General features: G+C 67.4%; 112 protein-coding genes and 1 pseudogene (2 of these 113 cut by a window edge). 78 read left to right on the forward strand and 35 right to left on the reverse strand.

Going from position 1 to position 114153, the window contains the following annotated elements; all coding sequences use genetic code 11:
- The 4 genes in view from EH231_RS02240 to EH231_RS02255 are tightly spaced (at most 30 nt apart) and all read right to left on the reverse strand, a layout consistent with a single transcriptional unit that may run on beyond the window.
- On the reverse strand, positions 1-925 hold the 5' portion of the coding sequence (locus EH231_RS02240; protein ID WP_124711792.1) for an ABC transporter ATP-binding protein. It extends 134 nt beyond the left edge of the window; 925 of the gene's 1059 nt are visible here — the first part of the coding sequence; the start codon lies at positions 923-925; its stop codon lies beyond the left edge, outside the window.
- Entirely contained in the window at positions 922-2496 is a 1575-nt protein-coding gene (locus EH231_RS02245) for an ABC transporter permease (RefSeq protein WP_090425107.1), read from the reverse strand. The genes EH231_RS02240 and EH231_RS02245 overlap by 4 nt, the downstream gene beginning before the upstream one ends.
- Positions 2497-3513 (reverse strand): iron ABC transporter substrate-binding protein, encoded by a 1017-nt coding sequence (locus EH231_RS02250; RefSeq protein WP_124711793.1) that lies wholly within the window; start codon positions 3511-3513, stop codon positions 2497-2499. It lies immediately after the preceding gene.
- A 30-nt stretch (positions 3514-3543) separates the two neighbouring features.
- Entirely contained in the window at positions 3544-4128 is a 585-nt protein-coding gene (locus EH231_RS02255) for a WHG domain-containing protein (protein WP_124711794.1), read from the reverse strand.
- Between the two features lie 61 nt (positions 4129-4189).
- On the opposite strand from EH231_RS02255, the gene EH231_RS02260 reads away from it, so the two are divergent.
- The 10 genes from EH231_RS02260 (at position 4190) to EH231_RS02305 (ending at position 15123) form a co-directional block, all read left to right on the forward strand.
- Positions 4190-4558 carry a YraN family protein gene (locus tag EH231_RS02260; protein WP_164480741.1) on the forward strand — a complete coding sequence of 123 codons (369 nt, stop codon included), beginning with the start codon at positions 4190-4192 and terminating at the stop codon, positions 4556-4558.
- 1 nt (position 4559) lies between these two features.
- Complete coding sequence (locus EH231_RS02265; RefSeq protein ID WP_090425111.1) at positions 4560-6071, forward strand: YifB family Mg chelatase-like AAA ATPase; 1512 nt, start codon at positions 4560-4562, stop codon at positions 6069-6071.
- The gene (dprA, locus tag EH231_RS02270; protein ID WP_090425112.1) at positions 6068-7246 is read left to right on the forward strand and encodes a DNA-processing protein DprA; all 1179 of its coding nucleotides are present in this window, start codon (positions 6068-6070) and stop codon (positions 7244-7246) included. Before EH231_RS02265 ends, dprA begins: the two co-directional genes overlap by 4 nt.
- Positions 7247-7384: 138 nt before the next feature.
- Positions 7385-8251: a siderophore-interacting protein gene (locus EH231_RS02275; RefSeq protein ID WP_090425113.1), complete on the forward strand. Its 867-nt coding sequence runs from the start codon at positions 7385-7387 to the stop codon at positions 8249-8251.
- A 37-nt stretch (positions 8252-8288) separates the two neighbouring features.
- Positions 8289-9449, forward strand: coding sequence for a lactate 2-monooxygenase (locus EH231_RS02280; protein WP_090425114.1), 1161 nt, complete (start codon positions 8289-8291; stop codon positions 9447-9449).
- A gap of 184 nt (positions 9450-9633) precedes the next feature.
- Positions 9634-10257, forward strand: a complete 624-nt coding sequence (locus tag EH231_RS02285; RefSeq protein ID WP_090425115.1) for a TetR/AcrR family transcriptional regulator — start codon at positions 9634-9636, stop codon at positions 10255-10257.
- A gap of 22 nt (positions 10258-10279) precedes the next feature.
- On the forward strand, positions 10280-11326 hold the full coding sequence (locus EH231_RS02290; RefSeq protein WP_124711795.1) for an oxygenase MpaB family protein: 1047 nt from the start codon (positions 10280-10282) through the stop codon (positions 11324-11326).
- Positions 11323-13245, forward strand: a complete 1923-nt coding sequence (locus EH231_RS02295; RefSeq protein WP_124711796.1) for an acyl-CoA dehydrogenase family protein — start codon at positions 11323-11325, stop codon at positions 13243-13245. The genes EH231_RS02290 and EH231_RS02295 overlap by 4 nt, the downstream gene beginning before the upstream one ends.
- 86 nt (positions 13246-13331) lie before the next feature.
- Positions 13332-14210, forward strand: coding sequence for a tyrosine recombinase XerC (locus EH231_RS02300; protein WP_420891967.1), 879 nt, complete (start codon positions 13332-13334; stop codon positions 14208-14210).
- Between the two features lie 46 nt (positions 14211-14256).
- Positions 14257-15123, forward strand: a complete 867-nt coding sequence (locus EH231_RS02305; RefSeq protein ID WP_241177868.1) for an alpha/beta fold hydrolase — start codon at positions 14257-14259, stop codon at positions 15121-15123.
- A 37-nt stretch (positions 15124-15160) separates the two neighbouring features.
- Here the strand turns inward: EH231_RS02305 and EH231_RS02310 are convergent, their stop codons facing one another.
- Together EH231_RS02310 and EH231_RS02315 are read right to left on the reverse strand one after the other, a co-directional pair.
- Positions 15161-15502 carry a hypothetical protein gene (locus tag EH231_RS02310; RefSeq protein ID WP_090425120.1) on the reverse strand — a complete coding sequence of 114 codons (342 nt, stop codon included), beginning with the start codon at positions 15500-15502 and terminating at the stop codon, positions 15161-15163.
- Positions 15503-15585: 83 nt separating this feature from the next.
- Entirely contained in the window at positions 15586-16059 is a 474-nt protein-coding gene (locus EH231_RS02315; RefSeq protein ID WP_090425121.1) for a M23 family metallopeptidase, read from the reverse strand.
- 324 nt (positions 16060-16383) lie between these two features.
- Between EH231_RS02315 and rpsB the strand changes: the two genes are divergently transcribed.
- The 12 genes and pseudogenes from rpsB (at position 16384) to EH231_RS02375 (ending at position 29151) form a co-directional block, all read left to right on the forward strand.
- Positions 16384-17214 carry a 30S ribosomal protein S2 gene (rpsB, locus tag EH231_RS02320; RefSeq protein WP_090425122.1) on the forward strand — a complete coding sequence of 277 codons (831 nt, stop codon included), beginning with the start codon at positions 16384-16386 and terminating at the stop codon, positions 17212-17214.
- An 18-nt stretch (positions 17215-17232) separates the two neighbouring features.
- Positions 17233-18060 (forward strand): translation elongation factor Ts, encoded by an 828-nt coding sequence (gene tsf, locus EH231_RS02325; protein ID WP_090425123.1) that lies wholly within the window; start codon positions 17233-17235, stop codon positions 18058-18060.
- Between the two features lie 209 nt (positions 18061-18269).
- The gene (locus EH231_RS02330; protein ID WP_090425124.1) at positions 18270-19124 is read left to right on the forward strand and encodes an LLM class F420-dependent oxidoreductase; all 855 of its coding nucleotides are present in this window, start codon (positions 18270-18272) and stop codon (positions 19122-19124) included.
- Positions 19125-19146: 22 nt separating this feature from the next.
- The gene (locus EH231_RS02335; protein WP_090425125.1) at positions 19147-20631 is read left to right on the forward strand and encodes an amidase; all 1485 of its coding nucleotides are present in this window, start codon (positions 19147-19149) and stop codon (positions 20629-20631) included.
- 145 nt (positions 20632-20776) lie between these two features.
- On the forward strand, positions 20777-21970 hold the full coding sequence (locus EH231_RS02340) for an ABC transporter permease family protein (protein ID WP_090425126.1): 1194 nt from the start codon (positions 20777-20779) through the stop codon (positions 21968-21970).
- Entirely contained in the window at positions 21967-22533 is a 567-nt protein-coding gene (locus tag EH231_RS02345; RefSeq protein ID WP_090425127.1) for an FtsX-like permease family protein, read from the forward strand. Before EH231_RS02340 ends, EH231_RS02345 begins: the two co-directional genes overlap by 4 nt.
- Positions 22534-22540: 7 nt before the next feature.
- Positions 22541-23270: pseudogene (locus EH231_RS02350) on the forward strand (ABC transporter ATP-binding protein).
- Positions 23271-23296: 26 nt separating this feature from the next.
- Entirely contained in the window at positions 23297-24832 is a 1536-nt protein-coding gene (locus tag EH231_RS02355) for an APC family permease (RefSeq protein ID WP_164480742.1), read from the forward strand.
- Positions 24829-26805 carry a primary-amine oxidase gene (locus EH231_RS02360; RefSeq protein WP_090425129.1) on the forward strand — a complete coding sequence of 659 codons (1977 nt, stop codon included), beginning with the start codon at positions 24829-24831 and terminating at the stop codon, positions 26803-26805. The genes EH231_RS02355 and EH231_RS02360 overlap by 4 nt, the downstream gene beginning before the upstream one ends.
- Before the next feature lie 153 nt (positions 26806-26958).
- Positions 26959-27513, forward strand: coding sequence for a hypothetical protein (locus EH231_RS02365; RefSeq protein ID WP_090425130.1), 555 nt, complete (start codon positions 26959-26961; stop codon positions 27511-27513).
- A complete protein-coding gene (locus tag EH231_RS02370; protein WP_090425131.1) occupies positions 27514-28677 on the forward strand; it encodes a glutathionylspermidine synthase family protein in 1164 nt (387 codons plus the stop codon).
- Positions 28678-28695: 18 nt separating this feature from the next.
- The gene (locus EH231_RS02375) at positions 28696-29151 is read left to right on the forward strand and encodes a DUF350 domain-containing protein (RefSeq protein WP_090425132.1); all 456 of its coding nucleotides are present in this window, start codon (positions 28696-28698) and stop codon (positions 29149-29151) included.
- On the opposite strand, the gene EH231_RS02380 is transcribed toward EH231_RS02375, so the two are convergent.
- Positions 29129-30280, reverse strand: a complete 1152-nt coding sequence (locus EH231_RS02380) for a glycerate kinase (RefSeq protein WP_090425133.1) — start codon at positions 30278-30280, stop codon at positions 29129-29131. The genes EH231_RS02375 and EH231_RS02380 overlap by 23 nt on opposite strands.
- A 74-nt stretch (positions 30281-30354) precedes the next feature.
- Complete coding sequence (locus EH231_RS02385; protein WP_409542515.1) at positions 30355-30786, reverse strand: MarR family winged helix-turn-helix transcriptional regulator; 432 nt, start codon at positions 30784-30786, stop codon at positions 30355-30357.
- Positions 30787-30831: 45 nt separating this feature from the next.
- Here EH231_RS02385 and EH231_RS02390 point away from each other — a divergent pair, with 45 nt between their 5' ends.
- From EH231_RS02390 to EH231_RS02405, 4 genes are all read left to right on the forward strand, one after another.
- On the forward strand, positions 30832-31524 hold the full coding sequence (locus EH231_RS02390) for a class I SAM-dependent methyltransferase (protein ID WP_090425135.1): 693 nt from the start codon (positions 30832-30834) through the stop codon (positions 31522-31524).
- Positions 31525-31670: 146 nt separating this feature from the next.
- Positions 31671-32420, forward strand: coding sequence for a UMP kinase (pyrH, locus tag EH231_RS02395; RefSeq protein WP_090425136.1), 750 nt, complete (start codon positions 31671-31673; stop codon positions 32418-32420).
- Positions 32421-32435: 15 nt separating this feature from the next.
- Entirely contained in the window at positions 32436-32993 is a 558-nt protein-coding gene (gene frr / locus EH231_RS02400) for a ribosome recycling factor (protein WP_090425137.1), read from the forward strand.
- Entirely contained in the window at positions 32993-33871 is an 879-nt protein-coding gene (locus EH231_RS02405; protein WP_164480743.1) for a phosphatidate cytidylyltransferase, read from the forward strand. The genes frr and EH231_RS02405 overlap by 1 nt, the downstream gene beginning before the upstream one ends.
- Here EH231_RS02405 and EH231_RS02410 read toward each other — a convergent pair.
- Entirely contained in the window at positions 33782-34732 is a 951-nt protein-coding gene (locus EH231_RS02410) for a DMT family transporter (protein WP_090426062.1), read from the reverse strand. The genes EH231_RS02405 and EH231_RS02410 overlap by 90 nt on opposite strands.
- A gap of 196 nt (positions 34733-34928) precedes the next feature.
- Between EH231_RS02410 and EH231_RS02415 the strand changes: the two genes are divergently transcribed.
- Both EH231_RS02415 and rlmN read left to right on the forward strand, forming a co-directional pair.
- Entirely contained in the window at positions 34929-35780 is an 852-nt protein-coding gene (locus EH231_RS02415; RefSeq protein ID WP_090425138.1) for a LysR family transcriptional regulator, read from the forward strand.
- Positions 35781-35793: 13 nt separating this feature from the next.
- Complete coding sequence (gene rlmN, locus EH231_RS02420) at positions 35794-36885, forward strand: dual-specificity RNA methyltransferase RlmN (protein WP_044517560.1); 1092 nt, start codon at positions 35794-35796, stop codon at positions 36883-36885.
- A 116-nt stretch (positions 36886-37001) separates the two neighbouring features.
- On the opposite strand, the gene EH231_RS02425 is transcribed toward rlmN, so the two are convergent.
- The 4 genes from EH231_RS02425 to EH231_RS02440 form a co-directional block, all read right to left on the reverse strand.
- The gene (locus EH231_RS02425) at positions 37002-37409 is read right to left on the reverse strand and encodes a nuclear transport factor 2 family protein (protein ID WP_090425140.1); all 408 of its coding nucleotides are present in this window, start codon (positions 37407-37409) and stop codon (positions 37002-37004) included.
- Positions 37409-38893 carry an aldehyde dehydrogenase family protein gene (locus EH231_RS02430; protein ID WP_124711797.1) on the reverse strand — a complete coding sequence of 495 codons (1485 nt, stop codon included), beginning with the start codon at positions 38891-38893 and terminating at the stop codon, positions 37409-37411. The genes EH231_RS02425 and EH231_RS02430 overlap by 1 nt, the downstream gene beginning before the upstream one ends.
- 137 nt (positions 38894-39030) lie before the next feature.
- The gene (locus EH231_RS02435) at positions 39031-39588 is read right to left on the reverse strand and encodes a TetR/AcrR family transcriptional regulator (RefSeq protein ID WP_090425142.1); all 558 of its coding nucleotides are present in this window, start codon (positions 39586-39588) and stop codon (positions 39031-39033) included.
- Between the two features lie 43 nt (positions 39589-39631).
- The gene (locus EH231_RS02440) at positions 39632-40771 is read right to left on the reverse strand and encodes a phosphotransferase (protein ID WP_124711798.1); all 1140 of its coding nucleotides are present in this window, start codon (positions 40769-40771) and stop codon (positions 39632-39634) included.
- Positions 40772-40826: 55 nt separating this feature from the next.
- Between EH231_RS02440 and EH231_RS02445 the strand changes: the two genes are divergently transcribed.
- Positions 40827-42008 carry a CaiB/BaiF CoA transferase family protein gene (locus EH231_RS02445; RefSeq protein ID WP_124711799.1) on the forward strand — a complete coding sequence of 394 codons (1182 nt, stop codon included), beginning with the start codon at positions 40827-40829 and terminating at the stop codon, positions 42006-42008.
- Here EH231_RS02445 and EH231_RS02450 read toward each other — a convergent pair.
- Both EH231_RS02450 and EH231_RS02455 read right to left on the reverse strand, forming a co-directional pair.
- Positions 41996-44218 carry a glycoside hydrolase family 3 C-terminal domain-containing protein gene (locus EH231_RS02450; RefSeq protein WP_241177869.1) on the reverse strand — a complete coding sequence of 741 codons (2223 nt, stop codon included), beginning with the start codon at positions 44216-44218 and terminating at the stop codon, positions 41996-41998. The two genes, EH231_RS02445 and EH231_RS02450, sit on opposite strands and share 13 nt — an antisense overlap.
- Positions 44219-44254: 36 nt before the next feature.
- Positions 44255-44791, reverse strand: coding sequence for a TetR/AcrR family transcriptional regulator (locus EH231_RS02455; RefSeq protein WP_090425145.1), 537 nt, complete (start codon positions 44789-44791; stop codon positions 44255-44257).
- A gap of 87 nt (positions 44792-44878) precedes the next feature.
- Between EH231_RS02455 and EH231_RS02460 the strand changes: the two genes are divergently transcribed.
- Positions 44879-46135: a cytochrome P450 gene (locus EH231_RS02460; protein WP_090425146.1), complete on the forward strand. Its 1257-nt coding sequence runs from the start codon at positions 44879-44881 to the stop codon at positions 46133-46135.
- A gap of 11 nt (positions 46136-46146) precedes the next feature.
- Complete coding sequence (locus EH231_RS02465; protein WP_090425147.1) at positions 46147-46338, forward strand: ferredoxin; 192 nt, start codon at positions 46147-46149, stop codon at positions 46336-46338.
- 3 nt (positions 46339-46341) lie between these two features.
- Here the strand turns inward: EH231_RS02465 and EH231_RS02470 are convergent, their stop codons facing one another.
- The 3 genes from EH231_RS02470 to EH231_RS02480 are packed head-to-tail and all read right to left on the reverse strand — an operon-like array spanning position 46342 to position 48582.
- Positions 46342-46815, reverse strand: a complete 474-nt coding sequence (locus EH231_RS02470; RefSeq protein ID WP_124711800.1) for a cytochrome P450 — start codon at positions 46813-46815, stop codon at positions 46342-46344.
- Positions 46816-46851: 36 nt separating this feature from the next.
- On the reverse strand, positions 46852-47673 hold the full coding sequence (locus EH231_RS02475; RefSeq protein ID WP_124711801.1) for a thioesterase family protein: 822 nt from the start codon (positions 47671-47673) through the stop codon (positions 46852-46854).
- A 9-nt stretch (positions 47674-47682) separates the two neighbouring features.
- Complete coding sequence (locus EH231_RS02480; protein ID WP_124711802.1) at positions 47683-48582, reverse strand: SMP-30/gluconolactonase/LRE family protein; 900 nt, start codon at positions 48580-48582, stop codon at positions 47683-47685.
- Positions 48583-48657: 75 nt separating this feature from the next.
- Between EH231_RS02480 and EH231_RS02485 the strand changes: the two genes are divergently transcribed.
- From EH231_RS02485 to EH231_RS02520, 8 genes are all read left to right on the forward strand, one after another.
- A complete protein-coding gene (locus EH231_RS02485) occupies positions 48658-49362 on the forward strand; it encodes an NIPSNAP family protein (RefSeq protein WP_124711803.1) in 705 nt (234 codons plus the stop codon).
- Between the two features lie 7 nt (positions 49363-49369).
- Positions 49370-50599: a cytochrome P450 gene (locus EH231_RS02490; RefSeq protein ID WP_090425152.1), complete on the forward strand. Its 1230-nt coding sequence runs from the start codon at positions 49370-49372 to the stop codon at positions 50597-50599.
- Between the two features lies 1 nt (position 50600).
- Complete coding sequence (locus EH231_RS02495) at positions 50601-51569, forward strand: zinc-binding dehydrogenase (RefSeq protein ID WP_124711804.1); 969 nt, start codon at positions 50601-50603, stop codon at positions 51567-51569.
- Entirely contained in the window at positions 51566-52378 is an 813-nt protein-coding gene (locus EH231_RS02500) for an HpcH/HpaI aldolase family protein (protein ID WP_090425154.1), read from the forward strand. Before EH231_RS02495 ends, EH231_RS02500 begins: the two co-directional genes overlap by 4 nt.
- A gap of 11 nt (positions 52379-52389) precedes the next feature.
- The gene (locus tag EH231_RS02505; protein WP_090425155.1) at positions 52390-53121 is read left to right on the forward strand and encodes an SDR family NAD(P)-dependent oxidoreductase; all 732 of its coding nucleotides are present in this window, start codon (positions 52390-52392) and stop codon (positions 53119-53121) included.
- A gap of 5 nt (positions 53122-53126) precedes the next feature.
- Entirely contained in the window at positions 53127-54635 is a 1509-nt protein-coding gene (locus EH231_RS02510) for a flavin-containing monooxygenase (protein WP_409542520.1), read from the forward strand.
- 3 nt (positions 54636-54638) lie between these two features.
- Positions 54639-55562, forward strand: a complete 924-nt coding sequence (locus EH231_RS02515; protein WP_090425157.1) for an alpha/beta hydrolase — start codon at positions 54639-54641, stop codon at positions 55560-55562.
- A 196-nt stretch (positions 55563-55758) separates the two neighbouring features.
- Positions 55759-56997, forward strand: a complete 1239-nt coding sequence (locus tag EH231_RS02520; RefSeq protein ID WP_090425158.1) for a MinD/ParA family ATP-binding protein — start codon at positions 55759-55761, stop codon at positions 56995-56997.
- 60 nt (positions 56998-57057) lie between these two features.
- On the opposite strand, the gene EH231_RS02525 is transcribed toward EH231_RS02520, so the two are convergent.
- Both EH231_RS02525 and EH231_RS02530 read right to left on the reverse strand, forming a co-directional pair.
- A complete protein-coding gene (locus tag EH231_RS02525; RefSeq protein ID WP_090425159.1) occupies positions 57058-57531 on the reverse strand; it encodes a polyketide cyclase in 474 nt (157 codons plus the stop codon).
- Between the two features lie 46 nt (positions 57532-57577).
- On the reverse strand, positions 57578-58285 hold the full coding sequence (locus EH231_RS02530; RefSeq protein ID WP_124711806.1) for a DUF427 domain-containing protein: 708 nt from the start codon (positions 58283-58285) through the stop codon (positions 57578-57580).
- A 228-nt stretch (positions 58286-58513) separates the two neighbouring features.
- On the opposite strand from EH231_RS02530, the gene EH231_RS02535 reads away from it, so the two are divergent.
- Complete coding sequence (locus tag EH231_RS02535) at positions 58514-59089, forward strand: hypothetical protein (protein ID WP_124711807.1); 576 nt, start codon at positions 58514-58516, stop codon at positions 59087-59089.
- Positions 59089-59955 carry an acyl-CoA thioesterase gene (locus tag EH231_RS02540; protein ID WP_124711808.1) on the forward strand — a complete coding sequence of 289 codons (867 nt, stop codon included), beginning with the start codon at positions 59089-59091 and terminating at the stop codon, positions 59953-59955. The genes EH231_RS02535 and EH231_RS02540 overlap by 1 nt, the downstream gene beginning before the upstream one ends.
- A 22-nt stretch (positions 59956-59977) precedes the next feature.
- Here EH231_RS02540 and EH231_RS02545 read toward each other — a convergent pair whose 3' ends face one another.
- Together EH231_RS02545 and EH231_RS02550 are read right to left on the reverse strand one after the other, a co-directional pair.
- The gene (locus tag EH231_RS02545; protein ID WP_090425162.1) at positions 59978-60232 is read right to left on the reverse strand and encodes a DUF2631 domain-containing protein; all 255 of its coding nucleotides are present in this window, start codon (positions 60230-60232) and stop codon (positions 59978-59980) included.
- Positions 60233-60319: 87 nt separating this feature from the next.
- Positions 60320-61654: a cryptochrome/photolyase family protein gene (locus EH231_RS02550; protein ID WP_124711809.1), complete on the reverse strand. Its 1335-nt coding sequence runs from the start codon at positions 61652-61654 to the stop codon at positions 60320-60322.
- 50 nt (positions 61655-61704) lie between these two features.
- Here EH231_RS02550 and EH231_RS02555 point away from each other — a divergent pair, with 50 nt between their 5' ends.
- The 3 genes from EH231_RS02555 to EH231_RS02565 are packed head-to-tail and all read left to right on the forward strand — an operon-like array spanning position 61705 to position 63935.
- Positions 61705-62574: a TIGR03619 family F420-dependent LLM class oxidoreductase gene (locus tag EH231_RS02555; protein WP_124711810.1), complete on the forward strand. Its 870-nt coding sequence runs from the start codon at positions 61705-61707 to the stop codon at positions 62572-62574.
- A 53-nt stretch (positions 62575-62627) separates the two neighbouring features.
- Positions 62628-63104: a histidine kinase gene (locus EH231_RS02560; protein ID WP_124711811.1), complete on the forward strand. Its 477-nt coding sequence runs from the start codon at positions 62628-62630 to the stop codon at positions 63102-63104.
- A gap of 21 nt (positions 63105-63125) precedes the next feature.
- Positions 63126-63935 (forward strand): DUF4097 family beta strand repeat-containing protein, encoded by an 810-nt coding sequence (locus tag EH231_RS02565; protein ID WP_124711812.1) that lies wholly within the window; start codon positions 63126-63128, stop codon positions 63933-63935.
- On the opposite strand, the gene EH231_RS02570 is transcribed toward EH231_RS02565, so the two are convergent.
- Together EH231_RS02570 and EH231_RS02575 are read right to left on the reverse strand one after the other, a co-directional pair.
- Positions 63932-64372, reverse strand: a complete 441-nt coding sequence (locus tag EH231_RS02570; protein ID WP_090425167.1) for a nitroreductase family deazaflavin-dependent oxidoreductase — start codon at positions 64370-64372, stop codon at positions 63932-63934. The genes EH231_RS02565 and EH231_RS02570 overlap by 4 nt on opposite strands.
- Before the next feature lie 24 nt (positions 64373-64396).
- Positions 64397-65239 carry an NmrA family NAD(P)-binding protein gene (locus EH231_RS02575; RefSeq protein WP_124711813.1) on the reverse strand — a complete coding sequence of 281 codons (843 nt, stop codon included), beginning with the start codon at positions 65237-65239 and terminating at the stop codon, positions 64397-64399.
- A gap of 80 nt (positions 65240-65319) precedes the next feature.
- Between EH231_RS02575 and sigI the strand changes: the two genes are divergently transcribed.
- From sigI to EH231_RS02600, 5 genes are read left to right on the forward strand one after another with little or no spacing between them, the layout of a single operon-like run.
- The gene (sigI, locus tag EH231_RS02580) at positions 65320-66174 is read left to right on the forward strand and encodes an RNA polymerase sigma factor SigI (protein ID WP_124711814.1); all 855 of its coding nucleotides are present in this window, start codon (positions 65320-65322) and stop codon (positions 66172-66174) included.
- A 53-nt stretch (positions 66175-66227) separates the two neighbouring features.
- Positions 66228-67400, forward strand: coding sequence for a 1-deoxy-D-xylulose-5-phosphate reductoisomerase (gene dxr, locus EH231_RS02585; protein WP_124714152.1), 1173 nt, complete (start codon positions 66228-66230; stop codon positions 67398-67400).
- Complete coding sequence (locus EH231_RS02590; RefSeq protein ID WP_090425171.1) at positions 67397-68617, forward strand: M50 family metallopeptidase; 1221 nt, start codon at positions 67397-67399, stop codon at positions 68615-68617. The genes dxr and EH231_RS02590 overlap by 4 nt, the downstream gene beginning before the upstream one ends.
- Before the next feature lie 30 nt (positions 68618-68647).
- A complete protein-coding gene (gene ispG / locus EH231_RS02595) occupies positions 68648-69781 on the forward strand; it encodes a flavodoxin-dependent (E)-4-hydroxy-3-methylbut-2-enyl-diphosphate synthase (protein WP_164481134.1) in 1134 nt (377 codons plus the stop codon).
- 55 nt (positions 69782-69836) lie between these two features.
- Positions 69837-70691 carry a GNAT family N-acetyltransferase gene (locus tag EH231_RS02600; protein WP_044517610.1) on the forward strand — a complete coding sequence of 285 codons (855 nt, stop codon included), beginning with the start codon at positions 69837-69839 and terminating at the stop codon, positions 70689-70691.
- Between the two features lie 18 nt (positions 70692-70709).
- On the opposite strand, the gene EH231_RS02605 is transcribed toward EH231_RS02600, so the two are convergent.
- The gene (locus EH231_RS02605; protein ID WP_090425173.1) at positions 70710-71258 is read right to left on the reverse strand and encodes a peroxiredoxin-like family protein; all 549 of its coding nucleotides are present in this window, start codon (positions 71256-71258) and stop codon (positions 70710-70712) included.
- A gap of 76 nt (positions 71259-71334) precedes the next feature.
- Here EH231_RS02605 and EH231_RS02610 point away from each other — a divergent pair, with 76 nt between their 5' ends.
- The 3 genes from EH231_RS02610 to EH231_RS02620 all read left to right on the forward strand — a co-directional run bounded on the left by EH231_RS02610 (position 71335) and on the right by EH231_RS02620 (position 74473).
- Positions 71335-71943, forward strand: coding sequence for a TetR/AcrR family transcriptional regulator (locus EH231_RS02610; protein WP_090425174.1), 609 nt, complete (start codon positions 71335-71337; stop codon positions 71941-71943).
- A 95-nt stretch (positions 71944-72038) separates the two neighbouring features.
- A complete protein-coding gene (locus EH231_RS02615; protein WP_090425175.1) occupies positions 72039-73862 on the forward strand; it encodes a penicillin-binding transpeptidase domain-containing protein in 1824 nt (607 codons plus the stop codon).
- A gap of 23 nt (positions 73863-73885) precedes the next feature.
- Positions 73886-74473 (forward strand): DUF1707 SHOCT-like domain-containing protein, encoded by a 588-nt coding sequence (locus EH231_RS02620; RefSeq protein WP_090425176.1) that lies wholly within the window; start codon positions 73886-73888, stop codon positions 74471-74473.
- A gap of 2 nt (positions 74474-74475) precedes the next feature.
- Here EH231_RS02620 and EH231_RS02625 read toward each other — a convergent pair whose 3' ends face one another.
- Entirely contained in the window at positions 74476-74856 is a 381-nt protein-coding gene (locus EH231_RS02625) for a PaaI family thioesterase (RefSeq protein ID WP_090426071.1), read from the reverse strand.
- Between the two features lie 218 nt (positions 74857-75074).
- Here EH231_RS02625 and map point away from each other — a divergent pair, with 218 nt between their 5' ends.
- The 4 genes from map to EH231_RS02645 all read left to right on the forward strand — a co-directional run bounded on the left by map (position 75075) and on the right by EH231_RS02645 (position 78756).
- Positions 75075-75932, forward strand: coding sequence for a type I methionyl aminopeptidase (gene map / locus EH231_RS02630; RefSeq protein WP_090425177.1), 858 nt, complete (start codon positions 75075-75077; stop codon positions 75930-75932).
- Between the two features lie 61 nt (positions 75933-75993).
- A complete protein-coding gene (locus tag EH231_RS02635; RefSeq protein WP_241178086.1) occupies positions 75994-77448 on the forward strand; it encodes a cobyric acid synthase in 1455 nt (484 codons plus the stop codon).
- A 9-nt stretch (positions 77449-77457) separates the two neighbouring features.
- Positions 77458-78129: a hypothetical protein gene (locus EH231_RS02640; RefSeq protein WP_090425179.1), complete on the forward strand. Its 672-nt coding sequence runs from the start codon at positions 77458-77460 to the stop codon at positions 78127-78129.
- 63 nt (positions 78130-78192) lie between these two features.
- Positions 78193-78756, forward strand: a complete 564-nt coding sequence (locus EH231_RS02645) for an alpha/beta fold hydrolase (protein WP_044517629.1) — start codon at positions 78193-78195, stop codon at positions 78754-78756.
- A 189-nt stretch (positions 78757-78945) separates the two neighbouring features.
- On the opposite strand, the gene ngg is transcribed toward EH231_RS02645, so the two are convergent.
- Together ngg and EH231_RS02655 are read right to left on the reverse strand one after the other, a co-directional pair.
- Positions 78946-80733 carry an N-acetylglutaminylglutamine synthetase gene (gene ngg, locus EH231_RS02650; RefSeq protein WP_090425180.1) on the reverse strand — a complete coding sequence of 596 codons (1788 nt, stop codon included), beginning with the start codon at positions 80731-80733 and terminating at the stop codon, positions 78946-78948.
- Positions 80730-82535: an N-acetylglutaminylglutamine amidotransferase gene (locus tag EH231_RS02655; protein ID WP_124711815.1), complete on the reverse strand. Its 1806-nt coding sequence runs from the start codon at positions 82533-82535 to the stop codon at positions 80730-80732. Before EH231_RS02655 ends, ngg begins: the two co-directional genes overlap by 4 nt.
- A 97-nt stretch (positions 82536-82632) precedes the next feature.
- On the opposite strand from EH231_RS02655, the gene EH231_RS02660 reads away from it, so the two are divergent.
- Positions 82633-85959 carry a DEAD/DEAH box helicase gene (locus EH231_RS02660; RefSeq protein ID WP_124711816.1) on the forward strand — a complete coding sequence of 1109 codons (3327 nt, stop codon included), beginning with the start codon at positions 82633-82635 and terminating at the stop codon, positions 85957-85959.
- Positions 85960-85968: 9 nt separating this feature from the next.
- Here the strand turns inward: EH231_RS02660 and EH231_RS02665 are convergent, their stop codons facing one another.
- On the reverse strand, positions 85969-87561 hold the full coding sequence (locus EH231_RS02665; protein ID WP_124711817.1) for an amino acid permease: 1593 nt from the start codon (positions 87559-87561) through the stop codon (positions 85969-85971).
- A 188-nt stretch (positions 87562-87749) separates the two neighbouring features.
- Here EH231_RS02665 and EH231_RS02670 point away from each other — a divergent pair, with 188 nt between their 5' ends.
- Genes EH231_RS02670 through nicT form a run of 7 tightly spaced genes read left to right on the forward strand, consistent with a single transcriptional unit; the run spans position 87750 to position 94281 of the window.
- Complete coding sequence (locus EH231_RS02670) at positions 87750-89117, forward strand: glutamine synthetase family protein (protein WP_090425184.1); 1368 nt, start codon at positions 87750-87752, stop codon at positions 89115-89117.
- Positions 89118-89142: 25 nt separating this feature from the next.
- Complete coding sequence (locus EH231_RS02675) at positions 89143-89862, forward strand: gamma-glutamyl-gamma-aminobutyrate hydrolase family protein (RefSeq protein ID WP_090425185.1); 720 nt, start codon at positions 89143-89145, stop codon at positions 89860-89862.
- Positions 89859-91238, forward strand: a complete 1380-nt coding sequence (locus tag EH231_RS02680) for an aldehyde dehydrogenase family protein (protein ID WP_090425186.1) — start codon at positions 89859-89861, stop codon at positions 91236-91238. The genes EH231_RS02675 and EH231_RS02680 overlap by 4 nt, the downstream gene beginning before the upstream one ends.
- Positions 91238-92011, forward strand: coding sequence for a 3-oxoacyl-ACP reductase (locus tag EH231_RS02685; RefSeq protein ID WP_090425187.1), 774 nt, complete (start codon positions 91238-91240; stop codon positions 92009-92011). The genes EH231_RS02680 and EH231_RS02685 overlap by 1 nt, the downstream gene beginning before the upstream one ends.
- 17 nt (positions 92012-92028) lie before the next feature.
- The gene (locus EH231_RS02690; RefSeq protein WP_090425188.1) at positions 92029-92784 is read left to right on the forward strand and encodes a FadR/GntR family transcriptional regulator; all 756 of its coding nucleotides are present in this window, start codon (positions 92029-92031) and stop codon (positions 92782-92784) included.
- A gap of 9 nt (positions 92785-92793) precedes the next feature.
- Entirely contained in the window at positions 92794-93123 is a 330-nt protein-coding gene (locus EH231_RS02695; protein ID WP_044517646.1) for an ArsR/SmtB family transcription factor, read from the forward strand.
- Between the two features lie 57 nt (positions 93124-93180).
- Entirely contained in the window at positions 93181-94281 is a 1101-nt protein-coding gene (gene nicT / locus EH231_RS02700) for a Nickel transporter NicT (RefSeq protein WP_241177870.1), read from the forward strand.
- Here nicT and mtr read toward each other — a convergent pair.
- The 3 genes from mtr to EH231_RS02715 are packed head-to-tail and all read right to left on the reverse strand — an operon-like array spanning position 94278 to position 97694.
- Entirely contained in the window at positions 94278-95663 is a 1386-nt protein-coding gene (mtr, locus tag EH231_RS02705; RefSeq protein ID WP_124711818.1) for a mycothione reductase, read from the reverse strand. The two genes, nicT and mtr, sit on opposite strands and share 4 nt — an antisense overlap.
- Before the next feature lie 9 nt (positions 95664-95672).
- Positions 95673-96713 (reverse strand): alpha/beta hydrolase, encoded by a 1041-nt coding sequence (locus tag EH231_RS02710; protein ID WP_124711819.1) that lies wholly within the window; start codon positions 96711-96713, stop codon positions 95673-95675.
- A 27-nt stretch (positions 96714-96740) separates the two neighbouring features.
- Positions 96741-97694, reverse strand: a complete 954-nt coding sequence (locus EH231_RS02715; protein ID WP_090425192.1) for a TIGR03564 family F420-dependent LLM class oxidoreductase — start codon at positions 97692-97694, stop codon at positions 96741-96743.
- 88 nt (positions 97695-97782) lie between these two features.
- Here EH231_RS02715 and EH231_RS02720 point away from each other — a divergent pair, with 88 nt between their 5' ends.
- From EH231_RS02720 to EH231_RS02765, 10 genes are all read left to right on the forward strand, one after another.
- Positions 97783-98403: a TetR/AcrR family transcriptional regulator gene (locus tag EH231_RS02720; protein WP_164480745.1), complete on the forward strand. Its 621-nt coding sequence runs from the start codon at positions 97783-97785 to the stop codon at positions 98401-98403.
- Between the two features lie 127 nt (positions 98404-98530).
- On the forward strand, positions 98531-99970 hold the full coding sequence (mqo, locus tag EH231_RS02725; protein ID WP_234940195.1) for a malate dehydrogenase (quinone): 1440 nt from the start codon (positions 98531-98533) through the stop codon (positions 99968-99970).
- Positions 99971-99983: 13 nt separating this feature from the next.
- A complete protein-coding gene (locus tag EH231_RS02730; protein WP_044517662.1) occupies positions 99984-100451 on the forward strand; it encodes a GNAT family N-acetyltransferase in 468 nt (155 codons plus the stop codon).
- 13 nt (positions 100452-100464) lie between these two features.
- Positions 100465-102339, forward strand: coding sequence for a magnesium chelatase subunit D family protein (locus EH231_RS02735; RefSeq protein ID WP_164480746.1), 1875 nt, complete (start codon positions 100465-100467; stop codon positions 102337-102339).
- A gap of 32 nt (positions 102340-102371) precedes the next feature.
- Complete coding sequence (gene cobO / locus EH231_RS02740) at positions 102372-102986, forward strand: cob(I)yrinic acid a,c-diamide adenosyltransferase (RefSeq protein WP_090425195.1); 615 nt, start codon at positions 102372-102374, stop codon at positions 102984-102986.
- A 99-nt stretch (positions 102987-103085) separates the two neighbouring features.
- Positions 103086-104447, forward strand: coding sequence for a cobyrinic acid a,c-diamide synthase CobB (locus EH231_RS02745; protein ID WP_124711822.1), 1362 nt, complete (start codon positions 103086-103088; stop codon positions 104445-104447).
- Complete coding sequence (gene cobA / locus EH231_RS02750; RefSeq protein WP_124711823.1) at positions 104444-105664, forward strand: uroporphyrinogen-III C-methyltransferase; 1221 nt, start codon at positions 104444-104446, stop codon at positions 105662-105664. The genes EH231_RS02745 and cobA overlap by 4 nt, the downstream gene beginning before the upstream one ends.
- 33 nt (positions 105665-105697) lie before the next feature.
- Positions 105698-107218 carry an MFS transporter gene (locus tag EH231_RS02755; RefSeq protein ID WP_090425198.1) on the forward strand — a complete coding sequence of 507 codons (1521 nt, stop codon included), beginning with the start codon at positions 105698-105700 and terminating at the stop codon, positions 107216-107218.
- A 32-nt stretch (positions 107219-107250) separates the two neighbouring features.
- The gene (locus tag EH231_RS02760; RefSeq protein ID WP_124711824.1) at positions 107251-107925 is read left to right on the forward strand and encodes a 4a-hydroxytetrahydrobiopterin dehydratase family protein; all 675 of its coding nucleotides are present in this window, start codon (positions 107251-107253) and stop codon (positions 107923-107925) included.
- A 24-nt stretch (positions 107926-107949) separates the two neighbouring features.
- Positions 107950-109713, forward strand: coding sequence for a proline--tRNA ligase (locus EH231_RS02765; protein ID WP_124711825.1), 1764 nt, complete (start codon positions 107950-107952; stop codon positions 109711-109713).
- A gap of 47 nt (positions 109714-109760) precedes the next feature.
- On the opposite strand, the gene EH231_RS02770 is transcribed toward EH231_RS02765, so the two are convergent.
- The 3 genes from EH231_RS02770 to EH231_RS02780 form a co-directional block, all read right to left on the reverse strand.
- On the reverse strand, positions 109761-110381 hold the full coding sequence (locus EH231_RS02770) for an antibiotic biosynthesis monooxygenase (RefSeq protein ID WP_124711826.1): 621 nt from the start codon (positions 110379-110381) through the stop codon (positions 109761-109763).
- Between the two features lie 146 nt (positions 110382-110527).
- The gene (locus EH231_RS02775) at positions 110528-111007 is read right to left on the reverse strand and encodes a ferritin-like domain-containing protein (protein WP_090425202.1); all 480 of its coding nucleotides are present in this window, start codon (positions 111005-111007) and stop codon (positions 110528-110530) included.
- The gene (locus EH231_RS02780) at positions 111004-111528 is read right to left on the reverse strand and encodes a hypothetical protein (RefSeq protein ID WP_090426076.1); all 525 of its coding nucleotides are present in this window, start codon (positions 111526-111528) and stop codon (positions 111004-111006) included. The genes EH231_RS02775 and EH231_RS02780 overlap by 4 nt, the downstream gene beginning before the upstream one ends.
- 208 nt (positions 111529-111736) lie before the next feature.
- Here EH231_RS02780 and rimP point away from each other — a divergent pair, with 208 nt between their 5' ends.
- The 4 genes from rimP to infB all read left to right on the forward strand — a co-directional run.
- Positions 111737-112282: a ribosome maturation factor RimP gene (gene rimP / locus EH231_RS02785; protein ID WP_090425203.1), complete on the forward strand. Its 546-nt coding sequence runs from the start codon at positions 111737-111739 to the stop codon at positions 112280-112282.
- On the forward strand, positions 112279-113307 hold the full coding sequence (gene nusA, locus EH231_RS02790; protein ID WP_090425204.1) for a transcription termination factor NusA: 1029 nt from the start codon (positions 112279-112281) through the stop codon (positions 113305-113307). Before rimP ends, nusA begins: the two co-directional genes overlap by 4 nt.
- A 168-nt stretch (positions 113308-113475) precedes the next feature.
- The gene (locus EH231_RS02795) at positions 113476-113718 is read left to right on the forward strand and encodes a YlxR family protein (protein WP_234927103.1); all 243 of its coding nucleotides are present in this window, start codon (positions 113476-113478) and stop codon (positions 113716-113718) included.
- A 102-nt stretch (positions 113719-113820) separates the two neighbouring features.
- Positions 113821-114153, forward strand: the 5' end (the start) of a protein-coding gene (gene infB, locus EH231_RS02800; protein ID WP_090425206.1) for a translation initiation factor IF-2. The gene runs 2490 nt beyond the window's last position; only the first 333 of its 2823 coding nucleotides appear in the window; its start codon is at positions 113821-113823; the stop codon falls past the right edge of the window.

The following is a 114153-nucleotide window of genomic DNA, read 5'->3' on the forward strand; positions in this document are numbered from 1 at the left end:
GGCCGAGGAACTCGGTGGCGACCACGGTCCCCACGGTGGCCGCCGCTCCGGCATCATCCGCGCTGTCCGAGATCGCGGTGGCGACAAGTTGTTCGGGTCGCAGCACCAGTGTGCACGGACCGTCGGCGGCGCCGGACTGGACCGGTATGCGGCCCAGGGCGCTGTCGGCCCATCCGGACGTGACGGTGCCGGGCACCGTGATGCAATCTCCGAGGAACTCGGCGGTGAACCGGTCGGCCGGTTGGCGGTACACCTGCTCGGGTGTTCCGACCTGGGTGAATCTGCCCTCGCGCATCACCGCGATCTGATCGGAGATCGACAGCGCCTCCTCCTGGTCGTGCGTCACGATCAGGGTGGTCACCCCGGTGTCGGACAGCGCCCTTGCCACGGATTTGCGGGTGGCCGCGCGCAGCCCTGTGTCCAGGGCGCTGAACGGCTCGTCGAGCAGCATGACCACCGGCCGGCGGGCCAAGGCCCGGGCCAGTGCGACGCGCTGCTGCTGGCCGCCGGAGAGCTGGTGCGGCCGGCGTTGCGCGAACGAGGAATCCAGGGACACGGTGTCCAATAACTCACTGACCCGGGCTCGGGCCGCGGCACCGCGCTCGCGCAGACCGTAGGCGACGTTCTGGGCGACCGTCAGGTGCGGGAACAACGCGCCGTCCTGCGCCACATAGCCGACGTCGCGGCGGTGCGGGGCGACAGTGTTTGTGGGGCTTGCCATCTGGCGGCCGGCGATGGTCACGGTGCCCGCGTCGGGAGAATCGAAGCCGGCGATCACCCGCAGCAGCGTGGTCTTGCCGCAGCCTGACGAGCCGACCACCGCGGTGATGGTCCCCGGTGTCAGGGTCAGGTCGATACCGTCGAGCACCGTAGTGCCGTTGAAGGACTTGCGAAGTCCACGTACCTGCAGAACGTCGTCGGTCACAGGGCGGCCACCTTCGTCGACTGGCGCAACAACATCAGGGTCACAGGGATCGACAGGGCGATCAGCATCAGGGCGTAGGGTGCCGCCGCGGCGTAGTCCAGTTCGCTACTCAGCGACCAGAACCTCATCGCCAGGGTGCGGGTGCCGGTGGGCGCCAGTAGCAGCGTCGCCGTCAATTCCGTTGCCACCGCGACGAATACCAGCGAGGCGCCGGCCGCGGCGGCCGGGGCGGTCAGCCGGAGGGTGACACGCACGAACGTGCGCGCCGGCGACGCACCTAGCGAGCGGGAGGCCTCTTCCACCGACGGCGGCACCTGCGCCAGGCCCGAGCGCAGGCTGACCAGCGCGCGCGGCAAGAACAGCAGCACGTAGGCGCAGATCACCAGCGCCGCAGTCTGATAGAGCGGGGGAGCGTACCGGATCGCGACGGTGACCAGGGCGAGCGCGGTGACGATGCCGGGCATCGAGCTGGTGATGAAGTTGGCGCCCTCGATCGAGCGGGCCAGCAGACCGCTGTAGCGGACGGCGACCCAGGCGAACGGGAAGGCCAGCACGGTGGTCAGGACCGCGGCAGCGGCGGCGAGCGTGGCCGTCTGGGCCAGCGCGGTACCGATTTCCGTCGCATCCCACACCTGCGTGCCGCCGATCCAGAGCCAGCGCGTCAGCGTCCACAGCGGCACACCCAACGCCAGCGCGGCCAGTACCAGCAGCCCGGCGGTGGCCGGCAACATGGTGCGGCCCAGGCGCATCGGCATGCCGGCGCGCTGGGCGCCCGAACCGATCCGCGCGAACCGGGCGTTGCCGCGGGCGGCGGCCTCGGTGACCAGAAGCAGCAGGCATAACAGGACAAGGACGGCGGCCAGGGTGGCGCCGGCGGCGCCGTCGAAGGTGGCCTGGAACTGTTCGAAGATCGCGGTGGTGAAGGTCGAGAAGCGGATCATCGCGAACGCGCCGTACTCGGACAGCAGGTGGACACCGATCAGCAGGCCGCCACCCAGGATGGCCAGACGCAGCTGCGGCAGCACCACTCGGAAGAACACCCCGGACGATCCGGATCCCAGCGCGCGGGCCGATTCCTCCAGCGCCGGGTCGATGCGGCGCAGGGTGGCCGCGGCGGGCACGTAGACGAACGGGAAGTACGACAGCGTCGCGATCAGAATGCCTGCAGGCATTCCGTGCAGCGTCGGCAGCACGCTGACCCACGCGTAGCTGTTGACGAACGCCGGCACCGCCAGTGGCGCGACGAACACCGGCCGCCACCACGTGCGCCCCGGCAGATCGGTGCGCTCAACCAACCAGGCCGCACCGACCCCGAGCACCACACACAACGGCACGGTGATCACGACCAGGCCCACGGTGTTGAGCAGGAGTTCTCCGACCCGGGGCCGCACCACCAGCTCGATCACCCGGCGCGGACCGGTGGTGATCACCGACCAGGCGACGTAGCCCAGCGGGATGAACGTGGCCGCCAGCAACAGCACCACCGCGCCGCTCAGCCCTGGCCCGGGCCGGGCACCTGCGGAGCGCTGCGGAGTCGCCTGCTGCGTTGACGGGGGCTCGGTCGCGACCAATTACAGCAAGCCAGACTTTGTCATCAGGTCGGTGACCTTGGCGGCATCGAGATTGGACGGGTTGACCTCAGGAGCCTGCAACGTGTCCAACGGCGGCAGTACCGGGTTGGCCGCGACGCCACTGGCGACCGGATATTCGAACGAGGTGCCCTTCTGCAGCACCTCTTGACCGGCCTTGCCCGTGACGAACCGGAGGAACTGCTGGGCCTGGTCCTGCTTCTTGCTGGATTTCAAGACACCGCCGCCGGACAGGCTGACGAAGGCTCCGGGATCTTGGTTCTTGAAGTAGTGCAGTGCCGTGTTGCCGCTGATCTCCTTGGTCTTGGACTGATCGCGGAACCAGTAGTAGTGGTAGATGATCCCGCCGTCGACCTGGCCATCGTTGACGGCGCGCAGCGTCGCGATATTGTCTTGGAGCACAACGGCATTGGTCTTCAAACCGGCCAGCCATCGCGCGGTGGCCGGCTCGCCCTTCAGTTCGAGGATGGCCGCGACGATCGCCTGGAAATCCGCCTTGGCAGGCGGGGCGCCCCACCGGCCCTTCCATTGTGGCTGCTGCAGATCCATGATCGAGTGCGGCAGCTGGTCGGCCGGGAGCTTGGCCTTGTTGTAGACGAAGACGGTCGAGCGCGCCGCCACGCCGGTCCACTTGCCCGACGACGGCCGGAACTGGGCCGGGACCTGATCGAGGGTCTGCTGCTCGACGTCGGAGAACAGCCCGGCCTTCTCGACAGCGGCCATCGCCGGGGAGTTCTCGGTGAGGAACACGTCGGCGGGTGAGGCGTTGCCCTCGGCCACCAACTGGTTGCCGAGCTCGGTGTCGCCGCCCTGCCGGTAGGTGACCTTGATCCCGGTCTCCTTGGTGAACGCGTCGATCCACTCCTTGGTGAGCGACTCGTGCTGAGCGTTGTAGATCAGCAGTTCGTCAGACCCCGAACTGGAGCACCCGACCATGCCGGCCGCGATGGCGACGGCAGACAGGACAGCAGCAACCCGGCGGCTCCAACGTGTGCGCATCGAGTGAATCCTCTCGGTATTAGCTGAGCATCACCTAAGGACACTACCGGGGTGGGCGGGCGCGACGCCGGAGACAGCGGGATTCGCGGAGCGGCCGAAATCGCGGCTGCGCGGATCGTTGTTCAGTCGCGGTTCTTCAGGAGCGAGGCCAGCAGCCGCACGCCCGTGGAGGATGTCCCGGGCGGGCCGATCGGCGAGGTTGTCTGTCGCCTGCAGGGGGGCCAGGCCGTGCGACATGGACCAGCCCGCGCTGACGCGGCTCGCCAGGTCAGCGTCGGTGACGGTCTCGGGGCTGTGTGTACCGATCAGGTCGCTCTGGTGGCAGAGGTATGGCTGGAACAAGATCTCGTAGAACCCACGGTTTTCGAGCGTGAATCTCACGTACTCCGCACCGCCCGGTAGGAACCCGAGTTCTCCTTCCGCGACCGGGCCGATTGCCGCCGCCATTCGCCTGAATCCCTCCGTGGCGACGGCCGTGAACAGACCGGTCTTGTCGATGAAGTGATTGAGAATGCGCCGCGTGTGACACACCCGCTCGACGGGCGATTCGCCGGCGCTGCCATCCTTCCGAAGGGCCTCAATCGGGACCTTCCCTGGCCTGTGGATGAAGTCCACGCTGGGGATAACTCGGCCTGACTGAGCCGGTTCTGTCGGACCGTGTCCGCACCGTGTGGTCATGAGTTCTCTGACACGAGCCGAGATCGGCGCACTGGGTGAACAGTTGGCCGTCGAACATCTGGCGGCACAGGGATTGCGCACATTGACCCGCAACTGGCGGTGTCGTTACGGCGAGCTCGACGTGATCGCCGAAGAGGCCGCCACGAACACGGTGGTCTTCGTCGAGGTGAAGACCCGCACCGGGGACGGTTTCGGCGGGCTTGCCGAGGCGGTGACTGCGCAGAAGGTGCGCCGTATCCGCAGGCTGGCGGCACTGTGGCTGGCCGAGCAGGATGCCCACTTCGCCGCACTGCGTATCGATGTGATCGGGGTCCGCGTCGGCCGCCGCCGAGAACCCGAGCTGACGCACCTCAAGGGGGTGGGCTGAAATGGGTTTGGGTAGAGCCTATTCGGTGGCCGTGCGCGGGGTGGACGGCGTGATCGTGGAGATCGAGGCGGACATCACCTCGGGGCTGCCCAGCGTGAACCTGGTGGGGCTGCCCGACACCGCCCTGCAGGAATCCCGGGATCGGGTGCGCGCGGCCATCACCAATTGCGGCAACACGTGGCCGATGTCGCGCCTGACGTTGGCGTTGTCCCCGGCCACGCTGCGCAAGGTCGGTTCGGTCTACGACTTGGCACTGGCGGCGTCGGTGCTCTCGGCGCACACCAAGACGGCCTGGGCGCGATTGGAAAAGTCGGTGCTGCTCGGTGAACTCGCTCTCGACGGCCGGGTCCGTCCGGTGCACGGCGTGTTGCCCGCCGTGCTGGCCGCCAAGCAGGAGGGCTGGCCCACGGTCGTGGTGCCGGTGGACAACCTGGCCGAGGCCAGCCTGATCGACGGGATCGAGGTGTGCGGTGTGCGGACCCTGCGGCAATTGCAGGCCTGGCTTGATGGCAAGGGGGATCTGCAGGCCCGGGTCGCCGCGACGGAGCGGGCACCGGAGCCGATGGCAGACCTGGCCGACGTGGTTGGACAGGCCCAGGCCCGCTATGCCGTCGAGGTGGCGGCCGCGGGTGCCCATCACCTGATGTTGACGGGGCCGCCAGGTATCGGGAAAACGATGTTGGCACAACGGCTTCCGGGGCTGTTGCCGCCGTTGTCGTCGGCTGAGTCGCTTGAGGTGACAGCGGTACATTCCGTGGCGGGATTGTTGGCGGGGGATACACCGTTGATCACCCGACCGCCGTTTGTGGCTCCGCACCACACCTCGAGCGTGGCCGCGCTGGTCGGTGGTGGAAGCGGGTTCGCGCGCCCCGGGGCGGTCAGCCGGGCGCATCGGGGTGTGTTGTTTCTCGACGAGTTCCCCGAAATGGGATCAAGTGCCCTGGAAGCGCTGCGAACTCCATTGGAGGACGGCGAGATCCGGTTGGCTCGCCGTGACGGTGTGGCGTGTTATCCGGCCCGGTTCCAACTGGTCCTGGCGGCGAATCCCTGCCCGTGCGCGCCGCCGAATTCGGCCGACTGCGTCTGTTCGGCCCAAGCCAAGCTCCGGTACCGGGGCAAGCTGTCGGGGCCACTGGTGGATCGTGTCGACTTGCGGGTGGAGCTGTACCCGGTCAGCGCCGGGGCATTCACACCGCAGTCGGGCGAAAGCAGTGCAGTGGTGCGTGAGCGGGTCGCCGCAGCCCGCCTCGCCGCCCAGGAGCGGTGGAAACCCTATGGGATCGGCACGAACGCCGAGGTCAGCGGCCCGCTGCTGCGTCGCGAATTCCGATTGCCCAAAGCCGCGATGGAGCCGCTGCGGTCAGTGCTCGACCGTGGGGTGATCAGCATGCGCGGTGCCGACCGGTGTTTGAGGGTCGCCTGGACCCTGGCGGATCTGGGTGGACGGACCATTCCCGCCCATGAGGACGTCGCCGCCGCACTGAGCTTCCGGCAAGCCGGGGGTGTGTCATGACCGACGAAATGCGGCGCGCATGGGCGTATCTGTCGCGGGTGGCCGAACCGCCGTGCCCGCAGTTGACGGCCTTGGTCACGCAAGTCGGTCCGATCGAGGCGGCCGGCCGGGTCAAAGCCGGTCAGGTCGAGGCCGAGGTGTTGCGCCGAATCGAGGCGCGCCGGGAATTCGATTGTGCGGCAGAAGACCTGGATATCCTCGACAGAATGGGTGGGCGGCTGATCACGCCCGATGACGACGAGTGGCCGCTGCTGCGATTCCGGGCCTTTCGCGGGGATGAGGTGCAAAAGCGTCGGAATGGTCACCCTCCGTTGGTGTTGTGGGCGGTCGGGCCCGTGCGCCTCGACGAGGCGGCAGAGCGGGCCGCGGCGATCGTCGGCACCCGTGCGGCCACCGCTTACGGCGAGCATGTCGCCGCCGAGTTGGCCGCCGGCTTGGCCGAGCGGGATGTCACGGTGGTGTCCGGCGGGGCCTATGGCGTCGATGGGGCAGCCCACCGCGCAGTGTTGGCATGTGAGGGGGTGACGGTCGCGATTGTGGCCGGTGGCATCGACAACCCGTACCCGGCCGGGCACAGCGCGCTGTTCCACCGGATCCGCCAGGACTGTCTGTTGGTCAGCGAGTACCCGCCCGGGATGGCGCCGGGCCGGTTGCGGTTCCTCACCCGCAACCGGTTGGTGGCCGCCCTTTCCGGGGCGACCGTGGTGGTGGAGGCCGGGTTGCGTAGCGGCGCCGCCAGCACTGCGTCCTGGGCCAAGGCGTTGGGCCGTCCGGTGTGTGCCGTTCCGGGTCCGGTGACCTCGGCTGCATCGGCGGGCTGCCATGCGCTGCTGCGGCACGGCGCTGTCCTGGTCGACCGTGCCGAGCAGATCGTCGAACTCGTCGGTCGCATGGGCGAACTGGCACCGGAAGCGCCCCATCCCTCTGCGCCGCTCGATGGGCTCGCGCCAGTTGAGAAACAGGTCTATGACGCGCTGCCGGCGCGCGGTGCTCACACCGTGGACGAGATCGCGATGCTCGCCGCGCTGCCTCCGCACCAGGTGCTGGGGCCGTTGACGATGTTGGAGTTCGCCGGGCTGGTCGAAAGCGTCGACGGATGCTGGCGGATCATGCGTCGGCGACGGGTCCACCCGGCAACTCCCGGGTCGGCAGGGGAGAAGCAGGTATCCGCGTGAACAAGGAACGGGCAGACCTCGATGCGATGGCGCGGCGACCCGAGGCCTCATTCACGTAGCCCCCAGGCAGGCCGGTGGCCTCCGTATAGTCGATGAGGTCGGCTAATAAACGAGCGGCAGATGATTTTTGGAGGCGCCATGGCAGGACGACCAATGCACACATTCCAGGTGGTGCATCGCGAGCAGCTGACCCCCCACATGGTCAGGTTGGTACTGGGTGGATCGGTTGAAGGGACGGGTTTCGACACTTTCTCGCCCAACGACTTCAGCGACGCTTACGTCAAACTCGCCATCGTCCCTGCTGTTGTCGATGTGTCAGCGCTGCCGAAACCCTTGACGCTGGACAGCTTTCAGGAGCTGCCCACCGAACTGCGCCCCACGGTGCGGACCTACACCGTGCGTAAGTTCGACAAGGAGCGCCGCGAGATCACCATCGACTTCGTCGTGCACGGTGAGCAAGGCGTGGCCGCACCCTGGGCTGCGGCAGCGGTGCCGGGCCAGCCCGCCTACCTGATGGGGCCCAGTGGGGCCTACACCCCGGACCCGGCCGCCGACTGGCACCTGCTGGCCGGTGACGAGGCCGCTCTGCCGGCCATCGGTGCGGCCCTGGAGGCCTTGCCCGCGGATGCGACCGGCAAGGTCTTCATCGAGGTCGCCGGCGATGAGGACGAGATCGAGCTCGCCGCTCCGGCCGGGGTCGAGGTCAACTGGATTCACCGCGGTGGGCGGGCCGACCTGGTCGGCGAGGACAAGGCCGGAGACAACGCGCCGTTGATCGCGGCGGTCAAGGAGGCAGCCTGGCTGCCGGGTCAGGTTCAGGTGTTCATCCACGGCGAGGCTCAGGCCGTCATGCACAACCTGCGCCCCTACATCCGCAAGGAGCGCGGCGTCCCGGCGAAATGGGCCGGGTCGATCTCGGGGTACTGGCGCCGCGGCCGTACCGAGGAGACTTTCCGGCAGTGGAAGGCCGAGCTGGCGAAAGCGGAGGCCGACACCGCGGGCTGATAGCAGGTTGGCTGTCCGGGATGGAAAGGTAGCCGTCATGGCCTATGGCGACTATCAACTCGAGATCTACCTGCAGGGGCTGTCCGGCGTGCTGCCGACCATGCCGATGGACTACGCGGGACTGGAGGCCAAGGCCCAGGCGGCCATGCCGGCCTCGATCTGGTCTTACGTGGCAGGCGGGGCCGGCGACGAGCGCACCCAGCAGGTCAACCGCACCGCGTTCGACCGGTGGGGCCTGATGCCGCGCATGCTCAACGCCCACCGGGACCGCGATCTGTCCGTAGACCTGTTCGGGCTCACTCTGCCGTCGCCGTTGTTCATGGCCCCCATCGGCGTGCTGGGGATCTGCGGGCAGGACGGTCACGGTGACCTGGCCGGTGCCCGTGCCGCCGCTCGCACCGGGGTACCGATGGTGCTGTCCACGCTCACCGAGGACCCGCTCGAAGACGTCGCTGCCGAATTCGGTGACACCCCAGGCTTTTTCCAGCTGTACACACCGACCGACAAGGATCTGGCCGCCAGCCTGGTACAGCGCGCCGAGAAGGCCGGATTCAAGGGCATCGTCGTCACGCTCGACACCTGGGTGCCGGGCTGGCGGCCGCGGGACCTGGCCACCTCGAACTTCCCGCAATTGCGCGGCAAGTGCCTGGCCAACTACACCAGCGATCCGGTGTTCCGTGCCGGTCTGCAGCAACCGCCCGAGGAGAACCCGCAGGCCACCGTGCTGCGCTGGGTCAGCCTGTTCGGCAATCCGCTCACCTGGGACGACCTGCCGTGGCTGCGGTCACTGACCAAGCTGCCGCTGATCCTCAAGGGCATCTGCCATCCCGATGACGTCCGGCGGGCCAAGGACGGTGGCGTCGACGGCATCTACTGCTCCAATCATGGTGGGCGCCAAGCCAATGGCGGCATTCCCGCGATCGACTGCCTGCCCGGGGTGGTCGAGGCCGCCGACGGGCTGCCGGTGTTGTTCGACTCGGGCATCCGCAACGGTGCCGACATCGTCAAGGCGCTCGCACTGGGTGCAACCGCGGTCGGCGTGGGCCGCCCCTATGCGTACGGGCTGGCGCTGGGCGGCGCCGACGGCATCGTGCACGTGCTGCGGTCGCTACTCGCCGAGGCCGACCTGATCATGGGTGTCGACGGGTATCCGACGCTGGCCGATCTCACGCCCGAGGCGCTGCGGCGGGTCGACTGATCTCCCTAGCGCTCCCGACACCGCGGTCCGCGGGGTCGGTTTGGCGCGCTTTCTTTGTCACGTTGGGGTGGCGCTCGGGCTCGACCGCCACCCCAAGGTGACGAACCGCGGATAAAAGACGCAGACAAAGAGGCAGGTCATGGCGTCTGGCCAATGATTATTCATCGGTGTAGCATTTTCCTTCATGAGTGTAGAAACCGTCCGCGAGCGGGCCGCCCACCTGGGCCCCGAGCGGCGGCGTCCGCAGGTGCTGGATGCGGCTCTGGCCATTGCGGTGACCGAGGGGATCGCCGCAGTCACGATCGGCGCGGTGGCTCAGCGGCTCAAGGTCACCCGCCCGGTGGTGTATTCATGTTTTCCCGACCGGGTGGAATTGCTGAGGGCCTTGCTCGAGCGGGAGCTGGCGCTGCTGGTCCAGGGGGCGATCGATGCGCTGCCGTACGGCCGCGCGGACGCCGACGAGACCGTCTTCGTCGAGGGCTTCCAGGCGCTGCTTGAGACGGTCGCCGGCCGGCCCGATTCCTGGCGGCTCGTGATGAGCGCCGACCCGGATCCGGCCGTGGCCAAACACTTCCGCAGCGGTCGCGCGCTGATGGTCGGCAAGGTCTCCCGGCGGCTGGCGCCCACGCTGGAACGTTGGGGCACCACCGACGCCGACAAGAAGCTGCCGGTGTTGGTCGAGCAGTTCGTGTCCACCTGTGAAGGCGCGGTGCGGACCTTGTTGCATGACGACGGAAAAGACTGGACCCCGACCACATTGGGTGAATTCATCGGATCGGCCACCTACCGGGCGTTTCGCACCGCCTGATCCAGAACAGAGGAGTTTTCGCATGTCTGATCTCCAGCCGATGGCTGACTACGGGTTCTTCGGGCCGGATTCGGTGACCTGGAAGGTGTGGGGCCATGCCACCACGCCGATCATCGGACTGCAGCGCGCCGTGGTGGTCGAGGAACTCGATCCCGCCCTGATCGCCGCGGTCGACACCACCGGCGCCAATTACGACCGGCCCCGCACCCGTTACGACCGGACCGTGCGTTACTTCGCCATGGTCGCTTTCGCCGACACCGAATCGGTGCTCAAGACCGCCGATATTCTGGTGAAAGTCCACTCGAAAGCCATTGGTACCGAACCCCTGAGCGGCAACAAGTACGACGCCAACGACCCCCAGTCGCAGCTGTGGATCCTGCTCACCGGCTGGCACTCGGTGCTCAAGGCCTACGAGCTGTACGGCGGCGGCAAGCTGACGGCCGAGGAGGAGGCCCGCTACTGGCAGGACTGCGCCCGCGCCGCCGAGTTCCAGACCTGCGATCCGGCCGACGTCCCGCGGACCCGTGAGGGCATCAACGGGTACTTCGAGCAGATGCGGCCACACCTCGCCGTCAGCGAGGCCGCCCGCGCGATGATGGACCACCTGCTCAACGCCAAGGTGGTGCTGCCGCCCGCGCCGCGTGCTGCGAAGCCGGCCGTCGAGATTCTCAACTGGTTCCTCCGTGCGGGCACCATCGCCACCATGCCGCGGTGGATGCGCCGACTCAGTGGATTCGATCAGCCGCGCGCGGTCGACCTGGTCGTGCGGCCGGTGCTCAAGCTCGGCTTCGGTTTGGTCAACCGCGTACCGCGGCTGAAGCTGTTGGTGGCCAAGATCATTTCGCCGTCCGTGGTGCCGATCGCTGGTCCTTGCATCATGGGCATACCGCCGCGGTCGACCGAGGTGCTCAGCCCCGAAGAAGGGCGCAAGCGCTACGGCTACGTCAAGCCCGCCGATGCGCACAAGGAGTTGCGGGCTCGCCAGCACGAGCGGGTGTTCGGACGGGGACAACTGCCCAGCGACGAAGGCCTCATCGAATCTCAGTCCTACCTAGGGAGTTTGGCGTGACCGCACGATCTGATGTCCTGTTCGACCCGAACCGGACCGACTTCGACCAGTTCGACAGCAGAACCCGGGAGATCTTCCGGGCCACCATCGACTTCTTCGAGTCCCACGGCAAGCGGTGGCTCAAGCAGCAGGACCGGGATCGGGTCTGGTACAGCGACTTTCTCGACCTGGTCAAGCGGGAGGGCATCTTCGCGACGTTCCTGACGCCTGCGTCGGAGGCCGCCGGCGATCCCGACAAGCGCTGGGACACCGCGCGCAATGCCATGTACAGCCAGATTCTCGGGTTCTACGGGATGCAGTACTGGTATGTCTGGCAGGTCACCATTCTCGGTCTCGGTCCGATCTGGCAGTCGGAAAACACGGCGGCGCGCAAGAAGGCTGCCGCCCTGCTGGATTCGGGGGAGATCTTCGCCTTCGGGCTGTCCGAGCAGGACCACGGCGCCGACGTCTACTCGACCGACATGGTGCTGACACCGAACGCGGATGGGTCGTACTCGGCGAACGGCGGCAAGTACTACATCGGCAACGGCAACCTGGCCGGCATGGTCTCGGTGTTCGGCCGTCGCTCCGACAAACCCATCATCGACAGTTCCGATCTCGACCGGCGCCGTCCCGCGCAGGACTTCGAGGGATACCTGTTCTTCGCCGCCGACACCCAGCATTCGAACTACCACCTGCGCAAGAACGTCGTCGACGGCCAGATGTACGTCGCGGCGTTCGACCTGGAGAACTATCCGGTCAGTGCCGACGACATCCTGCACGAGGGCAAGGCAGCCTTCAACGCCGCGATCAACACCGTCAACATCGGCAAGTTCAACCTCGGATTCGGGGCGATCGGGGCTTGTGAGCACGCCATGTACGAGGCCGTCACCCACGCCGAGAACCGCGTGCTGTTCGGCCAGCGGGTCACCGAGTTCCCGCAGATCCGCCGTATGCTCGCCGACGGCTACGCCCGCTTGATCGGGATGAAGCTCTACAGCGAGCGGGCCATCGACTACATGCGCAGCGCGAGCGCGGACGACCGGCGTTACCTGTTGTTCAACGCGATCGAGAAGATGAACGTCACCCGCGAGGGCGAGAAGATCGTGACGTTGCTCGCCGATACCATCGCGGCCCGGGCTTTCGAATCCGACATGTACTTCACCATGGCGCTGCTGGGGCTCACCGGCTTGCCGCGGCTGGAGGGCACGGTGCACGTCAACATGGCGCTGTCGCTGAAGTTCATGCAGAACTACATGTTCGGCGCGTCAGATGCGGCGCTGGCCGCCATGTCCGTTCTGCCTGTCGGCCGGGCGCCGGCGCCGCTGGTGAGCGCGCTCGCCGGTGGTTTGCGTGCGGTCGGCGGTGCCATCGCTGGTTCACCTGTGGCGCAACGCATTCCGCAACTCAAGTCGCTGCTGGCCGAGGTGCCGCGGATTCCGACGCGCCGGGATGCGACCAATGACGACTTCTTGTTCCGGCAGGGGCCGAGCAGTGGGTTGGCGAAGATCCGGTTCGGGGACTGGCAGTCGGTGCTGAGCCGTTTTTCGTCGACGCCGAATGTCGCGGTCCTCCTCGACCAGGCCCAGGCGTTGCAGACTCTGCTGGCGGTGGCGACACCCACCGCCGACCAGCAACGCAACGTCGACTTCCTGTTCGCGATCGGTGAGATGTTCACCCTGATCCCGTACGCCCAGCTGATCCTGGAGCAGGCGGAGATCGAAGCGATCGACACCGATCTGATCGACCAGCTGTTCGAGGTGCTCGTCACCGACATGTCCACGCATGCGACCAAGCTGCATTGCCATCCGGATGCCACTGCGGTGCAACAGCAGCGCGCCCTCGACATCGTCAAGCAGCCGGTGGCGGACGGCGCCCGCCGCGATCGCGTGGTGGCAGGTGTGCGCGGACTGGCCGGCCGCTACGAGATGAACCCGTGATGGTCACGCGACGGTAGCGGCTCGGCGCGTCGGGTGCAGGGCCGGCGTAGTTCTGCCACGGTGGCAGGGTGCCCGCAGTTCAGGATGTGCTCGCCGAGTTCGACGAATACCTGGCGCTGCAGTGCGGCAGGTCTGAGCACACCCGCCGGGCGTATCGCGGTGATCTGTTGGCGTTGTTCGATTTCACCGGCGGTGAACTGGACACCGTGACTCTGCCGAGGCTGCGGTCCTGGCTGGCCAGCCAGGCCGCGGCCGGAGTTGCGCGGACCACGCTGGCGCGCCGCACCTCCACGGTCAAGACCTTCTGTACCTGGGCGAGTCGGCGCGGATTGCTGCCGGACGACGCCGCGGCCCGGTTGCAGGTCCCCAAAGCGCACCGCACCCTGCCTGCGGTGCTGCGTCGCGATCAGGCCGTCGACGCCATGGAGGCGATGAATTCCGCGGCGCGCGAGGGTGATCCGCTGGCTCTGCGGGACCGGCTGATCGTGGAGATGCTCTATGCCACCGGGATCCGGGTCAGCGAGTTGTGCGGACTGGACATCGACGACATAGACACCTCGCGCCGGGTACTGCAGGTGCTCGGCAAGGGCAACAAACAGCGCACGGTCCCGTTCGGGGACCCCGCACACGTCGCGTTGAGAGCCTGGCTCACCGAAGGTCGCCCTGCCCTGGCCACTTCCGATTCCGGTCCGGCACTGCTGCTAGGAGCCCGCGGTAAACGGCTCGATCCGCGTCAGGCCCGCACTGTGGTGCACCAGACCGTCTCTGCCGTCGACGGGGCCCCCGACATCGGCCCGCACGGGCTGCGGCACAGCGCTGCCACCCACCTGCTCGAAGGCGGCGCCGACCTGCGCGTCGTGCAGGAGTTGCTGGGCCACACCTCGTTGGCCACCACGCAGCTCTACACCCACGTCAGCGTCGAACGGCTGCGAGCGGTGCACGACCAGGCCCACCCGCGGGCCTGATACCGCCGAACGTGAAGATCTAGGAGAACGCGCAATCCGATCCATCGTGGACCTGCCTTCCGGACCCGTCTCGTATCTCACCTGGGCGCCGCACCATCCCACGTCGACCGTGGTGTTGCTGCACGGCGGCGGCGTGGACAACGCATCGCTGTCATGGGGTGGCGTCGGCCCCCGACTGGCCGACGCGGGTTACCGCGTCATCGCCCCGGATCACCCCGGCTACGGCCAGAGTCCGCCGGCGCGACAGCCGGTGACCCAGGACCGGCTGGTCGCCCATGTCGCGGAGTTCGTCGACGGGATGGAGCTGGACCGCTATGTGATCGGCGGGTTGTCCCTCGGTGGCGGCATGACGATCGGCCACGTGCTGGACCGCCCGGACCGGGTGGCCGGCGCGATGCTGCTGGGCAGCTACGGCATCATGCCCCGGTTGTCGTACGGACCGCTGTCAGGCGTCCGTCAACTGGTCACCTGGGCGATGCTGCGCACGGGTCTGCTCGGCGCGGTCACGCGCTGGGCCGGCACCAATCGGGCCGCGATGACACGCAGCATGCACGCACTGATCAGGGATCCGCGGCAGCTGACCGATGCGTTGATGGACGAGATCATGACTGCCGCAGCACAACCCGGTGGATTCGACGCCTTCGAACAATGGCAACACGACCAGGTCGGGTGGAACCTGCTGCGCACCGACTACACGCCGCGGCTCGTCGAGGTGAGGTGTCCAACGCTTGTCATCCACGGCGATCGTGACCCCGGCGTTCCCGCCGCGCGGGCCCGCGCCGCTGCCGAGCGGATCCCGGATGCGCGCCTGCATATCGTCGGCGGTGCCGGGCATTGGGTTCAGCGTGATCAGCCGGACGTCGTGCTCGACGCGATCAGCGGATTCCTGCGGGACATCAACGCAGCAGCCTGAGCACCTCGGCCAGGTGCGGCAGAGCTGATTCGCGGTTTCAGTCGGCGGTCGTCGAGCTCTCTGCGGCTTCGCGCTTGAGGTGCAGGTACGAAACAACCAGCCCGAATATGAAGAGCACGCCGGCGAACAGGAAGATCCCGCCGAAGCTGGCCAGCTGGAAGCCTTCATCTCGGTTTCGTGATCGCTGCTGGTCGTAGTCGTTGAGCCATGAGGAGTGCCGACCGATATTGCGGCATTGATCACCCTGGTGCATCACCCAATCTCCGCAGGTGACATCAGCACGGAAGGCCAGCTCCAACCCAGGAATGGCAAGCGCCAGGCCGACGCCGAAACACACCACGGTGCATATCGACAGAAAGATCCATCGTGCCTTGCTCACACTGTGCACCTCTCGCGTCGAAGCCAGGAATGAGGCTAACGGCAACCTCAGCCCAGTTTCTGCACCAAATTTTGGACACCAGTTCAACCCTCCAGCGGCTTGAGCCGGACCGGGGTCTCGGCCAGCAGCCCGATTGGGTCGACGTAGTCGGCCCGGGCCGCCGCACCCCACATCGCACCCCAGTGCAGGCACGCGGCCGCCCCACAACCGGGATGACCGGCCAGCAGCGTGCCGAGCAGCTGGCCTTGACCCACGGTCTGACCGGGCCGCACGGCTGCTTGCACCGGTTCGTAGCTGGTGCGCAGCCCACCCGGATGGGCAAGCGAGACCACCGGACGCCCCGCGAGCACCCCGGCGAAGACGACCGTGCCCGGGCCCGCGGCGTAGACGGGTTGCTGGGGTGTGGCCGCCAGGTCGACGCCCCGGTGGCCGCGATTCCAATTGGGGGAGGGGGCGTCGAAACCCCTGGTCACCACCGGTCGCGGTGATACCGGCCAATGCAGCCGCGAGCCCTCGGCGTGGGCGCAGGCCGGCCACGACAACGCCATACCCAGCATCAACAACGTCGCGGCAATCCTCACCAGCTCAGTTCAACGTCACCTCGGGCCGCGCGGAAGCCCCGAAACCGGGCGCTGTGGATGAATGCGCCCCGCTTTGCCGCGTGGTAAAAGCAGGCCTGTTCAGCGTGTAAACTTCTACCCGCAGCTCGCTAGCGGGCTGACTTCGCGTGTCTGCGCATATCGATCGCCTCGACGGGGTCGTACACGGATGCCGACGGTCCTGACCTGGGATTTTCCAGATCGGGTTCGGCAGCTGGCAGGCACCAGGGCCTGGCATCACCCGACGCCGGGCGACAACCGACACAAAGGAACCACCTACTCATGGCTGTTGTAACCATGAAGCAGCTGCTTGACAGCGGCGCTCACTTCGGGCATCAGACCCGTCGCTGGAACCCCAAGATGAAGCGGTTCATCTTCACCGACCGCAACGGCATCTACATCATCGATCTGCAGCAGACGCTGACCTACATCGACAAGGCCTACGAGTTCGTCAAGGAGACGGTGGCCCACGGCGGCACCGTCCTGTTCGTCGGCACCAAGAAGCAGGCGCAGGAGTCCATCGCCGAAGAGGCCACCCGCGTCGGCATGCCCTACGTGAACCAGCGCTGGCTGGGCGGCATGCTCACCAACTTCTCCACCGTGCACAAGCGCCTGCAGCGCCTCAAGGAGCTTGAGGCCATGGAGCAGACCGGTGGCTTCGAGGGTCGCACCAAGAAGGAAATCCTCATGCTCACGCGTGAGAAGAACAAGCTTGAGCGCAGCCTCGGCGGTATCCGGGACATGCAGAAGGTGCCCTCGGCCATCTGGGTCGTCGACACCAACAAGGAGCACCTGGCGGTCAACGAGGCCATCAAGCTGGGTATCCCGGTCATCGCGATCCTGGACACCAACTGCGATCCCGACCAGGTCAACTACCCGATCCCGGGTAACGACGATGCCATCCGTTCGGCTGCCCTGCTGACCAAGGTCGTCGCCTCCGCGGTGGCCGAGGGCCTGCAGGCTCGCGCCGGCCAGGGTGCCGGTGAGAAGCAGGACACCGAGGGCGCTGAGCCGCTCGCCGAGTGGGAGCAGGAGCTGCTCGCCGGTGCGACCGCCGGAACCGCCGAGGGCGAGGCCGCTGCTGCACCCGAAACATCCACTGACGCTTCGTAATTCCAGGAGAAGTCTTAAATGGCTAACTACACCGCTGCCGACGTCAAGCGACTGCGGGAGCTGACTGGCGCCGGCATGCTCGACTCGAAGAACGCCCTGGTCGAGGCCGGCGGCGACTTCGACAAGGCTGTCGAACTGCTTCGTATCAAGGGCGCCAAGGACGTCGGCAAGCGCGCTGAGCGCGCCACTGCCGAGGGTCTGGTCGCGGCCAAGGACGGCGCGCTGATCGAGCTGAACTCCGAGACCGACTTCGTCGCCAAGAACGCCGAATTCCAGGAGCTGGCCGACCAGGTCGTCGCGGCGGCTGCCGCTGCGAAGGCCGGCGACGTGGATGCCCTCAAGGCCGCCAAGGTCGGGGACACCACCGTGGAGCAGTCCATCGCGGACCTCAGCGCCAAGATCGGTGAGAAGCTCGAGCTGCGTCGGGCCGCCTACTTCGACGGCACGGTCGAGACCTACCTGCACAAGCGTGCCGCGGACCTGCCGCCGGCCGTCGGTGTGTTGGTCGAGTACCAGGCCGGCGACGCGGAGAAGGGCAAGGAGGCCGCGCACGCGGTCGCCCTGCAGATCGCCGCGCTCAAGGCCAAGTACCTCACCCGCGAGGACGTGCCCGAGGACATCGTCGCCAACGAGCGTCGTATCGCCGAGGAGACCGCGAAGGAAGAGGGCAAGCCCGAACAGGCTCTGCCCAAGATCGTCGAAGGTCGCGTCACGGGCTACTACAAGGACGTCGTGCTGCTGGACCAGCCGTCGGTGTCTGACAACAAGAAGACCGTCAAGGCGCTGCTGGACGAGGCCGGCGTCACCGTGACCCGCTTCGTGCGGTTCGAGGTCGGTCAGGCCTAAGCACCAGAAGACTCGGGCGGCACATCACACCCGATTGACGGCTCGGCCGTCGCCGCCCGTCGCAAAACCCCGCGCTCATTCCGGCGATCCCGGAAAGTGCGGGGTTTTGTTCATTCGTGACATGGTCGGTGCCGGGTAGTTGCTTACGCAGGGGCAAGGGGCTTTGCCGATGTGGGAGTGTGGCAGGTACCAATGGTGTTGGAGGTGACATGCGCGTAGGTGTGGTGTTTCCGCAGACGGAACTCGGCGGAGATCCGGGAGCCGTGCGCGCCTACGGCCAGCGTGTCGAAGAGCTGGGGTTCACCCACATCCTGGCCTACGACCACGTCGTCGGCGCGGATCCGGCCGTCCACCGGGACTGGGCGGGGCCCTACGACCTGTACACCACGTTCCACGAGCCCATGGTCATGTTCGGTTATCTGGCCGCGGTGACCTCGCTGGAACTGGTGACCGGGGTGATCATCCTGCCGCAGCGCCAGGCCGTGCTGGTGGCCAAACAGGCGGCCGAGGTCGACCTGCTCACCGGCGGGCGGCTGCGCCTGGGCGTCGGGCTGGGCTGGAATGCGGTCGAGTACGAGGCGCTCGGCGAAGACTTCGGGAACCGCGGCAAGCGGTCGGAGGAGCAGGTCGAGCTGATGCGCCGGCTGTGGACCGAATCGTCGGTGACATTCGAGGGCCGCTACCACCGGGTGACCGGTGCCGGCCTGGCACCGCTGCCGGTGCAGCGCCCGATCCCGGTGTGGTTCGGAGCGGCCTCCGCGCGGGCGCTGGAGCGCGCCGGCCGGCTGGGCGACGGTTGGTTCCCGATGGTGGGGCCCGGTCCGGAGCTTGAGGACGCCCGTGCGCGGGTCGAGCGCGCGGCCGTGGCCGCCGAGCGCGATCCGTCCACCATCGGTATGGAGGGCCGGGTGGGCTGGGCCGGCGATCCGGACAAGGCCGCGGCCGACATCGCCGCGTGGGCCGAGGCCGGGGCCACCCACGTCACGGTGAACACCATGGGCGCCGGACTGCGCACAGTCGACGAGCATCTGGCCGCGCTGCAGAGCGTGGCTCGGACACAGTGACGGCGGCTGCTAGCGTCGGGGCGTGACCAGCGGCCAGCGCGCAGCGCGAAATGTCCCGACCCGTGTTAGTGCATTTGGCGATGACGCCCTCGGCGAGCACGATGCCGTCGGCCTGGTGGCGGAACTGCGGGCCGGCCGGGTATCTGCCGCCGATCTCATCGAAGCCGCCGTCGCGCGGGTGGAGGCGGTCAATCCCACCCTCAACGGACTGGCGTTCGAGGCCTTCGACCGGGCCCATGCCCGCGGCGCCGCACCCAGCGCCTTCGGCGGGTTCTTCGACGGCGTCCCGACTTTCGTCAAGGACAACGTCGCCGTCGAGGGCATGCCGACCATGAGTGGCACGGATGCCTGGGAACCTCGGCCCGAACCGGCCAACGGTGACTTCGCCCGGGCGTATCTCGCCACCGGCCTGGTTCCGCTGGGCAAGACCCGGCTCTCGGAATTCGGTTTCAGCGCCTCGTGCGAGCATCCTCGGCTGGGCCCGGTGCGCAACCCGTGGAACCCGCTGCACACCGCGGGTGCTTCCTCATCGGGTTCGGGTGCCTTCGTCGCGGCGGGCGTCGTACCCATCTCGCACGCCAACGACGGGGGCGGCTCGATCCGCATCCCCGCCGCCTGCAACGGGCTGGTCGGCCTCAAACCGACCCGGGGCCGGCTGCCGCAGGACAAGAGCATGCGGATGATGCCGCTGAGGATCGTGTCCGACGGTGTGCTCACCCGCTCGGTACGTGACACCGCTGCGCTCTACCGCGAGATGGAGAAGGTCTACCGCAGTCCCAAACTTCCACCGATCGGCGATGTCAGCCGTCCGGGAAAGCAACGGCTGCGCATCGCGGTGTGCACGCAATCCGTTGTGCACGACGCCGGCCCGGAGATGACTGAGCTGACGCACAAGACCGCCGCGCTGCTCGAGGAACTCGGCCACCAGATCACCGTGATCGGCAACCCGGTCCAAGCGCGTTTCAAGGATGACTTCCTGCTGTACTGGGCGTTCTTGGCGTATGCGTTGGTGCGCGGGGGGAAGCGGTCGTTCGGCCAGAGCTTCGATCGAGACAAGCTGGACAATCTCACGCTGGGCCTCGAACGACACGCATCGCGCAATCTGCATCGGCTCCCGACCGCGATTGCGCGGTTGGCCCGGTCGCGGCGGGTCACCGAGCGGCTGTCCAACAGCTATGACGCGGTGCTCATGCCCACCCTGGCCGAGCCCACCCTGGAGATCGGCCGCCTGGACCCGACCGCCGACTACGAGCAGATCATCGACCGGCTGCTGGGCTGGGTGGCGTTCACGCCGCTGCAGAATGCCACGGGGGATCCAGCGATCTCGCTGCCGCTGGCCCAGACTGATGCGGGTCTCCCGGTAGGCATGATGCTGTCGGCGACCCGCGGCCGCGAAGCTTTGTTGCTGGAACTGGCCTACGAGCTCGAGGAGGCCAGGCCCTGGGCGCGCATTCAGGATCCGGCCCCCGCCGCCCCACGCAAACGTGTGCGAAAAGCAGTGAAATAGGCTGGTTTTGAACTCGTCAGCGAGGGCTGACGACGAAATCCGTTGTGTCGGCGACATCACGACGTAACGCCAATCAGTGGGTGTTAACTCGCGCGACACCGCGATCTGCTCCGGGTGAAACACGCGGCTCGCAGCATTCCCCACTGTGGAGACCGTAGCTTCGATACCGCCGTCTCAAGCATCCACAGCCCGTCGATCGCCGGAGATCGCGACTACTGCGGTGCGGACCGGGGGCACCTTCGGGTGCCTGATTCGATTCGCACTGGCGAACATTCGTCGCCGGCCCGAACGGTTCGTGTTGTCGGTGCTCGGGATCGCGCTGGCGATCGCCTGCGTCACCGTGGTGCGCACCATCTCAGCGAGTTTTGCGATCACCGGGGCTGATTCGGTCACCGATGTACTGGGGGATGCCCAGCTGTGGGTGGTACCGGCCGCCGGGGTGCACTATGACAACGAGGCCCGCGCCCTGGTTGCCGATGGGCCGCCGCCGGCGTTCGACCTGCCCGACGGCTGGCACGGCCGGATGACGATCTCCGGGGTGACGGTGATCGACGGCGCCGCGGTTTCGCTACGCGGTGGTGATGAAATACCCTCTGGTCAAGCAGTTTTGGGATCCGGTCTGGCTGGTCGGTTGGGGGTCGCGTCCGGAGACGTGATCGACGTGGGGGCTCTGCCGCTCACCGCGAAGGTCTCCGGGCCAGGGGAGTCGATGACCGTGGCACCTGCGTTGGCGCGGTTGCTGGTCGGCGACAACGGCTGGTGGACGATCAACGCGCCGCCGGGCGATGAACACCGCCACGACCTGGCGCAGACATTCGGCGCCGTGGTCGGGCTGCCGTTCACGACCGATCCGTCTGTGCAGCCGGAACCCGGTGGTCATGGCCTGATCTATGACACAGTCGGCGGATCTGGTCCACTGAGCTTCGAGCAGAAGTTCTCGGCGCTGTTCTCGGGGCAGGTCACCGGCTCGACCTTGGGCCTGATCTCCACCATCGGGCTCGCTCTGGGATTCGTCATCGCGGTCTCGTCCTTCCTGGCCGCGGTCGCCGAACGCAAGCGTGAGTTCGGGATCATGAGCAGCATCGGACTGGCCGACGAGGTGCTGTACTTCTTCCTGGTCGAGTCGGGGATCGTCTTCGTGGCGGCCTACGCGGTCGGTGTGCTCGGCGCGGGAGTCGCTGTGGCACTGGTGATTCCGGAGATCGCCACACTGGCCGCTTGGGCCCAGGCGGCCGGAATGGTGGCTGCGTTCCTGCCCGCGATGGCAATCGTCGGCGCCCTGGTGCCCGTGCACCGGCTCCTGCAGCAACGTCCGGTCGATCTTCTGGGGGCAAGGTGAATCGCAAGGGTCTGGCCTACGGCTGGTTGGCGGCGCGTCGGCGTCTCCGCGAGATGGTGCTGCCCGTGGTGACCACTGCCACCGGGTCCTTTCTGGTGGTGCTGGTGTTCGGGATGTCTGCGGGGATTCGCGCGCAGTCAGCGACACTCGGGCACGCCGAGGAGATCAACCGGGCGGTGATCCTGATCGCGGTCACCGTGCTGCTCGTCGGAGTGGTCGAAGTCGCGGTGGCCACCACCCGCACCGTGGCGCACCGTACCCGTGAACTCGGCGTGCTCGGAGCCAACGGCATACCCCGCGGCCCCGTCATCGCGGCTCTCCTCGTCGAACCGGTGGTGGCTGCTGTGCTGGGCTCACTGCTGGGTGCGGTCTGCGCAGGTGTCACCGGTGTGGTGGTGGCACTGCTGGGTCTGGCGCCCACCGGGGTGTCGTACGCCGGGTTGGTGGTCGGCGCGGCGATCGCCGTCGGGGTCAGCGTCGCGGCTGCGGTCGCGACGAGTTTCGTGCCCACCTTCAACGCCGCATCACGTCCACCCATTCGATCCCTGACCGCGGGAGGTTAGCCCGAGCATGACCGCACTTCACGACACCGCCGCTGCCGCACCGGAAGACACCGAGCCGGTCAAGAAACCCGTCATCGAGGTCAGCAACGTGTGGAAACTGCACAAGCTCGGCGACGAGGTGGTCAAGGCGCTCGTCGCCGCTGAACTCCAGGTGATGCCGGGGGAGTTCGTCTGCCTGATGGGGCCGAGCGGCAGTGGAAAGTCCACACTGCTCAACATCATCGGCGGGCTGGACCGTCCGACGAAGGGTACGGTCACGATCAGCGGCCAGGACACCGCACAACTGACCGAGAGCCAGTTCGCGGCGTTGCGCCACGACACCATCGGCTTCATCTTCCAGAGCTACAACCTGATCCCGTTCCTGTCGGCGGTCGAGAACGTCGAGCTGCCTCTGATGTTCGAGCCGTACGACCGGAAGTCGTTGCGCAAGCGCGCAACCGAACTGCTCGAGCTGGTGGGCCTCGGGCACCGGGTGCACCACCAGCCCACGAAGATGTCGGGTGGTGAACAGCAGCGCACCGCGATCGCACGGTCGCTGATCAGCAACCCGACCCTGGTATTGGCCGACGAGCCGACGGCCAACCTCGACCACCGCACCGGGGGAGACGGTGGTGCGCATGCTGCGTGACCTGTGCTCGACATTGGGCGTCACGGTCGTCGCAAGCACCCACGATCCCACGGTGGCCGACGAAGCGAGCCGTGTAGTCCGGATGCGAGACGGACAAATCGTCAACTGAATCAACGGTATTGGGAGACGAACTCAATGACTCAAGAACTGGAGGCCGCGGCGCCGTCAGAGCGTGACAAGCTGATGACGACCGAGCTGGTCCCCGAACAGATCCTGCCCAAGGTGATGAGCACCTTCGGCCTGACCGCGGCCTATGTCTTCATCATCTGTTGGATCACCGGCTCCTCGGTGATGGCGACAGGTGGATGGACCGCCATCCCCATGTGGGTGCTGGGCATCCTCACCTTCCTGGTCCCTGCCGGCATGGCCGTGGTGGAACTGGGCAACCTGTGGCCCGGGCAGGGCGGTGTCTACATCTGGGCCACCCGGACGATGGGGGAGACCTGGGGATTCATCGGCGGGTACCTGTCGTGGGTGCCGGTGATCCTCAATGCCGCGTCATCGCCCGCGGTGGTCCTCTCATTCCTGTTGCTGGCCTTCCACACCGAACTCGGCGTGATGACGAGCGTCATCCTGCAACTGGTCATCCTGTGGACGGTTGTCGGCTTGGCACTGGCGAAGCTCTCCGCCAACCAGCGGATAATGAACGTCGTCTTCGTGGTGTTCGGCATCCTCGCGCTGACGATCTTCGTCTCGGGCGTGCTCTTCGCGGTGAAGCATGGTTCGGCAACGCCGTTCAGCTGGTCCGAGGCGACGATTCCCAACTTCGCGGTGTCGGGCTTCCTGTACGGCACTGTGCTGCTCTATCTGCTCGGTGTGGAGACGCCGTACAACATGGGTGCGGAGTTCTTGTCGGTGCGCAAGAGCGGCCCGCGAATGATCTTGTGGGGTTCGACGGCGCTGGTCGCCATCTACCTGCTGACGACGCTGGGCACGATGATGGCGTTGCCCACCGCGGAGATCGACGCCGTGACGGGTGTCATCGGCATGCTGGACGTCGCGGGGTTCCCGGGGCTGATGGAGATCTGCGCAGTCGTGCTCGCCTTGATCATCGTCGTCGCGTTGATGACGTATCAGGTGGCCTACTCACGATTGATCTTCGTCTCCGGGCTGGAGCGGCACCTGCCGCGCATCTTCACCCACCTCAACCCGCGCACCCGTAATCCGGTGTCCGCCATCCTGATCCAGGGGGTCATCTCGTCGCTGATCCTGGTCGGCCTGTACTCGCAGAGCAGCCTGGTCAACACGACGATCTTCCTCCAGGGCGGCCTGTCGACCGTGTGGCTGCTGTCCGGTTTCTTCTTCCTGATCCCGGTCGTCATCGCCCGCAAGAAGTACGCGGATCGCTATGAGAACGAGACGTTCTGGCGCATCCCCGGCGGCATGGTCGGCGTCTGGATCACCGTGATCGTCGGCACCCTCGGCACCATCGGCGGCGTCTATTACTCGTTCGCGAAATCTTGGCTCACCAGTGCCGGGGTCGGGGATGCCGAGTGGATGAAGTGGGTCGGCAGCATCAGTGTCGGGATGTTCGCACTCGGGCTGGTGGTCTACGTCTTCGGCCGCCGCTCGGCGCACAAGGTCTCGCAGGAAGATGCCCTGGCCCATCTCGCGGTGTTCGACCTCACCGCCGACGACTCGACCGCAACCAAGGAGGATTCCCCCAGATGACCATGGACAGCACCCTGGTGCCGGCCGAGTCGACCGACGCCACCAGCCGCTATCCGCTCGATCCGTTGACCGGTGCCGAGATCGAGGCGGCCGCGGCCGTCATCACCGAATCGGACTACGCCACACCGACGTTGAAATTCGTCATGATCCAGCTGGCCGAGCCGGCCAAGACCGCCGCGCTGTCCTTCGTGGACGCGACCGAGGTGCCGCGTCAGGCGTTCGTGACGATGTACGACGGTGCCGCCAAGCTGATCTATGAGGCTGTCGTCGACCTCGACGCGAGGGTGATCGACTCGTGGACCCCGATTCCCGGCCGGTTCCCGTCCTATCTCGTCGAACACATGACAGGGGTGGAGGAGAAGGTGCGGGAGGACCCGCGATGGCAGGAGGCCATGCGCAAGCGGGGTGTCACCGATTTCAGCCTGGCGATGATCGACCCGTGGCCGGCCGGCTACTACGGCGCGCAGGACCACTACGAGAACTCGCCGCTGATCTGCCGGCCGCTGACCTTCATGCGCGCGGCACCGTCGGAGAATGGCTACGCGCGGCCCGTCGAGGGCCTGATCGTCACGTTCGATCTGGACAACATGGAGATCATCGACATCGAGGACCATGGCACGGTCCCGTTACCGTCCAAGGGCGGCAACTACTCCGGGCAGTTCATGTTCACGCCCGACAACCGGCCCGCGTTCACGCAGTTCCGTGACGACGTCAAGACCATCGACATCACCCAACCCCACGGGCCCAGTTTCACCGTCGACGGATGGAACGTCACCTGGCAGAAATGGTCGATGCGGGTCGGGTTCAACCCCCGCGAGGGCCTGGTGCTGCATGAGGTGACCTACACCGACCGTGGCGAGGTCCGGCCCATCATGTACCGCGCCGCACTGTCGGAAATGGTGGTCCCATACGGTGATTCGTCGCCGACGCACTGGAACAAGAACGTCTTCGACATGGGTGAGGTCGGGATGGGCTTCTCGGCCAACCCGTTGACCCTTGGCTGTGACTGTCTCGGTGAGATCTTCTACTTCGACGGTACGGTCAACGACTCCAGCGGCAACGCCGTCACCATCCCCAACGCGATCTGCATGCACGAGGAGGACTACGGGATCTCCTGGAAGCACACCGATTTCCGCACCGGGGAGGTCGAGGTTCGGCGGTCCCGGCGGTTGGTGATCTCGATGATCTGCACCGTCGGCAACTACGAGTACGGCTTCTTCTGGTACTTCTACAACGATGCGTCCATCGAGATGGAGGTCAAACTAACCGGGGTGCTGACCACCGGTGCGGTTCCCGACGGCGAGACCCCGCGCTGGGGCAAGATGGTGGCGCCCGGGATGTACGGCCCGAACCATCAGCACTTCTTCAACTTCCGCATGGACATGAGCATCGACGGCCCGGGAAACAGTGTGTACGAGGTGGATTCGATCCCCGAGCCGGACCCGGAACTGAACCCGCACCACAACGCCTGGATCACCCGGGACACCCTGGTGGCCTCGGAGTCCGAGGGGGCCCGGGACTGGGAGTACTCGACCGGCCGGTACTGGAAGGTGGTCAACCCCTCCAAGCTCAACGAGTTCGGCGCGCCGGTCGGCTACAAGTTGATGCCCAAGGACATCGTCCCGGTCATGGTGCAGGAGGGGTCGGTGATCTATGACCGGGCCCGGTTCGTCCAGCACAACCTGTGGGTCACCCGCTACGACCCGAGGGAGCTCTACGCCGCGGGGGATTACATGTATCAATCCGCGGATGCCCAGGGCCTGCCGGAATATGTCGCCGACGACGCGCCGCTGACGGACACCGACGTCGTGCTCTGGTACACCGTGGGTGCCCACCATGTGGTGTGCCCGGAGGACTGGCCGGTGATGCCGTGCCACTACACCGGCTTCAAGCTCAAACCGGTGGGATTCTTCGACGGCAACCCGGCACTGGATGTTCCGCCCTCACCGCCGGCGGCGTGCCACCACCACTGAGTCGCGGCCACTGACAGGCGCGGACGCACCCGGACACCAGTGAATCGGGGGCGCCCGCGCCTGCTCGCGCGGACATTTCGTCAACTGCCGGGGCGGCGAGTGGCAGCTTGCTCTTATGATGACCGGCAGGTGTCAGAGTTTGCGGGGGTGTGAATGACGTCTGGGCCAGAAGATCAGCCGAGCGGGGACGTTCGCGGATCGATACGTTGGCAGGACCCGGCTACGACCACGCCGCGGCCGCCGACCGTGGCCGAGGCGCGCCAGCGAGACAAGGCGCAGAAGGCGCGCGAGGCCGCCGAGGAGTGGGCGAGGCAGCAGGAGGAGCAGCGCGAACGTCGCGCTGCCACCGGCAAGAAGGTTTTGATGGGCTCGGTGGCAGTGGTCGGTGTCGTCGGGGTGATCGCGCTCGGCTACCACCTGCTGCACAAAGAGGAGATCGCGGCGTCGTGCGTCAAGGAGGGCACCAACGAGGTGGTGCCCGATTCGTACTGCTCCAGCGGCCACAGCGGTTCCGGGGGCACGTTCATCTACCTGGGTTCGCCGTACCGGTACTACTACGGCGGCAACAACGGCGGAGTGGGCACCATTGCCCGGGGCGGGACCATCGAACAGCCCAAGGGCACCACGGCCAAGACCAAGTCGGGGACGTCGATCTCGCGCGGCGGCTTCGGCTCGTCGTCGAGCTACGGCAAGAGCTCGGGGAGCTGAATGCGCCGTCAACGTAGTTCCCCGCGAGCCGGCTGGGAACAGATCGTCGCTGACCAGGGGATGTGCTACGGGACCCCGGCGCGCGATGCGACCGGTGCCGACCGCCCGTACTGGGACGAGTCGGTGCACTACGTCTTCGACATGGACGAGGTGCTGTCGATCGAGGCCTCCGTCGAGGTGCTGCACTCGATGTGCCTGGAGGCCGTCGAGAACGTCGTACTGACCGGGCGCTACCGCGACTTCGGGCTTCCCGAATGGAGCTGGGAGCACATCGAGAAGTCCTGGCGGCGCAGTGATCCGCACCTGTACGGCCGTTTCGATCTTCGCTACGACGGCCGCCGGCCGCCGGTGCTGCTGGAGTACAACGCCGACACCCCGACCACACTGCTGGAGGCGGCGATCCTGCAGTGGCACTGGAAGACGGACGTCTATCCGGAGGATGATCAGTGGAACTCGTTGCACGAGAAGCTGGTTGCCCGTTGGGGTGAGATCCGCGACCGCCTGCCGGGGGCCGAGACATACTTCACCTGGTCGGGCGCCGAGCTCAGCGGCGAGGATCACGTGACGGTCGCCTACCTGCAGGAATGTGCGGCCGAGGCCGGCCTGAACACCGTGGGCCTGGCGATCGAGGACATCGGGTTCGACGCTGACCTCGACCGGTTTGTCGACCTCGCGGAAGCGCCCATGGACTCGATCTTCAAGCTCTATCCCTGGGAGTGGATGCTCGACGACGATTTCGGTCGCAGGGCGGTCGAGCAGATGCCCGCCACGATGTGGGTGGAGCCGCTGTGGAAGACGCTGTTGAGTAACAAGGCGATCCTGGCGGTGCTGTGGGAGATGTATCCCGGGCACCCGAACCTGTTGCCCGCCTACGTCGATGACCCGCACGAGCTGACCGAGTACGTGCGCAAGCCCAAACTGGGGCGTGAGGGTGCCAACATCACCATCGTCGGTCCCGGGTACGAGACCGAGACCGGCGGCGTGTACGGCGAAGAGGGCTACGTGTACCAGTTGCTCGATCCGCTACCGCAATTCGACGACATGCGCCCCGCGTTGGGCGCGTGGATCGTCGGCGACGAATCCGCCGGACTCGGGATCCGCGAGACCTCCGGTCTCGTCACCGACAACGGCGCTGCCTTTGTGCCACACCGCATCCCGCAGTGACCTGGAAGGAATACCCCTATGACAACCACCCTGGTTGCGCTCAGCTCTGATTACTGGTCGGTCCTCGGTCACGGGGTGTCGGCGATCGTGCTGTACTCGATCGTCGGTGTGGCGCTGATGGTCCTGGGTTTCTACGTGATCGACTGGACCACGCCGGGTCCGTTGCGGACCCTGGTGCAGGCCGGGCGTCCCAACGCCGCTGCAGTGGCGGCCTCCGGCGTGATATCGATGGCATTCATCGTCGTGCTGGCCATCTACAGTTCCTCGGGTGACCTGATCCAGGGCCTGATCACCACACTGGTGTTCGGCCTGTTGGGCATTGCGGCCCAGGCGTTCTCGGTCCGGCTGGTCGGCGCGATCAAGGGGATCGACATCGGCGGCGTCCTGGCCTCCGAAAGGTTCACCCCACAGGTCCTGGTCGTGACGGCTTCCTATGTGGCCTTCGGCCTGATCATCGCGGCGGCGATCCTCTAGTTCCTCGCTGGATTGTGCGGCAGACTTCGGCGGCCGCCCGAGTCAAGGCGGCCGGGCCGTCACGCAAGGCCTGATCCAGCGGCGTGCCCGGCGCGGTGATCGCCACCAGTTTGTCGACGCCGTTGTCCAGCAGTATGTCGGCGTCGGGGGCCACCCGGCCGGCGAAGATCGCCACCCGGGCGCCGGTGCGGGCGGCCAGCTGGGCGACACCGAACGGCGTCTTTCCCAACATGGTCTGGGCGTCGACGCTGCCCTCGCCGGTGAACACCCAGTCCGCGCCGGTCAGGGACTGCTCCAGTCCGACGGTCTGGGCGATCAGTTCGACACCGGGAGCGCAGTCGGCGGCGAGGAACTCCAGCAGGCCGAAGCCCAGGCCGCCCGCGGCACCGGCCCCCGGGCGGTCGGGCCGGGCGTGGCCGAGCGCGGTGCCGGTCACCTCCACCAACCGGGCCAGCGCAGTTTCGAGCACCTCGACATCGTCGGGAGCGGCCCCCTTCTGCGGGCCGAAAACCGCACTGGCGCCACCGGTTCCGAGCAGCGGCGCGGTGACGTCGGAGGCGATCCGGACCCGGACATCGGCCAATCGGGGATCCATACCCGAGACATCGATGTGTTGCAGTCGGGCCAGTGCCGCACCACCGGGCGGCAGTGCGGCGCCGTCGGCATCGGTGAAGGACACGCCCAGGGCGGTGAGCATGCCGGCTCCACCGTCATTGGTCGCCGAACCGCCGATCCCGATCAGCAGCTCGGTCGCGCCCCGATCCAGCGCCGAGATGATGATTTGTCCGACTCCGAATGTGCTGGCGCGCAAGATGTCCCGGTCCGCCGGCGCCACCAGCTCCAGGCCGGAGGCGCTGGCCATCTCGATCACGGCCAGGCGGTGCTCGGCGAGGTAGCCATAGGTGGCGCGCGCCGGCCGTCCCAGCGGATCGCTGACCTCGACCGTGACGCGATCGCCGCCGAGTGCGTCGACGACGGCATCCACGGTGCCTTCGCCGCCGTCGGCCATCGGTACCCCGATGCACTCGGCGTCGGGCAGTACCGACCGGACGCCTTCGCGCAGCGCTGCCACCGCTTGCGACGCGGTCATCGACTCCTTGAAGGAGTCCGGGGCCAGCACGATCTTCATTGGCTGGCGACATTACCCACTGTGGCGCCGCGCGGCGCGCCGTAGCGGACCGCCTCGGGCCTGCCCGGGGGAGTTCACGTCACGGCATGGGCCAGGAGTCGCTTGAGTTCGCGTCGCTGCTCGGCGTCGAGCCCTTCGAGCACCTCTTCCTCGGCGGCAAGCACCGCGGCTTCGGCCCGTTTCAGCAATTCGGCTCCCTCGGCCGTCAGTTCGGCCGGAAGCGCCCGTCCGGAGTCCACGGTGGCGGGTCTGCGTACGGCGCCGCGATCCTGAAGTCCGCGCAGCACGTTGTTCATGGCCTGCGGTGAGACGTTGGTGTGACGCGCGAGTTCCGCGTTGGACTGACCGGGGGCCATGGACAGCAGTCGCAGACAGACGAATTCGGGCAGCGTGAGCCCGAGCGGTTGCAGTTGTGCCGCGACCTTGGGCTGCAGCACAGCGACCACGCGATACATCAGGTATCCGAGTGGCTGTTCCTCCAGGACGCCCCCGGTATCGGAGTTCATATCAAGCATATTGACACATATCAACCAGGTTGATATACCGGAAGTATGACCACACCAAGCGAAATGTCTGACGCAATGTTCGAATCGGCTTACCGCGGTGAGGCTCCCGAGTTCGCCGGGGTGCGTCCGCCGTGGAGCATCGGCGAACCACAGCCCGAGATCGCGGCCCTGATCGCCGAGGGCAAGTTCCACGGGGAGGTGCTGGACGCCGGTTGCGGTGAGGCGGCCACGGCCCTGGACCTGGCGGAACGGGGATTCACCACCGTCGGGCTCGACCAGTCGGCCACGGCCATCGAATTGGCCCGGGCGGAGGCCGCCAAGCGGGGCCTGGCCAACGCCAGCTTCGAAGTCGCCGACATCAGCGCGTTCACCGGCTACGACGGTCGCTTCGGCACCATCGTCGACAGCACGCTGTTCCACTCCATGCCGGTGGAACTTCGCGACGGTTACCAGCAGTCGATCGTACGGGCCGCCGCACCCGGCGCGTCCTACTTCGTGCTGGTGTTCGACAAGGGGACGATGGGCGACACCGGGCCCGCCAATCCGGTCAGCGAGGACGAACTGCGCGAGGTCGTCGGCAAGTACTGGGTGATCGACGATGTCCGGCCGGCCCGCATCCACGCCCACGTGCCAGCCGAATTCGCCAACTTCGCCGATTTCGCCGGAATGGACCTCCGCGACGAGGGCAACGACCGCAAATCGATGGCGGCCTGGCTGCTTCAGGCGCACCTCGGGTAGTTGCCAGCTGACCTGCGCCCGCCGGCGACACTCGGTCCGCGAGGGCTCCCCCCGCTAGGTGTGCTGCCCGCCATAAGGCAGGATAGAGAGGCCGTCCAGGGGTAACCCGGGTGGCTCTCTACATGCGAGGAGTGCCGAGGAGACCGATGGCGGATCCGAATGTCGCCGGCGAGGGCGCAGCACCCATTCGTCCCTTCTACACGAGGGTTCTGCTCAAGCTTGGCGGAGAGATGTTCGGCGGCGGTGAGGTCGGTCTCGACCCCGATGTCGTGCATCAGGTAGCCCGCCAGATCGCCGCCGTCGTGCGCAGCGGAGTCCAGGTCGCGGTCGTGATCGGCGGCGGCAACTTCTTCCGCGGCGCCCAGCTGCAGCAGCGCGGGATGGAACGCACCCGCAGCGACTACATGGGCATGCTCGGAACCGTGATGAACAGCCTTGCGCTGCAGGACTTCCTGCAGAAAGAGGGTATCGACACCCGCGTGCAGACCGCCATCACCATGGGTCAGGTCGCCGAGCCGTACATCCCGTTGCGGGCCGTGCGGCACCTGGAAAAGGGCCGCGTCGTCATCTTCGGTGCCGGCATGGGCCTTCCGTACTTCTCCACCGACACGACCGCTGCGCAGCGGGCCCTGGAAATCGGGGCCGACGTGGTGCTGATGGCCAAGGCCGTCGACGGCGTCTACACCGCCGACCCGCGTGAGGATCCGAGCGCCGAGCTGCTCACCGAGGTCAGCCATCGCGAGGTCATCGATCGCGGCCTGCGGGTCGCCGATGCCACCGCCTTCAGTTTGTGCATGGACAACCGGATGCCGATGCTGGTGTTCAACCTGCTCACCGAAGGCAATATCGCCCGCGCGGTGGCGGGTGAGAAGATCGGAACACTGGTCACCACCTAAACGGGAGAAGCCGACGTGATCGACGAAACTCTCTTCGACGCTGAAGAGAAGATGGAAAAGGCCGTGAGTGTGGCCCGTGACGACCTGGCCACCATTCGGACCGGCCGGGCCAATCCCGGCATGTTCTCCCGGATCAACATCGACTACTACGGGGCGATGACGCCGATCACGCAGATGGCAAGCATCAACGTCCCCGAGGCGCGCATGGTCGTCATCAAGCCTTACGAGGCATCGCAGCTCAAGCCGATCGAGGACGCGATCCGCCACTCCGACCTCGGGGTCAATCCGACCAACGACGGCAGCATCATCCGGATCTCCATACCGCAGCTCACCGAGGAGCGTCGCCGCGACCTGGTCAAGCAGGCCAAGTCCAAGGGCGAGGACGCCAAGGTGTCGGTGCGCAACATCCGCCGCAAGGCCATGGAAGAGCTCAGCCGGATCAAGAAGGACGGCGAGGCCGGCGAGGACGAGGTCGGACGGGCCGAGAAGGACCTCGACAAGACCACCCACACCTACACCAGCCAGATCGACGACCTGGTCAAGCACAAGGAAGGCGAACTGCTGGAGGTCTAGTGGCCGATCAGCAAATACCTTTCGTGACAAACACACCGGTCGGAGAACCGCAGAAAAAACAATCCCGGGCCGGCCGTGATCTCCCGGCCGCCATCGCCGTCGGCGTCGTCCTCGGCGCCATGGCGATCGGGACCCTCTTGTTCGCGCCGATCTGGTGGCTGCCGTTGCTCGCGGTGGCGATAGCCATCGCCACCCACGAGGTGATCCGGCGGCTGCGCGAACACGGTTACGCGTTGCCCGCCGTCCCGCTGCTGCTCGGTGGCCAGGCGATGATCTGGCTGACCTGGCCGTTCGGGGCAGTCGGTCTGCTGGGCGCCTTCGGGGGCACGATCGTCGTCTGCATGGTGTGGCGTCTCGTCGGGCAGGGTCTGGACCAGCAACCGGTCAATTACCTGCGCGATATCGCCGCCACGATCCTGCTCGCCACCTGGGTGCCGTTGTTCGCGGCCTTCACCGCGCTTCTGATCTTCGCCGACCACGGCGGAGCCAGGGTATTCACCATCATCGTCACGGTCGTCTTCGCCGACATCGGCGGTTATGTCGCGGGCGTGCTGTTCGGCAAGCACCTGCTGGCCCCGGCGATCAGCCCCAAGAAGTCCTGGGAGGGCCTCGGCGGTTCGCTCGTGTTCGGCATCACCGCAGCCGTTCTCTCGGTGACGTTCCTGCTGGACAAGCCCGCGTGGGTGGGCGCACCGCTGGGCTTGCTGCTGGTCATCACCGGCGTGCTCGGCGACCTGGTCGAATCGCAGATCAAGCGTGACCTCGGGATCAAGGACATGGGCACGCTGCTACCGGGCCACGGTGGGATCATGGACCGCATCGACGCGATGCTGCCGTCCGCTGTCGTCGGCTGGATTGTGCTGACGCTGCTCGCGTAGATTGCGCTCGCCGCGCGCGCCTGACGCGTTCAGCCAGCACGCGACCGCACCCAGGACCAGTCCCGCGGCGATACCGAGGTTCACCCGCTCGCCGAGCATGAACCAGGACAACACCCCTGCGACCGCGGGAATGACGCAGAACAGCATCGCGACCGCCGAGGCGCCGTGCAGATTGATGGCCCGCACGTACAGCGACACCCCGAGGGTGGCGTTCAGCAGCACCACACCGGCCACCGCCAGCACGGCCTTGGTGACGTCGTGCACCTCGACCGGTGTGGTGAGCGCGAGCGCCAAGGCGGGGATGAAGGCGACGGCGTTCTGCACGGACGTCGAGGCCCGGAAGTCGACATCGGAGCAGAACCGCTGTTGATACACCCCGCCGGCGGCCAGGCCGAGCAGTGCCACCAGTAACAATCCGACCGCGGGGTCGATGCCGCCCGAGTCGACCAGCCTCGTCGCGCATGCTGCCAGCACGGCGGCGACGCCGAGCACCAAGGCGAGTACTCGGCGTGGCGTCAGCCGATCGCGCAGGAACATCGCGGCCAGCAGTGCCGTCGCGACCGGGTTCATCGCGATGACAACCGCGCACAGCACCGCCGGGGCGCCATGCTGAATCGCGATGTACAGGGCGCAGAACTGCACGGCCTGCATGAGCAGACCCGCCACCGCGACGTGAAGCAGCTTGCGCCCGGTGGGAAAGCTGACCCGGGCCAGCGCTGCCCACGTCCCGAGGAACAGGCCGGCGAGCCCGAACCGGACGGCCAACACAGCCATCGGGGAGAGCGCGTGCACGGCGAGGTTGCCGATCGGATAGCCCAGGGCGTAGAAGAACGTCACGGTCGTCGCCGTGCGCATCGGCATCGGCTGGATCGCTCCGTGCGTGCGCAGGGGAGTGGACGCCATGACGCAATGGTGGGTGAGCTCCCCACGCGCGGTCCAACGATTATCGGCAATCGCGATTGATCGTTGATGCTAATCAATCGCCTGGAATAACTCGGTGAATAGAAGGAAATGCCTGGTTTTTGATCGTAAGCACTGATCGGAGTACGTTGGCCGCATGGGTCAGGTGCTGGATATCGCACCGCTGCGCAGCCTGGTGGCGGTGGCGGACTGTGGCGGGTTTCACCGCGCCGCCGCGGTGTTGCACATGACGCAGTCCGCTGTCAGTCAGCATGTACGGCGGATCGAGGCCGTCGTCGGCGGTCCCGTCGTCGAACGGTCCGGCCGCGGTGTGGCCTTCACCGAACTGGGGCATCGCGTTCTCGGGCACGCCCGGGGCATCCTTGCCGCTCACGACGCGGCGCTGACCGATCTCGGTGCGGCCGAGGAACAGGTGCTGCTGATCGGCGCCACCGAGCACGGCGCCGACGTCATGTTGCCCGCCCTCACGGCGGCGCTGGGCGAGCGCTTGCCCAACTGGCGGCTGCGGTTTCGTCTCGACCGCAATGTCATGCTCGCCGACGCCCTCGAACACGGTCTGGTCGATCTGGCCGTGATGCTCGACGGTTCCGGGATGGATCCCGCTCACGCCTCCGGAACGCTTGCGCTGAAGTGGGTTTCGGGCCGCGGCTTCGGCACCGGTGTGAACCAGCCGTTGCCGGTGGTGATGTTCTCCGAACCGTGCACATTGCGTGAACCCACGTTCGCCACGCTCGACCGGTGCGGGACCGACTACCGCATCGCCGCCGAATCCGCGAACCTGTCCGGCCTGTTCGCAGCGGTGCGTTCCGGCCTGGGCGTGGCACTGCTGCCGATGATCGGCCGACTGCCCGACGGGCTGTGTCTGGCCGAGGGGCTGCCCCCGGCCAGCCGCGCATCGGTGTTCGTCCGCGGCCGCGCCGGGGTGGATACCGGTGTCCTGGACACCGTTGAGCGGACCGTTCACGACGTTCTCGCCGGACAAGCCTGATACTGGACAAGACATGAAGCAGGAATTGGTCTTCGAAGCCCCGCGACGCCGCATGCCGCCGCGACACCTTGCCGACCTCGACGAGGACGGCCGTGCTGCTGCCGTCACCGAGCTGGGTCTGCCGAAATTTCGGGCCAAGCAGCTGGCCAACCAGTACTACGGCCGCCTGATCGCCGATCCGAAGCAGATGACCGACCTGCCCGCCGCCGTGCGGGATCAGGTGGCCGAGGCACTGTTCCCGGCGCTGATCGATCCGGTGAAGCAGATCCAGTGCGACGCGGGCGAGACCCGCAAGACACTGTGGCGCGCGGTGGACGGCACGACGTTCGAATCGGTGCTGATGCGCTATCCGCAGCGCAATACGGTGTGCATCTCTTCGCAGGCCGGCTGCGGCATGGCCTGCCCGTTCTGCGCCACCGGCCAGGGCGGTCTGATGCGCAACCTGTCCACCGGCGAGATCCTCGAACAGGTCCGCTCGGCGTCGTCGGCCATGCGGCTGGAGCATGACGGGCGGCTGTCCAACATCGTGTTCATGGGCATGGGTGAGCCGTTGGCCAACTACAACCGGGTGCTGGCGGCCGTCAAGCGCATCATCGCCCCGCCGCCGAACGGCTTCGGGATCAGCGCCCGCTCGGTGACGGTGTCGACGGTGGGGCTGGCCCCGGCCATTCGCAAACTGGCCGACGAGCGCCTCGGTGTCACCCTGGCCGTATCCCTGCACACCCCCGATGACGAACTACGCGACACGCTGGTGCCGGTGAACAACCGGTGGAAGGTCGACGAAGTCCTCGATGCCGCGCGGTACTACGCCGATGTCACCGGACGGCGGGTGTCCATCGAGTACGCGCTGATCCGTGATGTCAACGATCAGCCTTGGCGCGCAGACCTTCTCGGTAAGAAGCTGCACGCCAAGCTGGGGCAGTTGGTGCACGTCAACCTCATTCCGCTCAACCCGACGCCGGGCAGTGAATGGGACGCCAGTCCCAAACCTGTCGAGCGGGAGTTCGTCAAACGCGTTCAGGCCAAGGGAGTCTCGTGCACCGTGCGCGACACCCGGGGGCGTGAGATCGCCGCGGCCTGTGGCCAGCTGGCCGCCGAGGGCTGAGCTTTCTGCGCCGAGACTGCGCCCAGATCACCGAGACTGCGCCCAGATCGCGTTCTCGCGGAAAATGGCGATCTGTACGCAGTGTCGGTGGGCTGTAGGCAGTCTCGGGAGCGCACCTACCCCGGCGGGTTGGTGAACCAGAGATTCTCCTCGCGCAGGCTGCGGCTGCGCCAGCCGTCGGGCGTGCGCACCAGTTCGTGGTGGTAGTACCCGCCGCACGCACTGATCTCCGCCATCCCTGGCAGCTGCATGGGGTTGTAGAACATCGCCCGCACGCTCGCGGTGTCCCCGGCGGTCTCGAGGATCTCGATGTTGGTGATGTAGTGCATGCTCCACGGGATCACCCCGAAGTTCGCGGCGAACCAGTCGACCACCTCGTCACGCGTGCCCACGACGGCGCCCGCCGACGAGTAGTCGATGTGGGCGTCCTCGGTGAACACCGACCGGTACAGCTCCCAGTCCTTGGAGTCGACTGCCCGGGCGTACCGGTAGAGCAGGGCCGAGATCTCAGAATGCTCGCTCACTACTCGGGCATCCCGATCGTCTTAGACTCGAAGTACTCCTTGAAGCCTTCCTCGCCGTTACGCCGGCCCAGGCCGCTCTGCTTGGAACCGCCGAACGGGCTGTTGATGCCGAAGTGGCTGCGGCTGTTGATGGTGACGTTGCCGGTGCGGATGCGTCGCGCGATGGCGAAGGCCCGGTCCACGTCGCCGGAGGAAACCTCCCCGGACAGGCCGTAGATGGAGTTGTTGGCGATGGCGACCGCCTCGTCGTCGGAGTCATACGGGGTGACCGTCAGTACGGGTCCGAAGATCTCCTCCTGCGCGACCTGCGAATCGGGGTCGACGTCGGCGAGCAGGGTGGGCTGGGTGTAGTAGCCCGTGGGCAGGTTCTCCGGAACGCCGCCGCCGGTGACCAGGCGTGCCCCGGACTCGATGCCGGATCTGATGAGCCCCAGCACCTTGTCACGCTGGGTCGCGCTGATCTGCGGACCCTGCATGATGCCCGGTGTCCACGGGTCGCCGACGGGGAAGTTCTCCATCGCGCCCTTGAGGAGCTCGAGGCCCTCGTCGTAGCGGCTGCGGGGGAGCAGGATTCGGCTGGGCAGGATGCAGGACTGCCCGCTCATGACGCAGGCCATCATCGCCGCGATCGGCAGCGCCGAGTTGAAGTCGGCATCGTCGAGCACGATGTGGGCCGACTTGCCGCCCAGCTCGAGCATGGTCTTCTTGACCGTGGAGGCACCGGCGGCCAGGATCGCGCGCCCGGTCGCGGTGGAGCCGGTGAAGGTGATCATGTCCACCCGCGGGTCCGCCGACAGTGCGGCACCGACCTCATTGGCGCCTGCCACCACGACGTTGAACACGCCGGCCGGGATGTCGGTGTGTTCGGCGACGATGCGGCCCAACTCGGTACCCGACCACGGGGTGAGCTGCGCGGGCTTGAGCACCACGGTGTTGCCGGCCATCAACGCCGGAACCGTCTCGGCGATGTTGAGGTAGAACGGCACGTTCCACGGGGTGATCGCGCCGACCACGCCGACCGGCTCGTAGGCGATCTTGCGCCGCGCCGGCCCCAGCTGGGTCTGGTGCACGCCGTTGTCGACGACGTAGTCGAAGCTCCTCCCGTACTCGGCCCAATGCTTGACCTCGCCGATCGGGTCCTCGATCTGTGAGCCCGTGACGGTCACCGGACAGCCGACCTCGGTGATCAGCACCCGGCGCAGCCGCTCCTTCTCGGATTCCAGCGCGTCGTGCAGCTGCATCAGGCAGTGGTAGCGGAACTCGACGTCGCGGCTCCAGTCGGTTTCGTCGAACGCCCTTCGCGCGGCGCCCACGGCACGTTCGATGTCGGCCACGGTGCCGTCGGTCGCATGGCCGGCCACCTGCTCGCTGGCCGGGTGGATGACGTCGAATTTCGCACCGCTGCCGGTGTATTGGAGTTCACCGTCGATGAGCATCCGCTCGTCACCGGCGAGCACGCCGGTGTCGCTCTGCACCTGAGTCATAGGAGACAGCTTTACAAAAATTGCGTGTCGTGTCACCCCTTTGGAAGAAGGATTGACCGATCGATGAAACTCTGCGATCGTAGAGTGTCGTTGACGCGGAGACGGGAGGTGTGGATGGTGGAACGGTAGAAGGCGGGTCAGTTCGTGTCGGGCTGTTTGATACCGACGGCGTGGCGCAGCTGCGCCAGGAATTGATCGCCGTCATCGCTGCGCACGATGTAGTGCGAGACCGCGACCCGGATCGCGGTGGCGGCCTTGACCGGCGCGTTGGCACCCGACAGGAGTTTGAGCAGCCGCGCCCGCATCAGCGGGATGACGTTGGCCAGTTGGGCGATCACGACTTCGGGCTCGATGTCGACCAGCCGGACCCCGGAATACGACTGCTGGTACTGCACGATGAAACGCAGTGCGGCGTCGAGCTTCTCGGTGCCCCGCAGGCCGACGGTGGCATGGCTCATGCCGTGGTCGAACATCTCGCGCTCGTAGGTGCCGAACGCGGCGAGAAGCTCCTGTTTGTCGGCGAACCAGCGGTACAGCGTGGGCCGGGAGACGCCGGCCTGCAGCGCCACCTCGGAGAGGCTCAGCTTGGTCTGGCCGCTGCGCGCCAGTACCTCGGCTGTCGCGACCAGGATTCGGTGGCGCGTCGAGGTGTCTTCCAGTGATACGTCCCGCTGCGCGGGTGCAGGTTCATTCACGTCCAGGCCTTGGTTGATCGTGGTTCACCAAATGGTAGGACCATCACAGCAACTTCTTGAGTATTGCCACAGTCTCCAGGTCTGCCAAAGCTGCCACGCCCCGTCTCGCGCCTTCCAGTGCGATGCCTTCGTCCTGCATACCGCCGAGTCCGGCGGTGATGACGGGTGCGGTGTACGCATAGATCGCCCCGAGGCGGTAACGCTCCCACAACTCGTCGTGCTCCAGGGCCGGGCCGCCGGCCGCGGCGAGAGCCCGTCGGTACTCGTCGAGCAGGTCACGCTCGGCGGCCTGCCGGTCGGCCGTGGTCATACAGGTGACCAGGGTGTATGCCAGCTCGCGGCCCGGATGGCCGCGGCGCACCGCCTGCCAGTCGAGCAGGCCCGCTTCGCCGTCGCGGAAGAACAGGTTGCCCGGATGTGCGTCACCGTGCATCACGGTATGTGGCGGGCGGTCCAGCAGCTGTGCCGCCGCACGGTAGTTCTCGTCGATGAACCGGCCGTCGGCTACCGGGATGTCGGTGTTCTCGGCCAGTCGTTTGGTCGACATCTTCAACAGCGAGCCGGTCATCAACGAGGTGTGGTCGCCCGATGCCGAGTACAGCCAGCCCAGCGGCCCGCTTCCGCTGCGTTGCGGCAGGCGTCCCCAGAAGGCGGCGTGCACGCGGGCCAGCAGCTCAACCGTCATGGCGGCCCGGTCCTTGTCCAGCGGGTGCAGGGTGTCCGGGAACTCGCAGGGACTCAGTGCCAGGTCTTCCAGCACGAGCACGTACCGCCCGGTGAGGGCGTCGAAGGCCGCCCCGTAAGCACGGGGAATGCCGGGCAGGCCTTCGGCGAGCTGCTGGTAGAAACGAACCTCGGTGTGTCCCAACCGGCCCAGCTCGCCCATCATCCGGGTGGCGCCCGTCTCGGCGGGCATTTTCACGAAGACCGAATCCGGCACCCCGGCACCCGACAGCGCCAGTCGCGCACGTGACGACGTGCCCGCATCGCCTCCGGCCATCGACACCGATTCGACGCGGAACCCGGTCAGTTCGGACAGGTAGGACGCATCGAGGTCAGCGATCCGTCGGGGTAGTGACCGCATGCGCCCGATGACCGCGTCGGTTGCGATACGTTGCACGCCGTGGCCGATATGTGCGGCCAGGCCGACAGCGGGAACGAGGCGGCGGGCCGATGTGAGCATTCGGAAAGTTTACAATTATGAGTCAAATTGTAAAGCGGTTTCGGGAAGGGGCGGCATGGCGGGTCCGATGGAGGGATTTCGGGTCGTCGAGTTGGGTGTCTGGGTTGCCGCACCGGCGGCCGGAGCGCTCCTTGCCGACTGGGGCGCCGACGTCATCAAGATCGAACCGCCGTCGGGCGACCCGGCGAGAACCTTCGGCCGGATGCTCGGCCTGGATCCAGACCTGGGGGTGGCGGCCAACCCGCCCTTCGAGATGGACAACCGGTCCAAGCGCAGCGTCGTGCTCGACCTCGGTACCGCCGAGGGGCGGGACACTGCAGGCGAATTGCTCTCCACCGCAGACGTTTTCCTGACCAACGTGCGGCCCGCCGCGTTGCGGCGGCTGGAACTCGACTTCGAGACCGTCGCGGCCCGCAATCCACGCCTTGTGTACGGGTTGATCACCGGATACGGATTGACCGGACCCGAGGCGGACCGCGCGGCCTACGACGTCGCCGCGTTCTGGGCCCGCGCCGGGCTTGCCGACCTGCTCACCCGGCCCGGGGACACCCCGCCGTTCCAGCGCGGTGGGATGGGGGACCACTCCGCGGGGATGACGCTGGCGGCCGCGGTGTGCGCCGCGCTGCTGGCCCGAAACCGCACCGGGACCGGCCAATTGGTCAGCACCTCGCTGTACCGCCAGGGCGCCTACACCGTCAGCTTCGACCTCAACACCGTGCTGATGAGCGGTGAGCAGATCGCGATCGGTCAGCGTGAGGCGATGGCCAACCCGTGCATGAACAACTACACCACCGGTGACGGGAAACGGTTCTGGATCGTCGGGCTGCAGGGGGACCGGCACTGGCCCGCACTGTGTCGCGTGGTGGCCCGCGAAGACTGGCTGACCGACGCACGTTTCGCCACCGCGCGTGATCGATACGTCAACGCCCGCGAGCTGATCGCCGATCTGGACGCCATTTTCGCCGAGCGGCCAATGGAGCACTGGGCCACCCTGTTCGACGAGGAACCCGACTTCTTCTGGTCACCGATCAACAGTCTCGACGACGTGATCGCCGACGAGCAGTTCCACGCCGCGGGCGGCATTGTCGAAGTCCCCGACGGGATTTCGACGGTGCCGATGGTGGCCAGCCCGGCCGACTTCTCGGCCACCCCGTGGCAGCCGCGCATGATCGCCCCGGCGCTCGGCGCCCACACCGACGAGATCCTGGCCGAGCTGCGCGGTGGTCAGGATCGCTGAGCGTTGATGCCCGCGAGCAGTTCATCGAGCTGCTCGCGGGTGACCTTGCCCGCCGAGAACGCGGCCATCCGCCCGATCGGCACCGACTCCAGCATCCGCAGCAGGTTGCTGCCGAATGCGGAATCGGCTGTGCCGAACGGGGAGGCGCTGCCCAGTATCGCGAGAATCGTCTGCGCCGCCGCCGGGTCGGCAAGCAGTTCCGCCAGCGTTGAATCGCGGGTGAACGGCTGCGTCGGTTCATCGCCGGCCACTGTCACCGTCGCCGTCACCCGCAGGTCCCGGCTCGATGCACCGACCGACACGGCATACTCGCCGGGCTCGACGACCCAGCGCCCGGCAGTCGTGCTCCAGTACGCGAGATCGATTCGGCTGATCGGGATTTCGACGGCACGTCGCTCGCCCGGTTCGATCGTCACCGCGGTGAAACCGGCCAGCCACCTGACTGGCCTGCCGACGGCGGATCCAGGTAGCCCGGCGTAGACCTGCACCACCTCACGGCCCGGCCGGGCGCCGGTGTTGGTCACCGTGAGCCGCACCGACAGTCCCTCACCGACGGCGTCGACTTCGAGGCCGGAGTAATCCAACCGGGTGTAGGACAGGCCGTGGCCGAACGGGAACGCCACCGGGATGTCCCGGCTGTCATACCAGCGATAGCCGACGAATATCCGCTCGCCGTAGACGGTATGGCCGGATTCGGACGGAAAGTTCAGGTAGGCGGGAGAATCCTGCAGTCGCAGCGGCACCGTCTCGGCCAGCCGGCCCGACGGGTTGACGACGCCGAACAGCACATCGGCCAGCGCACCACCCCCGGCCTGCCCGAGCAGGGCCCCGTCCACGAGGGCCGGGGCCAGGTCCGCGACAGCGTCGAGGCGCACCACGCCGCCATGGGACAGCACCACCACGGTACGGGGCTGGGCCTCGACCACGGCACGGAGCAGATCCAGCTGGGCGGCGGGCAGATCGATGTGCTCGCGGTCGTAGCCCTCGGACTCCTCTTCGGCGGTGAGCCCGAGGAATACGATTGCGGTGTCGGCGGATTCAGCGGCGCTGACCGCGGCCGCGATATCGCTTCCCGGACAATGGCTCACCGGCTGATCGCCCGCGAGCCTGCGGATCTCGTCCAGAGGGATGTCGAGGCGGGTGGGGTTCACATGGGAACTGCCGCCCCCCTGATATCTCGGCTCCTGGGCGAATCCGCCGATGACCGCCAGCGGCGACGGCGCCAGCGGCAGCAGATCGCCGTCGTTCTTCAACAACACGATGGCCCGCTGTGCCGCCTCGCGGGCCAGTTCGTGGTGCGCATCGAAATCGGCAGCACTGAATGAAGCTGCGGTGGTGCCTGTTTCGGTGACCCGCTGGGTCAGTCGAGCGACGCGACCCGCGGCGCGGGCGACGACGTCCGCGTCCAGGGACCCGGCACGCACCGCGTCCACCACCTCGGTGTCGGAGAGGCCGCCGGTCGTGGGCATCTCCAGGTCCAGGCCCGCGGCCACGGCCGCGACCCGGTCCGCCACCGCGCCCCAGTCGCTGACCACCACGCCGTCGAAACCCCATTCGTCGCGCAGCACCGTGGTCAGCAGCCAGGCGTTCTCGGACGCGTAGACCCCGTTGATCCGGTTGTAGGAACACATCACGGTCCAGGGCCGGGCCTGGCGCACCACGATCTCGAATGTCCGCAGATAGATCTCCCGCAGCGTGCGGACGTCGACGTCCGAACTGGCGCGCATCCGGTCGTGCTCGGCGTTGTTCACCGCGAAATGCTTGAGCGATGCACCGACACCGCGGCTCTGCACACCGCGCACCCACGCCGCGCCCAGCGTCCCCGAGAGCAACGGATCCTCCGAGTAGTACTCGAAGTTGCGCCCGCACCGTGGGTCACGCTTGATGTTGACTCCCGGCCCGAGCAGCACGTGCACGCCGAGCGCGCGGCTCTCGTCGCCCAGTGCCCGGCCGACTCGTTCCACCAATTCGGGATCCCAGGTCTGGCTGAGTCCGACCGCGGGGGGAAAGCAGGTCGCCGGCTCGCTGCCGGACAGGCCCAGATGATCTGTGGCGCTGCCGGATTGCCTGCGCACCCCGTGCGGGCCGTCGGTCAGCACGATCGCCGGCACCGCGCCGATCGCCCTGGTGGTCCAGAAGCTGGAGCCGCTGCCCAGCGCGGCCTGTTCGGCCAGGTCGAGCCCGACGATGGGATCAGCTGAGTCCGTCACCGGGCCCAGGGTAGCGCCGGAAGTGAAAAGACCTGGTCAATGCTGATGTTTTACCCGGGCGGCGTGGCGTAGCTGCGCCAGAAAATCGTCGGCGTCGTCGCTGCGCACCAGGTAGTGGCAGACCGCCACCCGCACCGCGGTGGCCGCTGCGATGTCGGCATCCGGCCCGGTTGTCAGTCGCTGCAGGCGTTCCCGCATCAGCGGGATCACCTGGGTGAGGCGCTTGATGACATGTTCCGGTTCGATGTCGACCATGCGTAGGCCCGGGTAGGACTGCTGATACTCGACGACGGTGCGCAGCGCGGCGTCGAGGTGTTCGTTGTCGGGCAGGTGGGCGGAGGCCTGGGCCACGGCCTGTTCGTAGTACTTGCGCTCCCACACCACGAATGCGTCGAGCAGTTCTTGTTTGGAGGCGAACCAGCGGTAGAGCGTGGGCCGGGAAACCCCGGCCTGCAGGGCGACCTCGGACAGGCTGAGCTTGGTCATGCCGTTGGCTCCGAGCACCTCGGCGGTCGCGGCCAGGATCCGTCCGCGGGTGCTGCTGTCGTCGTCGATGGACGATATTTCCGCCATGCCCACAGCTTTACAAACTATAGCCGAACTGTCACGCTAATTCGTGGCGCGACACCGTTGTCGGACGCCCGTGCAGGAGGGAACACCGTGACAGTTGCCAGCTCACCGCAGGCACGCGAATACAGCCCATTCGACATCACGTCGCACGATTTCTGGAGCCGGCCCTTCGCCGAGCGTGACGAGACATTCGCGCAGTTGCGTGCGGGTGAGGGCCTCAGCTGGCATCAGCCGCTGTCGACGCTGTTCGATGTCGAGGAGCCCGGTTTCTGGGCGGTGACCCGCCGCGCCGACATCCAGTTCGTGAGCCAGCACCCTGAGTTGTTCACCTCGACCCAGGGCGTTGCGCTGGATCCGATGCCGGCCGACGTGCAGAAGTTCGCCACCTTCTTCCTGATGATGGATCCGCCCGAGCACACCACGTACCGCCGCCTGATCAGCTCGGCGTTCACCCCGCGGAATGTGCGCAAGATCGAGGAGCAGATCCACCGCAACGCCGTCGCCGTCGTCGACGACCTGATCGGTGCCGGGGACGTCGACTTCGTTGACGCGTGCTCGGCGCAGCTGCCGATGCGGACGATCTCCGACATGCTCGGTGTACCCGCCGCCGATCAGCCCGCGCTGGCCAAGGCGGCCGAGAAGCTGTTCAGCATGAGCGATGACGAGTACTCGTCGCTCGAAGAGCGCGCGATGGCCACCATCAACGAGATCATGCTGATCTCGAACACGGGCGTGGAGCTGGCCAAGTTCCGGCGGTCCAATCCCGGTGACGACCTGATGACCAGCATCGTCAACGCCGAGGTCGACGGGCACCGGCTGACCGACGAGGAGATCGGGGCGTTCCTGATCCTGCTGGCCTCGGCGGGCAACGACACCACCAAGCAGACCACCACTCACGCGATGATGGCGCTGGCTGCCAATCCGGACCAGAAGGATTGGCTGTTGGAGGATTTCGACAACCGGATCGGCCTGGCCACAGAGGAATTCGTGCGGTGGGCCACCCCGGTGATCCAGTTCGCGCGGCATGCCACCGAGGACGTCGAGCTGGCCGGCCAGCAGATCAGAGCAGGCGAGAAGGTGGGCCTGTTCTACTGCTCGGGCAACCGGGACGAGTCGGTGTTCACCGACCCTCGGCGTTTCGACCTGAGCCGTTCTCCCAATCCGCAGGTCGGGTTCGGCGGTGGCGGCCCGCACTTCTGTCTGGGCAACCAGCTGGCCAAGACCGAGTTGCGGCACCTGTTCCGCGAGCTGCTGACCCGGCTGAGGACCGTCGAATTCGGTGAGCCCGAACTGCTGTACAGCAGCTTCGTGCACGGCATCAAGCGCGTGCCCGCGCACGTCGCGTAGGTCGGTACCCGATGCGCGTCGAAGTCGATCTGGGCAAGTGCACCGGGCATGGCATCTGCGAATCGATCGCCGAGGACGTGTTCGAGGTTTCCGACGAGGGCATGGTGCACATACACGGCGATGATCACCCGGAGAGCGACCGGGAACGCTTGCAGCAGGCCGTGACTCAATGCCCGGCGACCGCCCTGCGGATGCGGGGCTGAATGTCAGGCGGCCGCGATCAGCACCCGGCACGGCCCGCGCACCGTGTAGTTGGTGCCGTAGTCCAGGGGGCCGGCCAGCTGCCAGTCGCCCACGGTGTCGATCAGGTCCTCGACGAAGATCTGGGCCTGCAGGCGCGCCAGGTTCATGCCGAGGCAACTGTGTAGGCCGAACGCGAATCCCAGGTGGGACAGCTTGCGCCGGGTGATGTCGAATTCGTGGGGGCGCTCCCAGCGTCGCGGATCGCGGTTGGCCGCGCCCAGCAGCAGGGTGATCCGCTCGCCGTCGGCGACGGCGACGGCGACGATCGTCACGCAGTCACCGACCACATCACGGAAGATGGAGTGCGACACCGTTTCCAGACGGTGCACCTCTTCCGCCACATCGAGGGCCGCTCGACGCTGACGTCGATGGGTGTGGCGAGTGTGGCCGGCCTGACCCGTGACGTTCTTCGGCGAGCAGACACGTAGGTACCCAATTTTGGTGTCGACAGGGTACTTCCGCGTCTGCTCGCGCTAGGAAGATTTCGGTGGGCGGGGCCGCACCAGCACCGACTGCTGGATCGCGCCCACCGCGCCGGTCTGGTCGAACAGCGTCCCCACCGTGGCGCCGATGCCGTCGGGGCCGTAGTTCGTATCGGCGCGAATGCCGATCCACTCGCCGTCCGGTACCCGATGGATGTGCACCACCAGGTCCGTGTTAAGGAACGTCCACTTACGGATGTCGATCTTGGAGCCGATGCCGTTGGCGTCATCTGCCACCGCGAACAACCGTTGCAACGGTGTCATCGGCTCGCCCTTGACCACGTCGACCGTCGGCTTGAGCCAGGACTCACCCGGTCCGGGCGCCTGCGGCACGGTCAGCCAGCGCCAATCCACGCTGTGCACGTAGTTGGTCTCCCAGTTCTTGGCCATGTCGCGGCTGCGGGCCTGCGCCAGCGGCGGGAGCGGCTCGACGCCAGTGTGGGTGAGAGCGGTGGTGTCGAGTCGCGACATCCGCCAACCGCCGGCCCGCGCCACCACCCGGGGAGCGCCGTCGGGTCCGGGCGCCAGCATTTCGGCCCTGACCAGTTCGATCTGCTTGCCCGGTCGTTCCAGCTGTGCGCGCACCCACAGGTCACCTTCCGACGGCACCCCGCCCATCAGATCGATGGCTACCCGGCTCAGCCGGGTGTCGGCGCGGTACTCACAGCGTTCCAACGCACGCACCAGCAAGGCCGACACCGGCGCACCGTGCTGGATGGCCGCCGACCAGGTGCCGCGGGCCATGTCGGTCGCGCGGAATCTCTCACCGATCGCGTCGGTCTCGTCGATCAGCTCGTAGTAAGAGTCAGACATTTCTACCGTTCAGTGGTGATGGTGGGTGTCGTGATCGCCCGGTGCGGGGATTTCGACCATCAGCGCGTCGACCCGCGACAGTTTGGTGCCGATCAGGCGTTCCGGATAGGCGTCGGTGGTGGTGACCAGAAACAGGGTGCGTCCCTCGGCGCCGCCCAGGGCACACGCGATCGCGGTGCGGCCGTCGGCGTCGATCCGGTGCGTGACCGTCGCCTCGCCCTGTCCGCCGGCGGCGAACCGCTGGAACTCGTGCGCCAAGGTCAATGCTGCCCACACCCCGCCCTCGACGTCGATCGCGAGGCCGTCCGGCGGGCCGTCGAGACCCTCGGCGAACACCCGCCGGTCGGCGAGGCCGCCGTCGGCATCGATGGTGAAGGCGCTCAGTCGTCGCGCGGTGGACTCCGCGACGATCAGGGTGGTGCCATCCGGGGTGATCGCCATGCCGTTGGGAAAGTCGAGATGTTCGGCTACCACCGTCACCTGGTCGTCGGGGTCGATACGCACGATCACCCCGCCCCGACCCTCCCCGTCGCTGCGCTCGCCCCCGATGCGGGCCTGGGATCCGACATAGGCGCGGCCGTGCTCGTCGACCACCATGTCACCGAGGGCTGCGGGGACCAGGTCGCTGAGATCAGTCAGCAGTTCGACGGTGTCGCCGTCGTAACGCAGCACCTGGCGGCGCTCGGTGGACACGATCAGCAGGGTGCCGTCGGGCCGGAAACCCAGCCCGGACGGCGAATGTCCGGGTACAGGCAGGGTGGTCATGGAGCCTGACAGCGTGACGGTGTGCACCGCCTCGCCCAGCATGTCGGAAAACCACAGCATGCCCTCGAACCAGCGTGGCCCCTCGCCGAAACAGAAACCATGCGCCAGTTCGGTTGTCCCGGTTTGTTCGGTTCCCGCAGTCATGTCCCCGCACCTTTACAAAACACGCCACAAGTGTCACGCTCGCATGGTGCCACTGTCAACTATCGGAGCGTTGTGATGAAGAAGTTCTACGGCCACACGCTGCTGTATTTGCACGAGACCATCGACCTGGGGTCGGGTCGGACCGACCAGTTCACCGAGACCTTCGGTGAGGTCTACCGGCCGATGATGGAGGACCTCGGCGCCCGGCTGTTCGCGATCTGGGAGACCACGCCCTACAACGGGCACTGGCCGCAGGTGACGATCATCTGGGAGATCGACGCATTCTCCGACTACGCCCGCATCGGCAAGGCACAGGCGGTCGGGGGTAGTCATGAGAAGCCCGCACTCCAGTGGGCGACATACCTGTCCGAGCTCGGGGCCCGCGGCGAGGGCCGGATCATGTACGCCGGCAAGTACAACAGGACTCTCGCTCAGCTCCAAGAGGCGAACTTCGGTGCGGGCCTGGTTATTCAGGAGATCATGGAGACCAAGCCCGGGCGCCAGGACGACTACATCCGGGAACTCGAGCGGTTGTATGTGCCGTGGTCGGAGAGCACCGGCAAGCGCTGGCTGGGCTCGTTCATCACCACCTTCCGGTTCAACGAGGTGATCCACTACTGGGCACTCGACGACGATTGGGACTGCTTCGAGAACCATTACCCGTCGTGGAAGGGCGACCCGCCCGCGGAGATCGTCACCTGGATGAGCGTGGCCCCCGCGCTTCGCGACGGCTGGGAGGACTCCATCCTCTCGGCCCTGCCGCCGTCACCGCTGAAGTAACCCTGACATGAAACAGCCTGTGCTGCAGGATTTCACCTACGATCCGTTCGATCCGGACGTGATGGCCAACCCGTTGCCGTACTACCGGATCCTGCGCGACGAGTACCCGGTGTACTATATCGACAAATGGGACACGTACGCGCTGTCCCGGTTCGATGACATCTGGAACATGCTCGGAGTCAACGACGGAACCTTCGTCGCCTCCGAGGGGACCCTGCCGGCCGCGAACGTGCTGGCGCATCGCAACGTCGGCCCGGTGCCCGATCCGCCACTTCATCCCATGCCCTTCCATGCCAATTTCGATTCTCCGCTCTACGAGAACGTACGGCGGTGTACGTCGGCGCAGTTCCGGCCGCGATCGGCGGCCAAGTTGGCCGAGAGGATCCGGACGTTGGCCAACGAGCGTCTGGACGAGTTGTTGCCGCGCGGCACGTTCGACCTGACGCAGGACTACGGCGGCATCGTCGCCGCCGCGATGGTCTGCGAATTCGTCGGATTACCAGCCGATCTGGCGCCGGAGGTGTTGGCGACGGTCAACGCGGGCAGCCTCGCGCAACCCGGGGAGGGGGTCGAGGTCGGCAACGCCCGCCCCGGCTACCTGTCCTACCTCACCCCGATCATCGAGCGGCGGCGCGCGGCGGGCCATGACGGCAGCGTGCCCATCGCCGATGCCCTGATCGACTTCCGGCTGCCCGACGGGTCGGCCTTCGGGGACATGGAAGCCGCGGTGCAGATGCTCGGTGTGTTCATCGGCGGTACCGAGACGGTCCCGAAGATCACCGCGACCGGGCTGTGGCAGCTGCTTCGGCACCCCGACCAGTTGGCCGCAGTGCGTTCCGATCTCGACGGCAATGTGCCGGTCGCCCGAGAGGAGATCATCCGGCACAGCGCCCCGGCGCAGTGGTTCGCCCGAACGGTACGGCGGCCCTACGCGGTTCACGGCACCACCATCAATCCCGGCCAACGTGTCATCACGCTGCTGGCCTCGGCGGCCCGCGACGAACGGGAATACGACGATCCGGACGAATTCGTGTGGAACCGGCCCATCGAACGGCTGTTGTCGTTCGGCCACGGGCAGCATTTCTGTCTCGGCGTACATGTGGCCCGGCTGGAGATCACGATCATGATCCAGGAGTTCCTCAAACGCGTGCCCGACTATCGCATCGACGAGGCCGCGGCATCCCGGCCGCCGTCGAGTTTCCAGTGGGGCTGGAACAACATCCCCGTGGAGGTGTGACGTGTGGTCGTATCGGCTCGTCGCTCCCTATACGTTTGAGCGGAAAGATATTTCAGAACCATCGCCGGAATCGTTGACCGACGGCCAGGTGCTGCTCGACTTCCTCGCCGCCGGGATCTGCGGCAGTGACCTGCCCGGATTCCGTGGCACCCAAGGCAAGTTGCCGGGGGACACCGGATGCTGTGCGGCGGAGATGAACGGCTTCCCGATCCACGAGATCGTCGGCGAGGTATTGGCCAGCCGCCATCCCGATCACCGGCCGGGGGAGCGCGTGGTGGGTTGGGCGTCGGGCTTCGATGGTCTGATGGGCCGCGTGATCGCCGACGGAGCCGGGCTGGTCTCCCACGACCCGGCGCTGACCCCGGAACTGGCCGTCGGCCTGCAGCCGCTGGCATGCGTCTTGTACGCCGTCGAGCAACTGCCGGATCTGCGAGGCCGCCACGTCGCCGTCATCGGACAGGGCTCGATCGGCTTGCTGTTCTCCTATGTTGCAAAGGCTTTCGGTGCCGCGCGGGTCACCGGGGTGGACCCGCTGGACCGTTCTTCGGTAAGCGCGCACTTCGGGGTCGACGACGCGGTCCGGGCCACGAGCGACCGCTGGGTCCGGCACCTGGGACCGGTCGGCAAACCCGATGTCGTCATCGAAGCCGTCGGGCACCAGGTCGCCACGCTCAACCATGCATTGGAAGCCTCCGCGTTCGGGGGCACGGTGTTCTACTTCGGGGTGCCTGACGACGACAGCTATCCGATCAGCATGCGCACCATGTTGCGGAACAATCTGACCCTCAAATCCGGTGTCACACTGGACCGTCAGCGTGTGCTGCGCCGGGCCGACGAATTCGCCCGGGAGCATCCCGACCTGCTACCCAGGTACGTGACCCACACGTTCGGCTCGGACGATGTGCAGGCGGCGTTCGAACTGGCCTGCCGTCCCGTGCCCGAGCGCGTCAAGATCGCGATCACCCGGTGAGCCCGAGCAGACTGCAGGACGCGTTGGCCGCCAACGCCCAGGTGTGGGGCGGCTGGGTGGTCGGGCCGACGATCCTCGGCCCCGAGGAGTTCGCGGCGGCGGGTTACCACTACGTCGGATTCGACGTCCAGCATGGCTATCTCGATGATGCGGACGTGGCGCTGCTGTTGCGCCGGCTCGAGCATGTGCCGATCGCCACCGCGGTGCGGCTGCCCTCGGCCGACCCCGCGCCGATCGGCCGGGTGCTCGACGCGGGCGCCGACGCGGTGATCATCGCCATGGTGGAATCCACCGAACAGGCGGCCGCTGCGGTCGCGGCCACCCGTTACGCCCCGGCCGGGGTGCGCAGCTTCGGGCCATTGCGGGCGAGCCTCGGACACGACACCGCCGAGCTGGAGGCCCGGGCAAGTGTGTTCGCGATGATCGAGACCGCGCGGGGTCTGGCCGCTGCCGAGGAGATCTGTGCGGTGCCCGGCCTCACCGGGATCTACGTCGGTCCGGCGGACCTGGCCATCTCGATGGGATACCAACTCTCCGATGCCTGGACGCACCCCGAGGTGCGGGCGGCGATGGTCGCGGTCCAGACTGCCGCCCACGCGGCCGGACTGGTCTCCGGAATCCACGCCGGAGCAGGGAAGCTCGGAAAGGCCGTGGCCGACTTGGGTTTCCAGATGATCACCCTGGCCTCGGAATCCCAGGCGCTACGCCGTGGTGCCGCCGAGCACCTCGATGAGGCAACAGGAAGCGCCGGCGGACCGCTCGCACCCGGGCAGGCCGCGACCGGCACCGAACGAGGAGGCTACAACTGAACGCAGGAGCAGTGCCGAGCGGCGACCGGGTCGCGCTGGTGACCGGCGCCGCACGCGGCCAGGGCGCGGCCATCGTGCGCCGACTGGTGGCCGACGGCTACCGGGTGACAGCGGGTGATCTGCTGATCGACGAACTGACCGCCAGCACAGCCGAATTCGGTGACCGGGTGCTGGCCGTCCAGCTGGACGTGACCTCGTCCGAGCAGTGGCAGGCCGCGGTGCGGGCCACCGTCGAGCGGTTCGGTGGGCTCAACGCGCTGGTCAACAACGCTGGTGTGCTGCATCGGGCCCCGATCGCCGAGGAAACGGCGGCCGGATTCGAAGGTTCCTGGCGGGTCAACTGCCTGGGGCCGTTCCTCGGATTGCAGGCGGCGCTGGAGTCGCTCCGGCAGGCCGAAGGCGCTGCCGTGGTGAACACCTGCAGCACCGGCGCCGTCCGGCCGTTTCCGAACCATGCGGCCTACGGGTCGTCGAAGTGGGCGCTGCGCGGGCTCACCCAACTGGCGGCCGCCGAACTGGGCCGCGACGGTATCCGGGTAAACGCGGTGTTCCCGGGCCCTGTCGAGACTCCGATGCTCGACGAGTCGACCCAGGCCCGGCTGGCCGACCGGGCCACCTTGGGCCGGTTGGGCAAGCCGAGCGAAATCGCCGACGCCGTGGCGTTTCTGTTGTCGGGCCAGGCGACCTTCATCACCGGCTCAGAACTCCTCGTCGACGGCGGCCAATGTTTGCAGATCGGATAGTGCGCATGTCCAGCTCACCCTCAGTGGGGATCATCGGTGCCGGCCCGGGCGGGCTGGCGCTCGGAATCTTTCTGAAAAAGGCGGGTTTCGACGATTTCACCATCTTTGACCGCGAAGACGGCGTCGGTGGAACGTGGCGGATCAACACCTATCCGGGCCTGGCCTGTGACGTGAAGTCGCACCTGTACTCCTACTCCTTCGATCTCAACGCGGGCTGGAGCCGGCTGTGGGCGGGGCAGCCGGAGATCCTGGAGTACTTCGAGCGGTGCGCCGAGCGTTACCGGCTGGGCTCGCACCTGCGGCTGAACACCGAGATCGTTGCGGCGCACTGGGATTCCGGTGCCAACAACTGGGTGTTGACCACCGGGGCCGGTGTGCAGCACCGCTTCGACGTCGTGGTCTCGGCGATCGGCCTGTTCACCCAACCGCTGCGACCGGAGCTGGTACAGGAGGAGCCGTTCACGGGCACCCTCATGCACACCGCCGAGTGGGACCACGGCGTCGCGCTCGACGGGGCTCGCGTTGCCGTACTAGGTACCGGATCGACTGCCTCCCAGGTGGTTCCGGAGATGGCGAAGGTCGCCGAGAAGGTGTATTCGGTCCAGCGCTCGGCGACCTGGGTGTTGCCGAAACCCGACCGGCCGTACACCGCGCGGGAACGCTGGCTGTTCGCCCACGTGCCGTTCGCGAAGAAGATCTACCGGACCCGGCTCTGGCTACGCAGCGAGTCCAACATCGCCGTGATCGAGAACGGCAGCGACAAGACCCGGGAGTTCAAGGCGCTCGCGCTCAACCTCCTCGAATCAACGGTTGCCGACGAGGAACTGCGGGCACGGCTCACCCCGGACCATCCGCTGGGTTGCAAGCGGTTGGTGTTCTCGCCGGATTTCATCGCCACCCTGACCCGGCCCAACGTCGAGGTGGTGTCCAGCCCGGCCCGTGCGCTACGGGCCCGGTCTCTGGTCACCGAGGACGGCCGGGAACTCGACGTCGATGTGGTGGTGTGCGCCACCGGGTATGCGGCCGCCGACTATCTCGGGCAGATCGAGGTGACCGGCGAAAACGGGGTGTCGCTGCACGACACCTGGAGTGACGGGGCATTCGCCTACCTGGGGATGGCGGTGCCCGGCTTCCCCAACTTCTTCATGCTCTACGGGCCCAACACCAATGTCGGCTCCAACAGCGTCATCTTCATCCTGGAGGCGCAGGCTCGATACGTGGTTCGGGCACTGAAACACCTTCGGCGCAAACGTAAGGCCTATGTGGCGGTGCGTCCCAGCGCCATGACCGCGTTTCTCGCCGACATCGACCGGTGGATGCAGGGCACAGTGTGGCTGACCCGGTGCAGCAGCTATTTCCGGGCACCCAGCGGCCGGGTGGTCACCCAATGGCCACGCAGTGCCCGCGCATTCTGGTCGATGACCCGCCGGTTCCGGTCCGCCGACTACACTTTCGAACCGCCCACCAACTACCCGGCCCCGGTCTCCGCGGCCGCCGATCGGACGGACGGCTGAGCCATGTCATGGCTGGAGCGCCTCGACCCCGCGTTGCACGGATTTGCCGAGGCGCGCACCGACCTGTCCTCGGACCAGTTGGGCGTGGTGCGTACCTCACTGGATCAGCGACGCCGGGACGCTGCCCAGGTCCTGGACACGCCCGGCGTGGAGATCATCGGCGCCCGCGTCGCGCTCGGACGGCGCACCATCCCGGTGCGGATCTACCGCGGTGGACCGTCGCCGTCGCCCGCGGTGGTGTACTGCCATTCAGGTGCCTTCGTCCTGGGCAACCTGGACACCGACCAGATCCAGTGTGTGGAGTTGGCCCGGCGTGCCCGGTGCACGGTGATCGCCATGGACTACCGGCTCGCGCCCGAGTATCCCTATCCGGCCGCCTTCGATGACGCGATGGTGGTGCTCAACTGGGCGGCCACGCTGGCCGGCGAGCTCGACATCGACGCGGGCCGCATCGCGGTGGCCGGAAACAGCGCGGGCGGCTCGCTGGCCGCGCTCCTGGCGCAGCATTCCGCGGCAGGCTCCGCGCCCCCCATCGTGTTCCAGGCGCTGCACCAGCCGGTGCTCGACGACCGGTCCACCCGGTCGAAGGAGGAGTTCGCAGACACCCCGGGCTTCGACGGTCCGGCGACCGTCGCGATGTGGCGGCACTATGCGGGCGGCCGGGACGTGCCGGAGGCCGCTGTGCCCGCCCGGGCGGTCTCGCTGGCCGGTGTGGCGCCGGCGCTGATCACCTGCTCGGAGCTGGATCCGCTGCGCGACGAAGCGCTCGACTATGCGCGTCGGCTGTTGGCCGCGGGCGTTGCCACGGAACTGCATCTGTTCCCCGGGACGTGCCACGGCTTCGAATCGCTGCTTCCGGAGTGTGAGGTCAGCCAACAGCTTTTCGCGCTACAGGGTGCCGCGATGCGCCGTGCACTGCATGGTTGAGCTGGTAGCTGGGGGATCCGGGCGGTCGCTCGGCGGTGGTTGTGATCGACGTTGTGGGCAATAATGCAGGTCTGTTGCAAGTGAAACTCGCGCGGACAATCGGTACGGCCGGTGCGACGATGGCCCCGGCGGTGTGGCGGCGCACCCGAGGGCAACCTGGTCGCGTCGGGAGCGAGTGAGCGATTGAGAGGTATTCATGTCGGCCGACGACGACCGGCTCATGTACTCCGGAGATGCCAAACACGCCAGGGACCCGCTGGCGTACGGCGGGCTTGACGCCCTCCTGGGCGGCCCGGTCGCGGCGCTGCCGACCGGGCGGTCCCGGCACGGCGACGCCAGGGTGTCGACGCCACCGGTCGTTCTGACCTCGAATTTCGCCGCTCCCCGCGAAGCGGAGATCACCGCCAAGCTGCCCGTGGTTCCGGGCCGCCCGATCAGCGGGTCGTCCTCGGCGGGCAGCTGGATTCTGGAACAACCGATCCCGGCGGCCGCGCCCGGCGAACCCCGCGCCATCGACAACCTCTCCCGCGTCGGCGTGCGTTCCTCGGTCAAGATGCAGCCACGACGCGGCTGGCGGCGGGCGGTCTACGTCACCACCCGCCTCAACCTCGGGTTGTCCCGCGACGAACTCTACGAACTGGACCTGTATGCCCGGGTGCGCCGCACGGCCCGCGAATCCCACCAGATCGGGGTGTTCGGCCTGAAGGGCGGCGTCGGCAAGACCGCCGTCACGGTGGCGCTCGGATCGGTGCTGAGCGCGGTGCGCGGCGACCGGATCCTCGCGGTCGACGCCGACCCGGCCAGCGGCAATCTGGCCGACCGGGTGGGACGGCAGTCCGCGGCGACGGTCAGCGACCTCCTGGCCGCCAAGGACCTGTCGCGGTACAACGATGTCCGGGCCTTCACCAGCATGAACGAGTCCAAGCTCGAGGTGCTGTCCAGCGATGAGTACAGCGGCGCCAGCCGCGCCTTCAACGATGCCGACTGGAACGCCGCGACCGCCACGGTCTCCAAGCACTACAACCTGGTCCTGGCCGATTGCGCGGCGGACATGTTCGCCCCCGCGAGCCGCGGTGTGCTGGCGACGGTTTCGGGTGCGGTGATCGTGGCGAGTGCCTCGATCGACGGTGCCCGGCAGGCCGCGGTGACCATGGACTGGTTGCGCCACAACGGCTACCAGGACCTGCTGAACCGCTCCTGCGTCGTGGTCAACCACGTCGGGCCCCGCAAACCCAATGTGAACACCGGCGACCTGGTGCACCAGTTCCAGAAGCATGTGGCCCCGGGCCGGGTGTTCGTGTTGCCGTGGGACAAGCACATCGCCGCGGGCACCGAGATCCATTTCGACCTGCTGCGCCCGCAGTTCCGGCGTCGCACCCTGGAGTTGGCGGCGGCGCTGTCCGACGATTTCGAGGGCGGCGCCGCGCTTGCCTGATTCGCGGCTCAGCCGCGGTTGCCTGATTCGCGGCTCAGCCGCGGTCGCCTGATTCGCGGCTCAGCGCAGCGCCAGCTCCCGACCCACCGCGGCGTGATACCTGTCGATGTTGGCCGGATTGACCACCCGGAACAGTGCGTCCGGCAGCGGGGAATCCTTGTAGGCCTCGATGGTCATCGTCCGGCTGAACAGTGTGATGTCGTTGCCCGGTCGGGTGAACTGGTACTGCACGGTGATACGGCCTTCCATGCCGCCGTTCCCGTCACTGTCGTGGCCGAGCCGGCCCACCGAATTGAACACCCACATGCGCGGTCGCATGGCGATGGCCAGATGCCAGGTATAGATCTGTGCGCCGTCCGGTCCGGCCTCGGTCCAGGTGTCACCGACCTGCAGCGGCATCCGCTCCGGTAGTCCGCCGATGTGCGCGCTGCCCGGATACGTCTTCACCCAGTTCGCCGGATTGGTGACGAAGTCATAGACCTCCTCAGCGGATTGGGTGAAAGCCGTCTCGGAGCTGGTGGTCACGATGCCCAATGTCGGGTGCCTTCCTCGGTGATGCAGGTTGTCGTGGGTTTGCAGGTCAGAGTTCGCAGCCGCACGTGGCCGACGTCCCGGACGAGGGGAGTTCGGCGAGCACGTCTGCACGGGTTGCGTCGAAGCTGAGGAACCCCTGGATGGGCAGGGACTCCGGTGGGGTGTCGGGGTAGCTCCAGGCCACGTCGGCGATCACGGTGCCGCCGGCGACCACCGACCAGTAGGCGGCCGTGCCCTTGTAGTTGCAGTACGAGGTGGTCGTGCTGGGCCGCAGCAGATCGGTGCGGACCCGGGCGGGATCCACATAGAGCCGCGGTTCCAGGGCCGTCTCGAACACGATGATGGTGTCGTCGGTGTCGACCAGGACCGCGTCGCCGGCCGTCACCCGCAGGCCGCGGCGGGTCGGCCGGCAGTCGACCCGGTGGTAGGGGTTGGGCGGGTAGTGCACCAGCTTGCGTCCCTCTTCGAACCACGCTTCGACGGCGTCCCAGGGCACCGCGACATAGCCCGGTGCCTCGACCACCGGCTCGTGCGGAAGATCGCCGACATCATCGCTGCGGAACGCATAGCTGAGCGGGTGGCCGGCGCGATGCACCATCAGGGCGTGCTCGGTGTCGAGCACTGCGGCATCGCCGCGGAAGGCCTGGATGCGGCGCGGGTGAGGCTCGATGTAGACCGTGCCATCGGCCAGCGGGGGCGTGAACCAACCGGCCGGTTGTGTACTCAACGGACCCCGCCCTGCGACGAGACTCATTGCAGCACCTCCAATTTGGCTGATGGGCCGGGACCCGGGCGCGTCTTCGGGACGCATCGGTGCCGATCGTCAGGCCGACTGCTGCGTCAAGATAGAAGCTTTACAGATTCTCTTGAGAATGTCACGCTGTTGGGTGAGGCGGGCCACACCGCAATGCCCCTGTCGAGAGTGTCGGGCCGATCAGCCCCTTGGACCCGGATTGGATGCCCTATGTCCCCACAGTCAGGAATGTCCGCACAGTTGTCCGAGGTGCGCGGCGGCGGCGATGCGCTCGCGGTCCCGTTCGCCCGGCCGCGGATCCGTCCCGAGAAGGCTCTGCAGTACGAGCTGAATGTGGTGGCGGACGATGTCGCCGACGTGGTGTCGGACATCGGCGGATGGTTGTTCGACCGGGCGATGGCGGGCTGGCGAGTCAGCGTCGCCGCCGACGAGGTCGGAGATGAGCGTGCGCTGGGCATCCTCGGGCTCAAAGCCGTTGGCCCGAGCGGGCTGTGGCGATCGGCGGAGGCGGACGCGGTGGTGATGACAGCCATCGGCGCCTCCTGCTTCGAGCCCGGTGACCACGGGCTCACCATGCGCAATCCCGGTGGCGATGTGGTCTTTTTCGGGTCGCGGGGCCCAGACGGTCTCGGCCTGCAGATCCAGCGGGCGCGGTACCGGCCGAGCGCGGCCGCGCTGGCGTTCAAGGCTCACGCGTTGGCGGTGGCCGGGGCGGACCCGGCGTCGGTCGACCAGGTGGAGACGCTGTTCCGGTGCGGGCGGTCCGCGGGCCTGCTCGACGCGGACCTGGTTCCGGTGTGTTGATGCCGGCGCAGGCATCGGTCGCGGGCCTGCTCGAGGTGTTCGACGTGACACCCGCCGGTCCAGATCGATTCGTCGGCGTGACCGGACCGGCCGGAACCGACGGCAGGCGGGTGGCCAAGGGTGCGCAGGCGCTGGGCCAGGCCATCGTCGCGACGGCAAAGCGATTCCCGGACAAGACGATTCGGTCCGCGCATGCGGTCTTCACCCGGCCGGTCGAGATCGACTCTACGGTTGAGCTGGCGGTCAGTGTGGTGCACGAGGGGCGCTCGACGGCGACCGCGGTGGTCGCCGTGGGTCAGGATTCACGGCTGTGCGCGACCGTGACCGTGCTGGCCGATGTGCCGACCGACGATGTGGTCAGCCACCATGCGCTGCGACCTGACGTCGAGACACCGGACGACGCCCATCCGGCCGGGCGGGCCATGCTCGGCCACGAGTTGCGGTTGGTCGACGTGGTCGATGTGAACAGTCCCGACGAGGTGGGACCGCCCGAACTCTATGCGTGGCTGCGCTATGACCCGATTCCCGAACGCGACGACCTCGCCAAGGCGTTGTTGGCGTATTTCACCGGGCAACTCGGCATCTCCACCACGATGCGACCGCATCGCGGGGTGGGCACAGCGCAGGCGCATGCCACGGTGTCTACGGCGTTGATGTCGACATCGGTGAGCTTCCACGAAGCCGTGGAATGGGATGGCTGGCTGCTCTACGGCCATGAGAGCACCGCGGCCGGACAGGGGATGTCGTATGTCCGCGGTCAGGTGCACACCGAGGACGGTGAACTGTTGGCGTCATTCGCCCAGGAAGGGCTGATCCGCCCGATGCGACCGGTGGATACCTCGATCGATGTGCCGGCCCGGTTGTAGGGCAGGCATGCGCGATGTGCGGCTAGCGAATCCAGCCGCGGCGGCGCATCCAGATGTTCCGGGCCACGGCCAGGAGGATGAGCGCCGCGAACGTGATGAGGAACCAGTTCTCAACGTGCCCGATGTGGTTGCCGTGCATCATGACCAGCAGGAAGATCGCCGAGAGAATGCCGCCGATGTGGATCACCTTGATGTTCAGATCCGACCAGCCCCACGCTGCCGAGGGCACTTCCTCGACGTCGACGCCGTTGCTGCGCTCCACCTCGGTGCTGACCACTTTTGCTCCTCCGGATCGAACTGCCTTCTGGCTTGGCTTGCGGACATTCTGGCATACGACGCTGTGTCGTATGCCGACCGTGGGGGGTCAACCCAGGCGTCGGTACCTCCGCAGTGCCTCGAGTCGCTCCTCGGCGTGGTCGGCGATCGGTTCCGGGTACGACGTCGGCCGGCCGGTACCCAGTTTGTGCACGTCGGCGACATCGGCCAACTCCGGGACCCAGCGTCGGATGTAATCGCCGTCGGGGTCGAACTTCGCGCCCTGCAGGTCCGGATTGAAAACGCGGAAGTACGGCGCGGCGTCGGTGCCGCAACCGGCCGCCCACTGCCACCCGTGCTGGTTGTTGGCCAGATCACCGTCGACCAACTGCTCGAGAAACCAGCGCGCACCCCATTGCCAGGGCAGATGCAGGTCCTTGACCAGGAACGAAGCCACGATCATGCGCACCCGGTTGTGCATGAACCCGGTGGCGGCCAGTTGCCGCATCCCGGCATCGACGATCGGGAACCCGGTCCGGCCGTCCTTCCAGGCCTCGAACGCCCGCAGCGCCGCCTCGTCGTCATCCACTTCGATCGCGTCGAAATCGCGATTCCAATTCCGCCACGCACTGTCGGGCCAGTGATGCAGCACCGCCGCGTAGAAATCGCGGAAGGCCATCTCCCGCAGATAGGCGTCATTGCCGGAGGCGAGGTCAGCCGCCATGGTCCGAGGGTGGATGGTGCCGAACTTGAGGTGCGCCGACATCCGACTGGTGGCGTCGAGGTCGGGGCGGTCGCGATGGGCCGGGTAGTCGGGCAATCCCTGCTCCACGAATTCCCGCCACTGCGACCTCGCCGCGCGCTCACCCGCGTCGAACGTCAGAGCCTCGGTCACAGAAGGAATTTCGATGCGATCGCAGATGCCTGCCGGGGTGTCCGCGGGGTCGATCCAGCGCGCCGAATCGGGTCCGGTATCCGCAGGAGCACGCCAGCCGTGCCGGCGCCAGGCGCGGAAGAACGGCGTGAACACCCGGTACGGTGCGCCATCCGGTTTGGTTATCCGGCCGGGCGACACCAGGTAGCCCGATCCCGTTGCGCACAGGGCGGTCTCGCCGAGTGCCGCCTGGACCGTGTCGTCGCGACGCCGCCCGAACGGCGCGTAGTCCTGCGAGACGTGCACCGAGGTAGCGCTGATGGCCCGGGCCAGCGCCGGAATCCGCTGCTCGGGTCGGCCGCGGGTCACCAGCAGATTTCCGTCGAGATTGTCGGACAGCTCGCGCAACGCCCGATACAGATATTGCAGGCGACGCGCACCCGAGGATGCCTCCAATCGCGGATCGAGCACATAACAGGCCAGTACCTCGCCGTCCCGTTGTGCTGCCTCCAGCAGGGCGGGATGGTCGAAGCAGCGCAGGTCTCGCCGAAACCACAGGAGCGTGGGCATGTGTCCATGCTGCCTATGAACACACCGGAAAACACAGAGGGGTTTGGTAGATGCAGTTCTGGAGCGGTACGGCATTCATGGATGTCGCCGACGCGCTGACGGTGGCGCCGTTGCTCGACGAGGCCGGCTACCACGGCATGGTGTGCTCGGACCACATGATCTACCCGCGCGAACTTTCGTCGCCGTATCCGGATTCGCCGACCGGTAAGCCCCCGTGGGCACCGGAGACCAGCTGGCCGGACTCCTGGGTACTGATCGGGGCGATGGCGGCGCTCACGCATCGGCTGCGTTTCTCCAACGCCGTGTACGTGGCACCCGCGCGTCCGCTGCTCGAGGTCGCCAAGCAGGTGGCAACGGCCGCGGTGATCTCGGGTGGACGGGTGTCCCTCGGCGTCGGTGTCGGCTGGATGCGGGAGGAATTCGAGCTCATGGGCCAGGATTTCGGCACCCGCGGCAAGCGGCTCGACGAGATGATCCCGGCACTGCGCGAGATCTGGCGTGGCGGTTGGGTCTCGTACGAGGGGCGCTACTACTCGGTTCCCGAGCTGATGATCGAACCTCACCCGCCCGAGCCGGTGCCGATCCTGTGTGGTGGTGAATCCGAGGCGGCGCTGCGGCGCGCGGCCCGATCCTGTGACGGCTGGATCGGCTACGCCTACACACTTGAACAGGCGACCCCCTACGCCACCCGGCTGGCCGAACTGCGCCGTGAATACGGGCGGCAACACGAGCCGTTCGACATCATCCTGGCCCTGCTCGATCCACCCTCGCCGGATCTGTACAAGCGGGCCGAGGACCTCGGCATCACCGCGGTGATGTGCGCGCCCTGGCTGACAGCGCCCAACGGTGCCACCGGCGCCGACCGATTCCGCGGTCCCATCGAGCGCTTCGCGGAGACCTTCATCGCAAAGCTGAAGTAACTCCGCGCGGGCTGACGCTTGTGGTGACATCAAAATGATGTCACCATGACATCATGGATCTGCAACCGTATGTCGAGACCGTCCGGTACGAGCTCGGCGTCGCCGCGGCAGCGGGAGGTGCCGAGGCGGAGGCGTTGGCCCAGCGGCTGACCGCACCACTGGAATCGGCGTTGCGGCTCGCGCTGCTGGAAGCGCTGTCCGAGGCGGCCGAGCAGATCACGCGGGAACTCGCACCCGGATCCGTGCATGTCCGACTCAACGGCCGTGACCCCGAGTTCACCGTCGAGCCCGCCGAGGCCGATGTTCCCGCGCCGGCGCCGTCAGTGGACGTTCCCGACGATGACGGCGGCGGCACCTGGCGGGTGTCATTGCGACTCCCGGAGACCCTGCGTGCCGGAGTGGAGGGTGCCGCCCGCCGCGAAGGTGTGTCGGTGAACGCCTGGCTCGTACGTTCCGCTGCGGCGGCCCTCGGCGGGGCCGGACGTCCGAGCCGTGGCGGCGACAAGAACTTCAGCGGCTGGGTCCGCTGAATCCGACCGAAGGAGAATCTGATGACCACGTTCCACACAGCCGAACCCATCACGGCCGTCGTCGAGATCGTTGCCGGTGCGGTGCACCTGGCAGCCACCGACCGTGACGACACCGTCGTAGACATCAAGCCGCGGGATCCCGAGCGCGCCTCCGATGTGCGGGCGGCCGAACAGGCCCGCGTCGATTTTCACAACGGCACCCTCGTGGTGACCGCAGGCAGAAAGGTCCTGTCATTGGGACGAGGGGGAGCGGTCCGCGTCGACATCGCCCTGCCGGCCGGCTCCCGACTGAACCTGTCCTCCGCGTCGGCCGACATCGACGCGGACGGCGTCTACTCGGACTGCCGCTGCGCTTCTGCCAGCGGTTCGGTACGGGTGGCGACCATCACCGGGAACATCAAGGCGGACAGCGCATCCGGCGATATCTCGATCGGCGATGTCGCGGGCAACGCACGGATCGCCACGGCGTCCGGTGATGCGGCGATCGATCGCATCGATGGAGACGTCAAGTTCCAGGCGGCCAGCGGCAGCCTGGCGGTCGGGACGCTGCGCGGGCACCTCAGGCATCAGGCCGCGTCGGGTTCTGTCACTGTCGGCGTCGGGATCAGCGGTGCCCTGAGCGCCCAGACCGGTAGCGGTGAAGTCGAAGTCGGCATTCCGGAGGGCACCGCGGCCCGGCTCGAGCTCAAGACCCACTCGGGCACCGTCGACAACGGCTTGCAAACCTCCGACGGGCCGGCCGACGGAGACGAGACGTTCATGGTGCACGCCCGCACCGGCTCGGGAGACATCTCGATCCGACGCGCCGTCGGGTCGGCGGCCGGCTCCTAGGCGGGATCGAACCGGAACACCGTCAAGCGCCCGGCCAATTTCTCGAATTCATCGGGCGTGCCGTCGATCACGAGGCCGCTGCGCTTGGCGAAGCCGACGCCGACCGGCACCTTGACCGCGAACGCGCGCAGCACCGGACGCGACTGGTCCGGCGTCAGTTCGACGATCCGGACCGGTCGGGACCGTCGGCCCCTGGTGAGGGTTCCCGTGCCGGCGGCACGGGCATTGGCCGCCCAGTCCGAGCCGGGATAGCCCGCCACCGTGTACAGGCCACCGTCGTGGTCGAACGGCGTCATCGGAGTGCTGCGGAGTTTGCCGGTTTTGCGACCCGGAACCGTCAGCACCATCGCCGGCCCGGTGGGGAGTCCGAGGCGCTGCACCGCCATCATCACCTTGTTCATCGGCTTGAGCCAGCGTGGTGGTTGTGGCTCGGTCATATTCTGTGACATGTCTTGTACTCCTTAACTATCGCCGAACAACCCACGATGTGTGTCGACCCAGTCGGCGAACGTGGTCGCAGGGCGTCCGAGAATCTTGTCGACCTCGTGGGTGACCAGCGCCGGCCGCTCGACGGTGTCGGCCAGCAGGCCCATGTACGCGTCGGCGAACGCCGCCGGAAAGCCCAGGTCGACGAACCGCCGGCGCACCACGTCGGTGGGCACCTCGCGATAGTGCAGCGGCCGCTCCAGCACGCGCCCGATCGTGTCCACCAGTTCGGTGTTGGTCAGCGCCTGCGGTCCTGTCAGCGGGATACGCTGTCCCACAAGGTCGTCGGTCAGCAGTGCCACGGCGGCCACGGCGGCGATGTCGGCATCGACGATCACCGCGGTGGATGCGCCGGCGTACGGTCCGCTCACCACATCGCCGGCCCGGATCTGTGCCGACCACATGCCCGCGAAATTGGACGCGAACACCGTGGGGCGCAGGCTGACCCACTCCAGGCCGGAGGCCACGGCCAGCTGCTCGACTTCGCGGTTGCGGTCCCCGCGCACGCGTGACGGTTGCCGCGAGTCGTCGTCATCGGCGTTGATCGCCGACAACGCGACCAGACGTTTCACGCCCGCGGCCCGGGCCAGTTCGACCGTCGGGGCCAATTCCTGCCCCAACGCACGGGAGTTGAGAAATACCGCCGAGGCGCCCGCCACGCCGTCGGCGGCGGATCGGACCAGTTCGACACCGGGCGGAAACCCGGCGGTTTCGGGGCTGCGGGTGAGGGCGCGCACGTAGGCACCGGCACGGACGAGTTCGGTGACAAGCGGGCGGCCGACATTGCCGGTTGCGCCCGTGACGAGAATTGTGTTCATGCCATCAAGGACGGGGCGGTCGCCGGAAAAGTTACAGCCGCCGCCGGTAACTTTCCGGGCCGCTGATTCGTCGTAACCACATGAACGGATCAGCGGGTCTCGAAGCGGCCTGGCGGGAACACCACCCGTACCTGGTCAATCTCGCCTATCAGATGGTGGGTGACATCGGCGATGCCGAGGACGTCGCCCAGGAGGCATTCCTGCGGCTGGCCCGTACCGATCATGAGCACCTCGACGACGTACGCGCCTGGCTCACGGTGGTGACCGGGCGGCTCTGCCTCGATCACGTTCGATCGGCCCGTTCCCGGCTCGAGCGTCCCGATCCGGGCGTCGTCCTGGAATCGAAGGCGTCAGCGGACGCGGACCCGGCCGATCGGGTCACGCTCGACGACGAGGTTCGCGCCGCCTTGTTCGAGGTGCTGAACCGACTCAGCCCCGGGGAGCGCGTGGCATTCGTGCTGCACGATGTTTTCGCGGTGCCGTTCGACGAAATCGCCGAGACGGTCGGCAGGCCGGTAGGAACCTGTCGGCAGCTGGCTCGCCGAGCCAGGGCGAAGTTCACCACCGCCGCGCACCGGCCCGTCGATGTCGCCGTCGTCGAACACCGCCAGGTGATGGAGAAGTTCATGTCCGCATGCGCCACCGGTGACGTGCAGGCGCTGACCTCGGTGCTCGACCCGACCGTGTGGGGCGTCGGTACGGTCCTCGTCGATCCGGCGCCGCCCCCGCAGATCAACCACGGCCCCGACGCCGTCGCGACGAACTTGCTGCGCTACCTGGGGCCGGGCGCGACCCTGGTGTGCGGGGCGGCCGGGGTACCGGTTCTCCTGGCATACGACCGCCGTCGGCTGTTCGCGGTCGTCACCCTGACCATCCGCGACGGCCTGGTGCTCAAGATCGAGGCCACCGCCGACCCGTCGGCCCGGATGCGGTGACCGTCGGCGCCACCGGGCCCGGCACGCGGCACAATGGACCAGTGAGCGACAGAATGCGTGTGCTGATACTCGGAAGCACCGGATCCATCGGCACCCAGGCGCTCGAGGTCATCGCGGCCAACCCCGACCGGTTCGAGGTCGTCGGTCTGGCTGCCGGTGGTGGTAACCCCGACCTGCTCGCTGCCCAGCGCGCCGCGACCGGCGTCGGCAACATCGCGGTCGCCGACCAGCGGGCCGCCGACAAGGTCGGCGACGTGACCTATGCCGGTCCCGACGCGGTCACCCGGCTGGTCGAGAACACCGAGGCCGATGTGGTGCTCAACGCACTGGTCGGGGCGTTGGGGCTGGCACCGACGCTGGCTGCCCTGGCCACCGGCGCGCGCCTGGCCCTGGCCAACAAGGAGTCGCTGGTCGCGGGTGGGCCGCTGGTCCTCAAGGCTGCCGCACCGGGTCAGATCGTTCCCGTCGACTCCGAGCATTCCGCGATGGCCCAGTGCCTACGCGGGGGCACCCCCGACGAGGTCGCCAAGATCGTCCTCACCGCCTCGGGCGGCCCGTTCCTGGGATGGTCGGCCGCCGACCTGGAATCGGTCACCCCGGAGCAGGCAGGCAAGCATCCGACCTGGTCGATGGGCCCGATGAACACGCTGAACTCGGCGACCCTGGTCAACAAGGGCCTGGAACTGATCGAGACCCATCTGTTGTTCGGCATCGACTACGACCGCATCGAGGTCGTGGTGCATCCGCAGTCGATCGTGCACTCGATGGCCACCTTCACCGACGGTTCGACCCTGGCCCAGGCCAGCCCGCCGGACATGAAACTGCCGATCGCGCTGGCGCTGGGCTGGCCGTCGCGGGTTCCCGGAGCGGCGCTGGCCTGCGACTTCACCACCGCTTCCACCTGGGAATTCCTGCCCCTGGACAACGAGGTGTTCCCCGCGGTGAATTTTGCCCGGCAGGCCGGAACTCGCGGCGGCTGTCTGACCGCGGTGTACAACGCGGCCAACGAGGAGTCAGCCGAAGCGTTCCTTCAGGGTCGGATCCCGTTCCCGGCGATCGTCGACACCGTCGGTGACGTGTTGCACGCTGCCGACCAGTGGGCTGCCGAACCCGCTACCGTGGAAGAAGTACTCGACGCGCAGCGCTGGGCCAGAGAAAAGGCACGAGAGGGCATCGGCACGCGCTTTGAGGAGAAATCCATGAGAAAAGGGCTCGTCACCAAATGATGTTCGTCATCGGCATCGCGCTCTTCGCGCTGGCCATCCTGGTATCGGTGGCACTGCACGAATGCGGGCACATGTGGGTGGCGCGCGCCACCGGGATGAAGGTGCGTCGCTACTTCGTCGGCTTCGGCCCGACGCTGTGGTCGACGCGGCGCCCCAACGCACTGGGGGAGACCGAGTACGGCATCAAGGCCATCCCGCTGGGCGGCTTCTGCGATATCGCGGGCATGACTTCGGTCGACGAGATCGCACCCGAAGACCGGCCGTACGCCATGTACAAGCAGAAGGTGTGGAAGCGCGTCGCGGTGCTGTTCGCCGGGCCCGCAATGAACTTCATCATCGGCCTGGTGCTCCTGTACGCCATCGCGATCATGTGGGGTCTGCCCAACATCACTCAGCCCACCACCGCCATCGTCGGCGAAACCGGTTGTGTTGCAGCGCAACTGAGCCTCGACAAGATGGATGAGTGCACGGGGCCGGGGCCTGCGGCGCAGGCCGGCATCCGATCCGGCGACGAGATCGTCAAGGTCGGCGACACCAAGGTCTCCGATTTCAGCCAGATGGCCGCCGCGGTGCGCAAGCTCGACGGCCCGGTGACCATCGAGCTCAAGCGTGACGGCCAGACCATCACGACCGTCGTCGACGTCACCCAGACCCAGCGATTCACCAGCGCGGACGCCAAGACGCCCGCCACGGTCGGCGCGATCGGCGTCAGCGCGGTCAAGGTTGCCCCGCCCACCCCGTACAACCCGATCGCCGCAGTGCCGGCCACGATCTCGTTCACCGGCGACATGGTCGTCGAGCTGGGCAAATCGCTGGCCAAGATCCCCACCAAGATCGGCGCCCTCGTGCAGGCCATCGGCGGCGGTGAGCGGGACAAGGAAACGCCGATCAGCGTCGTCGGCGCCAGCATCATCGGCGGCGAGACCGTCGAGGCCGGGTTGTGGGTGGCGTTCTGGTTCTTCCTGGCGCAGCTGAACTTCGTGCTCGGCGCGATCAACCTGGTGCCGCTGCTTCCGTTCGACGGCGGCCACATCGCGGTGGCGACGTACGAAAAGATCCGCAACATGATCCGTGCGGCCTTCGGCAAAGTCGCCGCAGGCCCGGTCAACTACCTCAAGCTCATGCCCGCCACCTACGTGGTGTTGGTGGTCGTGCTCGGCTATACGTTGCTGACCGTCACGGCAGACCTGGTCAACCCCCTCAGCATCTTCCAGTAGGAGAACCTTGTGACGTCCATCGGTCTGGGCATGCCGGCGCCGCCCGCGCCAACTCTTGCGCCGCGGCGCAAGACCCGTCAGCTCGATGTCGGCGGTGTGGGCATCGGCAGTGAGCACCCGATCGCGGTGCAGTCCATGTGCACCACCAAGACTCACGACGTGAACTCGACGCTGCAGCAGATCGCCGAGCTGACCGCCTCGGGCTGCGACATCGTCCGGGTGGCCTGCCCCCGGCAGGAGGACGCCGACGCGCTCGCCGAGATCGCCCGGCACAGCCAGATCCCGGTCATCGCCGACATCCACTTCCAGCCCAAGTACATCTTCGCCGCGATCGACGCCGGATGCGCGGCCGTGCGCGTCAACCCCGGCAACATCAAGGAGTTCGACGGCCGGGTCAAGGAGGTGGCCAAGGCCGCCGGCGACGCGGGCATCCCGATCCGCATCGGCGTCAACGCCGGCTCGCTGGATCCGCGGTTGATGCAGAAGTACGGCAAGGCCACTCCGGAGGCACTGGTCGAATCCGCGCTGTGGGAGGCGTCGCTGTTCGAGGAGCACGGATACGGCGACATCAAGATCAGCGTGAAGCACAACGATCCGGTGATCATGGTCGAGGCCTACCGGCAGTTGGCCGCCCAGTGTGACTACCCGCTGCACCTCGGTGTCACCGAAGCCGGACCGGCGTTCCAGGGCACCATCAAGTCAGCGGTGGCGTTCGGCGCGCTGCTGTCCCAGGGCATCGGCGACACCATCCGGGTGTCGCTGTCGGCCCCGCCGGCCGAAGAGGTCAAGGTCGGCAATCAGATCCTTGAGTCGCTGAACCTGCGGCCGCGTGGTCTGGAGATCGTGTCCTGCCCGTCCTGCGGTCGGGCACAGGTCGACGTGTACACCTTGGCCAACGCGGTGAGTGCGGGCCTGGACGGTCTCGATGTCCCGCTGCGGGTGGCGGTGATGGGCTGCGTGGTCAACGGTCCGGGTGAGGCCCGCGAGGCGGATCTCGGGGTTGCCTCCGGCAACGGCAAGGGCCAGATCTTCGTCAAGGGTGAGGTCATCAAGACCGTCCCCGAGGCGCAGATCGTCGAGACACTCATCGAAGAGGCCATGCGCCTGGCGGAAGCGGCGGATTCAGATGATGCCACCGGTTCGCCAGTGGTCACCGTAAGCTGATAGCGACCCTGTGGGCGGGGTCACCCAACCTTGGCTTGAGCAGAGGGAATCGCCAATGTCGGCACCGCCGCTGTTCCGACTCGTCGACGAGCGACGCGTCTCCGTGGTGCGTGACGCCACCCCCTGCATGCAGGTGTTCGAGGAGGACCCGGTGGGGTCCTGCATGGTCGCCGCACGGGTCGCCGAGTTCGGCGTCGAACATGGCGCGATCGGCGGGGAGCTGTGGACCAGGCGCGGCGTTACCGAGTCACTGTGTTACGCCGGCCCCAACCTGATCCCGTTGCGCGGGGATGCCGAGGACCTCAAGGCGTTCTCGGACAAGGCGATGAGCACGGCGCGTCGGTGCTCCTCCCTGGTCGGCCGGGCCGAATTGGTGATGCCGATGTGGCGGCGGCTGGAATCGGTGTGGGGCACCGCCCGTGACGTCCGCGAGCAACAACCGTTGATGGCGCTGAACTCGATGCCGCAGTGCGCGATCGACCCGGCGGTCCGCCCGGTGCGCATGGAGGAACTCGACGCCTACCTCGTCGCGGCCGTCGACATGTTCATCGGCGAGGTCGGTGTCGACCCGCGGCTGGGTGACGGCGGCCGTGGTTACCGCCGCCGGATTGCCGGGCTGATCGCCGCGGGACGGGCGTGGGCCCGGTTCGAGCGCGGCGAGGTGGTGTTCAAAGCCGAGGTCGGATCGCAGTCTCCGTCGGTCGGCCAGATCCAGGGGGTGTGGGTGCATCCCGAGTGGCGGGGCCACGGGCTGGGCACCACGGGAACGGCAGCGCTGGCGACCGCCGTGGTCGGGTCGGGCCGCATCGCGAGCTTGTACGTCAACAGCTACAACACCGTCGCCCGGGCGACGTACGCCCGCATCGGATTCGAGCAGGTCGGTACATTCGCGACGGTGTTGCTGGACTGAGCCCTGCAGGAGCGGGCGTCACCGCCGCACGGCGGCGGCCCGCAGCAGGTCATCGACCGACCATTGGTCGTCGGCATGGGAGCCGTATTTGGCGGCGACCACCACGCCGTCCGGGGCGACGAGGAAATCTGCGGGCAGCCCGAGCCGGCCACCGGCCTGTCTGCCTGCCGGGGCGCGGAACCGCCCGCCCACCGTCAGCAGGCCGCCGCGGATGATGGCCGGCCAGCTGCGGGGATCGAGCAGTGCCCGGGCACCGGATTCGACTCCGAACTCCCGGTAGATCTCCTTGCCCGGATCGGCGACGGTGGCGAACGGCAGATCCGATGTGTGCTCGGCCAATTCGGCTGCGGGGGAGTGGAAGAAGACCACCTCGCGGATACCGGCGGCACTGATCTCCGCGTGCCGGGCCACGAACGAACGCAGGTGCAGATTGCAGATCGGACACCCCGCGAACCGTCTGAATTGCAGGTGTACCAGGCCGTGTGGATCAGGGACCGGGATGTGTTCGCCTGTGACACTGAGGAACTGGTGCGGTGGGACCGTCGCGGGCGGATCGGGTTGGGGCACGGTTCCTCCTTGTTGGCGTGCGGTGTACGCCTATGGATTGAAGGCTATAGGCGTACGTTGTACGCTGTCAATCGTCATGCCGCGCCCGCGTTCACTCAGTCAGGCCCAGCTCGCCGCAGCTGCGTTGGCAGTCGTCGACGCCGACGGGCTGGAGGGCCTGTCGATGCGCGCCGTCGCCCGGCGGCTGGGCCTGGGCACCATGTCGCTGTACCGGTACGTGGCTGATCGCGACGAACTCGAAGCGCTCGTGGTGGACCTCGTGCTCGGCGAGATCGAACCCGGACCACCACGGGGTTCGGCGCGCCAACAGCTCACCGAGTTGGCCGAGCGTGTGCGCGTTGCTGCCGCACGGCATCCCGCGGTGGTGCCCTTGCTGCTGACACACCGGCACCGCTCGCCGGCGTCGTTGCGCTGGGGGGAAATGGTGCTGGGTGTGCTCACCGCCGCCGGCTATGGCGGCAAACGCCGGGTGTATGCGTTCCGGGCGGTGCTGGCCTACATCTTCGGTGCCATCGAGATCGAGATGCTGGGAAGTCTGACCGGCCCGGGAACTCGGACGCTGGCCGGTCTGCCTGCCGACGAATATCCGCTGTTGTCGGAGACCGCGGCGGTGGCGCACGGTATCCGGCCGGATGAGGAGTTCCGGCGCGGTCTGGAGATCCTGTTGCGTGCTCTGGACCTGTGAAGCGACGGGGCAACTTGTCGGTCTCACGACTGTCTCGGTTCGGTATCGGTGCGCCTCCGACGAAACCGGCGTCCGCGTTTCTAACATCAGCCTCAATGGCAACTCAAACAACATCAGTCACACGGACCGCCGGCCTGTTGACGGTCATCGCGGTCCTCGGGGCAACAGCGCTGAGCGCTTGCACCCCACGCCCTGACGGGCCCGAGCCCACTGCCGAGCAGTTCTTCGCGGCACTGGCCACTGGTGACACCGCGGCCGCCGCCGCGCTGGCCGATCGGCCCGAGGATGCCAAGACCGCCCTCAGCGAAGCGTGGAACGGCTTGCAGGCCACCCGACTCGACGCGCAGATCCTGGGGTCGAAGTACGCCGAGGACACCGGCAGCGTCACCTACCGCTACACCTGGCACCTGCCCAAGAACCGCACCTGGACCTACGACGGTCAGCTCAACATGATCCGCGACGAGGGCCGGTGGGAGGTGCGCTGGAATGCCACCGGACTGCACCCGCGACTGGGTGAGCACCAAACCTTCGCGCTGCGGGCCGATGCTCCGCGACGGGCCTCGGTCAACGAGCGGGGCGGCACCGATGTGCTGGTGCCCGGCTACATCTATCACTTCGCGCTGGATGCCAGGGCGGCTGGAGCCTCGCTGATGCCGACGGCCCGGGCGGTGGCCGATGCGCTGCGCCCGTTCGACCCCGCCCTGGGTGACCCCCAGCGGCTCGCCGAACAGGCCAGCGCGTCCGCGCAGCCGATGAGCCTGATCACTCTGCGTCAATCCGACAATGACCGGATCGCTCCGGCTATCGGCCGTCTCCCCGGCGTCGTCGTCACCCCGCAGCCCGAAATGCTGCCCACCGACGAGACTTTCGCTCCGGCGATCGTCAACGAGGTCAAGAAATCGGTGACCGACCAACTCAACGGCCAGCCGGGCTGGCGCGTGGTCACGGTCAATCAGAACGGCGTCGACGTCGATGTGCTCAACGAGGTGGCAGGCGATCCGGCGCCGTCGATCACCATCAGCCTGGACCGCGCCGTGCAGAACGCCGCGCAGAACGCGGTCAACACCACCGGCAAGCAGGCGATGATCGTCGCGATCAAACCGTCCACCGGAGAGATCCTCGCGGTCGCCCAGAACGCCTCCGCCGATGTCGCCGGACCGCTGGCAACCATGGGTCAGTTCCCGCCCGGTTCGACCTTCAAGATGATCACCGCAGGGGCCGCCATCGAGCGCGACATGGCAACGCCCAACACGCTTTTGGGGTGCCCCGGCACGCTCGACATCGGCCACCGGACAGTCACCAACTACGACGCGTTCGATCTCGGCACGGTGCCGATGTCGCGGGCTTTCGCGAATTCGTGCAACACCACCTTCGGGGAACTCGCCAGCCGGATGCCCCCGCGTGGCCTCACCCAGGCCGCCGCGCGGTACGGCATCGGCACCGACTACCAGGTGGACGGCATCCCCACGCTGACCGGTTCGGTGCCGCCGACGGTGGACCTGGCCGAGCGCACCGAGGATGGCTTCGGCCAGGGCAAGGTGCTGGTCAGCCCGTTCGGCATGGCGCTGGCGGCTGCGACCGTGGCGGCAGGAAAGACTCCGGTGCCCCAACTCATCGAGGGACGCCAGACCATGGTCGACCGCGCGGGCGCCCCGATCAGCCCGAAGATGATCGACGGACTGCGGCCGATGATGCGGCTGGTGGTGACCAACGGCACGGCCAAGGACCTCAACGGCCTCGGCGATGTGCGGGGGAAGACCGGCGAGGCCGAGTTCATGGGTGGCTCGCACTCCTGGTTCGCCGGATACCGCGGGGACATGGCATTCGCGGCGCTCATCGTCGGCGGCGGCAGTTCGGAGTACGCGGTGCGGATGTGCAAGACCATGTTCGACAGCTTGCCCACGGACTACCTGGCCTGAACGGCGGTACCGTTGAACCTGCCATGACAGGGATCAATGAACAATCGGTGGACCTGCGCGTCTCCGATGCGGACCGCAACGGCACGCTGCGGCGGCTGCACAATGCCGTGGCACTCGGGCTGATCGACATCGCCGAGTTCGAGGAGCGCTCCGCGTTGGTGTCGCACGCCCGGCTGCATTCGGACCTGGACGCCTTGGTGGGGGACCTGCCCGGACCGGGAGCGATCGTCACCACCGCCACCGACCGGGTCGAGTTGCGCGGGGTGCTCGGCTCGCTGAAGCGCCAGGGTGAATGGACTGTTCCGACCCGGCTGGCATTGGTGCGCCGGATGGGTTCGGTCGAGCTGGACCTCACCCGGGCCCGGTTCGCCGGGCCGATGGTGGTCATCGAGCTGGACATGAAATTCGGGTCTGTGGAGATCCGGCTGCCCGAAGGGGCCAGTGCGTCGATCGATGACGTCGAGGTGATCGTGGGCAGCGCCGACGATCACCGCCGCGACGCGCCTGCCGACGGCACCCCGCACATCATCCTGACCGGCAAGGTGGTGTGCGGGTCGGTGGACATCCGTGGGCCGCGCCGGAACTGGAAGCTGACGCTGCGCCGGACCTGATGTCAGCGTGGCTCAAGCACCGCGAACGTCAGCGTCGCGCGGGCGGCCAGCCGATCACGGGTCACATCGGTGACATCGACCGACGTCACGATGAGGCGTTTGCCGGCTCGCACGATCTTCGCCTCCGCACGGGCAGTGCCCATGATCGGGGCGAGGAAGTGGATGTTGAGGTCGGCGGTCGTGACGTCATAGCCGACACCGCTGGCGTTGCCGGCCAGCATGCCCGCCGCGATATCGATCAGGGTGGCGACCAGGCCGCCCTGCAGGGCACCGCGGACGTTGGCGAGGTCGGGCCGGTTGTCCATCTCCAGCACCAGCCGGTCAGCTGTGGACTCCACCTCGCGGTAGTCCAGCAGGTTCAGCACATGAACGGTTTCGGTCATCGCCATGCCTCAGTCATCTCCGTACGGTAACACCATTACCGATTGTTGAGAGGGGCGCTCTCATGCGGTGTCACCGCAGTCGGTGGGGACGGGGTGAGCTCGCGGTCGACGATCTGGCCGGGGCCGTACCCCGAGTCGCGGACCCGGCGCACCGCTGCCGCAGCGGGTGCGCACGGCGCTGGAGGCGTTGTCGGTGAGCTGACGATTAAGCTGTCCACATGCCAGTTCGTACCGCCCTGCGCCCCGGCGTGCTCTCACCGACCCTGATGGTTCCCAAGTCGATCCCACGGCCGGAGTACGCCTGGCAGCCCACCGTGCAGGAGGGCAGCGAACCCTGGGTGCAAACCCCTGAGGTGATCGAGAAGATGCGCGTCGCGGGCCAGATCGCGGCAGCTGCGCTGGCCGAGGCCGGAAAAGCCGTGGCGCCCGGGGTGACCACCGACGAGCTGGACCGCATCGCCCACGAGTACATGATCGATCACGGCGCCTATCCGTCGACTCTGGGCTACAAGGGGTTTCCCAAATCCTGCTGCACCTCGCTGAACGAGGTGATCTGCCACGGTATCCCGGACTCGACCGTGGTTGAGGACGGCGACATCGTCAACATCGACGTCACCGCCTACATCGACGGAGTCCACGGCGACACCAACGCCACCTTCCTGGCCGGGGATGTCTCGGAGGAACACCGGCTGCTCGTCGAGCGGACCCACGAGGCAACCATGCGGGCCATCAAGGCGGTCAAGCCCGGGCGCGCGCTGTCGATCGTCGGCCGGGTGATCGAGGCTTACGCAAACCGGTTCGGCTACAACGTCGTTCGTGATTTCACCGGCCACGGTATCGGCACCACGTTTCACAACGGGTTGGTGGTGCTCCACTACGACCAGCCCGCGGTCGAGACCGTGCTGGAACCGGGCATGACCTTCACCATCGAACCGATGATCAATCTCGGGTCGCTGGACTACGAGATCTGGGACGACGACTGGACCGTGGTGACCAAGGACCGCAAGTGGACCGCTCAGTTCGAGCACACGCTCGTGGTCACCGAGGACGGCGCCGAGATCCTCACGTTGCCGTGAACAACGCACCGTGAGCGGGGCGCTGCTGGTCGCCGGCACCACCTCTGACGCCGGCAAGTCGATGGTCGTGGCCGGTCTCTGCCGGTTGCTTACCCGCGAGGGGCTGTCCGTGGCGCCGTTCAAGGCGCAGAACATGTCGAACAACTCGGCGGTCACCGTCGACGGCGGAGAGATCGGCCGGGCCCAGGCGATGCAGGCCCACGCTGCCGGGTTGGCACCAAGCACCCGGTTCAACCCGATCCTGCTCAAGCCCGGCGGGGACCGCACATCACAGTTGGTGATCAGGGGCCAGGTGGCCGGAACCGTGACCGCGGGCGACTACTTCACCCACCGCGAGCGGCTCGCCGGCGTCGTCGCCGACGAATTGGCCTCGCTGAGATCCGAATTCGACGTGGTGATCTGTGAGGGCGCGGGCTCACCGGCGGAGATCAACCTGCGTGCGACCGACCTGGCCAACATGGGGCTGGCTCGGACCGCTGACCTGCCCGTCGTCGTGGTGGGTGACATCGACCGCGGCGGCCTGCTGGCCCACCTGCACGGCACCGTGGCCGTCCTGGCTCCAGAGGATCAGGCGCTCATCGCGGGATTCATCGTCAACAAGTTCCGCGGTGACCCCGCCCTGCTGCAGCCCGGATTGGCCCAGCTGCAGGAGCTGACCGGTCGCCCCACCTACGGGGTGATCCCGTTCGACGACGGAATCTGGCTCGACACAGAGGATTCAGTATCCGTCCGGCCAGGCGGCATGGTGGGCACACCGCAACCGCCACGCGGGGCGCAGACGCTCACCGTCGCGGCCATCAGGCTGCCGCGCATCTCCAACTCCACCGACATCGAGGCCATGGCCTGTGAACCGGGGGTCGCGGTGCGGTGGGTGGCCGATGCCGCCGACCTCACCGGTGCCGACCTCGTGGTGATCCCCGGCAGCAAGGCCACGGTGAGCGATCTGGCCTGGTTGCGCCGACGCGGCCTGGCCGAGGCCATTCTCACGCACGCCGCGCAGGGCCGACCCGTGCTCGGTGTGTGTGGCGGGTTCCAGATGCTGTGCCGTCGCATCGATGACGCCGTCGAGGGGGGAGCAGCCGCAGCGGTCCGCGTCGAAGGCCTGGGTTTGCTCGACGCTGACATCGAGTTCGCCGTCGAGAAGACCCTGCGGCACTGGGAAGAACCCTTGTGGGGATACGAGATTCACCATGGGCAGGTGACCCGTGCGGCGGCCGATGACTGGCTCGGTGTCGGGCTGCGTCACGGCGCGGTCTATGGCACCCACTGGCACGGTCTGCTCGACAACGACCATCTGCGCCGGGCCTGGCTCACCGAGGTCGCCGGCAACGCCGGTCGTGACGGATTCGTGGTTGCCGACGACATCGATGTGCGGGGTCGCCGCGATGCTCAGCTGGATCTGATGGCCGACCTGCTGGCCGCACACCTCGACATCGGGGATGTGATGGACCTGGTCCAGCACGGAGCGCCGCCCCGGCCCACCATGAGCACTGCGCTCCTCGGTCCACCTCGGTAACCTGGGCATATGATTCGACGCCACCGGTCGGTGGCAGTTTTGTTCGGGCTGGTCGCCCTGGTGGTGACCGGCTGCGCGCCCGTGATCACCGGGTCGCCCACCTGGCCCGGCGCCACCCTGCAGAAGGTGTTGCTGAGCGCCGCCGACTTCCCGCCCGGTGTGCAGTTCGATCGGGTCACCGATGACGGCGCGGGCCCGGGTGGATCGAGCGGCCCGCCACCGATGTTGTCCACCCCGGCCGGATGCAGTGACGGGCTGACCAGGGTGATCGCCGAATCCGCCGAGCGGGGCCCTGGCAGTGCCGCGCAGATCATCGCGGCCTACGACGGGGCGCGCATGGTGTTGACCGTGCTGAGCTCGCCGCTGCCGTTGGACCGGCTGGCGGCTACGGCGGAGCGGTGCGCCCAGTTCTCCACCTACTTCGATCCGTCGGAGCGCGGCATCCCGATGACCACCACCAAGCTGGCCGCACCCCGCACGTCGGCGTTGGCCTACCAGCAGACCATGCGGCTGGGCGCCAGCGAGCAGAGCATCTTCTTCGCCTTCGAAAATGTCGGCAACTGGGCGGTTTTCGGCATCGCCTTCCCCACACAGGACCCATCGATCGTCGCCAAAGGTGCATTGCCGCAGACGTTTCTGGATGTTTTCGGTATGCAAGCCGAGCGTCTGGGCGCTCGCTGACGCGGGCGTCAGGACAATGCTGATTCCGGCCCGCCCGGGGCTACTGGACGGTAGTTTGTCCGAATGCTTACCACCGTCGCGACGATCGACGGATACACCACACCCGTCGACGTCTCCGGGCCCGACAAGGGTTCCACAGTGGTGGTGCTGAGCGCCGGACATCACGGCCCCGCCGCCTACGAGCCGATCTGCCGGCGGTTGCACACGGCTTCACTGCGCACGGTGATCATCGGCCCGGATCCGCGGCTGACCGCCAAGGCGATCGTCGGCATTCTCGATTCACTCGACATCAAATGGGCTTTGCTGGTCGGTGACCGGCTCGGGGGAGAGCTGGCCTGGGAGCTGGCGGCGACCCGGTTGGATAAATTCATCGGACTGGTGGTGGTGGATCGCGGCCATCCGCGCGTCGCCGACGCCACGGGCGTGGTCCGCGACGACGAATGCCCTCCGGTGGAGATGAACACCACCGTGCTCGTCAGCACCCCCGCGGCACGTGCCGTCGCCAAGGCCAGCCAGCGCTATGTCTACGGCGACTTCCGGCTCGTTGAGATGCCGGGACGGCGCAACGCCGGAGACTCGACCGCGCAGCTCGCGGCCGAGATCGTACTGCGTACCAGTAGTTGGTGACCGGTCGGCGGCCTGCCTTCGCGCGAGCGCTCAGTCAGCCGCCGCGGTGTTGTCGGGTCGGTGGCCTGCCTTCGCGCGAGCGCTCAGTCAGCCGCCGCGGTGTTGTCGGGTCGGTGGCCTGCCTTCGCGCGAGCGCTCAGTCAGCCGCCGCGGTGTTGTCGGGTCGGCGGGCTGCCTTCGCGCGAGCGCTCAGTCAGCCGCCTCCGAAGGCGTCCAGGCTTGCGGCAACCCCGGCTGCTGCGGGAACAGGAAATCCACGAACGCGGCCGCCGTGGGCTGCGGCTCGTGATTGGCCAGCCCGGGACGTTCATTGGCCTCGATGAAGACGTACTCCCGGCCCGTCACATCGGGTACCAGCAGGTCGATCCCTGTCACCGGGATTCCGATCGCCGCGGCCGCGGCCACGGCGACCCGGCACAGCTCGGGGTTCACCTCGGCGGTCACGTCGTGAATCGTCCCGCCCTGATGCAGATTTGCCGTCCGCCGTACCCGCAGGCGCTCCCCTTCGGGCAGCACGTCGTCGAATGACCAGCCGGCTTCGGCGACGGTTCCGACGGTGACGTCGTCGATCGGGATGCGTGACTCGCCACCGGTGGCGGCCGCGCGGCGGCGTGATTGCGTCTCGATCAACTCGCCCACGGTGTGCTTTCCGGTGCCGACGACCTCGGCGGGCCTGCGGATCGCCGAGGCCACCACCTTGCCGTCGATGACCACCAGGCGAAGATCGTCGCCGGCGGCCCGCTGCTCGATCAGCACCTCCGGGTACTGCTCGCGGGCCCGGTGCAGCGCCGCGTCCAGTTCCTCGCCACCGTCGACGCCGACGGTGATGCCCTTGCCCTGCTCGCCGCGGGTGGGCTTGACCACCACATCGCCGACCTCGGCCAGAAAATCGTGGTCCTCACGGTCGAACGTGGCCAGGCGGCCCTTGGGCACCGTGATACCGGCATCCGAGACGATCCGCCTGGTCTGGCGCTTGTCGTCGCAGCGGGCCATGGCCACCGCAGACGTGAACTCCGAGAGCGACTCTCGGGTGATGATGCTGCGCCCGCCGTGCGACAGCTTCATTTCGCCGGCGCCCGCGTCGAGCACCTCGACGCGGATCCCGCGCCGCATCGCCTCGTCGGCGATGATGCGCGCGTACGGGTTCAGATCGTCGACGGTCTCCGGAGGGTGGGTGAACAGCGGCTCGTTGATCGCGTTCTTGCGTTTGACGGCCAGCACCGGGACGCGCTGGAAACCCAACTTCTCGTACAGCGCGATCGCGGCGGAATTGTCATGGGCCACCGACAGATCCAGGTAGGCGCGGCCCCGCTCGCGGAAGATTCCGGCCAGGGTCCGGGTCAGGGCGTCCCCGACACCGGGTAGTCCGGCGGCCGGGTCCACGGCCAGGCTCCACAGGCTCGACCCGTCTTCGGGGTCGGCGAACAACCGCTTGTGGTCGACACCGGTGACCGTGCCCACGACGCTGCCGTCGTCATCGCGCACCGCGACCAGGTAGACCACCGCCGGGGTCAGGGTGTGGTTGTGCCAGATGACGTCGACGGGGGCGGGCACCATCCCGCACCGTACGTACACGCGGTTCATCGCGTCGGCGTCGCTCGGCGTCTGCAGCGTGCGCACGGTGAACCCGACGGGCTCGGCAGAGGTGAACTCGTCGGTGAACCGCAGCCGGTAGGTGTGGCTGGGGTCGATGAACAGCTCGGCGGGGGACCGGGCGATCAGTACGTGTGATTCGCGGGCGTAGATACAGATGTCCCGCCGGCCCGGTCCTTCCTGCTGCAGCACCTCGGCAAGCTGCTCGGGATCGGCGAAGGTCTGTCCGAAAATCAGCCGGCCCCAGCCCAATTCGAGCACAACATCATCGGCCATGGCATCGACGAGATGCTGCGGTGAGGCATCGTGCAGGCCGAGCGTGATCGCCTCGGTGTGGTCGGAGCCCAACGAGGCTTCCGACGCGTCATGATCGGTGGCGGTCACGCCGCAGCCCCCGTCACCCCGTGTCGCTGCAACCACAGCTCGAGCAGCGCGATCTGCCACAACTCATTGCCCCGCAGCGGGGTCAGCCTGCCGTTCGGGTCGGCCAGCAGCCGGTCGACGGCCTCGGGGCGAAACAGGCCGCGCTCCTTGGCTTCCGGCGCATACAGCGCGTCGCGGACCATATCCAGGTACGGCCCCTCGAGGTGGGTCAGCGCCGGGACCGGGAAATACCCCTTCGGGCGATCGATCACCGCTGCCGGGATCACCCGGCGCGCAGCCTGTTTGAGCACGCCTTTGCCCCCGTGTGCGGTCTTCAGGCCCGGCGGGCAGGTGGCGGCCAGCTCGACGAGTTCGTGATCGAGGAACGGCACCCGACCTTCCAGCCCCCACGCCATGGTCATGTTGTCGACCCGTTTGACCGGATCGTCGACCAGCATCACGGTGGTATCGAGGCGCAACGCCCGGTCCACACCGGTCTGCGCGCCCGCGGCGGCGAAGTGATCGGTCACGAACACGCCGCTGGGATCCCCGTCGGCCCGGTAGCCCTCGCTGATCAGCGCGCCCACCCCGGAGCTGTCCCGGTCGAAGAACGCTCCCCGATAGCTGGCCACGGAGCCGTCAAGGCCGGCCGCGCCTGGTTCGGCCATCGGCGGATACCAGTGATAACCGGCGAAAACCTCGTCGGCTCCCTGCCCGGACTGCACCACCTTGACGTGCCGGGACACTTCCTGGCTGAGCAGGTAGAAGGCCACACAGTCATGGCTGACCATCGGTTCGCTCATCGCGCCGATCGCTCCGTCGAGCGCGGGCAGCATGCGGTCGGTGTCGATGCGGATCTGGTGATGGTCGGTGTCGAAGTGTTCGGCGATGATGTCGGAGTACTTGAACTCGTCGCCGGCCACCCCGCCCACCGACTCGAAACCGATCGAGAAGGTGGACAGGCCGTGCTGGCCGGCTTCGGCGAGCAGTCCGACGATCAGGCTGGAATCGACCCCGCCGGACAGCAGGCAGCCGACCGGCACGTCGGCCACCAGCCGGCGCTCGACCGCGCGCCGCAGCGACTCCAGTACCGCGTCCTCCCAATCCTTTTCCGACCAGTCGGCCCGCTCGGCGTGCCGGGTGAAGTCCGGCGACCAGTAGACGGTGGTGTGCCGGCTGCCGTCGGGTTCGATCGCGACCACCGACGCGGGCGGCACTTTCTTGATGCCCTGCAGGATGGTCAGCGGCGGCGGCACCACCGAATGGAACGTGAGGTAGTGGTGCAGCGCGATCGGGTCGATCCGGGTGTCGACCCCGCCGGCGGCCAGCAGGGCGGGCAGCGACGACGCGAACCGGATCCGGTGGGCGTCCTCGGTGATGTAAAGCGGCTTGATGCCCAGCCGATCGCGGCCCAGCAGCACCCGGCCGGTGTCGCGCTCGACGATCGCGAACGCGAACATCCCCATCAGGTGCTCGACGAACCGGTCACCCCAGTGGTGATAGGCCTTGAGCAACACCTCGGTGTCGCTGTGCGAGAAGAAGCGGTAGCCATGCCCGGACAGCTCCCGGCGCAGCTCTTGGTAGTTGTAGATGCAGCCGTTCCAGCAAACAGTCAATCCGAGTTCGGGATCAACCATGGGCTGGGCGCCCGCTTCGGTCAGGTCAATGATTTTCAGGCGGCGGTGACCCAGCGCGACCCGGCCTTGCGACCACACACCGGCCGCATCCGGACCCCTGGGTGCCATCGCGTCTGCCATGGCCGACACCGCTGAAATATCCGGTGTCCGGCCATCGAGACGCACCTCCCCGGCGGCTCCACACATCAGTTCGACCCTACACAGGATCTGCTGTCGGCGCGCCACCCGCGGTGTGTCGGGGGTGTGACCGGGATATGTCGGAGAGTGGCCCTATTCTCCTCGCATGAGGCCTGGATTCGGCTTCGGCATAGCCCGTGACGAGCTGATTCGTGATTTCGGCGCGCAGTCGACCGTGCGGGGTGAGCGCTACGCGGCCGAGGGCCGGATCCGTGACATCGAGTTCGATGACGGTGAGCGCCTGCTGCGCGGGCGCTGTGTGGGTTCGCATGGTCAGCTGTACGTCCTCGAGGTCGGACTGTCGCCAGGTAGTCGGGCTGTCGTCGAGTGGGCATTGTGTTCATGCCCCGTGGGGTCGTTCTGCAAACATGCGGTCGCCCTGGTGCTGGCGGCTGCGCCGTCGGATCCGGCCCACTCGCCGGTGGACCGTTGGCGCTACGTGCTCGACAAGGTGCTCGACGAGGTCGCCGTTCCCGCTGGCGGCGGCAAACCGATCGCGCTGGAGTTCTCGGTGGTTGCCCCGACCCGCTACCGCCCGGGCACATTGCTGATGCTGCGCCCGCTGTCCCTGGGCAAACGGGGCACCTGGATCACCCGCGCGCTGACGTGGCGGCGCCTCGTGGACTATCCGGACCCCGGCGAGTTCGACCGCGATCAATACCGGGCGGTGCGGGCGCTGCTGTCGGAGGTCGTGCGGTACTCCCAACCGCACGGCGGCGAGGGGATGGTGCTCAACGGAATGCCTGCCACGCTGTGGCCCCGGCTCGACGAAGTGCTGGACGCGGGCGTGACCGTCTTGGCCGACACCGCGAGCGGCATCCGTGCGGTCGAGTTGGTCAAGAACGTCCACCTCCGGTTGGACTTCGCGGCCGAGGGCGGCGGCGGTGCCGTGATGTCGGTGGCTCTCATCGTCGACGGACAGGACAGCGACCCCGACGGCGTCGCGCTGATCGGGATGCCGGCTCCGCACGGGATGTTCCAGGTCGCCGATTCGGTGCTGCGACTGGGCGCCTTCGACCCGGTGCCGGGACGCACCATGGCCGAGATGCTGGGCCACCGCGAGCAGGTGCACATTCCGGCCGACATGGCTCGCGAACTCGCGGTCGACATCCTGCCGCGCCTGGCCAGCAGTGTGGACATGGAGGTCGCCGACGGCCTGTTCGTCCCGCCGACCATCACGGGCCCGATGCCCGCGCTGACGGTCAAGGTGACCGACGGCGGCGCGCGGGTGTTCTGGAGTACGCGCTATCAGGTCAACGATCAGCATCACGACTTCGACCCGATGTCTTCGACCGGGTTGATCGGGTACCGCGACGCTGACGCGGAACAGGTGCTCTGGCTACGGATGCAGCCCGCGTTGCAGGCGGTCGCAGCTGCCGCGCAGGACTGGAAACGTCAAGCGGCACAACATGTCAACCGCCGGATAACCGCGACGCTCGACACCGATGCTGTGCATGAGTTGCGGGCCATCGTCAATGCCCCGAGCGCCCTGGACGCGGTCGCGGTGGCATCACAGCGCACGCTGCTGGGCGGGGTGAATCTCACCCTGGTGGAGGCTGCGGTGCTGTGTGATCAGACCTTGCCGCAGCTGGACTGTTTCGCGGACCTGACGATCGACGCCGACGACCGGTACCGGGCCGCAGGTGCTGATCCGGTTCTGTCGTTCTCCGGTGACACCTCGGTGCCGGGGGATTGGTTCAACTTGAACGTCACGGTGAGTGTGGACGGCGAGACGGTGGCCCTGCCCGAGCTGATCCGCGAATTGAGCACCGGTGCAACGCATATGCTCCTGCCGTCGGGGATGTACTTCCGCCTGGACACGCCCGAGCTGGTCCGGTTGAGGGCCCTGCTGGACGAGGCGCGGGCGCTCGGTGAGATCGACGGGGACCGGGTCAACGCCGCGTCGATGAACATCACGCTGTGGGACGAACTACTCGCGCTGGGTGTCGTCGACGAGCAGCTCGCCCGTTGGCGGGCCAATCTGGCGCGTCTGGCCGCTGCCCGTCCTCCGGTCCCCGTCGACCCGCCGGCGGGGCTCGACGCCGAGTTGCGCGACTACCAGCGTGACGGACTGGACTGGCTTTCGTTCTTGTGGGACAACGGGATCGGCGGGGTACTCGCCGACGACATGGGCCTGGGAAAGACCGTGCAGACGCTGGCGCTCATCGCTCGTGCCGTGGCGGGCGGCGCGGGCAAGTTCCTGGTGGTGGCGCCGACCAGCGTGGCGCGCAACTGGGTGGCCGAATGCCGCAAGTTCACCCCGGGACTGAACGCGGTGGTGGTGACCTCGACCAATGCGCGGGCAGCCGTCGGCCTGGCCGCACAGGTGGCCGAGGCGGATATCGTCGTCACGTCCTACACGCTGCTGCGCATGGATGTCGAGGCGTATTCGCAAATCCAGTGGGCCGGCATGGTTCTCGACGAAGCACAGTTCGTGAAGAACCACCACAGCAAGACCCATCAGGCCGCACGGCTGCTGGATGTGCCGTTCAAGTTGGCGATCACGGGCACCCCGATGGAGAACAACCTGATGGAGCTGTGGTCACTGTTGTCGATCACGGTGCCCGGGCTGTTTCCGTCGCCGAAGGTGTTCGAGACGTATTTCCGAAAGCCGATCGAGTCGGGTGCAGCTGACGATCTGCTGCCGGTGTTGCGCAGGCGGATCAAGCCGGTGCTGCTGCGGCGCACGAAAAGTCAGGTGGTCAGCGAGTTGCCACCGAAGAGCGAACAGGTGCTCACCATCGGCCTGGGCGCAAAACATCGCAAGATCTATGACACGCGGCTGGCCCGGGAACGGCAGAAGGTCCTTGGGCTGCTGGGGGACTGGGAGAAGAACCGGTTCCAGATCTTCCGGTCGCTGACCCTGCTGCGACAGCTCAGCCTGCATCCGGGGTTGGTCGACGACTCCGCACGCCCGGTGGGATCGGCCAAGATCGACTTCCTCGTCGAACAACTCGACCAGCTCGTCGCCGAGGGGCACAGTGCGCTGGTGTTCAGCCAGTTCACCGGATTCCTCGGCATCGTGCGGGCGCACCTGGATTCCGCGGGAATCGCCTACAGCTACCTCGACGGTTCGGTCGACTCCGACGGAAGGGCCAGAGCCATCGAGGAATTCGGCACCGGGGCCAAACAGGTGTTCCTGATCAGCCTGAAGGCCGGCGGATTCGGGCTCAACCTCACCACCGCCGACTACTGCTTCCTGTGCGACCCCTGGTGGAGCCCGGCCGCCGAGGCTCAGGCGGTCGACCGGGCCCACCGCATCGGGCAGACCCGGCCGGTCAGCGTCTATCGCTTGGTCGCGGAGAACACCATTGAGGAGAAGGTGGTCGCATTGCAGGACCGCAAGCGGGCCCTGTTCGCCGCGGTGGTCGATGACGGGGATCTGTTCGGCTCGACCATCTCCGCCTCCGATATCCGCGAACTGCTCGGGTGACCCGAAGGATCAGCCTGGCAGTTCGGCGGCCGGGGCGGCGTCCACCTGCTTGATCGGACCGGTGAACCAGTGTTTCACCGACACGTGCCAGTAGATGAACAGCAGCACCAGCACGCCGCCGACCAGTAGCGGGGTGTAGTTCACGAACTTCCACTGGAAACTCGGATCCCACGGCATGCCGCCCAGCGAGGTCGGGAACATCGCGATGATCGAGGTGACGACGATCTCGACGATCGCCACCGGCGCCATCCACTTGTACTTGTTGCCGACGTTCCACCGGCCCTGCTCGAAGGAGTCGCCGGCCTTCCACCGGAAGTAGATCGGCACCGCGAAGCACAGGTACAGCCCGACCACGCCGATGGAGACGACGGCATAGAACGCGACCGGTGAGGGTACGTCGACGCCGTTGACCGGAATTTTCACCGGCACGATGGCGGGCAGCGTGATGATCGCCGCGATCACCGCGGTGACGATGACGGCGTTGGCGGGCACCCGGCTGGCGCTGACCTTCGACCACAGCTGGTGCCCGGGGACCGCGCGGTCCCGGCTGAACGCGAACAGCATGCGTGAGGCGCTGGTTTGGCAGGCGGTGGTGCAGAACAGCTGACCCGCGGTGGCGATCAGGAGCACGACGCCCGCCCACTTCGATCCGAGTGCCTGGGTGAAGATGGTCGCGACCGCTCCACCGTTGGCCGACACCTCGTCAGAGTTCTGGACGGCGAACAGGAATGACAGCAACAGGATCCAGCCGCCGATCGCCGAGTAGAAGATCGACTGCCAGATGCCCTTCGCGGCGGCATTGGCTGCGCTCTTGGTCTCTTCGGACAGATGTGCCGACGCGTCATATCCGGTGATCGTGTACTGCGTCAGGATGGCCGAGATCGGCAGCACGAACAGCAGGAAGCCCCAACCGGAGGTGGAGCCCGAGAAGATCCCGGAGTTGTTGATGGTCTTGGCGAAAACGTCGGAGACGCTGGCGTGTTGGTCCGGGAGCAGCCACAGGATGGCGATCACCGCGGTGGCGCCCGCGACGTGCCACCACACCGAGACGTTGTTGATGACGGCCAGCAGGTGTGACGAGAAGATGTTGATCACGGCCGAGACCGCCAGAATGATCAGGAACATGATGAACACCCGGGTCAGGCTGTAGCCGGCGAGCCAAGATTCACTGAACGTCCCCAGGGTCAGGTCCAGGAATGTCGCGCTGCCGTAGGACACCGACGCCAGGATCGCGATCAAGCCGATCAGGTTGAGCCAGCCGGTGTAGAACCCGGCCTTGGGCCCGCCGAGTTTCGAAGCCCACCAATAGATTCCGCCTGAGGTGGGATATGCGGAGACGAGTTCGGCCAGACAGAATCCGATGATCAGGATGAAGACCGAGACGATCGGCCAGCCCCAGGCGATGGCGGCCGGACCGCCGTTGTTCCAGCCCAGCCCGAACGAGGTGAAGCAGCCGGCCAGGATCGAGATGATCGAGAACGAGATCGCGAAGTTGGAGAACCCCGACCAGGACCGCTGCAGTTCCTGGACGTAGCCGAGTTTGGCGAGATGTTGTTCGTCGTCGGTGAGGTGTTCGGTGAGTTCTTCGTGCCCCTCGGGCATGGCGGCTCCTCGTGTGCAGGACGTGGGCGGTCTGCACACGGACAATAGAGCCTTATTGGTCTGCTGTCCTACCTTTTAGACGTGACAATCATGCTAATTCGGGGCACGATCATGACGTCATCGGCGAGTCAATGGTCGGCTGGACCTCAGGTTGGCTACCGAGTCCCACACGGGCAGGAGGGTGCGCAATGAGCCAGAACCCCGGCATGCTGGCACGAGCCGACCTGGAGCAAATGGTGGCGGCGGGCGAGATCGACACCGTCATCGTCGCCTTCTGCGATATGCAGGGCCGGCTGACCGGCAAGCGGGTTTCGGGCCGATTGTTCGTCGAAGAAGTCGCCGCCCACGGTGCGGAGTGTTGTAACTACCTGCTCGCGGTCGACGTTGACATGAACACTGTCGGTGGCTACTCGATGTCGAGTTGGGACACCGGCTACGGCGACATGGTGATGACCGCCGACTTCAGCACCTTGCGGTTGATCCCGTGGCTGCCGGGCACCGCGCTGGTGATGGCGGATCTGTCGTGGCTGGACGGTCGCCCCGTCGAGCAGGCTCCGCGTAGCATCCTCAACCGCCAGATCGACCGGCTGACCGAGCGAAAGCTGGTGCCGTACGTCGGTACGGAGCTCGAATTCATGGTGTTCGACAACACATTCCGCGAGGCCTGGGCCGCGGGATACCGCAACCTGACACCGGCCACCGACTACAACGTCGACTACGCCATGATGGCATCCACCCGGATGGAGCCGTTGCTGCGCGACATCCGTCTCGGCATGGAGGGCGCCGGGCTGTACTGCGAGGGCGTCAAGGGGGAGTGCAACCTGGGTCAGCAGGAGATCGCGTTCCGCTATGACCATGCCCGCAGCACCTGTGACAACCACACCATCTACAAGAACGGTGCCAAGGAGATCGCCGACCAGCACGGCAAGAGCCTGACGTTCATGGCGAAATTCGATGAACGCGAGGGCAACAGCTGCCACATCCATATCTCGCTACTTGGCGAGGACGGGTCACCGGTCTTCGCCGACGAGTCCGGCCCGCACGGGATGTCGCCGATGTTCCGCAGCTTCATCGCCGGCCAACTGGCCACACTGCGCGAGCTGACCTTGTTCTACGCGCCGAACATCAACTCCTACAAGCGATTTGCCGACGGCAGCTTCGCCCCCACGGCCATCGCCTGGGGCATGGACAACCGCACCTGCGCGCTTCGTGTGGTCGGTCACGGGTCGGGAATGCGGGTGGAATGCCGGGCGCCCGGCGGTGACGTCAACCAGTACCTGGCCGTGTCGGCGCTGATCGCCGGTGGCCTGTACGGCATCGATCACGGGCTGGAACTGCCCGACGCGCTGCCGGGCAACGCCTATGCCAGTGGGGCGCAACGGTTGCCGACTACCCTGGCCGAGGCGGCTGAGCTGTTCGCGAAGTCCGAGGTGGCGCGCACCGCGTTCGGGGACAACGTCGTCGAGCACTACCTGAACAATGCGCGGATCGAGTTGGCCGCCTTCAATTCCGCGGTGACCGACTGGGAAAGGGTGCGTGGTTTTGAGCGGCTCTGAGTTGGGGACGCGTCCGATTGTCGGCATGACGACCTATCTGCAGCAGGCGCAGACGGGGGTCTGGGATGTCCGGGCCAGCTTCCTGCCCCAGGTCTACTTCGAGGGCGTCACCCGTGCCGGCGGCATCGCGCTTCTGTTGCCGCCGCAGCCGGTGGACCGTGAGATCGCCGACCGGGTGCTCGACCGTGTCGACGGACTGGTCATCACCGGCGGTCCGGACGTGGATCCGGAGCGCTACGGACAGCAGTCGCACCCGGCCACCAACGAGCCGGCCACCGAGCGCGATGCCTGGGAGTTCGCCCTACTGGAAGCCGCACTGCGGCGCGGTATCCCGGTGCTCGGTGTCTGCCGGGGCGCGCAGGTGCTCAACACGGCGCTGGGCGGCACCCTGCACCAGCACCTGCCCGACGTGATCGGGCACACCCATCATCAGAAGGGCAACGCGGTCTTCGGCACCTCGGCCGTGCGCACGCTGCCCGACACCCGACTGGCCGATCTGATCGGCGAGACGTCCGACGCGCAGTGCTATCACCACCAGGCCATCGACCGGCTCGGTGAGGGCCTGGTCGTCAGTGCCCGCGACAGCGACGGCGTGATCGAGGCCGTCGAACGTGACCCAGCGCTGCCCGGCGACGCATTCGTGCTGGGCGTGCAATGGCACCCCGAAGAAAGCCTCGATGACCTACGCCTGTTCACCGCTGTGGTGAACGCGGCCAGAACCTATGCGACAGAGAGGGTCTCATGACATCCAGCCAGGTCGTCAACCCGGCTACCGAGGAGGTGCTGACCACCGTAGACCTCCTGGACGTGGACGCCGTCGATGACGCGGTGGCGCGTGCCGCCGTGGCGCAACGGGCATGGGCCCGGCTGGCGCCGGCCGAGCGGGCCGGCGCGCTCCGCGCATTCGCAGCCGTCGTCGACGCCCACATCGATGACCTGGCCGCCCTTGAGGTGGCCAACTCCGGGCATCCGATCGGGCAGGCCGAATGGGAGGCCGGGCACGTCCGGGACGTCCTGCAGTTCTACTCGGCCACTCCGGAACGATTGAGCGGCAAGCAGATCCCGGTCGCCGGCGGCCTGGATGTCACGTTCAACGAGCCTCTCGGTGTCGTCGGGATCATCACGCCGTGGAACTTCCCGATGACCATCGCCGCATGGGGCTTCGCCCCGGCGCTGGCGGCCGGCAACGCGGTGGTGCTCAAGCCCGCCGAGTGGACCCCGCTGACCACCATCCGGCTCGGCGAGCTCGCCGTCGAATCGGGTCTGCCGGCAGGGCTCTTTCAGGTGTTGCCGGGCAGGGGTTCGGTGGTGGGAGAGCGGTTCGTCACCCACCCCGGCGTGCGCAAGGTGGTGTTCACCGGATCCACCGAGGTGGGGATGCGGGTGATGGCGGGGGCGGCGGCTCAGGTCAAGCGGGTGACCCTGGAGTTGGGTGGCAAGAGCGCGAACATCGTGTTCGACGACTGCGATCTGGAGAAGGCCGCGGCCACCGCACCGTACGGGGTGTTCGACAACGCCGGGCAGGACTGCTGTGCGCGTAGCCGGATCCTGGTGCAGCGCAGTGTCTACGACCGTTTCATGGAGCTGCTGGAACCGGCGGTCAAGGGCGTCGCGGTGGGGGACCCCACGGTCCGCGGAACCGAGATGGGGCCGCTGGTATCGCGTCCGCACTGGGAGTCGGTGTCGTCCTACGTTCCCGACGACGCCCCGGTGGCATTCCGGGGTTCCGCCCCGGACGGTCCCGGGTTCTGGTTCCCGCCAACGGTGTTGACGCCGCAGCGCACCGACCGCACCGTGACCGACGAGATTTTCGGCCCGGTGGTGACGGTGCTGCCGTTCGAGGAAGAGGCCGACGCGATCGCGCTGGCCAACGACACCCCCTATGGCCTGTCGGGCTCGATCTGGACCGATAATCTCTCGCGTGCCCTTCGGGTGTCGCGGGCGGTGGAATCGGGCAATCTCAGTGTCAATTCACACTCGTCGGTGCGTTACAACACGCCGTTCGGCGGGTTCAAGCAGTCCGGACTGGGTCGTGAGTTGGGACCTGACGCGCCACTGTCTTTCACCGAAACCAAGAACGTCTTCTTCGCCATAGAAGATCGAGCAGAGGAGTCCTATTAATGGATCTGACCCAACGCCTGGCCGGCAAGGTTGCCGTCATCACCGGTGCTGCCAGCGGCATCGGTCTGGCCACCGGACGGCGGCTGCGCGCCGAGGGTGCCACGATCGTGGTGGGCGATATCGACCCAGCCACGGGTGAGGCCGCCGCCGAGGAACTCGACGGGTTGTTCGTCGCGGTCGACGTGTCCGATCAGGTGGCCGTCGACAATCTCTTCGACACCGCGGCAGCGACGTTCGGATCGGTCGATATCGCGTTCAACAACGCCGGGATCTCGCCGCCCGAGGATGACCTGATCGAGACCACCGAGCTGCCGGCTTGGGAGCGGGTGCAGGACGTCAACCTGAAATCGGTATACCTGTCCTGCAAGGCCGCGCTGCGCCACATGGTGCCCGCGGGCAAGGGCTCGATCATCAACACCGCGTCGTTCGTGGCGGTGATGGGTTCGGCCACCTCCCAGATCTCCTACACCGCGTCCAAGGGCGGAGTGCTGGCGATGTCCCGCGAGCTCGGGGTGCAGTACGCGCGGCAAGGAATCCGCGTCAACGCCCTGTGCCCCGGCCCGGTGAACACCCCGCTGTTGCAGGAGTTGTTCGCCAAGGATCCCGAGCGTGCCGCGCGGCGGCTGGTGCACATCCCGGTGGGCCGTTTCGCCGAGCCGGAGGAGCTGGCCGCTGCGGTGGCGTTCCTGGCCAGTGACGACGCCTCCTTCATCACGGGTTCGACTTTCCTCGTCGACGGCGGTATCAGCTCGGCCTACGTCACGCCGCTGTGACACCCTGGTAGCTCACCATGACAGCCGAACCGGACCCGCAGCCCGCCGCAACAGGGCCTGATTCGCAGCCCGCTGCGGCGCCCGGAGCGCTGCTGCGGCCGGTCCGGCTGGGCAACGCCTTCGAGGACACGGTCGGCCGGCTGTTGGAGACGATCCGGCTGGGGGTGCTGGGCCCAGGGGAGTCGCTGCCGCCCGAGCGTGAGCTGGCCGCCCGCCTGGGGGTCAGCCGTGACACGGTCCGGGAGGCGATCAAATCGCTGGCCGACGCCGGCTACCTGGTGTCCAAACGGGGGCGGTACGGCGGTACGTTCCTGGCCGCTGAGTTACCTGCGCTACCCACTTCCAGTCACCGGCCGACGCGCGAGGAGATCGATGACGCATTGCGGCTGCGCGAGATCCTGGAGGTCGGCGCCGCGCGGATGGCGGCCGGACGCACCCTGAGCGCGGCCGAGCGCGACGGGCTCTGGTCGCGGCTGGCCGACGTCCGTGCTGCCGAACCCGACGATTACCGCCGGCTGGATTCGCGGTTGCATCTGGCCATCGCGGAGGCGGCGGGATCCCCGTCACTGGTACCCCTGGTCGCCGAGAACCGGATGCGGCTCAATGCCCTGCTGGATCAGATCCCGTTGCTGCCGCGCAACATCGCGCACTCCGACGAACAGCACGAGGAGATCGTCATGGCGATCCTGGCCGGTGACAGCGAGCGGGCGGCGGCGGCCATGCTGGCCCACGTCGGGGGATCGTCGGCCTTGCTGCACGGCTTTCTGGATTAGATTCGTACCGTGGACCAGCACGGTAAAGAGGTCCAGGTCGAGCGCGCGTCGTCGGCCCTGGCCGATGTCGACACCTCAGGGTGGGCGCAGCGCTTCGATCTGCTGTCCGACCCGCACCGGCTGGAGATCCTGCTCGGCCTGCACCGGGCGCCGGGAATCTGTGTCAGCGATCTGGCCACGGCCCTGGGCCGTTCGGAGAATGCGGTGTCCCAGGCGTTGCGGGTACTTCGGGACCAGGGCTGGGTCACCTCCACCCGGATCGGCCGCACCGTGAGTTACCGCCTCGACGATGAGACGGTGCACGACCTGCTGCACTGGATCGGGGCGCGACACGGCTGAAACCGTGTTCATCTGTTCATCTGGACAGATATCTGGCGCCGTCTTAGGCTCGATAAAATGACCACTGGCGCGGTTCCCGAGGTGACTATGACGAAGCCGCAGCCATTTGATCGCGCTGATTGGACGTCGATCGCGGTGGTCGCCGCGGTGGTGTTGGTGTTGCATGTATTCGGTTGGGGCGTATTGATTTTCGGAGTCGCGCCGCAGCACATCACGCTGGGGTCGGCCGGGGTGTTCGGAGTCGGACTCGGGGTCACCGCCTACCTGTTGGGTGTGCGGCACGCCTTCGATGCGGACCACATCGCCGTCATCGACAACACCACCCGAAAACTCGTCGGTGAGGGCACCCGATCGCTGTCGGCGGGATTCTGGTTCTCGCTGGGGCATTCCAGCGTGGTGTTCGGGCTGGCCCTGCTGCTGGCGTTCGGAGTCCATGCGCTGGCCGGGCCGGTGCAGAGCGAGGATTCGCCGATGCTGCAGACCCTCGGACTGATCGGGTCGGTGGTGGCCGGGACCTTCCTCATCCTGATCGGCCTGACGAATCTGTTCGCCGTCGTCGGTATCGCCAAGATCTTCCGTGCCATGCGCGGAGGACAGTTCGACGAGGCCGAGCTCGAACGTCAACTTCAACAGCGGGGCTTCCTGGCCCGTCTGCTCGGCCGGTTCATGCGACGGGTGAGCAAGCCGTGGCACCTGTACCCGGTCGGCTTTCTGATGGGCCTTGGCTTCGATACCGCGACCCAGGTGGCACTGCTGGTGCTGGCGGCGGGTGCGGCGGCGTTCACATTGCCCTGGTACGCCATCCTCGTGCTGCCGGTGCTCTTCGCGGCAGGGATGAGCCTGTTCGACAGCCTGGACGGAATCTTCATGTCGCGGGCCTACGGCTGGGCGTTCCTGCAGCCGGTCCGCAAGGTCTACTACAACCTGACGGTCACCGTGCTGTCGGTCATCGTGGCGCTGGTGATCGGCGTCATCGTTCTGGCCGGTCTGCTGGTCGAGCGCCTTGGCATCACGACAGGCCCGCTGGCATTCATCGGTTCGGCCGACCTGGAGTTCGTCGGATTCGCGATCGTCGGGCTCTTTGTGCTGAGCTGGGTTGTGGCCCTGGGGATCTGGCGGTTCGGCCGGATCGAGGAGCGCTGGGCTGCACGGGCCTAGTCGGTCAGGCCCAGCAGCGCATTCTCGATCACCTCGGGCAGTGCCGGGTGAATCCAGTACTGGCCCCGGGCAACCTCATCGGCGGTCTGCCCGAAGCTCATCGCCTGGATCAACGGCTGGATGATCGAGGATGCCTGGTAGCCCATGATGTGGGCGCCCAGGATCTTGCCGGTGGCGCGATCGCCGATCAGCTTGGCGATGCCGGTGGTGTCCTCCATCGCCCAGCCGTACGCGGTGTCGCCGTAGGCCTGAATCTTGGTGACGAAGTCGTAGCCCTGGTCGCGGGCCTGCTCCTCGGTCAACCCGACCGTGGCGATCTGCGGGTCGGTGAACACCGCAGACGGGACGAACCGGTGATCGCTGCGCACCATCGCGTCGGTGTCATCCCAGTCGCGCAGCAGATTCTCCTTGACCACCCGGGACTCGTGGTTGGCCACGTGCTTGAGCTGGTACTCCGAGGAGACGTCGCCGAGTGCGAATACGCCACGCGCCGTGGTGCGTTGGTATTCGTCGACGATGACCAGACCGTCCTCGTCGACCTCCACCCCGGCCAGCTCGGCGTCGAGCAGATCCCCGTTGGGGATCCGTCCGGTGGCCACCAGCAGCATGTCGGCGGGCAGCGTCTTGCCGTCGTCGAGGTCCAGAACGACCCGGTCACCCTCGTGGTGGGAGCCCACCACGTTCTCGTGGGTCCGCAGGTCCCACTTCTCGGCGGCCAGCGCGCTGAACTGCTGGCAGATCGTCTCGTCGCAATGGCTCAGAAGGCAGTCACCACGCACCACGATGGTGACCCGCACGCCCAACGCCGAGAACACATGGGCGAACTCGGCGGAGACGAACCCGCCGCCGACGATCACCAGGTGTTCGGGCAGTTCGGGGATACGCATGATGTCGTCACTGGTGTAGTAGGTGACGCCGCAGTCCAGGATGGCCGGCGGGACGTAGGCGCGGGATCCGGCCGCGATCACCACCTGATCGCTGCTGAATTCGTCACCGGCCTCGGTGCGCAGCGTGTAGCGGCCATCGGCGGTCTTGGGCCCGAACCGGGTGTGGCTGGCGTACACCGTGATGTGGGGGTCGTTGCGGCGGTAGTCCTCGCCGCCGGCGGCGATCGGATCGATACGGCCGAATACCCGCGCGACGATGTCGGGCCAGCGCACCTTGTCGATGTGGGAATCGATGCCGTAATTGGCGCTGGCATGGATCGTGTCGGCCACATCCGCGGCGTAGACGAACATCTTGGTCGGGATGCAACCGACGTTCAGACAGGTGCCGCCGAACGTGCCCTGCTCGCAGATCGCGACTTTCTTGCCGGCGTAGCGCTCGTCGAGAATGCTGTTGCCCGAGCCGGTGCCGATGATCGTCAGGTCGTAGTGCTCCATGTGCGCTCCCTATCCGGAAGGTGTTGTGCTCGGCCGGGTTTGCAGGCTCAGGTAGTAGTCCAGCCAGCGGTCGAGCTCGCGGTAGGCCGCTGCCCGGGCGTCGGCCACGGACAGAAAAACGTCGTGTTTGGCGTCGGTGATCGGAGCCACCGTGGTGTGGTTGCCCACGCAGCCGGACCACCGCGCGATCTGACTGACGTCGAGCACGGCATCGCCGCGCTGCATCGCCGCCGGATCAGCGGATTCGGTGACACTGCGGTCTGATCGGAGGATCAGATTAGGCACGCCGACGTCCAGGCCGCGGTGTAGGCGGGCCTGCCCGCGGCGGATGGCGTTGATCCACCCGAGCGTGACGGGGAAGCCTCCCAACGGTTTCCACTCCAGGTTGTAATCGAACTCGCCGCCGTAATCGCGGTGCAGCGTGGTGCCGTATCCGCCCTCCGTGGGTTTACGGATCACCGACAGCTTGCGCAGCCGGGCCAGGGCGATGAGGGCGGCCGACGTGGGGGCGGTGCGCAGGATCGCCGGTCCGTGCAGATCGAAGAACGGGCTGTTGAGCACCAGTCCGCCGACGTGATGGGCGGCCAATCGACCGCTTCGGCGCAACCGGTCGGCGAACAAGGTCAGGATCAGCCCGCCCGCGGAATGCCCGTACAGGCACACCGTGGCGTTGCCGGTGTCGGCGGCGATCGCCGCCAGGGCCCGCTCGAGTTCGGTGTCGTAGCGCGCGAGATCGGTGGTGAAGTGCGGGGTCTGGCCGCCGTGGCGGGAGCGTCCGCACTTGGGCAGGTCCAGCGCGTAGAACGAGAACCCGCGATCGGCGAATCGATCGGCGAGTTCGGTGTGGAAGAAGTAGTCGGTGTAGCCGTGCAAGGCCAGCACGGCGTGGCCCGATCCACCCTGCCCGTCCGGTGTCGTACCGCCCGGACCCCGGCGTACCAGCGTGGCGACCAGGTCGCCTTCGCCGTCGGGATCGGGTCCTGCATCGATGGTCTGCTGCCAGAACCCCGGCAATACATCCGGCTCCCAGGCGGGCTCCCGTGACGTCACGGTTCCACCCTAACCGCGTGCCGAAAGTCAGAGCCGCAACGAAGCCAGGAATTCGGTGGTCTTCGCCACGGTCGCGGCGCCGTCGGATGACGGAACCTCCTTGGGTGAAGCGACGAATTCGGTGACCCCGATGTCGGCGAACCGCCGCAGCTGTTTTTCCACGGCGGCCTCGTCACCCACGACGCAGACTTCACCGATGCCTGCCGCGCCTTCCTTGTCCAGCACTGCGCGATACGCCGGTGCCTGCCCGGCGATCTCGAATGCGGCCGCGAGCGCATCGCGAGCGGGGCGGGGGTTGTCGGTGAGCACCACGGGCAGGCCGGCGATCACCTGGGGTGTGGGCCGGCCTGCGCGGGCCGCGGCCCGGCTCAGCCGCGGAATGATGTGCTCCTCCAAGGCTTTCGGTCCGGCCCAGCTGGTGATCGTGCCATCGGTGAGTTCACCCGCCAGGTCGAGCATCTGTGGCCCGAGCGCTGCGGTGATGACCGGCGGTGCCGGCGCGCCCGGAATGGTCACCTGCCCGGTGGTGGTGATCCGGGGACCGTGGTGCTCGACGGGCTCGCCGGCCAGCGCCGGGATGAGTACCTCCAGATACTCGCGCAGGAATGCCGCGGGCCGCTCGTAGGAGTGACCCAACGCCTCGACCATGAACGGGTGGCTGACGCCGATGCCGAGGGTCAGTCGGCCGCCTGCGGCGGCGTTCGTGGTCAGTGCCTGACGGGCCAGTGCCAGGGGATGCTGCGTGTAGGCGACGACGACTCCGGTGCCCAGCCCGATGCGGCTGGTGCGGCCTGCGGCGACAGCGAGGGCGGTGAGCACGTCCCACGACGCCATCCCGGCCATCGGCGGCAGCTGCGGCATCCATGCCCGGTGAAAGCCGGATCGATCGGCGGCGATCACGGGTTCGATGGCCGCGTCGAGGCCCTGGGGGGCGTCCAGCGTGGGGGCTGGATCAGGGATGGACATCACAGAAAGACGCATGCGCTGCTCCCGGAGATAGGATGCGGAGGCTCTCTCCGGTAAATATATGGAGACGGTCTCCGTTTGTCGAGGCGAGTTGGGAGAACCAGTGACCGTGACGGGCCCGAACCCCAGTCCGCGCCCCTTGCGTGCTGATGCCGCCCGCAACCGGCAGGCGCTGCTGACTGCTGCCGCCGACGCATTCGCCCGGCACGGTGTCTCGGCGTCGCTCGACGACGTGGCCCGCGCGGCAGGGGTGGGCCCGGGCACGCTGTACCGGCATTTTCCGACCCGCGATCAGTTGGTGCGCGCGGTCATCGACGACGGATTGTGGGCCCTGCGCGACCACGGGGAGTCACTTCTGGAAGCCGCCGATCCCGTTGCCGCCCTGACGGAGTGGCTCGATGCCTACATCAGGCAGGGCAACGTCTACGACGGGCTGGCCCGCACCCTCGTCGATGTCGCACCCGACGGTGAAGAGGTGCAGGGTTGCCGGGCCGCGCGTCAGGCCGGGGCGCAATTGATCGCCCGAGCAGTGGCATGCGGAGCGATCCGGTCCGATGTCGACGTCGACGACATCCTGGACCTGGCCGCCGGGATCGCCTGGGTCGGCCAGCAACCCGATCGGGGCGAGGACCAGCGCATCCGGCTGGTCCGGCTGCTCGTCGACGGGCTGCGGGTGACGGATAGCACTACCATGCCTGGCCAACTGGGATTCGTCGCGCGATAACCTTGGAATAACAGAAAGCCGTCGACGTCGACGGGCCGCGCAATACAAAGGACGAGCGATCAGGGTGTCTGAGGCAATCGTGGGTACGACCGTGAAGACAGACGTCGTGCTGGTTGGGGCCGGCATCATGAGCGCAACCCTCGGCGCGCTGATCCGGCTGCTGGAGCCGGACTGGTCCATCACCATGATCGAGCGGCTCGACGGTGCCGCCGCGGAGAGCAGCGATCCGTGGAACAACGCGGGCACCGGGCACTCGGCGCTCTGTGAGCTGAACTACACCCCCGAGCTGTCCGATGGTTCGATCGACACCACCAAGGCCATCAACGTCAACGAGCAATTCCAGGTGTCGCGGCAGTTCTGGGCCTACGCCGCCGAGAACGGCGTACTGCCCGACGTCCGCGGCTTCCTCAACCCGATCCCGCACGTGAGTTTCGTGCACGGCGCCGGCAACGTCGACTACCTCAAGCGCCGTTACGAGGCGCTGGTCGGCAATCCGCTGTTCGCCTCGATGGAATTCATCGACGACAAGGACGAATTCGCCCGCCGGCTGCCGTTCATGGCCGCCAAGCGGGATTTCTCCGATCCGGTCGGGCTGAACTGGTCGCAGCACGGCACCGATGTCGACTTCGGCGCGCTCTCGCGCCAGCTGATCGGCTTCACCGCGCAGCGCGGGATGGACACCCTGTTCGGCCACGAGGTGCGCAACCTGCGCAAGGAGTCGGACGGTAGCTGGACGCTCAAGGTGACCAACCGGCGCACCGGCCTCAAGCGCAAGTTCAACGCCAAGTTCGTGTTCGTCGGCGCCGGCGGCGGTGCGCTGCCGTTGTTGCAGAAGTCGGGCATCCCGGAGGCCAAGGGCTTCGGCGGTTTCCCGGTCGGCGGCGCGTTCCTGCGGACCAACAACCAGGCGCTGACCGCAGGCCACCAGGCCAAGGTGTACGGGCTGCCGCCGCTGGGTGCACCGCCGATGTCGGTGCCGCACCTGGACACCCGCGTGATCAACGGCAAGTCGTGGCTGCTGTTCGGCCCGTTCGCCGGCTGGACGCCGAAGTTCCTGAAGCAGGGCAAGTTCACCGACCTGCCGCTGTCGGTCAAGCCCAACAACATCATGTCGATGCTGGGTGTCGGACTCACCGAGATGGGCCTGGTCAACTACCTGGTCGGCCAGCTGTTGCTCAGTGAGGCCGCACGCGTCGATACGTTGCGGGAATTCGCGCCCAGCGCAGTCGATTCCGATTGGGAGCTGGACATCGCGGGCCAGCGTGTGCAGGTGATCAGGCGCAAGGGCGCGGGTGGTGTGCTGGAATTCGGCACCACCGTGCTCACGGCGGCCGACGGCAGCATCGCCGGTCTGCTGGGCGCCTCGCCCGGCGCGTCCACCGCGGTGCCGGCCATGCTCGACGTGCTGGAGCGCTGCTTCACCGATCGCTACCAGAGCTGGCTGCCCAAGCTCAAGGAGATGGTCCCGTCACTCGGTACCAAGTTGTCCAACGAACCCGGCCTGTTCGAAGAGGTCTGGGCGTGGGGGACCAAGGCGCTCCAACTGGACGTCCCTGTGACCGCGTGACAGGGTCGGGCGGATGACGGTCGCACTACGCCGCAGCTGGGCCAAAGATCTCGACGTGCCAACGCTTTACGAGCTGCTCAAGCTTCGTGTCGAGGTGTTCGTGGTGGAGCAGGCCACGCCCTACCCGGAGCTCGACGGCCGCGACCTGCTCGCCGAGACGCGCCACTTCTGGCTGGAAAGCCCTGACGGAGAAGTCATTTCGACACTGCGTCTGATGGAGGAGCATCCCGGCGGCGAGAAGGCCTTCCGGATCGGCCGGGTGTGCACCAAACGCACCGATCGGGGCCGCGGGCACACCGCCAGGCTCATGCAGGCGGCGCTGGCCGAGGTCGGCGACTACCCGTGTCACATCAACGCCCAGACCTACCTGGTCGACATGTACGGCCGGCACGGATTCGTCCGTGACGGAGACGAATTCCTTGACGACGGAATCCCGCACGTACCGATGGTGCGTGCCGGACGTGAGAGCGAGCCCAGCTGATGACGGCGGTCCGATGACGGTGGAGACCCACACCTACCCCTTCAGCGCACTTGTGGGGCAGGACCGGCTGCGGCTGGCCCTGCTGCTGTGCGCGGTGCACCCGGAGATCGGCGGCGTGCTGATCCGCGGCGAGAAGGGGACGGCGAAATCCACGGCGGTACGCGGCCTGGCCGCGGTGCTGTCCGCCGTCGACGACGACGCCCGGCTGGTCGAACTGCCGATCGGCGCGACCGAGGACCGGGTGGTCGGTTCACTGGACCTGCAGAAGGTGCTCCGGGACGGCGAGCACGCCTTCTCGCCGGGCCTGCTGGCCCGCGCCCACGGCGGCGTGCTCTACGTCGACGAGGTCAACCTGTTGCACGACCATCTGGTCGACGTTCTGCTCGATGCCGCCGCCATGGGGCGGGTACATGTTGAGCGCGAAGGGATTTCGCACTCACACGAGTCCCGCTTCGTCCTGATCGGCACCATGAACCCCGAGGAAGGCGAGTTGCGTCCGCAGCTGCTGGACCGTTTCGGGCTGACCGTGGACGTGGCCGCCTCGCGCGACGTCGACGTACGCGTCGAGGTGATCCGGGCCAGGATGGCGTTCGAGGCCGACCCGCGGGCTTTCGTCGATCGCCACGCCGCCGCCGACGCCGAGTTGGCCGAGCGTATTACCGCGGCCCGGGCCGCGATCGGCTCGGTGGTACTGCCTGACTCCGAACTGCGCCGTATCGCCGCGCTGTGCGCGGCATTCGACGTCGACGGGATGCGCGCCGACCTGGTGGTCGCGCGCACCGCCGTCGCCCATGCGGCCTGGCGCGGTGCCACCACGGTCGCCGAGGAGGACATCCGGGTGGCTGCCGAACTGGCACTGCCACACCGGCGCCGTCGCGATCCTTTCGACGATCCGGGGCTGGATCCCGAGCGTCTTGAAGAGGCCATGCAGCAGGCGGGGGAGTCCGCCGAGCAGTCGGGGCAGGATGGCGGGCCGCCAGACCCGGAGATCGATCCCGACTTCGACCCGCCTGGGGGCGGAGCCGATGCCGGTTCCGAAAGTGGCGCGCCGCAGGGCAATTCGAAACAGTCTTCTACACGTCAGAGCGCCCCGCCATCGGCGGTGTTCCGGACCAGGGCACTGGTGGTGCCCGGGGTCGGTGAGGGTGCGCCCGGTCGCCGTTCGCGGGCCCGCAACCGCACGGGCACGCCGATCGCGGCCACCGCGGAACCCGGCAGCGGGTACGGGCTGCACATCTTCGCCACCCTGCTCGCCACCGCGGGCCGCCAACAGGGTGCGGGCCGGCCGCGCCCCCGTGCCGAAGACGTCCGGCGCGCGGTACGCGAGGGCCGCGAGGGCAATCTGGTGATCTTCGTCGTCGACGCCTCCGGGTCCATGGCCGCCCGTGACCGCATGTCAGCCGTCACCGGTGCGACGCTGTCGCTGCTGCGTGATGCCTACCAGCGTCGGGACAAGGTCGCGGTGATCACGTTCCGCCAGCAGGACGCCCGCGTGTTGCTCCCGCCCACCACCTCGGTGCACATCGCCGGCCGCCGGCTGGCCCGCTTCGACACCGGGGGCAAAACCCCGCTGGCGCAGGGCCTGCTGGCCGCCCGCGATCTCGTCATCCGCGAGAAGGCCCGCGACCGCGCCCGGCGCAGCCTGGTGGTGGTGCTCACCGATGGCCGCGCCACCGGAGGCCCCGATCCGTTGGGCCGCACCAGGCAGGCCGCGGCCGCGTTGGTGGCCGAGGGGGCTGCCGCCGTGGTCGTCGACTGCGAAACATCGTTCGTGCGACTGGGATTGGCCGGGCAGCTGGCCGAGCAGCTGGGGTCGCCGGCGGTACGGCTCGAGCAGTTGCGCGCGGCCGAACTGACCCGGCTCGTCCAACACCAGACCGCCGCCTAGCGGCCACAGACTCTGCGCAGGAAGGACCGCCCATGCCACAGGGACAGCCGCTGACCGTTCCCGACGACGGCTTGACCACCAAGGCCCGCCGCAACGCGCCGCTGCTCGCGGTCCACACCGGACCGGGAAAGGGCAAGTCGACCGCGGCCTTCGGGATGGCGTTGCGGGCGTGGAACCAGGGTTTCTCGGTCGCGGTGTTCCAGTTCGTCAAGAGCGCGAAGTGGAAGGTCGGGGAGGAGGCCGTGTTCGGTCAGCTCGGCCGCCTGCACGACGAACACGGTGCCGGCGGGCCGGTCGAATGGCACAAGATGGGCTCGGGCTGGTCCTGGACCCGCAAGCACGGCAGCGACGTCGACCACGCTGCGGCCGCCGCTGACGGCTGGGCCGAGATCAAACGCCGGCTGGCCGAAGAACGCCACGACTTCTACGTGCTCGACGAGTTCACCTATCCGCTCAAGTGGGGCTGGGTCTCGGTGGACGAGGTGGTCGAGGTGCTGGCCGGCCGTCCGGGCACTCAACACGTGGTGATCACGGGACGCGACGCTCCGCAGGCCCTGATCGACGCCGCGGATCTGGTGACCGAGATGACCAAGATCAAGCATCCGATGGATGCCGGCCGTAAGGGCCAGAAGGGCATCGAATGGTAGGCGTGCTCATCTGTGGCGAGCTCAGCTGTGCCGAGCGACCGCTCCGGTACACGAAATGCGGCGTGTCGACGTACAGACACGGTCGCTCGCGGTGCTGAGGTGACCACCCCGGCGGTGGTGATCGCCGCACCGGCATCGGGTAGCGGGAAGACCACGGTGGCAACGGGTTTGGTCGGTGCGTTGCGCCAGGCCGGTCACACTCCTGCGCCGTTCAAGGTCGGGCCGGACTTCATCGACCCCGGCTACCACGCCTTGGCCGCGGGCCGTCCGGGCCGCAACCTGGACCCGGTGCTCGTCGGTGAGGATCTGATCGGCCCGCTCTACCGGCATGGGTGCTCCGGTGCCGACATCGCGGTCGTCGAGGGCGTCATGGGTCTGTTCGACGGTCGGATCGAGGGACAGATGACGGGTATCCCTCGGGGTTCGGCGGCCCAGGTCGCGGGTCTGCTGGGGGCCCCGGTGGTGCTGGTGGTCGATGCCCGCGGGCAGAGCCACAGCATCGCCGCCCTGCTGCACGGCTTCGTCACGTTCGACCCGGCGGTGCGGATCGCCGGGGTGATCCTCAACCGGGTGGGCTCCGACCGGCACGAGGCGGTTCTGCGTCAGGCTTGTGAACATGCCGGCGTGACGGTGCTGGGCGCGATTCCGCGGGCCGACGAATTGTCCGTCCCGTCAAGGCACCTCGGGCTCATCACCGCCGTCGAGCACGGCCGGCAGGCGCGCGACGCGGTGGCCGCGATGACCGCCCTGGTGGCCCGTCACGTGGATCTCGGGGCCCTGGTGTCCGCCTCATCCGCCCACGTCACGGCCGAGCCGTGGAGCCCGGCCGCCGAGTCGGTGACCAATGTCACGGTGGCCCTGGCCGCGGGTAAGGCCTTCAGCTTCAGCTATGCCGAGCACGCCGAACTGCTGCGCGGGGCCGGCGCGCAGGTCGCCGAGTTCGACCCGCTGTCCGAACCCCTGCCCGCCGGCGCCGACGCACTGGTGCTGCCCGGCGGGTTCCCCGAACAGTTCACGGCCGAACTCTCGGCCAACAATCTTGTCCGCCAGCAGATCAGGGATCTGGCCGCCCACGGTGCCCCGGTGCACGCCGAGTGCGCGGGCCTGACCTATCTGGTCGACGATCTCGACGGAGTGCCGATGTGCGGCGTCCTGGCCGGCTCGGCGCGGTTCACCGAGCGTCTCACGCTGGGTTACCGCGACGCGGTCGCGGTTGTCGACTCCTGCATCCACGCGGCCGGTGATCGGGTCACCGGTCACGAATTCCACCGAACCGCAGTGGAATTCGCCGAAGACCAGTTGGGGGCCTGGGCGTTTGCCGGTCCCGGGCAGGCGGCCCGGCGCGACGGCGCCGTGCAGCGCGGCGTGCACGCCGGGTACCTGCACACCCACCCCGCGGCGCACCCCGAGGCCATCACCCGCTTCGTGACGACAGCAGCAACCTCTAAGCTCGGCAGGTGACTTCGGAGAATGCCTACCTCGTCGGCCTGCGCCTGTCGGGCAAGAAGGTCGTCGTTGTCGGCGGTGGAACCGTCGCGCAACGTCGGCTGCCCCTGCTGATCGCCCACGGCGCCGACGTACACGTGATCGCCCGGGCGGCCAGCCCCGCGGTGGAGGCACTGTCCCACGATGAACCGGGGATCACCCTGCAGCTGCGCGACTTCCGCGCCGGTGATCTCGAGGGCGCCTGGTATGTGCTCGCGGCCACTGACGACTCCGCGGTCAATGCCGCCATCGCCGCCGAAGCCGACGAGCGGCGCATCTTCTGCGTTCGCGCCGATGTGGCTCGCGAAGGATCCGCGGTGACCCCGGCGACGTTCGACTCCGACGGCCTCTCGGTGGGCGTCCTCGCCGGCGGTGAGCACCGCCGCTCGGCGGCCATCCGTACCGCCATCCACGAAGCGCTACAGCAAGGCCTGCTCACCGCCGACGCCGGTGCGGAGCCGGGGGAGGCGCCCAAGGGGGTGGCCCTGGTCGGTGGCGGTCCCGGCGATCCCGAACTGATCACGGTGCGCGGACGACGCCTGCTGGCCCGCGCCGACGTCGTGGTCGCCGACCGGCTGGCTCCCCAGGAATTGCTGGCCGAACTCGGGCCCCATGTCGAGGTGATCGACGCGGCCAAGATCCCGTACGGGCGGGCGATGGCGCAGGATGCGATCAACCAGGTGCTGGTCGAGCGGGCCCGCGCCGGGAAGTTCGTCGTCCGCCTCAAAGGTGGCGATCCGTTCGTCTTCGCGCGCGGCTATGAAGAGGTCCTGGCGTGCACCGAGGCCGGTATCCCGGTCACCGTCGTCCCCGGTGTGACAAGTGCCATATCGGTACCCGCATTGGCCGGGGTTCCGGTCACCCACCGCGGCATGACTCATGAGTTCGTGGTGGTCAGCGGCCATGTGGCGCCTGGTCATCCCGAATCGTTAGTGAATTGGAATGCGCTGGCGGCGCTGACCGGCACGATCGTGCTGCTGATGGCCGTCGAACGCATCGAGCTGTTCACCAAGGCGCTGCTGGATGGCGGCCGACCTGCGGATACGCCGGTTCTGGTGGTGCAACACGGCACGACTGTCGCGCAGCGCACCCTGCGGGCCACGCTCGGCGACGCGCCCGAGCGGATTCGTGCGGACGGTATTCGACCTCCGGCGATCATCGTGATCGGACCCGTGGCGGCCTTCGCCGGTTAAAGGATTCTTAAGATTCCGGTAAGGTGACGCGCTATGACGGCTCTCAACGACGCCGAGCGCCAGGGCCTCGCTGCCCGCCTCCCGTCCTGGTTCCCGTCCTGGGGCTTCCTTTCCGCAGTCATCGCGATCGGCGGCATGCAGCTGCTGGCCACTATGGACAGCACGGTCGCGATCGTCGCCCTGCCGAGGATCCAGGACGAGCTCGGCCTTTCCGACGCCGGACGTAGCTGGGTCATCACCGCCTATGTCCTCACCTTCGGCGGCCTGATGCTGCTCGGCGGACGGCTCGGCGACACCATCGGCCGCAAGCGCACCTTCATCGTCGGCGTCGCGTTGTTCATCATCGCCTCGATCCTGTGCGGCATCGCCTGGAACGAAGCGACCCTGGTGATCGCCCGGCTGCTGCAGGGTGTCGGTGCGGCGATCGCCTCGCCGACGGGGCTCGCGCTGGTGGCGACCACGTTCCCGAAAGGGCCGGCCCGCAACGCCGCCACCGCGGTGTTCGGCGCCATGACCGCCATCGGCTCGGTGATGGGTCTGGTGGTCGGTGGGGCCCTCACCGAGTTCTCCTGGCGGTTCGCGTTCCTGGTCAACGTGCCGATCGGTCTGGTGATGCTCTACCTGGCCCGCACCGCGCTGCGCGAGACCAACCGGGAGCGGATGAAGCTCGACGCCGCGGGCGCCCTGCTGGCCACCCTGGCCTGCACCGCCGCCGTGTTCGCCTTCACCCAGGGCCCGGAGAGCGGCTGGCTGGCCCCGGTGACGCTGGGTTCCGGCGCCGTCGCGGCGGTCTGCGGCATCGCCTTCCTGATCGCCGAGCGCAGCGCCGAGAACCCGGTGGTTCCGTTCGACCTGTTCCATGAGCGCAACCGGGTCGCCACCTTCGCGGCGATCTTCCTGGCCGGCGGCGTGCTGTTCACCCTGACCGTGCTGATCGGGCTCTACGTCCAGGACATCCTCGGCTACAGCGCCCTGCATGCCGGTGTCGGCTTCATCCCGTTCGTGATCGGTATGGGCATCGGTCTCGGAGCCTCGTCCCAGATCGTGCGGTTCTTCCAGCCGCGCATCGTGGTCATCGTGGGCGGCATCCTGGTGCTCGGTGCGATGCTGTACGGCTCGACGCTGCACGCCGGCATCCCTTACTTCCCGAACCTGGTGCTGCCCATCACCGTCGGCGGCATCGGTATCGGCATGATCGTGGTGCCGCTGACGCTCTCGGCGATCGCCGGTGTCGGCTTCGACCGGATCGGACCGGCTTCGGCCATCGCGCTGATGTTGCAGAACCTGGGCGGCCCGCTGGTGCTGGCCATCATCCAGGCCGTCATCACCTCGCGCACCCTGTACAACGGTGGGATCACCGGCCCGGTCAAGGACATGAACGGTCCGCAGCTGGCCGCACTCGACGCGGGGTACACCTACGGGTTGTTGTGGGTGGCCGCGGTCGCGGTCCTGGTGGGTGTTGCGGCGTTGTTCATCGGCTACACCTCCGAACAGGTGGCCCACGCCCAGGACGTCAAGGAAGCCATCGACGCCGGGGAGATCGAGGTCGACTGACCTCGTCCTGACCCCGCGTTAGGCTGACGCCGATGAACCGCCTGGAGATCTCCGAGGCCATCGGCCCGCTGGGCTGGCGCCTGGTGCTGGGAGCGGTCTACACCGAGGTACTGGTCCCGTCGATGGCTGATGCCGCCGCCGCGGCCGCTCACGCGGTGCGTGCGGCCGGCGCCGATGCGCCACGACACCTTTCGATCGACATCCGATCCGATCGCGCAGTGCTGCGCCTGCGCACGCGCGACGCGGGTGCGGTGACCGGGCGGGACCTGGAACTGGCCCGTGCGGTGTCCCAGACCCTCGCCGAGCACGGTTTCGAGCTGAGCGCCGGGCACGGCGCGATCCAGGCGTTGGAGATCGCGATCGACGCCCTCGACATCGGTGCGGTCCGGCCGTTCTGGAAGGCCGTCACGGGCTACATCGACGAGCCCTCGGCAGAACCGGGCTCATCGGATCTCAATGTCGGACTCGTCGATCCGTTCGGCCGCGGCCCGGCCATCTGGTTTCAGCAGATGGACTCACCGCGGCCCCAGCGCAATCGGATCCATCTCGACATCGACGTCACCCACGAGGCCGCGCCGGCCCGGGTCGATGCGGCGCTGGCGGCCGGCGGCAGGTTGCTCAGTGACCGCAGAGCGCCGGCGTTCTGGGTGCTGGCCGACGCGGAGGGCAACGAGGCCTGCATCTGTACCTGGCAGGGCCGCGACTGAGGACACGCTTTAAGGTTGTCGCCTGTGATCACCCGCATGTCCGAGCTGTTCCTGCGAACCCTGCGCGACGACCCCGCTGATGCCGAAGTGCCCAGCCACAAGCTGCTGATCCGGGCCGGCTATGTCCGTCCGGTCGGCCCCGGTATCTACAGCTGGCTGCCGCTGGGCCTGCGGGTGCTGCGCCGGATCGAGAAGATCGTGCGGGAAGAGATGAACGCGATCGGCGGCCAGGAGATCCTGCTGCCCGCACTGCTGCCGCGTGGCCCGTACGAGACCACCAGCCGGTGGACCGAGTACGGCGACACCCTGTTCCGGCTGAAGGACCGGCGAGGCAACGATTATCTGCTCGGGCCGACGCACGAGGAGATCTTCACGCTGACGGTCAAGGGGGAGTACTCCTCCTACAAGGATTTCCCCGCGATCCTGTACCAGGTCCAGACCAAGTACCGCGACGAGGCGCGGCCGCGCGCAGGCATTCTGCGTGGCCGCGAGTTCGTGATGAAGGACTCGTACTCCTTCGACGTGGACGACGACGGCCTCAAGAACGCCTACCACGCCCACCGTGAGGCGTACCAGAAGATCTTCGGCCGCCTGGGTGTGCGCTACGTGATCGTGTCGGCGGTCTCGGGCGCGATGGGCGGCAGCGCCTCGGAGGAGTTCCTGGCCGAGAGCGAGGTCGGTGAGGACACGTTCGTGCGCTGCCTGGATTCCGGCTACGCCGCCAACGTCGAAGCTGTCATCACCCGGTCGCCGGCGCCGCTGCCCATCGAGGGGCAGGCCGAGGCGCAGGTGCACGACACCCCGGACACCCCGACCATCGCGACACTGGTCGACTGGGCCAATTCGGCTGACCTGGCGCAGTTCTCGGGCCGTGAGGTGACCGCCGCCGACACCCTGAAGAACGTTCTGCTCAAGACCCGTGAGCCGGGCGGTGACTGGGAGCTGCTGGCCATCGGTGTGCCCGGTGACCGTGAGGTCGACGAGAAGCGCCTGGGCGCGGCGTTGGAGCCGGCCGAGTTCGCGCTCCTCGACGAAGCCGACTTCGCCAAGAATCCGTTCCTGGTCAAGGGCTACGTCGGGCCGAAGGCGCTGCTGGACAACGAGGTTCGCTACCTCGTCGATCCGCGAGTGGTGGACGGCACGGCGTGGATCACCGGGGCCGACGCCCCCAACAAGCATGTGGTCGGCCTGGTCGCCGGCCGCGACTTCACCCCCGACGGAACCATCGAGGCCGCCGAGGTCCGCGACGGTGATCCGTCACCGGACGGTGCCGGGGTGCTGACCTCGGCGCGGGGTATCGAGATCGGCCACATCTTCCAGCTGGGCCGCAAGTACGCCGATGCCTTCACCGCTGACGTTCTCGGCGAGGACGGCAAGCCGGTGCGGCTGACGATGGGCTCCTACGGCATCGGGGTGTCCCGCATGGTCGCGGTGATCGCCGAGCAGCAGCACGACGACCTGGGCCTGCGGTGGCCGTCTGCCGTCGCGCCGTTCGACGTGCACGTGGTCGTGGCGAACAAGGACGACGCCGCCCGGACCGGCGCCACCGAACTAGTCGCCGCCCTGGACCGGCTGGGCCACGAGGTGCTGTTCGACGATCGCAAGGCCTCGCCGGGCGTGAAGTTCAAGGACGCCGAGCTGTTGGGCATGCCGTGGATCGTGGTGGTCGGCCGCGGCTTCGCCGATGGAGTGGTGGAACTGCGCAACCGGTTCACCGGCGAGAACCGCGAGATCGCGGTCGACGACGCCGCGACCGAGATCTCGGCGGCGCTCAGCGAAGTCCGCTGACGATGGCGGTGCGCTGACAACCGGTCAGCGCACCGGAACGCCCGGGCTCACGCCAACTCGGGCACCCGCAGGTGGGCGAGGGCCAACTCGAACTCGCATTCGTTCAATTCCTCGGCGCCGACTTCACGGATCGACGAAGTCTTCAGCGCACTGGCCCGCTCCTTGCTCCGTTCCATCGCTTCGCGGCTGTCGAACGACGCCGACGACACACCCCGCCCGGATGCGCGGTCGACCATCAGGCTGGCACTGCAGAACCCGTCGAGGTCCTCCATCGCGGGCAGCACGGACGCCTTGTAGTGCTCGATGCCTCCGTCGATCTGGCCCGGCTCCAGCTGTGCCCATGTCGCCCGGACACACGCGCCCTCGTGGGTGCGATGGTCGCGGTGCAGGACGGCGATCTCCCACTCTTCGACGGTCGCGGTGCCCCCGAATGCTTCCACCGCCTGTGCCCGTAGCGGTGCTGCCCGCTCGGCACTCGCGTGCATCGCTTCTTCGGTCTCCCACGCGGTGGTGGCGATGCACCGGCCGGATTCGCGATCGACCAACAACGAGATTCCGACGCAGCCGTTCATCTTCTGCAGCGCGGGCATGACCTCGTCGCGAACATGCGCAATACCGGCGTCGATCGCGTCGGGTTGCGCCTGGACAGTGGTAGAGCGTGCGTACACGATCCACCCCCTTTGTTCGGGGCGGCGCCCCGGTGGCGCCACCGGTCCGACCTCTACCTTTCGCTCGGCGAGCGGACGTTGCAATGGGCACCGCGCCATCAATTACCGGGTGCAATCAAAGGGATCCGGAGATCGCGTGCGCGGCGCTACTCGCCCCCGCCGGGGAAGGCGACGGTCACCGGCCAGGTGTTCAGGATCGCGCGCCATCTGGCCGCGGTGACGGCCGTCTCCGACAGCGCGGTGACCGCGAACGCGCGGTCGTCGGCGCTGGTGGCTTGTTCGAGCACGGCACGCCAAGCCACCGAGGTGTCCTCCTCCATGCGTATCGCGAGGTTGGCGGCATCGGTCGGATCGGTCACCGGTGCGGGCAGCTGATAGCCGGCCGCGGGCAGCGGCGGCGTGACCGACCGCGCCTCGAGCAGGGCCATGGCGGCCTCGCGGCGTGCGCGGTGTTCGGCCATCGCCGTGGCCACCAGGGCGTTGTCCTCGGCGGTCGAATGGGCCGATACCAGCCCGTAGCCGTAGATCGCGCCGTGCTCGACGGCGACGGCGTCGAACAGGGCCGCATCGGCGGCTGTCGTCGGACGGGTGGGCGAGGTGGTCGATCGTGGTCCAGGCGAGGTCACTGTGCACCTCCCAGCGCGACGGTGTGGGCGGCCGTGCACGAGGCGGCGATGGATCCGAGGAGGCCGGCGCGATAGCCGGAGAGCCTGCTGGCCAGACCGGCGGCCCGGTCCGCGGACTCCTTGAGCGCGTCGACCACGTCGCCGACGCCGGGTGCGGACGCATCTGCTCCTGCACTCGGGGTGGTCTTGGGCGTGCTTGTGGTGGTGCTGGTGGCGGTGTCCGCCGGGGCTGAACCCGTCATCCGGGTCAACTCGTCGGCCAGGGCTTTGGCATGTGCGCTGCGATCGCTGGCCACCGCGTTCAGTGCCCGGGTCGCCGCTGCCTGCGGGGGCTGGGCGGTCGCCGCCTCGGCAGCAAGCGCACTGTCGGCACGGGCCCGGTCCCACTGCGCGGTCAGGTCGTCCACTTCGGGTTGAGGCGTCGTCGTACTGCACGCGGCGGCGGTGGTGCCCAACAGGGCAAGGGCCGCGGCCGAGACCAGTACGCGCCGCCGGCTGATGTCTGCATGGGCGCTCGGCACGTGAACATCCTGCCATTGCTGTCGCACCCGCCTGACGCGGCGCTGACCGGCCGGCCGCCACCGGGGCGCCGACATTCGCCACGCACCAGATTGCGATTGGCAGTTGCTGCCGCGGGCCTGGCGTATCGTGAATAGGCGATTCCGGGGCCGCTGCAGGTGGCTGGCCCTGGCATTCGTGTCGGAGACAATTCAAGATGAGGAGCTCGCCGTGGCACCGGATCCAAAGTTGCGGTCTGCGGATTTGCCGTCGCAGACGCAGGTGATCGAGCTACTTGACGGCGAGTTCGCGCGCGCCGGTTACGAAATCGACGATGTCGTGGTCGACGCTTCGGTTCGCCCAGCCCGTATCACCGTGATCGCCGACGGCGACGAGGGCCTCGATCTCGATACCCTGGCAGCGTTGTCGCGGACGGCAGCGGAGTTGCTCGATCAGCTCGCGCAGGGCGACACGCCGTATGTGCTCGATGTCACCTCGCCGGGTGTGGACCGCCCGTTGACCCAGCCCAAGCATTTTCGTCGCGCCCGTGGGCGCAAGGCCGAGCTGACGCTGGCCGACGGTTCGGTGTTCACCGGCAGGCTCGGGGAAACCGACGGCGAGGTGCTGAAAGTCGTGGTGCCAGAAGGTCGGGACTTGGCCATCCGTGAGGTTGCGCTTGCTGATATCGCCAAAGCTGTTGTGCAAGTGGAGTTTTCACCTCCCAACCGACGCGAGTTGGAACTGTCGGGAGAAACCGGAAAGGGGGCCGGGGAATGAACATCGACATGGCGGCACTGCACGCCATCGAGGCGGACAAGGGCATCACCGTCGACGTGGTCGTGGAGACCATCAAATCGGCATTGCTCACCGCATATCGGCACACCGAAGGGCATGAGCCCGACGCGCGCATCGACATCGATCGCAAGACCGGTGTGGTCAAGGTGATCGCCCGCCAGACCGATGCCGACGGCAACGTCCTGCATGAATGGGATGACACGCCAGAGGGATTCGGCAGGATCGCGGCGACCACGGCCCGGCAGGTGATCCTGCAGCGGTTGCGCGACGCCGAGAACGAGAAGACCTACGGGGAGTTCGCGGCGCACGAGGGCGACATCGTCGCCGGCGTGATCCAGCGCGATGCCCGGGCCAACGCCCGCGGGCTGGTCGTTGTGCGGATCGGCAGCGAGACCAAGGGGTCTGAAGGGGTGATCCCGAGCGCCGAGCAGGTGCCGGGCGAGCGTTACGAACACGGCGACCGGCTGCGCTGCTACGTCGTCGGCGTCACCCGCGGGGCCCGCGAGCCGTTGATCACGCTGTCTCGCACCCACCCGAACCTGGTCCGCAAGCTGTTTTCCCTCGAGGTGCCGGAGATCGCCGACGGGTCGGTGGAGATCGTGGCGGTGGCCCGGGAGGCCGGGCACCGGTCCAAGATCGCGGTGGCCTCGCGCGTGCCCGGGCTGAACGCCAAGGGGGCGTGCATCGGCCCGATGGGTCAGCGCGTGCGCAATGTGATGAGCGAATTGTCCGGCGAGAAGATCGACATCATCGACTACGACGAGGACCCCGCCCGTTTCGTCGCCAACGCCCTGTCGCCTGCCAAGGTGGTGTCCGTGTCGGTGATCGATGAGGCCGCCCGGGCGGCCCGGGTGATCGTGCCGGACTTCCAGCTCTCGCTCGCGATTGGCAAGGAAGGGCAAAACGCCAGGTTGGCGGCCCGGCTCACCGGTTGGCGGATCGATATCCGCAGCGATGCGGCGCCGCAGCCCGACCATGATGTCCGGCCCGGGGCGGTACACGATTGACAGTAGTGACCGGCGTTTCGGACCACAGCCCTCGGGGCGGTAGACTCAGCCGTGATCCAGCGCGAGACTCCGGCTCTGACGCATCGAAGCACCTCCGACACCTCTGTCGGACCAGTGCGGACCTGCATCGGATGCCGGAAGCGAGAGTTGGCCGCCGAGTTGCTCCGAGTGGTCGCGGTAACCGACGGGAACGGGACGAGTTCCGTAACCGTTGATACCGCGGCAAGCCTGCCAGGGCGTGGTGCGTGGCTGCACCCCGACCAGCAGTGCGCGCAGATGGCAGTGCGGCGACGAGCCTTCGTCCGAGCGTTGCGACTCACCGGTTCACCGGATACATCCGCGGTGATCGAGTACGTCGAGAAGTTCGCTGAACCGCTCGATGGGCCCGGTTCCCGGCAACAGAACAGGTAGCGAAGAACATGAGCACACCGTGAAGTCCCGATGACCATGCGTCATAGCTAAACCCGAGGCGCGGCGCCTACCACCGCTGTTGCCTCCAGACGAGGAGATGTAGTGGCAGCAGGTAAGGCCCGTGTGCACGAGTTGGCAAAGGAACTCGGTGTCACCAGCAAGGACCTCTTAGCCAAGCTCAAGGAGCAAGGCGAGTTCGTCAAGTCGGCGTCCTCCACTGTGGAGGCGCCGGTCGCGCGTCGGCTGCGCGAATCGTTCGGCGCAAAGGCCGGCGGTAAGAAGCCCGAAGACAAGCCCCGCCCGCAGGGTGGAGCCGCGCCCGCGGCCCCCAAGCCCGGGGCTCCCAGCCCCGCGACGGCGGCCAAGCCGGCTCCGGCCAAGCCCGCCGCGCCCGCGGCTCCGGCGGTCGAACCCCAGGCTCCGGCCGCTGAGGCC

Source organism: Mycolicibacterium nivoides, from assembly GCF_003855255.1.
Lineage (GTDB): Bacteria > Actinomycetota > Actinomycetes > Mycobacteriales > Mycobacteriaceae > Mycobacterium > Mycobacterium nivoides.

What these genes read in the sequence shown, in the direction of transcription:
- EH231_RS02250 (WP_124711793.1), bottom strand. Translation starts at nt 3,513, where the DNA reads ATGCGCACACGTTGGAGCCGCCGGGTTGCTGCTGTCCTGTCTGCCGTC.
- EH231_RS02260 (WP_164480741.1), top strand. Translation starts at nt 4,190, where the DNA reads ATGAGTTCTCTGACACGAGCCGAGATCGGCGCACTGGGTGAACAGTTG.
- EH231_RS02265 (WP_090425111.1), top strand. Translation starts at nt 4,560, where the DNA reads ATGGGTTTGGGTAGAGCCTATTCGGTGGCCGTGCGCGGGGTGGACGGC.
- dprA (WP_090425112.1), top strand. Translation starts at nt 6,068, where the DNA reads ATGACCGACGAAATGCGGCGCGCATGGGCGTATCTGTCGCGGGTGGCC.
- EH231_RS02275 (WP_090425113.1), top strand. Translation starts at nt 7,385, where the DNA reads ATGGCAGGACGACCAATGCACACATTCCAGGTGGTGCATCGCGAGCAG.
- EH231_RS02280 (WP_090425114.1), top strand. Translation starts at nt 8,289, where the DNA reads ATGGCCTATGGCGACTATCAACTCGAGATCTACCTGCAGGGGCTGTCC.
- EH231_RS02285 (WP_090425115.1), top strand. Translation starts at nt 9,634, where the DNA reads ATGAGTGTAGAAACCGTCCGCGAGCGGGCCGCCCACCTGGGCCCCGAG.
- EH231_RS02290 (WP_124711795.1), top strand. Translation starts at nt 10,280, where the DNA reads ATGTCTGATCTCCAGCCGATGGCTGACTACGGGTTCTTCGGGCCGGAT.
- EH231_RS02315 (WP_090425121.1), bottom strand. Translation starts at nt 16,059, where the DNA reads ATGCTGGGTATGGCGTTGTCGTGGCCGGCCTGCGCCCACGCCGAGGGC.
- rpsB (WP_090425122.1), top strand. Translation starts at nt 16,384, where the DNA reads ATGGCTGTTGTAACCATGAAGCAGCTGCTTGACAGCGGCGCTCACTTC.
- tsf (WP_090425123.1), top strand. Translation starts at nt 17,233, where the DNA reads ATGGCTAACTACACCGCTGCCGACGTCAAGCGACTGCGGGAGCTGACT.
- EH231_RS02330 (WP_090425124.1), top strand. Translation starts at nt 18,270, where the DNA reads ATGCGCGTAGGTGTGGTGTTTCCGCAGACGGAACTCGGCGGAGATCCG.
- EH231_RS02355 (WP_164480742.1), top strand. Translation starts at nt 23,297, where the DNA reads ATGACTCAAGAACTGGAGGCCGCGGCGCCGTCAGAGCGTGACAAGCTG.
- EH231_RS02360 (WP_090425129.1), top strand. Translation starts at nt 24,829, where the DNA reads ATGACCATGGACAGCACCCTGGTGCCGGCCGAGTCGACCGACGCCACC.
- EH231_RS02365 (WP_090425130.1), top strand. Translation starts at nt 26,959, where the DNA reads ATGACGTCTGGGCCAGAAGATCAGCCGAGCGGGGACGTTCGCGGATCG.
- EH231_RS02370 (WP_090425131.1), top strand. Translation starts at nt 27,514, where the DNA reads ATGCGCCGTCAACGTAGTTCCCCGCGAGCCGGCTGGGAACAGATCGTC.
- EH231_RS02375 (WP_090425132.1), top strand. Translation starts at nt 28,696, where the DNA reads ATGACAACCACCCTGGTTGCGCTCAGCTCTGATTACTGGTCGGTCCTC.
- EH231_RS02380 (WP_090425133.1), bottom strand. Translation starts at nt 30,280, where the DNA reads ATGAAGATCGTGCTGGCCCCGGACTCCTTCAAGGAGTCGATGACCGCG.
- EH231_RS02385 (WP_409542515.1), bottom strand. Translation starts at nt 30,786, where the DNA reads ATGAACTCCGATACCGGGGGCGTCCTGGAGGAACAGCCACTCGGATAC.
- EH231_RS02390 (WP_090425135.1), top strand. Translation starts at nt 30,832, where the DNA reads ATGACCACACCAAGCGAAATGTCTGACGCAATGTTCGAATCGGCTTAC.
- pyrH (WP_090425136.1), top strand. Translation starts at nt 31,671, where the DNA reads ATGGCGGATCCGAATGTCGCCGGCGAGGGCGCAGCACCCATTCGTCCC.
- EH231_RS02410 (WP_090426062.1), bottom strand. Translation starts at nt 34,732, where the DNA reads ATGCCGATGCGCACGGCGACGACCGTGACGTTCTTCTACGCCCTGGGC.
- EH231_RS02415 (WP_090425138.1), top strand. Translation starts at nt 34,929, where the DNA reads ATGGGTCAGGTGCTGGATATCGCACCGCTGCGCAGCCTGGTGGCGGTG.
- rlmN (WP_044517560.1), top strand. Translation starts at nt 35,794, where the DNA reads ATGAAGCAGGAATTGGTCTTCGAAGCCCCGCGACGCCGCATGCCGCCG.
- EH231_RS02430 (WP_124711797.1), bottom strand. Translation starts at nt 38,893, where the DNA reads ATGACTCAGGTGCAGAGCGACACCGGCGTGCTCGCCGGTGACGAGCGG.
- EH231_RS02440 (WP_124711798.1), bottom strand. Translation starts at nt 40,771, where the DNA reads ATGCTCACATCGGCCCGCCGCCTCGTTCCCGCTGTCGGCCTGGCCGCA.
- EH231_RS02445 (WP_124711799.1), top strand. Translation starts at nt 40,827, where the DNA reads ATGGCGGGTCCGATGGAGGGATTTCGGGTCGTCGAGTTGGGTGTCTGG.
- EH231_RS02455 (WP_090425145.1), bottom strand. Translation starts at nt 44,791, where the DNA reads ATGGCGGAAATATCGTCCATCGACGACGACAGCAGCACCCGCGGACGG.
- EH231_RS02465 (WP_090425147.1), top strand. Translation starts at nt 46,147, where the DNA reads ATGCGCGTCGAAGTCGATCTGGGCAAGTGCACCGGGCATGGCATCTGC.
- EH231_RS02475 (WP_124711801.1), bottom strand. Translation starts at nt 47,673, where the DNA reads ATGTCTGACTCTTACTACGAGCTGATCGACGAGACCGACGCGATCGGT.
- EH231_RS02480 (WP_124711802.1), bottom strand. Translation starts at nt 48,582, where the DNA reads ATGACTGCGGGAACCGAACAAACCGGGACAACCGAACTGGCGCATGGT.
- EH231_RS02485 (WP_124711803.1), top strand. Translation starts at nt 48,658, where the DNA reads ATGAAGAAGTTCTACGGCCACACGCTGCTGTATTTGCACGAGACCATC.
- EH231_RS02490 (WP_090425152.1), top strand. Translation starts at nt 49,370, where the DNA reads ATGAAACAGCCTGTGCTGCAGGATTTCACCTACGATCCGTTCGATCCG.
- EH231_RS02510 (WP_409542520.1), top strand. Translation starts at nt 53,127, where the DNA reads ATGTCCAGCTCACCCTCAGTGGGGATCATCGGTGCCGGCCCGGGCGGG.
- EH231_RS02515 (WP_090425157.1), top strand. Translation starts at nt 54,639, where the DNA reads ATGTCATGGCTGGAGCGCCTCGACCCCGCGTTGCACGGATTTGCCGAG.
- EH231_RS02520 (WP_090425158.1), top strand. Translation starts at nt 55,759, where the DNA reads ATGTCGGCCGACGACGACCGGCTCATGTACTCCGGAGATGCCAAACAC.
- EH231_RS02530 (WP_124711806.1), bottom strand. Translation starts at nt 58,285, where the DNA reads ATGAGTCTCGTCGCAGGGCGGGGTCCGTTGAGTACACAACCGGCCGGT.
- EH231_RS02535 (WP_124711807.1), top strand. Translation starts at nt 58,514, where the DNA reads ATGTCCGCACAGTTGTCCGAGGTGCGCGGCGGCGGCGATGCGCTCGCG.
- EH231_RS02540 (WP_124711808.1), top strand. Translation starts at nt 59,089, where the DNA reads ATGCCGGCGCAGGCATCGGTCGCGGGCCTGCTCGAGGTGTTCGACGTG.
- EH231_RS02550 (WP_124711809.1), bottom strand. Translation starts at nt 61,654, where the DNA reads ATGCCCACGCTCCTGTGGTTTCGGCGAGACCTGCGCTGCTTCGACCAT.
- EH231_RS02555 (WP_124711810.1), top strand. Translation starts at nt 61,705, where the DNA reads ATGCAGTTCTGGAGCGGTACGGCATTCATGGATGTCGCCGACGCGCTG.
- EH231_RS02560 (WP_124711811.1), top strand. Translation starts at nt 62,628, where the DNA reads ATGGATCTGCAACCGTATGTCGAGACCGTCCGGTACGAGCTCGGCGTC.
- EH231_RS02565 (WP_124711812.1), top strand. Translation starts at nt 63,126, where the DNA reads ATGACCACGTTCCACACAGCCGAACCCATCACGGCCGTCGTCGAGATC.
- EH231_RS02570 (WP_090425167.1), bottom strand. Translation starts at nt 64,372, where the DNA reads ATGACCGAGCCACAACCACCACGCTGGCTCAAGCCGATGAACAAGGTG.
- EH231_RS02575 (WP_124711813.1), bottom strand. Translation starts at nt 65,239, where the DNA reads ATGAACACAATTCTCGTCACGGGCGCAACCGGCAATGTCGGCCGCCCG.
- sigI (WP_124711814.1), top strand. Translation starts at nt 65,320, where the DNA reads ATGAACGGATCAGCGGGTCTCGAAGCGGCCTGGCGGGAACACCACCCG.
- dxr (WP_124714152.1), top strand. Translation starts at nt 66,228, where the DNA reads ATGCGTGTGCTGATACTCGGAAGCACCGGATCCATCGGCACCCAGGCG.
- EH231_RS02590 (WP_090425171.1), top strand. Translation starts at nt 67,397, where the DNA reads ATGATGTTCGTCATCGGCATCGCGCTCTTCGCGCTGGCCATCCTGGTA.
- ispG (WP_164481134.1), top strand. Translation starts at nt 68,648, where the DNA reads ATGCCGGCGCCGCCCGCGCCAACTCTTGCGCCGCGGCGCAAGACCCGT.
- EH231_RS02600 (WP_044517610.1), top strand. Translation starts at nt 69,837, where the DNA reads ATGTCGGCACCGCCGCTGTTCCGACTCGTCGACGAGCGACGCGTCTCC.
- EH231_RS02610 (WP_090425174.1), top strand. Translation starts at nt 71,335, where the DNA reads ATGCCGCGCCCGCGTTCACTCAGTCAGGCCCAGCTCGCCGCAGCTGCG.
- EH231_RS02615 (WP_090425175.1), top strand. Translation starts at nt 72,039, where the DNA reads ATGGCAACTCAAACAACATCAGTCACACGGACCGCCGGCCTGTTGACG.
- EH231_RS02620 (WP_090425176.1), top strand. Translation starts at nt 73,886, where the DNA reads ATGACAGGGATCAATGAACAATCGGTGGACCTGCGCGTCTCCGATGCG.
- EH231_RS02625 (WP_090426071.1), bottom strand. Translation starts at nt 74,856, where the DNA reads ATGACCGAAACCGTTCATGTGCTGAACCTGCTGGACTACCGCGAGGTG.
- map (WP_090425177.1), top strand. Translation starts at nt 75,075, where the DNA reads ATGCCAGTTCGTACCGCCCTGCGCCCCGGCGTGCTCTCACCGACCCTG.
- EH231_RS02635 (WP_241178086.1), top strand. Translation starts at nt 75,994, where the DNA reads ATGGTCGTGGCCGGTCTCTGCCGGTTGCTTACCCGCGAGGGGCTGTCC.
- EH231_RS02640 (WP_090425179.1), top strand. Translation starts at nt 77,458, where the DNA reads ATGATTCGACGCCACCGGTCGGTGGCAGTTTTGTTCGGGCTGGTCGCC.
- EH231_RS02645 (WP_044517629.1), top strand. Translation starts at nt 78,193, where the DNA reads ATGCTTACCACCGTCGCGACGATCGACGGATACACCACACCCGTCGAC.
- EH231_RS02655 (WP_124711815.1), bottom strand. Translation starts at nt 82,535, where the DNA reads ATGTGTGGAGCCGCCGGGGAGGTGCGTCTCGATGGCCGGACACCGGAT.
- EH231_RS02660 (WP_124711816.1), top strand. Translation starts at nt 82,633, where the DNA reads ATGAGGCCTGGATTCGGCTTCGGCATAGCCCGTGACGAGCTGATTCGT.
- EH231_RS02665 (WP_124711817.1), bottom strand. Translation starts at nt 87,561, where the DNA reads ATGCCCGAGGGGCACGAAGAACTCACCGAACACCTCACCGACGACGAA.
- EH231_RS02670 (WP_090425184.1), top strand. Translation starts at nt 87,750, where the DNA reads ATGAGCCAGAACCCCGGCATGCTGGCACGAGCCGACCTGGAGCAAATG.
- EH231_RS02675 (WP_090425185.1), top strand. Translation starts at nt 89,143, where the DNA reads ATGACGACCTATCTGCAGCAGGCGCAGACGGGGGTCTGGGATGTCCGG.
- EH231_RS02680 (WP_090425186.1), top strand. Translation starts at nt 89,859, where the DNA reads ATGACATCCAGCCAGGTCGTCAACCCGGCTACCGAGGAGGTGCTGACC.
- EH231_RS02685 (WP_090425187.1), top strand. Translation starts at nt 91,238, where the DNA reads ATGGATCTGACCCAACGCCTGGCCGGCAAGGTTGCCGTCATCACCGGT.
- EH231_RS02690 (WP_090425188.1), top strand. Translation starts at nt 92,029, where the DNA reads ATGACAGCCGAACCGGACCCGCAGCCCGCCGCAACAGGGCCTGATTCG.
- nicT (WP_241177870.1), top strand. Translation starts at nt 93,181, where the DNA reads ATGACCACTGGCGCGGTTCCCGAGGTGACTATGACGAAGCCGCAGCCA.
- mtr (WP_124711818.1), bottom strand. Translation starts at nt 95,663, where the DNA reads ATGGAGCACTACGACCTGACGATCATCGGCACCGGCTCGGGCAACAGC.
- EH231_RS02715 (WP_090425192.1), bottom strand. Translation starts at nt 97,694, where the DNA reads ATGCGTCTTTCTGTGATGTCCATCCCTGATCCAGCCCCCACGCTGGAC.
- mqo (WP_234940195.1), top strand. Translation starts at nt 98,531, where the DNA reads ATGAGCGCAACCCTCGGCGCGCTGATCCGGCTGCTGGAGCCGGACTGG.
- EH231_RS02730 (WP_044517662.1), top strand. Translation starts at nt 99,984, where the DNA reads ATGACGGTCGCACTACGCCGCAGCTGGGCCAAAGATCTCGACGTGCCA.
- EH231_RS02735 (WP_164480746.1), top strand. Translation starts at nt 100,465, where the DNA reads ATGACGGTGGAGACCCACACCTACCCCTTCAGCGCACTTGTGGGGCAG.
- cobO (WP_090425195.1), top strand. Translation starts at nt 102,372, where the DNA reads ATGCCACAGGGACAGCCGCTGACCGTTCCCGACGACGGCTTGACCACC.
- EH231_RS02755 (WP_090425198.1), top strand. Translation starts at nt 105,698, where the DNA reads ATGACGGCTCTCAACGACGCCGAGCGCCAGGGCCTCGCTGCCCGCCTC.
- EH231_RS02760 (WP_124711824.1), top strand. Translation starts at nt 107,251, where the DNA reads ATGAACCGCCTGGAGATCTCCGAGGCCATCGGCCCGCTGGGCTGGCGC.
- nusA (WP_090425204.1), top strand. Translation starts at nt 112,279, where the DNA reads ATGAACATCGACATGGCGGCACTGCACGCCATCGAGGCGGACAAGGGC.